This is a genomic window from Kribbella voronezhensis, assembly GCF_004365175.1.
Taxonomy (GTDB): domain Bacteria; phylum Actinomycetota; class Actinomycetes; order Propionibacteriales; family Kribbellaceae; genus Kribbella; species Kribbella voronezhensis.
In genome coordinates, this window is record NZ_SOCE01000001.1 from 5,013,413 (window position 1) to 5,128,755 (window position 115,343).

Annotated in this window: 95 protein-coding genes and 1 pseudogene (2 of these 96 running past the window's edge); 63 read left to right on the forward strand and 33 right to left on the reverse strand. The window is 68.6% G+C overall.

Features of this window, described 5'->3' with window-relative positions; translation table 11 throughout:
• The 3 genes in view from EV138_RS23470 to EV138_RS23480 are tightly spaced (at most 49 nt apart) and all read left to right on the forward strand, a layout consistent with a single transcriptional unit that may run on beyond the window.
• A protein-coding gene (locus tag EV138_RS23470; RefSeq protein WP_133980943.1) for a hypothetical protein crosses the window boundary here: on the forward strand, window positions 1-521 show its 3' portion. It extends 250 nt beyond the left edge of the window; the window shows 521 of its 771 coding nt (coding positions 251-771); the start codon falls outside the window, past its left edge; the stop codon is at window positions 519-521.
• Between the two features lie 49 nt (window positions 522-570).
• A complete protein-coding gene (locus tag EV138_RS23475) occupies window positions 571-1,509 on the forward strand; it encodes an ABC transporter ATP-binding protein (protein WP_133980944.1) in 939 nt (312 codons plus the stop codon).
• The gene (locus tag EV138_RS23480) at window positions 1,506-2,234 is read left to right on the forward strand and encodes an ABC transporter permease (protein WP_133980945.1); all 729 of its coding nucleotides are present in this window, start codon (window positions 1,506-1,508) and stop codon (window positions 2,232-2,234) included. The genes EV138_RS23475 and EV138_RS23480 overlap by 4 nt, the downstream gene beginning before the upstream one ends.
• A 478-nt stretch (window positions 2,235-2,712) precedes the next feature.
• Here EV138_RS23480 and EV138_RS23485 read toward each other — a convergent pair whose 3' ends face one another.
• The 4 genes from EV138_RS23485 to EV138_RS23500 all read right to left on the reverse strand — a co-directional run bounded on the left by EV138_RS23485 (window position 2,713) and on the right by EV138_RS23500 (window position 8,800).
• A complete protein-coding gene (locus EV138_RS23485) occupies window positions 2,713-5,427 on the reverse strand; it encodes a glucosidase family protein (protein WP_238158308.1) in 2,715 nt (904 codons plus the stop codon).
• Between the two features lie 37 nt (window positions 5,428-5,464).
• Entirely contained in the window at window positions 5,465-6,505 is a 1,041-nt protein-coding gene (locus EV138_RS23490; RefSeq protein WP_133980946.1) for a LacI family DNA-binding transcriptional regulator, read from the reverse strand.
• Between the two features lie 404 nt (window positions 6,506-6,909).
• Complete coding sequence (locus EV138_RS23495; protein WP_133980947.1) at window positions 6,910-7,701, reverse strand: LLM class flavin-dependent oxidoreductase; 792 nt, start codon at window positions 7,699-7,701, stop codon at window positions 6,910-6,912.
• Window positions 7,702-8,053: 352 nt separating this feature from the next.
• Window positions 8,054-8,800 (reverse strand): SDR family NAD(P)-dependent oxidoreductase, encoded by a 747-nt coding sequence (locus EV138_RS23500; RefSeq protein ID WP_238158309.1) that lies wholly within the window; start codon window positions 8,798-8,800, stop codon window positions 8,054-8,056.
• A gap of 189 nt (window positions 8,801-8,989) precedes the next feature.
• On the opposite strand from EV138_RS23500, the gene EV138_RS23505 reads away from it, so the two are divergent.
• The 4 genes from EV138_RS23505 to EV138_RS23520 are packed head-to-tail and all read left to right on the forward strand — an operon-like array spanning window position 8,990 to window position 12,154.
• Window positions 8,990-10,462, forward strand: coding sequence for an AlkA N-terminal domain-containing protein (locus tag EV138_RS23505; protein WP_369410813.1), 1,473 nt, complete (start codon window positions 8,990-8,992; stop codon window positions 10,460-10,462).
• Between the two features lies 1 nt (window position 10,463).
• Entirely contained in the window at window positions 10,464-11,018 is a 555-nt protein-coding gene (locus EV138_RS23510; protein WP_133980948.1) for a GNAT family N-acetyltransferase, read from the forward strand.
• Window positions 11,015-11,500 carry a methylated-DNA--[protein]-cysteine S-methyltransferase gene (locus EV138_RS23515; RefSeq protein ID WP_305000176.1) on the forward strand — a complete coding sequence of 162 codons (486 nt, stop codon included), beginning with the start codon at window positions 11,015-11,017 and terminating at the stop codon, window positions 11,498-11,500. The genes EV138_RS23510 and EV138_RS23515 overlap by 4 nt, the downstream gene beginning before the upstream one ends.
• A gap of 54 nt (window positions 11,501-11,554) precedes the next feature.
• Window positions 11,555-12,154, forward strand: coding sequence for a YdeI/OmpD-associated family protein (locus EV138_RS23520; RefSeq protein WP_133980950.1), 600 nt, complete (start codon window positions 11,555-11,557; stop codon window positions 12,152-12,154).
• Here EV138_RS23520 and EV138_RS23525 read toward each other — a convergent pair.
• Together EV138_RS23525 and EV138_RS23530 are read right to left on the reverse strand one after the other, a co-directional pair.
• Entirely contained in the window at window positions 12,151-13,365 is a 1,215-nt protein-coding gene (locus EV138_RS23525) for a cation:proton antiporter (RefSeq protein WP_133980951.1), read from the reverse strand. The genes EV138_RS23520 and EV138_RS23525 overlap by 4 nt on opposite strands.
• A gap of 243 nt (window positions 13,366-13,608) precedes the next feature.
• Window positions 13,609-14,094 (reverse strand): cation:proton antiporter regulatory subunit, encoded by a 486-nt coding sequence (locus EV138_RS23530; protein ID WP_133980952.1) that lies wholly within the window; start codon window positions 14,092-14,094, stop codon window positions 13,609-13,611.
• Between the two features lie 121 nt (window positions 14,095-14,215).
• On the opposite strand from EV138_RS23530, the gene EV138_RS23535 reads away from it, so the two are divergent.
• Together EV138_RS23535 and EV138_RS23540 are read left to right on the forward strand one after the other, a co-directional pair.
• On the forward strand, window positions 14,216-14,758 hold the full coding sequence (locus EV138_RS23535) for a PadR family transcriptional regulator (RefSeq protein WP_133980953.1): 543 nt from the start codon (window positions 14,216-14,218) through the stop codon (window positions 14,756-14,758).
• Window positions 14,755-16,767: an NADPH-dependent 2,4-dienoyl-CoA reductase gene (locus EV138_RS23540; protein ID WP_133980954.1), complete on the forward strand. Its 2,013-nt coding sequence runs from the start codon at window positions 14,755-14,757 to the stop codon at window positions 16,765-16,767. The genes EV138_RS23535 and EV138_RS23540 overlap by 4 nt, the downstream gene beginning before the upstream one ends.
• Before the next feature lie 43 nt (window positions 16,768-16,810).
• Here the strand turns inward: EV138_RS23540 and EV138_RS23545 are convergent, their stop codons facing one another.
• Window positions 16,811-17,383 carry an HhH-GPD-type base excision DNA repair protein gene (locus EV138_RS23545; protein ID WP_133980955.1) on the reverse strand — a complete coding sequence of 191 codons (573 nt, stop codon included), beginning with the start codon at window positions 17,381-17,383 and terminating at the stop codon, window positions 16,811-16,813.
• A gap of 233 nt (window positions 17,384-17,616) precedes the next feature.
• On the opposite strand from EV138_RS23545, the gene EV138_RS23550 reads away from it, so the two are divergent.
• Together EV138_RS23550 and EV138_RS23555 are read left to right on the forward strand one after the other, a co-directional pair.
• Window positions 17,617-18,207 carry a TIGR03086 family metal-binding protein gene (locus EV138_RS23550; protein WP_133980956.1) on the forward strand — a complete coding sequence of 197 codons (591 nt, stop codon included), beginning with the start codon at window positions 17,617-17,619 and terminating at the stop codon, window positions 18,205-18,207.
• A 209-nt stretch (window positions 18,208-18,416) separates the two neighbouring features.
• Entirely contained in the window at window positions 18,417-19,046 is a 630-nt protein-coding gene (locus EV138_RS23555) for an HD domain-containing protein (protein ID WP_202866801.1), read from the forward strand.
• On the opposite strand, the gene EV138_RS23560 is transcribed toward EV138_RS23555, so the two are convergent.
• A complete protein-coding gene (locus tag EV138_RS23560; protein ID WP_133980958.1) occupies window positions 19,047-20,297 on the reverse strand; it encodes an FAD-dependent monooxygenase in 1,251 nt (416 codons plus the stop codon).
• A 191-nt stretch (window positions 20,298-20,488) separates the two neighbouring features.
• On the opposite strand from EV138_RS23560, the gene EV138_RS38180 reads away from it, so the two are divergent.
• The 3 genes from EV138_RS38180 (at window position 20,489) to EV138_RS23575 (ending at window position 23,254) form a co-directional block, all read left to right on the forward strand.
• Window positions 20,489-21,613, forward strand: coding sequence for a TetR/AcrR family transcriptional regulator C-terminal domain-containing protein (locus EV138_RS38180; RefSeq protein ID WP_133980959.1), 1,125 nt, complete (start codon window positions 20,489-20,491; stop codon window positions 21,611-21,613).
• Window positions 21,614-21,688: 75 nt separating this feature from the next.
• Window positions 21,689-22,570 carry a hypothetical protein gene (locus EV138_RS23570; protein ID WP_133980960.1) on the forward strand — a complete coding sequence of 294 codons (882 nt, stop codon included), beginning with the start codon at window positions 21,689-21,691 and terminating at the stop codon, window positions 22,568-22,570.
• Between the two features lie 9 nt (window positions 22,571-22,579).
• Window positions 22,580-23,254 carry an SDR family NAD(P)-dependent oxidoreductase gene (locus tag EV138_RS23575; RefSeq protein WP_133980961.1) on the forward strand — a complete coding sequence of 225 codons (675 nt, stop codon included), beginning with the start codon at window positions 22,580-22,582 and terminating at the stop codon, window positions 23,252-23,254.
• Between the two features lies 1 nt (window position 23,255).
• On the opposite strand, the gene EV138_RS23580 is transcribed toward EV138_RS23575, so the two are convergent.
• A complete protein-coding gene (locus EV138_RS23580) occupies window positions 23,256-24,029 on the reverse strand; it encodes a TetR/AcrR family transcriptional regulator (RefSeq protein ID WP_202866802.1) in 774 nt (257 codons plus the stop codon).
• A gap of 128 nt (window positions 24,030-24,157) precedes the next feature.
• Here EV138_RS23580 and EV138_RS23585 point away from each other — a divergent pair, with 128 nt between their 5' ends.
• From EV138_RS23585 to EV138_RS23600, 4 genes are all read left to right on the forward strand, one after another.
• Window positions 24,158-25,090 (forward strand): ATP-binding cassette domain-containing protein, encoded by a 933-nt coding sequence (locus EV138_RS23585; protein WP_369410814.1) that lies wholly within the window; start codon window positions 24,158-24,160, stop codon window positions 25,088-25,090.
• Window positions 25,087-25,881, forward strand: a complete 795-nt coding sequence (locus tag EV138_RS23590; protein ID WP_133980964.1) for an ABC transporter permease — start codon at window positions 25,087-25,089, stop codon at window positions 25,879-25,881. The genes EV138_RS23585 and EV138_RS23590 overlap by 4 nt, the downstream gene beginning before the upstream one ends.
• Before the next feature lie 122 nt (window positions 25,882-26,003).
• A complete protein-coding gene (locus EV138_RS23595; protein ID WP_133980965.1) occupies window positions 26,004-26,294 on the forward strand; it encodes a hypothetical protein in 291 nt (96 codons plus the stop codon).
• Between the two features lie 120 nt (window positions 26,295-26,414).
• Window positions 26,415-27,956, forward strand: coding sequence for an LCP family protein (locus EV138_RS23600; protein ID WP_133980966.1), 1,542 nt, complete (start codon window positions 26,415-26,417; stop codon window positions 27,954-27,956).
• 290 nt (window positions 27,957-28,246) lie between these two features.
• Here EV138_RS23600 and EV138_RS23605 read toward each other — a convergent pair whose 3' ends face one another.
• Together EV138_RS23605 and EV138_RS23610 are read right to left on the reverse strand one after the other, a co-directional pair.
• On the reverse strand, window positions 28,247-29,164 hold the full coding sequence (locus tag EV138_RS23605; protein ID WP_133980967.1) for a PrsW family intramembrane metalloprotease: 918 nt from the start codon (window positions 29,162-29,164) through the stop codon (window positions 28,247-28,249).
• A 17-nt stretch (window positions 29,165-29,181) separates the two neighbouring features.
• Window positions 29,182-29,616 carry a hypothetical protein gene (locus EV138_RS23610; protein ID WP_166678661.1) on the reverse strand — a complete coding sequence of 145 codons (435 nt, stop codon included), beginning with the start codon at window positions 29,614-29,616 and terminating at the stop codon, window positions 29,182-29,184.
• A 288-nt stretch (window positions 29,617-29,904) separates the two neighbouring features.
• Here EV138_RS23610 and EV138_RS23615 point away from each other — a divergent pair, with 288 nt between their 5' ends.
• The 12 genes from EV138_RS23615 (at window position 29,905) to EV138_RS23670 (ending at window position 45,434) form a co-directional block, all read left to right on the forward strand.
• Window positions 29,905-30,570, forward strand: coding sequence for a response regulator (locus tag EV138_RS23615; RefSeq protein ID WP_133980968.1), 666 nt, complete (start codon window positions 29,905-29,907; stop codon window positions 30,568-30,570).
• Between the two features lie 8 nt (window positions 30,571-30,578).
• On the forward strand, window positions 30,579-31,940 hold the full coding sequence (locus EV138_RS23620) for a DUF7125 family protein (protein WP_202866803.1): 1,362 nt from the start codon (window positions 30,579-30,581) through the stop codon (window positions 31,938-31,940).
• Window positions 31,941-32,084: 144 nt separating this feature from the next.
• The gene (locus EV138_RS23625; protein ID WP_133980970.1) at window positions 32,085-33,491 is read left to right on the forward strand and encodes a helix-turn-helix transcriptional regulator; all 1,407 of its coding nucleotides are present in this window, start codon (window positions 32,085-32,087) and stop codon (window positions 33,489-33,491) included.
• Window positions 33,488-36,334, forward strand: coding sequence for an ATP-binding protein (locus tag EV138_RS23630; RefSeq protein WP_133980971.1), 2,847 nt, complete (start codon window positions 33,488-33,490; stop codon window positions 36,332-36,334). Before EV138_RS23625 ends, EV138_RS23630 begins: the two co-directional genes overlap by 4 nt.
• A gap of 124 nt (window positions 36,335-36,458) precedes the next feature.
• A complete protein-coding gene (locus EV138_RS23635) occupies window positions 36,459-36,944 on the forward strand; it encodes a YflT domain-containing protein (RefSeq protein ID WP_133980972.1) in 486 nt (161 codons plus the stop codon).
• Between the two features lie 136 nt (window positions 36,945-37,080).
• Window positions 37,081-38,976: a molecular chaperone DnaK gene (dnaK, locus tag EV138_RS23640; RefSeq protein ID WP_133980973.1), complete on the forward strand. Its 1,896-nt coding sequence runs from the start codon at window positions 37,081-37,083 to the stop codon at window positions 38,974-38,976.
• Window positions 38,977-38,981: 5 nt separating this feature from the next.
• Window positions 38,982-39,479, forward strand: coding sequence for a nucleotide exchange factor GrpE (locus EV138_RS23645; protein WP_133980974.1), 498 nt, complete (start codon window positions 38,982-38,984; stop codon window positions 39,477-39,479).
• Window positions 39,479-40,441 carry a DnaJ C-terminal domain-containing protein gene (locus EV138_RS23650; RefSeq protein WP_133980975.1) on the forward strand — a complete coding sequence of 321 codons (963 nt, stop codon included), beginning with the start codon at window positions 39,479-39,481 and terminating at the stop codon, window positions 40,439-40,441. The genes EV138_RS23645 and EV138_RS23650 overlap by 1 nt, the downstream gene beginning before the upstream one ends.
• Window positions 40,438-40,746, forward strand: coding sequence for a chaperone modulator CbpM (locus EV138_RS23655; protein ID WP_133980976.1), 309 nt, complete (start codon window positions 40,438-40,440; stop codon window positions 40,744-40,746). Before EV138_RS23650 ends, EV138_RS23655 begins: the two co-directional genes overlap by 4 nt.
• A complete protein-coding gene (gene clpB, locus EV138_RS23660) occupies window positions 40,737-43,364 on the forward strand; it encodes an ATP-dependent chaperone ClpB (RefSeq protein WP_133980977.1) in 2,628 nt (875 codons plus the stop codon). The genes EV138_RS23655 and clpB overlap by 10 nt, the downstream gene beginning before the upstream one ends.
• The gene (trxA, locus tag EV138_RS23665) at window positions 43,361-43,795 is read left to right on the forward strand and encodes a thioredoxin (protein ID WP_133980978.1); all 435 of its coding nucleotides are present in this window, start codon (window positions 43,361-43,363) and stop codon (window positions 43,793-43,795) included. The genes clpB and trxA overlap by 4 nt, the downstream gene beginning before the upstream one ends.
• Before the next feature lie 22 nt (window positions 43,796-43,817).
• Window positions 43,818-45,434, forward strand: a complete 1,617-nt coding sequence (locus EV138_RS23670) for an FAD-dependent oxidoreductase (protein WP_133980979.1) — start codon at window positions 43,818-43,820, stop codon at window positions 45,432-45,434.
• A gap of 61 nt (window positions 45,435-45,495) precedes the next feature.
• On the opposite strand, the gene EV138_RS23675 is transcribed toward EV138_RS23670, so the two are convergent.
• Window positions 45,496-46,503 (reverse strand): hypothetical protein, encoded by a 1,008-nt coding sequence (locus EV138_RS23675; protein ID WP_133980980.1) that lies wholly within the window; start codon window positions 46,501-46,503, stop codon window positions 45,496-45,498.
• Window positions 46,504-46,608: 105 nt separating this feature from the next.
• On the opposite strand from EV138_RS23675, the gene EV138_RS23680 reads away from it, so the two are divergent.
• The 5 genes from EV138_RS23680 to EV138_RS23700 all read left to right on the forward strand — a co-directional run bounded on the left by EV138_RS23680 (window position 46,609) and on the right by EV138_RS23700 (window position 50,855).
• The gene (locus tag EV138_RS23680) at window positions 46,609-47,142 is read left to right on the forward strand and encodes an Hsp20/alpha crystallin family protein (RefSeq protein ID WP_133980981.1); all 534 of its coding nucleotides are present in this window, start codon (window positions 46,609-46,611) and stop codon (window positions 47,140-47,142) included.
• Window positions 47,143-47,238: 96 nt separating this feature from the next.
• Entirely contained in the window at window positions 47,239-48,591 is a 1,353-nt protein-coding gene (locus EV138_RS23685; RefSeq protein WP_133980982.1) for a neutral zinc metallopeptidase, read from the forward strand.
• 175 nt (window positions 48,592-48,766) lie between these two features.
• The gene (locus EV138_RS23690; RefSeq protein WP_202866804.1) at window positions 48,767-49,018 is read left to right on the forward strand and encodes a UBP-type zinc finger domain-containing protein; all 252 of its coding nucleotides are present in this window, start codon (window positions 48,767-48,769) and stop codon (window positions 49,016-49,018) included.
• 54 nt (window positions 49,019-49,072) lie between these two features.
• Window positions 49,073-49,675 carry a manganese catalase family protein gene (locus EV138_RS23695; protein ID WP_133980984.1) on the forward strand — a complete coding sequence of 201 codons (603 nt, stop codon included), beginning with the start codon at window positions 49,073-49,075 and terminating at the stop codon, window positions 49,673-49,675.
• 157 nt (window positions 49,676-49,832) lie between these two features.
• Window positions 49,833-50,855: a helix-turn-helix transcriptional regulator gene (locus EV138_RS23700; protein WP_133980985.1), complete on the forward strand. Its 1,023-nt coding sequence runs from the start codon at window positions 49,833-49,835 to the stop codon at window positions 50,853-50,855.
• A 61-nt stretch (window positions 50,856-50,916) separates the two neighbouring features.
• Here EV138_RS23700 and EV138_RS23705 read toward each other — a convergent pair whose 3' ends face one another.
• The 4 genes from EV138_RS23705 to EV138_RS23720 form a co-directional block, all read right to left on the reverse strand.
• Window positions 50,917-51,492, reverse strand: a complete 576-nt coding sequence (locus EV138_RS23705; protein ID WP_133980986.1) for a type 1 glutamine amidotransferase domain-containing protein — start codon at window positions 51,490-51,492, stop codon at window positions 50,917-50,919.
• A gap of 1 nt (window position 51,493) precedes the next feature.
• Window positions 51,494-52,654: a glutathione-independent formaldehyde dehydrogenase gene (locus EV138_RS23710; RefSeq protein WP_133980987.1), complete on the reverse strand. Its 1,161-nt coding sequence runs from the start codon at window positions 52,652-52,654 to the stop codon at window positions 51,494-51,496.
• A 102-nt stretch (window positions 52,655-52,756) separates the two neighbouring features.
• Window positions 52,757-53,227, reverse strand: a complete 471-nt coding sequence (locus EV138_RS23715; protein WP_133980988.1) for an MSMEG_6728 family protein — start codon at window positions 53,225-53,227, stop codon at window positions 52,757-52,759.
• A gap of 26 nt (window positions 53,228-53,253) precedes the next feature.
• On the reverse strand, window positions 53,254-53,748 hold the full coding sequence (locus EV138_RS23720) for a pyridoxamine 5'-phosphate oxidase family protein (RefSeq protein ID WP_133980989.1): 495 nt from the start codon (window positions 53,746-53,748) through the stop codon (window positions 53,254-53,256).
• A 413-nt stretch (window positions 53,749-54,161) separates the two neighbouring features.
• Between EV138_RS23720 and EV138_RS23725 the strand changes: the two genes are divergently transcribed.
• The 5 genes from EV138_RS23725 to EV138_RS23745 all read left to right on the forward strand — a co-directional run bounded on the left by EV138_RS23725 (window position 54,162) and on the right by EV138_RS23745 (window position 58,084).
• Window positions 54,162-54,539 (forward strand): YciI family protein, encoded by a 378-nt coding sequence (locus EV138_RS23725; protein WP_133980990.1) that lies wholly within the window; start codon window positions 54,162-54,164, stop codon window positions 54,537-54,539.
• Between the two features lie 87 nt (window positions 54,540-54,626).
• Window positions 54,627-55,883 carry an RNA polymerase sigma factor gene (locus tag EV138_RS23730; protein WP_133980991.1) on the forward strand — a complete coding sequence of 419 codons (1,257 nt, stop codon included), beginning with the start codon at window positions 54,627-54,629 and terminating at the stop codon, window positions 55,881-55,883.
• 175 nt (window positions 55,884-56,058) lie between these two features.
• Entirely contained in the window at window positions 56,059-56,835 is a 777-nt protein-coding gene (locus EV138_RS23735; RefSeq protein ID WP_133980992.1) for an alpha/beta fold hydrolase, read from the forward strand.
• Window positions 56,832-57,641, forward strand: a complete 810-nt coding sequence (locus tag EV138_RS23740; RefSeq protein WP_133980993.1) for an alpha/beta fold hydrolase — start codon at window positions 56,832-56,834, stop codon at window positions 57,639-57,641. The genes EV138_RS23735 and EV138_RS23740 overlap by 4 nt, the downstream gene beginning before the upstream one ends.
• Window positions 57,638-58,084: a YdeI/OmpD-associated family protein gene (locus EV138_RS23745; RefSeq protein ID WP_133980994.1), complete on the forward strand. Its 447-nt coding sequence runs from the start codon at window positions 57,638-57,640 to the stop codon at window positions 58,082-58,084. The genes EV138_RS23740 and EV138_RS23745 overlap by 4 nt, the downstream gene beginning before the upstream one ends.
• Before the next feature lie 74 nt (window positions 58,085-58,158).
• Here the strand turns inward: EV138_RS23745 and EV138_RS23750 are convergent, their stop codons facing one another.
• A complete protein-coding gene (locus tag EV138_RS23750) occupies window positions 58,159-58,788 on the reverse strand; it encodes a superoxide dismutase (RefSeq protein ID WP_133980995.1) in 630 nt (209 codons plus the stop codon).
• 170 nt (window positions 58,789-58,958) lie between these two features.
• Entirely contained in the window at window positions 58,959-59,255 is a 297-nt protein-coding gene (locus tag EV138_RS37700; RefSeq protein WP_369410832.1) for a zinc-binding dehydrogenase, read from the reverse strand.
• A 282-nt stretch (window positions 59,256-59,537) separates the two neighbouring features.
• Here EV138_RS37700 and EV138_RS23760 point away from each other — a divergent pair, with 282 nt between their 5' ends.
• Window positions 59,538-59,894: a winged helix-turn-helix transcriptional regulator gene (locus tag EV138_RS23760; RefSeq protein WP_133980996.1), complete on the forward strand. Its 357-nt coding sequence runs from the start codon at window positions 59,538-59,540 to the stop codon at window positions 59,892-59,894.
• A gap of 117 nt (window positions 59,895-60,011) precedes the next feature.
• Complete coding sequence (locus EV138_RS23765; protein WP_238158445.1) at window positions 60,012-63,056, forward strand: glycine--tRNA ligase; 3,045 nt, start codon at window positions 60,012-60,014, stop codon at window positions 63,054-63,056.
• Here EV138_RS23765 and EV138_RS23770 read toward each other — a convergent pair.
• Complete coding sequence (locus EV138_RS23770; RefSeq protein WP_133980997.1) at window positions 63,040-64,041, reverse strand: GDSL-type esterase/lipase family protein; 1,002 nt, start codon at window positions 64,039-64,041, stop codon at window positions 63,040-63,042. The two genes, EV138_RS23765 and EV138_RS23770, sit on opposite strands and share 17 nt — an antisense overlap.
• A 45-nt stretch (window positions 64,042-64,086) precedes the next feature.
• Between EV138_RS23770 and EV138_RS23775 the strand changes: the two genes are divergently transcribed.
• The 3 genes from EV138_RS23775 (at window position 64,087) to EV138_RS23785 (ending at window position 66,751) form a co-directional block, all read left to right on the forward strand.
• Window positions 64,087-65,073 carry a threonine/serine dehydratase gene (locus EV138_RS23775; RefSeq protein ID WP_133980998.1) on the forward strand — a complete coding sequence of 329 codons (987 nt, stop codon included), beginning with the start codon at window positions 64,087-64,089 and terminating at the stop codon, window positions 65,071-65,073.
• A 17-nt stretch (window positions 65,074-65,090) separates the two neighbouring features.
• Entirely contained in the window at window positions 65,091-65,999 is a 909-nt protein-coding gene (locus tag EV138_RS23780) for a ribonuclease Z (RefSeq protein WP_202866807.1), read from the forward strand.
• A 380-nt stretch (window positions 66,000-66,379) separates the two neighbouring features.
• On the forward strand, window positions 66,380-66,751 hold the full coding sequence (locus EV138_RS23785; RefSeq protein WP_133981000.1) for a hypothetical protein: 372 nt from the start codon (window positions 66,380-66,382) through the stop codon (window positions 66,749-66,751).
• Here the strand turns inward: EV138_RS23785 and EV138_RS23790 are convergent, their stop codons facing one another.
• Window positions 66,752-67,906, reverse strand: a complete 1,155-nt coding sequence (locus tag EV138_RS23790) for an epoxide hydrolase family protein (protein WP_133981001.1) — start codon at window positions 67,904-67,906, stop codon at window positions 66,752-66,754.
• 148 nt (window positions 67,907-68,054) lie between these two features.
• On the opposite strand from EV138_RS23790, the pseudogene EV138_RS23795 reads away from it, so the two are divergent.
• Window positions 68,055-68,507, forward strand: a pseudogene (locus EV138_RS23795) (helix-turn-helix transcriptional regulator); the annotation flags it as partial.
• 58 nt (window positions 68,508-68,565) lie between these two features.
• A complete protein-coding gene (pdxR, locus tag EV138_RS23800) occupies window positions 68,566-69,978 on the forward strand; it encodes a MocR-like pyridoxine biosynthesis transcription factor PdxR (RefSeq protein WP_133981003.1) in 1,413 nt (470 codons plus the stop codon).
• 13 nt (window positions 69,979-69,991) lie between these two features.
• Here the strand turns inward: pdxR and EV138_RS23805 are convergent, their stop codons facing one another.
• Window positions 69,992-70,822: an oxidoreductase gene (locus tag EV138_RS23805; RefSeq protein WP_133981004.1), complete on the reverse strand. Its 831-nt coding sequence runs from the start codon at window positions 70,820-70,822 to the stop codon at window positions 69,992-69,994.
• A gap of 96 nt (window positions 70,823-70,918) precedes the next feature.
• Here EV138_RS23805 and EV138_RS23810 point away from each other — a divergent pair, with 96 nt between their 5' ends.
• On the forward strand, window positions 70,919-71,479 hold the full coding sequence (locus tag EV138_RS23810) for a TetR family transcriptional regulator (protein ID WP_133981005.1): 561 nt from the start codon (window positions 70,919-70,921) through the stop codon (window positions 71,477-71,479).
• Window positions 71,480-71,588: 109 nt separating this feature from the next.
• Window positions 71,589-73,163 (forward strand): trypsin-like peptidase domain-containing protein, encoded by a 1,575-nt coding sequence (locus EV138_RS23815; RefSeq protein WP_202866808.1) that lies wholly within the window; start codon window positions 71,589-71,591, stop codon window positions 73,161-73,163.
• A 130-nt stretch (window positions 73,164-73,293) separates the two neighbouring features.
• Here the strand turns inward: EV138_RS23815 and EV138_RS23820 are convergent, their stop codons facing one another.
• On the reverse strand, window positions 73,294-74,142 hold the full coding sequence (locus tag EV138_RS23820) for an NAD-dependent epimerase/dehydratase family protein (RefSeq protein WP_133981007.1): 849 nt from the start codon (window positions 74,140-74,142) through the stop codon (window positions 73,294-73,296).
• A 187-nt stretch (window positions 74,143-74,329) separates the two neighbouring features.
• Between EV138_RS23820 and EV138_RS23825 the strand changes: the two genes are divergently transcribed.
• The 7 genes from EV138_RS23825 to EV138_RS23855 all read left to right on the forward strand — a co-directional run bounded on the left by EV138_RS23825 (window position 74,330) and on the right by EV138_RS23855 (window position 84,606).
• Window positions 74,330-75,763, forward strand: coding sequence for an MFS transporter (locus EV138_RS23825; protein ID WP_238158311.1), 1,434 nt, complete (start codon window positions 74,330-74,332; stop codon window positions 75,761-75,763).
• Entirely contained in the window at window positions 75,760-76,293 is a 534-nt protein-coding gene (locus tag EV138_RS23830; protein WP_133981008.1) for a TetR/AcrR family transcriptional regulator, read from the forward strand. Before EV138_RS23825 ends, EV138_RS23830 begins: the two co-directional genes overlap by 4 nt.
• A gap of 187 nt (window positions 76,294-76,480) precedes the next feature.
• Window positions 76,481-80,104 carry a methionine synthase gene (gene metH / locus EV138_RS23835; protein ID WP_238158312.1) on the forward strand — a complete coding sequence of 1,208 codons (3,624 nt, stop codon included), beginning with the start codon at window positions 76,481-76,483 and terminating at the stop codon, window positions 80,102-80,104.
• Between the two features lie 43 nt (window positions 80,105-80,147).
• Window positions 80,148-80,624 carry a GNAT family N-acetyltransferase gene (locus EV138_RS23840; RefSeq protein ID WP_133981009.1) on the forward strand — a complete coding sequence of 159 codons (477 nt, stop codon included), beginning with the start codon at window positions 80,148-80,150 and terminating at the stop codon, window positions 80,622-80,624.
• Window positions 80,624-83,137, forward strand: coding sequence for an ATP-binding protein (locus tag EV138_RS23845; protein WP_133981010.1), 2,514 nt, complete (start codon window positions 80,624-80,626; stop codon window positions 83,135-83,137). Before EV138_RS23840 ends, EV138_RS23845 begins: the two co-directional genes overlap by 1 nt.
• Before the next feature lie 93 nt (window positions 83,138-83,230).
• Window positions 83,231-83,503, forward strand: a complete 273-nt coding sequence (locus EV138_RS23850) for a DUF4242 domain-containing protein (protein WP_112242548.1) — start codon at window positions 83,231-83,233, stop codon at window positions 83,501-83,503.
• A 251-nt stretch (window positions 83,504-83,754) separates the two neighbouring features.
• Window positions 83,755-84,606, forward strand: coding sequence for an HAD family acid phosphatase (locus EV138_RS23855; protein WP_133981011.1), 852 nt, complete (start codon window positions 83,755-83,757; stop codon window positions 84,604-84,606).
• A gap of 52 nt (window positions 84,607-84,658) precedes the next feature.
• Here EV138_RS23855 and EV138_RS23860 read toward each other — a convergent pair whose 3' ends face one another.
• A complete protein-coding gene (locus tag EV138_RS23860; protein WP_133981012.1) occupies window positions 84,659-85,321 on the reverse strand; it encodes a TetR/AcrR family transcriptional regulator in 663 nt (220 codons plus the stop codon).
• Window positions 85,322-85,419: 98 nt separating this feature from the next.
• Here EV138_RS23860 and EV138_RS23865 point away from each other — a divergent pair, with 98 nt between their 5' ends.
• On the forward strand, window positions 85,420-86,355 hold the full coding sequence (locus tag EV138_RS23865; RefSeq protein ID WP_133981013.1) for an SDR family oxidoreductase: 936 nt from the start codon (window positions 85,420-85,422) through the stop codon (window positions 86,353-86,355).
• Window positions 86,356-86,384: 29 nt separating this feature from the next.
• Window positions 86,385-87,152: a class I SAM-dependent methyltransferase gene (locus EV138_RS23870; RefSeq protein WP_133981014.1), complete on the forward strand. Its 768-nt coding sequence runs from the start codon at window positions 86,385-86,387 to the stop codon at window positions 87,150-87,152.
• On the opposite strand, the gene EV138_RS23875 is transcribed toward EV138_RS23870, so the two are convergent.
• Complete coding sequence (locus EV138_RS23875; RefSeq protein ID WP_133981015.1) at window positions 87,142-87,672, reverse strand: GNAT family N-acetyltransferase; 531 nt, start codon at window positions 87,670-87,672, stop codon at window positions 87,142-87,144. The two genes, EV138_RS23870 and EV138_RS23875, sit on opposite strands and share 11 nt — an antisense overlap.
• Window positions 87,673-87,757: 85 nt before the next feature.
• Between EV138_RS23875 and EV138_RS23880 the strand changes: the two genes are divergently transcribed.
• The gene (locus EV138_RS23880; protein ID WP_133981016.1) at window positions 87,758-88,108 is read left to right on the forward strand and encodes a YciI family protein; all 351 of its coding nucleotides are present in this window, start codon (window positions 87,758-87,760) and stop codon (window positions 88,106-88,108) included.
• Window positions 88,109-88,110: 2 nt separating this feature from the next.
• On the opposite strand, the gene EV138_RS23885 is transcribed toward EV138_RS23880, so the two are convergent.
• Window positions 88,111-90,435 carry a polysaccharide lyase 8 family protein gene (locus tag EV138_RS23885; RefSeq protein ID WP_238158313.1) on the reverse strand — a complete coding sequence of 775 codons (2,325 nt, stop codon included), beginning with the start codon at window positions 90,433-90,435 and terminating at the stop codon, window positions 88,111-88,113.
• Between the two features lie 117 nt (window positions 90,436-90,552).
• On the opposite strand from EV138_RS23885, the gene EV138_RS23890 reads away from it, so the two are divergent.
• On the forward strand, window positions 90,553-91,593 hold the full coding sequence (locus tag EV138_RS23890; RefSeq protein WP_133981018.1) for a GntR family transcriptional regulator: 1,041 nt from the start codon (window positions 90,553-90,555) through the stop codon (window positions 91,591-91,593).
• Here the strand turns inward: EV138_RS23890 and EV138_RS23895 are convergent.
• From EV138_RS23895 to EV138_RS23905, 3 genes are all read right to left on the reverse strand, one after another.
• Window positions 91,580-92,113 (reverse strand): dihydrofolate reductase family protein, encoded by a 534-nt coding sequence (locus tag EV138_RS23895; protein WP_133981019.1) that lies wholly within the window; start codon window positions 92,111-92,113, stop codon window positions 91,580-91,582. The two genes, EV138_RS23890 and EV138_RS23895, sit on opposite strands and share 14 nt — an antisense overlap.
• Before the next feature lie 108 nt (window positions 92,114-92,221).
• A complete protein-coding gene (locus tag EV138_RS23900; protein WP_133981020.1) occupies window positions 92,222-93,193 on the reverse strand; it encodes a hypothetical protein in 972 nt (323 codons plus the stop codon).
• Window positions 93,190-93,771, reverse strand: a complete 582-nt coding sequence (locus tag EV138_RS23905) for an RNA polymerase sigma factor (RefSeq protein WP_133981021.1) — start codon at window positions 93,769-93,771, stop codon at window positions 93,190-93,192. The genes EV138_RS23900 and EV138_RS23905 overlap by 4 nt, the downstream gene beginning before the upstream one ends.
• Before the next feature lie 198 nt (window positions 93,772-93,969).
• On the opposite strand from EV138_RS23905, the gene EV138_RS23910 reads away from it, so the two are divergent.
• Window positions 93,970-94,929 (forward strand): DUF3800 domain-containing protein, encoded by a 960-nt coding sequence (locus tag EV138_RS23910; protein ID WP_133981022.1) that lies wholly within the window; start codon window positions 93,970-93,972, stop codon window positions 94,927-94,929.
• A gap of 146 nt (window positions 94,930-95,075) precedes the next feature.
• Window positions 95,076-98,708, forward strand: a complete 3,633-nt coding sequence (locus EV138_RS23915; RefSeq protein WP_133981023.1) for a CARDB domain-containing protein — start codon at window positions 95,076-95,078, stop codon at window positions 98,706-98,708.
• A gap of 51 nt (window positions 98,709-98,759) precedes the next feature.
• On the opposite strand, the gene EV138_RS23920 is transcribed toward EV138_RS23915, so the two are convergent.
• Genes EV138_RS23920 through EV138_RS23930 form a run of 3 tightly spaced genes read right to left on the reverse strand, consistent with a single transcriptional unit; the run spans window position 98,760 to window position 112,188 of the window.
• Window positions 98,760-99,365 carry a DUF6875 domain-containing protein gene (locus tag EV138_RS23920; protein WP_133981024.1) on the reverse strand — a complete coding sequence of 202 codons (606 nt, stop codon included), beginning with the start codon at window positions 99,363-99,365 and terminating at the stop codon, window positions 98,760-98,762.
• A gap of 2 nt (window positions 99,366-99,367) precedes the next feature.
• Window positions 99,368-107,530, reverse strand: a complete 8,163-nt coding sequence (locus tag EV138_RS23925; protein ID WP_133981025.1) for a non-ribosomal peptide synthetase/MFS transporter — start codon at window positions 107,528-107,530, stop codon at window positions 99,368-99,370.
• Window positions 107,527-112,188: a non-ribosomal peptide synthetase gene (locus tag EV138_RS23930; RefSeq protein WP_133981026.1), complete on the reverse strand. Its 4,662-nt coding sequence runs from the start codon at window positions 112,186-112,188 to the stop codon at window positions 107,527-107,529. The genes EV138_RS23925 and EV138_RS23930 overlap by 4 nt, the downstream gene beginning before the upstream one ends.
• 251 nt (window positions 112,189-112,439) lie before the next feature.
• Between EV138_RS23930 and EV138_RS23935 the strand changes: the two genes are divergently transcribed.
• Complete coding sequence (locus tag EV138_RS23935; RefSeq protein WP_255513727.1) at window positions 112,440-113,018, forward strand: adenylate kinase; 579 nt, start codon at window positions 112,440-112,442, stop codon at window positions 113,016-113,018.
• A 74-nt stretch (window positions 113,019-113,092) separates the two neighbouring features.
• Here the strand turns inward: EV138_RS23935 and EV138_RS23940 are convergent, their stop codons facing one another.
• Window positions 113,093-113,383, reverse strand: coding sequence for a hypothetical protein (locus EV138_RS23940; RefSeq protein ID WP_133981027.1), 291 nt, complete (start codon window positions 113,381-113,383; stop codon window positions 113,093-113,095).
• A 98-nt stretch (window positions 113,384-113,481) separates the two neighbouring features.
• Window positions 113,482-115,343 carry the 3' portion of an ATP-binding protein gene (locus tag EV138_RS23945; protein WP_133981028.1) on the reverse strand. 853 nt of this gene lie beyond the right edge of the window, so the window shows 1,862 of its 2,715 coding nt (coding positions 854-2,715); its start codon lies off the right edge, out of view; its stop codon occupies window positions 113,482-113,484.

The window sequence follows — 115,343 nt, forward strand, 5'->3', positions numbered from 1 at the left end:
CGCTCACCCCAGCACTGTTCACGCTGATGATCGCGTACGGCGTGACCCGGCGGATGTTCGCCGTTGCCAGCAGCATCATGCTGGTCGGGGCTGCGACGGCGATCGCGCTGCTCTGGGTGGTGGTCTACCAGGTGGAACGCGTCATCTACGACTCGGCCGGACTGACCCAGACGCTCACGAATCAGCACCTGTTCACGAGCACGTCGCAGGTCGGCCTGATCTTCCTCGAGTTCTTCCTGCTGATCGTGTCGCACGAGGTCGCCGGCTGGGTGATCGGCATCGGCTTCTACCGGTTCGGTTTCTGGAAGGGGCTCGCGCTGCTGCCCCTGGGCCTGGTTCCGGCGGCCGCCGCCGAATTCCTCCTGGTCGCGCAATGGCTCGCCCAGGCACTGGAGAACACCGGCTACCACCGCCCCCCGCTGGCCGTCGCAGTACCGGGAGTGCTCGCTGTGAGCGCCCTCGGTCTGTACTACGGCTACCGCCTGCTCCGCCCGATGGGCCTCAAACCCGCCAAGGGCTGACCTCACCCGCTCAACCACCACGCCCTGCAGTCCCTAGGGAGGCTCCGCCATGCCCGAAAACCAACCTGCCAACTTGGTTGTCGTCGACAACCTGCGCAAGACCTACGGCGCGACCGTGGCCGTCGAGGACGTCTCACTGACCGTCCGGGCCGGCGAGATCTTCGGCATCCTCGGCCCGAACGGCGCAGGCAAGACGACCACGGTCGAGTCGATCGCCGGCCTCCGGACGCCGGACGCCGGCACGATTCGGGTGCTCGGACTGGATCCGCAGCGGCACCGCGGCGAGATCACCTCGCTGGTCGGCGTACAACTGCAGGCGAGTGAGCTGCCGGACCGGATCAAGGCAGGCGAGGCGCTCGAGCTGTACGCGTCCTTCTACCCGTCGCCGGCCGACCCGGCCGACTTGCTGGAGCGGCTCGGCCTGACCAAGGTCCGCAACACCGCGTTCGCGAAGCTGTCCGGTGGCCAGCAGCAACGGTTGTCGATCGCGCTCGCGCTGATCGGCAACCCCAAGATCGCGATCCTCGACGAGCTCACCACCGGCCTCGATCCGCAGGCCCGCCGGGACACCTGGGAGCTGGTCAAGCAGATCCGCGACGACGGCGTGACGATCATCCTGGTCACGCACTTCATGGCGGAGGCCGAATACCTCTGCGACCGCATCGCCATCATCGACGGCGGTCGCGTGGTCGCGCTGGACACACCGGCCGGCCTCGTCGCCGGTGCCCGGTCGGAGCAGCGGATCAGCTTCCGCGTCGCCGGCGTACTCGAGGACGACACGATCCTCAGCTCGCTGCCCGCGGTGCACGACGTCCGCCACGAAGGCGACCGGATCGTTGTCACCGGCAACGATGACCTGCTCGTGAGCGTCGTCACCGAACTGGCCGGCCGCGGCCTCGCTCCGGTCGACCTGCACACCGAGCAGGCCAGCTTGGACGATGTATTCCTCGCCCTGGCCGGGCGTGACTTCGAAGGAGCGGACCGATGAGCCAGACCCTGACCCTGACCCGGATCGAGAGCAAGCTGTTCGTCCGCGAGTGGGCCGGCCTCTTCTTCGTCTTCGTGCTGCCGGTCGGCCTGCTGACGATCTTCTCGTTGCTGGACACCGGTGGCGACAACTCCGACGGCGTACCGGCGAGTTTCCTGCCGACGATGGCGATCGGAATCGGAATCGGCATTCTCGGAATGGCAACCCTGCCGATGATCCTGGCCGGCTACCGGGAGAAGGGTGTACTGCGGCGGATGGCGACCACGCCGGTCCGGCCGGTCAAACTGCTGGTCGCCCAGCTTCTCCTGCACCTGGCGGCGGCCGTCGTGGTGATCACCCTCATCCTCGGACTCGGCCGGCTCGCCTTCGGGGCCGCGCTGCCCGCCTCGCCGCTCCCGTTCGCCGTTGCCGCGATCCTGTACTCCGTTGCCGAACTCTCCATCGGTCTGCTCATCGCCGGCCTCGTCTCGACCGCCAAGGGGGCCAGTGTCGTCGGCAACATCCTGTTCTTCCCGAGCATGTTCTTCGCGGGCGTCTGGACGCCGGGCGACCTGATGCCGCATGCCATCCGCTGGGTCCGCGACATCACTCCGATGGGAGCCGGCATGACGAGCATGCAGGACGCCTGGTCCGGCCACTGGCCAGGTCCCGCTCATCTGATCGCATTGGTTGCCGTGACCGCCGCCTGCATCACGCTGGCAGCCAAGTTCTTCCGCTGGGAATGACCTGTACTCCGCGCTGCCGCGGAAGGTTGCTCACGGTCACCCGCTGTCGGTGTCAGCGCGGGTTATGCACAGGGGGTGTGTATAAGTCGGGTGATTTCTGTGGACGGTCGGGCACGCGCTGTGGACGACACGCGCGGGGTCGCGAATTGCCGGAAAGTCTTGATCAGAAGGGCTTGTGCCGTTCCGATGCGAAAGGTAGAAATGTCGACACGCCGTTCTCTCGGGAGCGGCGGGTCGGACGGAAACCGAGGACCCTAGCGGTGGGGATCCCCACCGAGGTAGACCGGTGACGGGGTCTGCCGGACCCGACGGACCCGTTCGGGAAGCTGGAGACGTCACCTTCCTTCAGCTCTGTGTAAGGCCCCTCCGACTCATACTCGGAGGGGCCTTGCTTCTTCTCCGAGTCCTCCTCCGAGCGCACGGCCGAGCGGCCGGCGTCCAGGAAGTCCTGTCCGCCGGCCGCCCGTGCCCCCAGGGTTCAGCGCAGCGTGATCCGCACCGCGGAATGCGACCCGTGCGCCGCCACCTGCACCTCGGTACCACGTGTCGTCGTGACCAACTTGTACTGCGCGCTCCGGCCGTCCACCGAGACGGAGGCAAGCTTCGCCCCGGTCGGCAGAACGGCCCCGATCGTCACGGCGGCACGGAGGCCGTGGGTCGTCACCTCGGTAAGAATCGCCTTGTTTACAAGGCGCGAGCTGACATCGGCCGATCCACGTCCGAGCCGGATGTTGCTACCGGCCACCTTCTGCTGGCCCGCCGGAATCTGGGGCACGATCGACACCTTGCCGTGACCGAGATCGGGGTCGACGCCGAGTTGCTGGTGCACGACCGGCCAGAGGATGCCGTAGGTGCCCCACGCCTGCATGGTCATCGAACGATCCGTGAACGCGCGGTCGATGTTGGCCGGCGAGTCAGGCGACGGCGCGATCTCCGGCATCCCGCCCGGGGTCTCCCAGACCTGCGGATCGAGCTGGATCCGCGCGTTGCCGGTCGTGTACACCTGCTGCTGCTTCGGGCCGAGCCGACCGAAGTTGCCCTCGGCAACTGCCATGATCGAGGTGTTCAGCGAGAAGATGCTGCGCTCGCTCTTCACCGCGGAGACCACCTGGTCGCAGGACGGTCCGGGGTTGCCGGCCGGATCGGACGTCGGCCCGGTGCCGGTGTGGAACAGGCCGAATTCACCTGTGTAGCAAGGCTTCTCGCGCTGGTCGAGCGCGATCTTCGCATGCTCCGGCGACGCCAGTGGCGCGTTGCCGACCTCCGCCTCCATCGGTGTGACACCGGTCCAGTGCCGCTGGAAGATCGGGGTGTTGTCGTTCGCCGGGTTGGCCGGGTCGTCGATCGAGTCGGCGTACCCGAAGGCCTGCGCGACCCACCACTGACCCTCGAACCGCCGCTGGAGGTCGTCGGCCTTCGCCGTCGCCCACTGCTGGGTCGCCCGGTCGTGCTTGGAGCCGGCCAGGTCGGCGAGATCACGCAGTCCGCGAGCGAGGTACACCGTGCTGTCCAGCTTCTCCGAACCCATCCCGCTGCGTTCGACGTTCGCCAGGCCTTCCGGCCAGCCGTCGTGGTCGGCATCCAGTTCGCGGTACACGTACTTCAGGTTCCGCACGCTGAAGTCGTACATCGCGTCGCGGAACCGGTTGTCGCCGGTCCAGCGCCACAACAGCGCGACGATGCTGGGGAACTTCACGGTCTCGTCTGTGTTGCCCGCGCTCGTGTTGGAGCCGAAGTACACGTCGCCGGTCGGGGTGACCTCGTGCGCGACCTTGCCGCTGCGGTTGTTGAGGATGTCGCTGACGTCGCGCAGAGCGCGCAGGTGAGCCTTCACCGTGTCGAACTGTCCGGCCGCGACCGCGGCGTACGAGGTGTACTCGCCGTCCGTCGCGAAGAGCCAGGGGTAGTCCGGGAAGCCGGCGCCGAACCAGCGGGCGACATCGACCGTGCCGGACGGAGCAGGGTACGACTTGCCTTCGTTGACGTCGCGGATCTGCAGGTGGTGCGCCTCCTGCACCGAGTCGGCGAGGTTCTGCTTGCTCCACTCGACGCTTTGCTGCAGTAGCCGGTCACCAGGCAGGTCCACTGACGACATCGAGTCGATCCGGTTGCGGCTGGCAACCTTTGCCTTCAGCAACCGGCTGGGGTTGCTGATCGCCTTGCGGTACTCGTGTTGCGCGGCGCCCGGTCCGTCGTCCGAGCCGGCGACCGCGAACCAGATCGTCGTGGTCTTGCCGGGCTTGAGATCGAGGCTGTAGGTGAGCCGGCCGCCGGTGCCCTTGCCGAACGCGGTGTCGTCGCAGTGTTTGGGTGCGTCGCCGTCGGCCGGGCAGATCACGGCCGGGTCCTGCGGGCCGCGGTGGTTCGCGCCGAGTGCGTGGCTGGTCGGACGCAGGGACGATCCGACCAACGCGGTGTAGTTGTGCGCGGCGGCATTGGCGACGGGCGGTGTGCCCTGGTCGCGGAACCGCAGCGTGCCATCGGCGTACGAGCCGGTGTCGGGGAGGTTCGTCTGAGCCGCGTTCGGCGTGGTGCCTCCCCATGGGTAGGCCGGCATCAGCTCGGAGTGCGCGTCGACGTCGAGGGTCACCGTCTTCGCCTTGGTTGCTTTCAGCGTCAGTCCGACGACCGTGGCGCGGAGGCCGTCCGGGACGAAGTCGGTGCGCTGGACGGTGACGTTGCCGGGATAGTCGATCCGCTGGTAGCCGTGCCCGCTCGTGTACTTCGCGGCCGCGACGTCCTTGCCGAGCCAGTTGCCATCGAGGCCGAACCACAGTCCGTCGAGGAGTTTCAGCGGCGGCGTCCAGATCCCGCCCATCTCGCCGCGGGTGTGCCAGCCGGTCGCGGGATACAGGCCGGTCTCGTCGCCCATCGCATAGGCCCGGTCCCCGACAACCAACGACCGCCGATCCGCCAGCCGCCGAGTCTCCGACAACTCACTCGGGCCTTGTACTCCGGACGGTGACCCGGCTGCCGTAGTACGGGCGTTGCCCAGTACGCCGGCGGCCGGAGTACCAGGTGCGCCCGATGCCCGCGTGTTGGCGGCGGCGGGCGACCCCGTCGTACCGGCAGTGCCTGGTGGTCCGGCCGTAGCGGGGGAGGGGAGGGCGGCAGCGCCGAGGGCGAGCACTGTCGCGAGCAGGCCGGCTGGGCCGGCGATGGATTTGGTTCGTCCGACAGGGCGGGGCGTCATGACGGTTCCTCCTTCTCGCGGTGCGTCGTGCACCGCATCAGCCCGGGGCTGAGCTGCCCCTGATGACTAGTTCCGGTTGCAGCAGCCGCTCGGTCGACCTGGGCTGCTGGGTGGACTCGTCCGATACTGCGGAACTGCTGTGCTTGTCGGTGAGGATGGCGATCAGTTCGCCGGCGATCTGGTCCATCGGCTGGCGGATGCTGGTCAGGCCGGGCGACACCACGGACGCGAGCGGCGAATCGTCGAAGCCGGTGACGCCGACGTCGACTCCCGCGGTCAGCCCGCGGGCGCCGAGTTCGCGGAGGGCGCCGAGAGCGAGAATGTCGCTGATGGCAACGATCCCGTCGACGCCCTGACCCGAGTCGAGCAGTTCGGCGGTCGCCCGCGCGCCTTCCTCGATGGTGTCCTCGGTGCAGCGGACCGCGAGATTCTTGGTCGGCAGGTCGAGCTCCTCACAGGCTTTGCGCCAGCCGCTCAACCGGTCCTCGGCGAGACCCGACGTCTTCGGCCAGCTGAGGAAACCGATCCGCCGCCGACCGGTCTCGTGCAGATGCCGTACGGCGGTCGCGCAGCCGACGGCCCCGTCGACATCGACGAACGGACCCGGCTGCGTGGTCTCACCCCAGACCCGCCCGAACGACACGAACGGGATCTGCTGCTCCCGCAGCCAACCGTGCCGCGGATCATGCGTCTCGGTCTGCGAGAGCACGAAGCCGTCGACCAGCCGCCGCGCGTGCAGGTCTTCGTACACCGGCATACCTTTGAGGCCGACCGGGGCGGTGAAGAGCAGGATGTGCCGCGCGGTGGCTTCGGCCGCGCCGCACAGGGAGTGCAGGAACTGGTCCATCACCAGGTGCGCCTGACCGTGCGGCCAGCTCGGTACGCAGTACCCGATCAGTTCGACCGCGCTGGTGCGGAGACTGCGAGCGTTACGATTGGGCCGGTAGTTGAGCAGCTCGATCGACTTGGTGACCCGCTGAAGGGTGTCAGGCCGAAGCCGGTGCGGTGCGTTCAGGGCGTTCGACACGGTCTGAACCGAAACCTCCGCATGAGCGGCAACCTGCTTCAACGTAGCCACGACGACCCCTCCACTCCGGCGAGACGCCCTTTTGAACGTTAAAACTCCCCGGCAGTCTCACTCCCAACCCCCTTCCGTGTCAACGGCCCACCCCACGTCGACTCGGGCTGGGGTTCTTCCCCACGCAGTCTCCTACGTCGCCTGCTCCCGCCCACCCGTGGTCGCGGGCTCCTCGGTCGCCCGCTGGGCGAAGGCGGCCTGGTGGGGTGAGCTCGTGTCGGTCAGGTGTGCCGGGTGCTGGCGACTCTTGCAGAGAACTCTGGTTGGTTTCCCGCGCCCCCGTCCGTGGTCGCGGGCTCCTGCGTCACCCGCTGTGTGAGGGCGACCTGGTGGGGCCGGCTGGTGTCGATCAGGTGGGCCGCCTGGTTGGCGGGCTTGTGGCGGTCAGGTCGGGCGAGGTGTGCTTATGCGAGTTGTGGCGGACCGGCCCGGAGGATTTCGTGGGCGTCGGCGAGTGGGCCTGGTGGGATCCAGCGGCCCCACCAGGTGGCGCCGGCTTGGGCGAAAGCTGCTGGGTCGCCGCCGCTGACCTTCACGTCGAAGGTCGCGCTCGGAGCCTCGGCGAGGAGGGTGCGGACGTCGTCAGGGGTGACCTGCTGGGGAGAGTCGGTGCTGCCCTTGTACGCCGTACTGCCGTCCCAGCGCGCGATGCGGCGCCGTACCGACGGGATCAGCAAGTTGCCACCGACCCAGATCGGGATGCGCGGGCGTTGGATCGGTCGGGCCGTCAGTTGGGCGCCGTCGAGGGCGTAGTGCTTGCCGCTGAATGTCACCGGTTGGCCGGTCCACAGCGCGTCGATGATCTCGAGTGCTTCGTCCAGTTTCTCGGCGAGGATGCGCGGCTCGCCTTCGCCCTTCATGAACGGATCACCCGGATCGCCGATCCCGACACCGAGGACGAGTCGGCCGCCCGACAGGTGATCGAGCGCGACCGCCTCGGCGGCCAGTTGCCAAGGGCGACGACGCGGCACCGGCGTCACCGTCGTACCGAGTCTCACCGTCGACGTCGCGGTCGCCATCGCGGCCAGACAGATCCACGGATCGTATGTCGGCTGCGACGAATCCCCTTGGTAGACGAGGTAATCCTCCATAAACACCCCGTCCCACCCACAGTCCTCAGCCATCCGCGCCAACTCCGCCAGCCCGCGCGGATCCCGCCCCACCCCCACCGCCCCGAACGTCACCGAAAACCTCATCCCCCCAAACTAACCACCGCCACCGACACCCCCGTACTACGAGTCGTCGGCCGAGGCGGCGCCCACAGCACACCTTCCAGCGGACTGCCATGTACTACGAGTCGCCGGCTGAGGCAGCGCTCACAGCACACCTTCCAGCGGAACTGCCTGTACTGCGGGTCGCCGGCTGAGGCCGGCGCCCACCGCACAGGTTCCAGCGGGCGGCGTGCGCATCGACTGAGGTCGCGCGACGTAGGTGGACCGGGTGGTATGCGGCCGCCGGGCGATCCGGCGACCGTCGTACCGGGTGGATCGACGGGTGGCGAATCAGGTCGCATGGCCGTCGTCGTACGAGGGCGGCGGTGGGTTGGGGTCAGGCGGTGTGGCCGCCGTCGAGGGTCAGTTCGGTGCCGGTGAGGTAGGCGCCGGCGGGGCCGGCGAGGTAGGTGACCGCGGCGGCGATCTCTTCGGGGGTGCCGAAGCGGTCGAGGGCGAGGAAGGATCGCTGGGCTTCGGCGAAGGGACCGTCGGCGGGGTTCATCGAGGTGTCGATCGGGCCGGGCTGGATCACGGTCGAGGTGATGTTGCGGTGCCCGAGTTCGCGGGCGAGGCCTTTGCTCAGGCCGATCAGGGCCGACTTGCTCATCGCGTACAGCGTCATCCCGGGGCTGGTCACGCGAGCCGCCGCGCAACTGCCGATGTGGATCATCCGGCCGCCGTCCGACAGCACCGACGCGGCCGCCTGCGCCGCGACGTACGCCCCACGCACGTTGACCGCCAGCACTCGATCGACATCCTCGAGCGAGAGCTCGCTGATCATCCCGATCGCCCCGACGCCCGCATTGTTGACCAGGATGTCGAGCCCGCCGAGCACGTCGGCCGCCCGCGCGACCGCACCCTTGATCGCCTCGGCATCCGCGGCATCCGCCTCGATCGCGAACCCCCGCCGCCCGGCCGCCTCGATCCGCTTGACCACCTGGGCCGCATCGTCCGGCGAACTCCGGTAGGTGATCGCCACGTCCGCCCCACGCTCCGCCAGCGCAACCGCCGAAGCCGCACCGATCCCACGGCTTCCGCCCGTCACCAGAGCCAGCTTCCCGGTCAGTTCAGTCATCGTCATCACTACCACTTTCGTCTTGTACTACGGACTTTCCGCTCCTCCATTCCACGTCCCGGCCCCGGCAACCGCTGGCGGAAAAACGACCCCGGATCCTGACGTCGCTTTTCCGCCACCAGGCTCCAGACATCGCAGTACCAGGTCGATGGCGTAAAACCGCTAGAGACTGTCGGTGCCAGCAGGGATGCTGGGGTGGTGCACGAATGTCGCGAGCGGTGTGTGCGGGCCGTCCAGTCCAAGGACGCCCGCTTCGACGGCTGGTTCTTCACGGCGGTGCTGACGACGAAGATCTACTGCCGGCCGAGTTGCCCGGTGGTGCCGCCGAAGGTCGAGAACATGCAGTTCTATCCGAGCGCGGCGGCCGCACAGCAAGCTGGTTTCCGCGCTTGCAAGAGGTGCCGTCCGGATGCGAGTCCGGGGTCCCCGGAGTGGAACGATCGCGCCGACCTGGTCGCGCGGGCGATGCGATTGATCGGCGACGGTGTGGTCGACCGTGACGGCGTACCGGGTCTCGCCGCGCAACTCGGCTACAGCGTCCGCCAGGTGCAGCGACAGCTCCAGGCGGAGCTGGGCGCGGGCCCGCTGGCTCTGGCTCGCGCTCAGCGTGCGCAGACCGCGCGGCTGCTGATCGAGACCAGCCCGCTCCAGATGGCCGACGTTGCTTTCGCCGCGGGCTTCTCGAGCGTCCGGACCTTCAACGAAACCGTGCAAGAGGTGTTCGCTCTCGCACCGAGTGAGCTCCGCAGTCGCGCGAAGAAAGGCACGAGCCCGAGCGCACCGGGCACGATCTCGCTACGCCTGCCGTTCCGCGCGCCACTGACACCGGACAACCTCTTCGGTCACCTCGTCGCGACCGGCGTCCCCGGCGTGGAGGAGTGGCGCGACGGTGCTTACCGGCGCACGCTCCGCTTGCCGCACGGGCACGGCGTGGTCGCCCTGAAGCCGATGCCCGACCACATCGCCTGCCAGCTGTGGCTCACCGATCAACGCGATCTCGCGATCGCGATCAGCCGGTGCCGCCGGATGCTCGACCTGGACGCGGACCCGATCGCGGTCGACGAGCAACTCCGCACCGACCCGATGCTCGCACCCCTGATCGACAAGGCGCCCGGGCGACGGGTGCCGAGGACGGTGGACGGGCCCGAGTTCGCAGTACGGGCCGTGCTCGGGCAGCAGGTGTCGACAGCGGCTGCGCGAACTCACGCGAGCCGGTTGGTGCAGGCGTACGGCGATCCGATCGACGATCCGGCCGGCGGGTTGACCCACTTGTTCCCGCGGATGGAGGCGCTGGCCGGGCTCGATCCCGAGACACTGGCGTTCCCGAAGTCCCGGCGTACGACGCTGACGACCCTGATCGCCACGCTGGCCGCCGGCGAGATCGACCTCGGCGCCGGCAGCGACTGGGACAAGGCGCGCGAGCAGTTGGCGGCGCTACCCGGTATCGGCCCGTGGACCGTCGAGTCGATCGCGATGCGGGCGCTCGGCGACCCGGACGCCTTTGTGGCCAGCGATCTGGGTATCCGCTACGCCGCCCGTGACCTGGGGTTGCCGGAGGCACCGAAAGCATTGATCGAGCATGCGCGGGCCTGGCGGCCTTGGCGCGCGTACGCCGTGCAGTATCTGTGGGCGACCGGAGACCATGCCATCAACAAGATCCCGGAGTGACATGAGTGAGCTGACCACCGACCGTCTGTTGCTACGCCAGTGGAAGGACAGCGACTACGAACCGTTCGCGGCGCTGAACGCCGATCCCGCCGTGATGGAACACTTCCCGGCGCCGATGACGCGGGAGGCCAGCGATGGCTTCGTGGACCGGATCCGGGCGGATCTCGACCGGCGCGGGTTCGGGTTGTGGGCGCTGGAAGTGCGCGAGACCGGGGAGTTCATCGGCTTCACCGGACTGTCGGTGCCGAGCTTCGACGCGCACTTCACCCCGGCGGTCGAGATCGGCTGGCGGCTGGCTAAGGGGGCCTGGGGCAACGGGTATGCGACCGAGGCGGCCTTGGCCTCGCTGGCGTACGGGTTCGGGCCGGCCGGCCTGGACGAGATCGTGTCGTTCACGGCGACCACCAATCTGCCCTCGCAACGGGTGATGCAGCGGATCGGGATGACCCACGACGAAGCCGGCGACTTCGACCACCCTCGGCTCGAGCCCGGCCACCGGCTCGAGCGGCATGTCCTGTACCGGATCAGCCGGACGCAATGGGAGAGCCGGTCGTGACCTATGCGGTGATCGACAGTCCGGTCGGGCTGCTCACCCTGGTCTCGTCCGCGGACGGCGAACTGACCGGCCTCTACATGGAGCAGCATCGCCATCGGCCGGAGCTGGAAACGTTCGGTGCGCGCGACGACGCAGTACTGCCGGCTGTGGCTGAGCAGTTGCGCGAGTACTTCGAGGACGGGCGGACCACCTTCGACGTACCGCTCCGGATGCAGGGCACCCCTTTCCAGCAGCGGGTCTGGGCGGCGCTGCAAGAGATCCCGTACGGCGAGATCACGACGTACGGCGAACTGGCGGCGTCCCTCGGTTTCGTCCCGGGCGCCTCCCGCGCCGTCGGTCTCGCGAACGGGAAGAACCCGATCAGCATCATCGTCCCGTGCCACCGGGTGGTCGGCTCGAACGGCAGCCTGACCGGGTACGGCGGCGGCCTCGGTCGCAAGCAGCACCTGCTCGACCACGAGCGTGCCGACGTGCTGTTCTGAATTCCGGGATAAGTGCTCATTCGGTGAGCACTTATCCGGCGCATGCTCTTGGTTATGAGCACACAGACCGCGCAGGTAGTCACCGATGAATCAGCAACCGAGCTCGCGACCGTCGCCGAGTGGCGCGAGTGGTTGACCGCCAACGCGGACGCGGAGCGCTCGGTCTGGCTCGTCATCCACAACAAGACCAGCGGGCGGGCGAACTTCGAGATGCCCGAGCTGGTCGAGCAGGCGCTCTGCTTCGGGTGGATCGACGCGAAGGCGATCAGGCGGGACGGGGACAGCCGGTATCAGCAGTTCACTCGGCGCAACCCGCGCAGCACCTGGAGCCGGATCAACCGGGACCGGATCGAGAAGCTGACCGCCGCCGGACTGATGACGCCGGCCGGACAGGAACTGGTCGAACAGGCGAAGAAGAGCGGGGCCTGGGACTGCCTGGCGGAAGCGCAAGCCGGCATCATTCCCGCCGACCTCCAGACCGAACTCGACCGCAATCCCGTCGCCGCGAACCATTTCGCGGCCTTCCCGCCGTCGTCCCAGGTCCGCATCCTCAGCTGGATCGCCGGCGCCAAGCGTCCCGAAACCCGCCACTCCCGCATCACCGAAGCGGTCGCCCTCGCCACCATCAATTGCCGCGCCAACCACCCGAACTAAGTAGTGGTGCTTGCAGGGGATTCGAGGCGTTCTGCGGCCGGGGGATCGGCGGGCGGGGTGCGGAGGGACTTGAGTTTGCGGACGGCTGGTTCGGTGTAGCGGGCGGTGATCGGGCCGAGGATGACCAGGATCAGCACGTACGCCGTCGCGAGCGGGCCGAGTCGTGGTTCGACACCGACCGCGAGGCCGGCGATCACGATGGAGAACTCGCCGCGCGCCACCAATGTCCCACCCGCGCGCCAGCGACCCGCGGGTTTCACGCCCGCCTTGCGAGCGGCGTACCAACCGGTGGCGATCTTCGTCAAGGCCGTGAACACGGCGAGCGCCAACGCGATCCCGAGCACTGGTGGGATGTCAGCCGGATCCGTGCTCAGCCCGAAGAACACGAAGAACACCGCCGCGAAGAGATCCCGCAACGGGCTCAGCAGATTCCGGGCACCCTTCGCGACCTCGCCGGACAACGCGATGCCGACCAGGAACGCCCCGACCGCGGCCGACACCTGCAGCCGCGCGGCGATCCCCGCCACCAGCAGCGTCAGACCCAGTACGACGAGCAGCAGCATCTCGGGATTGTCCGAAGACACCGCGCGGCTGATCAGCCGCCCGTACCGGAGTGCCACGAACAACACGATGCTCACCGTGCCCAGCGAGATCAGCAGCGTGATGCTTCCACCGGCGAACCCGACACCGGCCAGCAATGCCGTGAGAATCGGCAGGTAGACCGCCATCGACAGATCTTCGAGGACGAGAATCCCCAGCACCACCGGTGTTTCCCGGTTGCCCAGCCGGCCGAGGTCGCCGACCACCTTCGCGATCACGCCCGACGACGAGATCCAGGTGACACCGGCGAGCGCGACGGCCGCAACCGGACCCATTCCGAGCAGCAAGGCGATCGCGGCTCCGGGCAGAGCGTTCAGCAGGAAGTCGACGATGCCGGATAGGTACTGCGTCTTGAGGGTGCCGACGAGATCGGCTGCGGTGTACTCGAGTCCGAGCAGCAACAGCAGCAGGATCACGCCGATCTCGGCGCCGGTGGCAACGAACTCCTCACTGGCATCCAACGGCAGCAAACCGCCGTGCCCGAAGGCGAGCCCGGCCAGCAGATAGAGCGGAATCGGCGAGAACCCGACCCGCCCGGCGATCCGCCCAAGAATGCCGAGGGCAAGCAGTACAGCACCGAGCTCGATCAACAACGAGGTCGTCTCGTGCATCAACTCACCACCCAAACCACGCACAGTCCAGCCGAAAGTGGCGCGAAGTGGTGTCGCAGCACCTCATCGCCTCGGGTGCGGTGCGGCGGGTGGTGGGGGGAGGGCGGCGGGGTGTGGCGTCGCATCAGCTCACCGCCCCGAGTGCGGTGCGGCGGGTGGTTGGGGAAGGGCGGGGTGTGGTGGCGCATCAGTTCAGCGTCTGGGGTGCGGTGGGGCGAGGGTGGGGAGTGGGGGCGCATCCGGTTAGCCGGCGGTGATGAGGTTGGAGACGGCGTCTACGCCTTCGCGGGTGCCGACGACTACCAGGGTGTCGCCGGTTGCGAAGCGGAAGTCCGGGGTCGGCGAAGGTGTCGCGCCAGTTCGCCGGAGTACTGCCACGATCGACGCTCCGGTCCGGCTGCGCGCCTGGGTGTCGCCGAGCGTGCGACCGGCGTACGGCGATCTGGCGGTGATCTGGATCTGCTCGGTGACCAGGTCGATCTCGATCGCGGTCGGCAGCGCATCTGTCGGGCTGGGTAGGAGCAACTGGCTGAGTGCGGCGGCTTCGCCGGGATGAAGCGGCACCGAGTCGCGGCAGTTGTCGTCGTCCTCCGGATCGTGGAAGCCGAGGAACCGCCGGCCGTCGGTGTGCACGACCACCGAGACGTGTTTGCCGCCTTCGGTGGTCAGGTCGTACCGGGTGCCGATCCCGGGCAACGTCGTCCTGGTCGGGTGGGCCTGCTGGTCCATACCGCTCCGATCCGCAATAGCTGGCGTCTGCAACCATTGTCCCAGGCGATTCCAACCCTTCACTGTGATTCACCTTGCAATCAGGTGCAGTGCAACGAGTTGCATAGCTAGATTGACCGGTATGGCGTTGGAGCACGCGATCCTGGTGTCGCTGACCGAGCGGGCCGGGTCGGGGTACGAGTTGGCGCACCGGTTCGACCGGTCGATCGGGTTCTTCTGGCCCGCCACCCACCAGCAGATCTACCGGGTGCTGCGCAGGATGGACGAGGCCGGCTGGGTCACCCACACCGAGGTCGCGCAGGAAGGCCGCCCGGACAAGAAGGTCTACCAGGTGTCCGCAACCGGCCGGGACGAACTGGCCCGCTGGCTGGCCGAGCCGGTCGACCCCGCCGTACTCCGTGACGGACTCGCGGTGAAGATCCGAGGCGCGTCGCTCGGCGACACAGCCGCCGTACTGCGGGAAGTCGTGCGCCACCGTGGTGAGCACGCCGCCCTGCTCGAGGTCTACCACGGCATCCGGCGTCGCGACTTCCCCAAGCCGGCCAAGCTCAGCGGCCGCGAACTCCATCAGTACCTGGTACTCCGCGGCGGCATCCGGGCCGAGGAATCCTTCCTGGCCTGGTGTGACGAGGTCATCGAGGCAATGCGATCGGAGCAGTCATGAGTGCGTACCCGAACCTGCTGGCGCCCCTGGACCTCGGTCACGTCACCCTCAAGAACCGGGTGATCATGGGCTCGATGCACACCGGGCTGGAGGATCGGGCCAAGGACCTGCCCAAGCTTGCCGCGTACTTCGCCGAGCGGGCGCGGGGCGGCGTCGCCCTGATGGTGACCGGTGGCTACGCGCCGAACCGGACCGGCTGGCTCACGCCGTTCGGGTCCAAGCTGACCAGTCGCCGGCAGGCCCGCAAGCACCGGATCGTCACCGATGCCGTGCATGCCGAAGGTGGGCTGATCGCGTTGCAGATCCTGCACGCCGGGCGGTACGCATACCACCCGTTCAGCGTGTCGGCCTCGGCGTTGAAGGCGCCGATCAACCCGTTCAAGCCGCGAGCGCTGTCGGATCGAGGAGTACGCCGCCAGATCGACGCGTACGTCGAGTGCGCGGCGCTGGCGCGCGAAGGCGGATACGACGGGGTCGAGGTGATGGGGTCCGAGGGGTACTTCATCAACCAGTTCCTGGCCGAACGGACCAACAAGCGCAAGGACCGCTGGGGCGGTAGCCCGCAGAACCGGCGCCGGCTGGCGGTCGAGATCGTCCGGCGGATCCGCGAGCGGGTCGGTCCGGACTTCCTGATCATCTACCGGCTGTCGATGGCCGACCTGGTCGAAGGCGGCCAGAGCTGGGAAGAAGTCGTTGCACTGGGCAAGGAGATTGAGGCGGCCGGTGCCTCGATCATCAACACCGGCATCGGCTGGCACGAAGCCCGGGTGCCGACGATCGTCACCTCCGTACCGCGGGCGGCGTTCACCTCGGTGACCGCCTCGTTCAGTCCGCACGTGAGCATCCCGGTGGTCACCTCCAACCGGATCAACCTGCCGCAGGTCGGCGAGGAGGTGCTGGCGCGCGGCGACGCCGACCTGATCAGCATGGCCAGGCCGTTCCTGGCCGACCCGGAATGGGTGCTCAAGGCAACCACTGACCGGGCCGACGAGATCAACGTGTGCATCGCCTGCAACCAGGCCTGCCTGGACCACGTGTTCGCGAAGAAGACCGCCAGTTGCATGGTGAACCCGCGCGCCGCGCACGAGACCGAACTGGTACTGCTGCCGACTCGGCGTACGAAGAAGATCGCTGTGGTGGGCGCGGGGCCTGCCGGGCTGGCCGCCGCGGTGACCGCGGCCGAGCGGGGGCATCAGGTCGAGTTGTTCGAGGCCGATGACGAGATCGGTGGGCAGTTCGGGATCGCGCAGAAGATCCCCGGCAAGGAGGAGTTCGCCGAGACGATCCGGTACTACCGGCGGCGGCTCGACCTGACCGGCGTGAAGCTTCACCTCGGTCATCGGGCGACTGCCGAAGATCTGAACGGGTTCGACGAGGTGGTGCTGGCAACCGGGGTCGTCCCGCGCGTGCCGGACATCCCGGGCATCGAGCACGAGAAGGTGCTCTCGTACGTCGACGTCGTACGGCATGGACGCCACGTCGGTACATCGGTCGCCGTGGTTGGCGCGGGCGGGATCGGCGTGGATGTGAGCGAGTTCTTGACGACGACCGAGTCGCCGACGCTGGACCTGGCGGCGTGGAAGGCCGAGTGGGGCGTCGCGGATCCGACGGTCGCGCCGGGCGCTCTCACCACGCCGCGACCTGAGGCGTCGCCGCGCAAGGTCTACCTGCTGCAGCGCAAGCCCGGAAAGATCGGCGCCGGCCTCGGCAAGACCACCGGCTGGGTGCACCGCGCAGCCCTGAAGAACAAGCAGGTCGAGCAACTCCGCGGCGTCAACTACGAACGCATCGACGACGAAGGCCTGCACATCACCTTCGGCCCCCACCACGAGAACCCACGCACCCTGGCGGTCGACACCATCGTCATCTGCGCCGGCCAGGAACCCGTCCGCGACCTCGCCGCCACCCTCACCACCCCCGTCCACCTCATCGGCGGCGCCGACGTAGCAACCGAACTAGACGCCAAACGAGCCATCAACCAAGCCACCCGCCTCGCCGCCACGCTGTAAGAACAAGAGAGTCGGTTGAGGTTCGAAGCGGGCGTAGGACGGGCTACTTGGTGGTGGCGGCTTTGGCGGCTGCCTTCTTTTGTTGTTTGTACTCGCGGACCTTTGACAGCGAGTCGGCATCTACTACGTCGGCGACTGAGCGGTGGCCGTCGAGGGCGTAGTCGCCGGCTGCTTCCTCCCAGCCGTCGGGGCGGATGCCGAGTTGCTTGGCGAGCAGGGCGACGAAGATCTGGGCTTTCTGCTTGCCGAAGCCGGGGAGTTCCTGGACCCGCTTGAAGAGTTCCTTGCCGGTGGTCGGCTCGGTCCACAGTCGCGTCACGTCGCCGTCGTACTTCGACTCGACCAGCGCGGCCAGTTCCTGCAGCCGGGCCGCCATCGACCCGGGGAAGCGGTGGATCGCCGGCGGCCGGCTGCACAGCTCCTTGAAAGCCTCCGGCTCAGCGGCGGCGATCGCGGCAGGATCCAGCGTGCCGAACCGGCTCAGCACCTTCCACCCACCCCGGAACGCGTGTTCCATCCCGTACTGCTGATCCAGCATCATGCCCATCAGGACGGCGAACGGGTACTCGTCGAGAACTTTGTCGGCTGCCGGTTCGTTGGCGATCTGAAAGCCCATAGCCGCATGGTCCCACGAGCCTGCGACCTGACGGTCAGGGCCACCGCGACAATTTCGCCTGACCAACCGAGCGCCGGCGACCCTCCGGCCGTACTGCGGTACGCGCGGCAACCTCGTCGTACGGGCGTGCGGGTTAACCCCTGTGCCTGAGGTGATCCACGCCGCAACGCGGGCGGGTGGCGGGTGTCGGGCCTATGCTCAGCGAGGGCGGGCGACGACGTGGAGGAGCGCGGATGGAGATCCGGGATCTGGATCGGCGGGCCGGCGCATTGCTGGGCGAAGTGGTCATGCAGGTGCGGCCGGAGCAACTCTGGTTCCCGACGCCGTGCCCGGACTGGACGGTTCGCGGGCTGCTGCGGCACATCGTCAGCGAGAACGAGGGCTTCGCCGCCGCTGCCACCGACGGGTCGGCACCCGTCCAGACCTGGACCGGCGGGCGGCTCGGCGACAACCCGGCCGGCGCGTACCGGCGGTCGAACGCGCGGGTCGCCGAGGCGTTCGCCGACGGGGGAGCGTTGGACCGGCCGATGGAGGTCCGCGAGTTCGGCACCTTCCCGCGCCGGGTGGCCCTGACGTTCCGGCAGCTCGACTGCGTGGTGCACGCGTGGGACCTGGCCCGGGCGATCGACATCCCGTACGACCCGCCCGCCGACATGGTCGAGATCGCGCTCACGCTGGCCCGCCGCATCCCCGACACCGACTCCACCCGCGGCCCCGGCGCCGCCTTCGAGCGCAGCGTCAAGGTCCCCGGCGACGCCTCGGACCTCGCCACCCTCCTCGCCCTCCTGGGCCGCAACCCCGACTGGATCTCCCCCCTCGACTGATCTCTGTACTACGAGGCGCCCACCACCCTGGTACTACGGCGCTCCCGCGCTCCCTGCTCCGGGCGCCGCCCCGCGCTCCCGTGCTCCGGGCGCCCCGCGGCACACGTCGTACTGCGATGGTGTCCGGATCTGTGGGGTTCGCGTCCGGTTCGGGCGGCCCGTGGGGGTCTCGCGTCGGTGAGGCTGGAACTCACCACCGAGGAGGACCTGTGAACCGCATCGCCGACATCGAGATCCCGGACAGCAAGCTCGCCACCGAGGCGACCGAACTGGTCCGTGATCTCACCGACGACCTGATCTACCACCACTCGCGCCGGGTGTTCCTGTTCGGCTCGTTGCAAGGCCGGGACCTGAAGTACGACCCCGAACTCCTGTACGTCGGCGCGATGTTCCACGACCTCGGCCTCACCAGCGCCTACCGCGATTCGATGCAGCGCTTCGAACTCGACGGCGCCGACGCGGCCGCCGCCTTCCTCCGCGACCGCGGCATCAACGAAGCGGACGCCGAGCTCGTCTGGACCGCCATCGCCCTGCACACGACGCCGGAGATCCCGCACCACCTGCGCCCCGAGGTCGCGCTCGTCACCGCCGGCGTCGAGGCCGACGTACTCGGCATCGCCCTCGACCGCATCCCCGCGGCAGCGCGTGCCGAGATCGTCGCCGCGCACCCGCGACCCGACTTCAAGAACCGCATCCTCGAAGCCTTCACCCGCGGCATCGAGCACCGCCCCGCGACCACCTTCGGCAACGTCAAGGCCGATGTCCTGGCCCGCTACGTCCCCGGCTTCCAGCCGATCAACTTCGTCGACACCATTCTCACTTCAGCCTGGCCGGAATAGTCACTCCGGCGTCGGCGTGACTGCGGCGATCCCGCCCGGAGCAGCGGCGCCCGACAGCGCGTCGTACGACGTCAGCGAGATCTCGTCCGGGCTGCCCGCGGCAGCCTTGGCGAGCAGCGGGCGGAACGGGCGGGACGTCATCAACCGGGTGGCGGCGTCGCGGAGCACGATGCCGGTGCGCGTCATCGGCATCGCCATCTTGATCCCACCCGGTGGCAGCTCCATCCGCTGGCCGACATACGGCTGCATCCGAGCCTGGTACGCCGGGTACGCGCGCAAGTGGTTGCCCTCGGCAATGGCCAGTTCGCTCGCCAGACAGTAGGCGCCCACGAGCGACAGCGCAGTACCGTGTCCGGCCAGTGGCGAACCGCAGTAGCCGGCGTCGCCGATCAGTACTACGCGACCGCGCGACCACTCCGGTACGACGACCTGGCTGGTCGTGTCGAAGTAGAAGTCGTCCGCGTCGGGCAGTTGCTCGAGGATCTTCGGCGTATGCCAGCCGAGCCCGGCAAACGTTTTCGCCAGTAGCGCCTTCTGCTCCTGCACGTCCCGCCGGTCGTAGCTGATCGTGGCGGACCGGAAGTTGAGCAGTGCCTTCGCCTGGCGTGGGTCGTGATCGGGTCGCAGCCCGACCCAGCGACCACCGGGCGCCGAGTAGATCTTCATCCACCCGTCCAGCGGCTCGGGGGTCTCGACGGTGAAGAAGGCGCCGTAGCCACCGAGATGACGGACGTACTCCGACTCCGGCCCGAACGCGGTCGACCGGACCTGCGAGTGCACCCCGTCGGCCCCGACGACCAGGTCGAACCGGCGCTCACCGCCTTCCCGGAACGTCACCACGACACCGCGGTCGTCCTCGCTCAGCGCGGTGACCGAGTCGCCGTACAGGTACTCGACGTCGCCCGCCGTCGCGTCGAGCAGGATCTCGGCGAGGTCGCCGCGAAGGATCTCGAGTTCGGCGACCGGGCCGGCGCCGTCGAGCAGTTCGACCGGCATCGCGGCGGACCGGCGTCCGGAGGCTCGCACGTACTCCATCCCGCGCTCGTGCATCAGCCGCGCCTCGATCGCCGGCATCAGCCCCATCCGGGTGACGACCTCGCGGGCGATGCCGCGGACGTCGACGGTCTGGCCGCCCGGGCGGGGCGTGGCGGCGACCTCGACCACGGTCGGGCGGAACCCGTACCGGTGCAGCCAGTAGGCGAGCGCTGGTCCGGCGATCCCGGCCCCGGAGATCAATACGTTCTTCGACATCTGCCGACTTCCTTCCACTGGGGTAGTGCACGTACGGTGTATACGAGGACGTTAACCAGCTCTGCCGCTCTACCCCGGGTGATTCCGCTGCTGCCCTAGTGCACCAATTTCTGGGGCGGTCTGGGTGGAGCGGGCGGGGCGCCGCAGACCGTGACCGGGTGCATCAGGTGCACTAGTGCGAGAGGAAGTCGATGAACGACGCGCCGTACCAGCGCATCGCCGCGGAGCTCCGGAGTCTGATCCGGACGGGCAAACTCAAACCGGGCGATCGGGTGCCGTCGACCCGCGCCTTGGTCCGCGACCACGGCGTCGCAATGGCCACGGCGACGAAGGTCCTCGCCCTGCTCCAGCAGGAACGCCTCATCCACCCTCGCCCAGGCATCGGCAACGTCGTCGGCCCACCCCCACGCCGCTCACCCGCCACCTCGAACCACCCCACCTCCACCCGTACGCCGCCCCACCGCCCACCCAGCAACACCAGCTCCCTCCGCACAACACCCCACCCCCCGCCCACCGCTGACGCCCCCGCCCGCCCCGCCACCCCCGGCCGCGCTGACACGCTTGGTCGCCCCACCGCCGCCGATCGTGGCTCCGCGCCTGGTTCTTCCCGAGACGACCGCCTTGGGGTGGCTGGGCGGGTTGAGGTCGGGGAGGAGTTGTTGAGTCGGGAGTTGGTGGTTCGGGTGGCGATCGGGATCGCTGATGCGGAGGGGATGCCTGCGTTGTCCATGCGGCGGATCGCGACCGAGTTGGGGGTCTCGACGATGGCGCTCTACCGGTACGTCGGCGGCAAGGACGCTCTCATCCTGCAGATGGTCGACACTGCGATCGGCGATTTCCCCTTCCCCACAAGGCGTCCCAGCAACTGGCGCGACGCCATCGAGCAAACCGCGCGGCTGCAGTGGGCGGCGTACCGGCAGCACCTCTGGTTGCCCAGTGCTCTCACAGTCGGCCGCCCCCAGGTGCTCCCGAAGCTACTGCCACACACCGACGCCGTACTGCGTGCCGTCGCCGGCTTCGGCCTGGACGCGAGCACCGCCATGTACGCCGCGATCACCGTCTTCGGCTACGTGCGCGGCGTCGCGCTCAACCTCGAACCCGAGGTGCAGGCGGAGCAGGACACCGGCCTGACCGCCGACGAGTGGGCCGCGCACCAGGCGAGCCTGCTCGGCGGCCTGGTGCAGACGGAGGATCTCCCGGGGTTCCGGGCGCTCGCGATCCCGGACGGTTTCGACTTCGACTTCGACCTTGACCAGCTCTTCGAGTTCGGTCTGGCGCTCGTCCTCGACGGCCTCGCGGTCAGGCTCGGCGTCTGACGATCGCGGGACACTTGTGCTGTGCGGTTCTGCGCAGCCGCACCGCTACGCTGAGTGTTCGACGGAGGAGGTGGCATGGCGCTGGAGCCGGTGTTCGCGCCCGACGTACCGCTGCAGGTGCGCCGGCTGTACGAGCGCAAGCCGGAGCTGTTCGTCCCGGCCGGGCAACCACGACCGAAGCGCGAGACCTCCTGGTCGACCGCGCCGGGAGCGACCTTCGGATCGCTGCTGGTCTGGCTCGCGATCTGTGTCGGCGGCTGGATCCTCGGGCTCATCGTCTTCGCCATCACCCTGCCGACCGCGGTCGCCGCGTGGTCCGCGCTCGCGCTCGCTGTCGTCGCCGTCGTACTGACGGGTGGGGTCGCCGTCAGCTCGGCCGTCGAGGACCGCGCTCACAAGGCGGTCCGGTTGCAGCACGGCAAGTACCTGTTGCCGGAGGACTTCGACGAAGAGGCCGGCCGGGTGCTCGGCCGCGCCCAGCGTGCGGTGAGAACGGTGCTCGGGGCAACGGTCACCCAGCGTGGCCTGCTCGACGAGATGCAGAACGACCTGGTCCTGCCCGAGCAGCTGTGGGACATCGGCCAGGTCCTGCACGAACAGTCCGTACTCCGCGCCCGCCAGCGCGACATCGCCCGCGGGATGGCGACCGCCGAACTCGAAGCCGTCCTCGGCCCGCAACGCCGTGCCCTCACCCGCTCGGCCGATGCGATCAAGCGCAAGGTCGAACTACTCGAGCGGTACGCCGACCGGGTCCGTTCCGCCGACGCCGCCCTTCGTGCTGAGGCGGCTTTGGAAGACGGCGATCGCTACATCGAACTCCTGGCCCGGACGGAGCCGGCCGGTGACACCAGCGTCGTCCAGGGCTTCGCCGACGAGGCCGCGGCCCTTCGCGACACCCTCTCCCGCAGCATCGAATCAGCCAGAGCCGCCGGGCGGACCCTGGCTCTCCCGGACTAGCCTTCGGCCATGAGCCGGACTGTGATCGTTGCGGGCGGGACTGGTGGACTCGGGTCCGCGGTGACCGCGGAATTTCTGACGGCCGGCTGGCGGGTCGTCGTACCGGGGCGCAGTGAGGCGACGCTCGCCTCGCTGGGGCAGCACGAGCGGCTGCAGACGCTCGTCGCGGACCTGTCTGATCCGGCGGGTGCCCAGCAGGTCGCCGAGCTCGCTGCCGCTGATCAGGACGCGCCGGTCAAGGCGCTGCTCAATCTCGTCGGCGGATTCGCTTCCGGCGCGAGAGTGCACGAGACGCCGATCGAAGACTTCGAGAACCAGCTTCGTCTGAACCTGCGCCCGATGTACCTGATCACGCAGGCCGCGCTCCCGCACCTGATCGCGGCCGGCGGCGGAGCGATCGTCTGTACGTCGAGCGGTTCTGCGCTGAAGCCCTTCTCCGGAGCAGCCGGCTACATCACCGCGAAGGCCGGCGTACTCGCCTTCGTGGATGCGCTCGCCGTGGAATACGCGAAGGACAACATCCGAGTCAACGCGATCATCCCCGGCACCATCGACACCCCCGCCAACCGCGAGGCCCGACCAACCGCCAACACCACCACCTGGACCCCACCCGCCCGCATCGCCACCGTTCTCCGCTTCCTGGCCGAGAACGACTCACTCACCGGCGCCCATCTCCCGGTCTGAACTAGCTGTTCCGTTCCTCGATCAGCAGGGCAACTCCGGCGAGGATGCGCTCGAGGCCGAACTTCAGCGCGTGTTCCGAGTTGATCGCCGCCTGGTGTTGCTCGCCGGTCGCGGAGCCGACCCGCCCGGCGACGGGGAAGCGGTCCGCCAGGGCGCCCATGTAGTGCGCGAGGGCCGGTCCCGTCGTGAGCCACCACTCCGCGTCGGTCATCCCTGACTCGCGTTGCGTGCGGAGGTGCTCGGCCGCGGTACGCGCCGTGCCCCGCACGTGCGTGAGGATCAGGTTGAGCGTCGAGTCCATCTCGACGTCGGTCAGCCCGAGTCCGTCCAGCGGCCGCAGTTCGGTCTCGTACTTGGCGATGATGTTCGGGCCGACGGTCGAGCGGACGGCCGGCACCTCATGGATCCACGGGTGCCGCATCAGCAGGTCCCAGTTGCGCTGGGCAACGAACTCGAGCGCACCACGCCAGCCGCCCGGTTGGCGCACCGGCTCGTCGGCATCGGCGTACAGGTCGCCGTAGACCGAGTCGTACATCAGCACGGTCAGCTCGCCCTTGCCCGGCACGTGCGTGTAGAGCGACATCGTCCCGGCCTTGAGCTGCTCGGCGACCAGGCGCATCGAGACCGCCTCCAGCCCGTTCGCGTCGGCCAGCTCGATGGCGGTGTCGATGATCGCCCGCAGCGTCAGCCCGGAGCGGCCGGGCTTGGTGTGGGTGCCCCAGAGCAGGGCCAGGCTGCGCGCCGGATCGGCCGCGGCGGTCTTTTTTCCAGGCACGGGAACAAACCTTAGCCGGTCGTCGTTGAGCTGATCGTTCATGAGTCGTACGATGTACGGTACACTCTACGGCTCAAGTGTCAGAGGGGATGGTCGTGCAAAGGGTTGAAGTGCCAGAACGCGTGATCGTGGCAAGCGAAGTGCGCAAGAACTACGCCGGCGGAAGCGAGGGAGCGGGCCTGAACGGGTTCGACCTGGAGGTCCAGGCCGGCACGGTGGTCGGCCTGCTCGGGCCGAACGGGGCCGGCAAGACCACCGCCGTACGAATCCTGTCGACGCTGCTCGCGCCGGATTCCGGCGAGGCAACGGTCGCTGGGTACGACATACGTCGCCAGGGCGGGGAAGTTCGCCGGCGGATCGGCCTGGTCGGGCAGTATGCGGCGGTCGACGAGATCCTCACCGGACGGCAGAACCTCGTGCTGTTCGGCCGGCTGAACCACTTGTCCCGGCCGACAGCGATGCGCCGGGCGGACGAGTTGCTCGAACGGTTCGCGCTGACCGCGGCGGCGGACCAGGCAGCCGCGAAGTACTCCGGTGGTATGCGGCGCCGCCTCGATCTGGCCGCCAGCCTGATCGTCGCGCCGCCGGTGTTGTTCGTCGACGAGCCGACGACCGGGCTGGATCCGGCCGCGCGGATCGAGGTCTGGTCGGCGGTCCGGGATCTGGTCGACGGCGGGACGACGGTGTTGCTGACCACGCAGTACCTGGAGGAGGCGGATCGTTTGGCGGACCGGATCTCGATGCTCAAGGCAGGCAAAGTCGTTGCCGAGGGCACACCGGACGAGTTGAAGGCGGCCTTGGGCGCCGACTGGCTCGACGTGGTGCTGCTCGATCCCGCTGATGTCCCACGAGTGCGGGCGTTGGTGGAACCGCTGGCCGCCGGGGAGCTCCGGGTCGACGACCTGCGGGTGAGCATCCCGGTGCGGGATCGCACCCGCGCGTTGGTGGACGTCGCGACGTCGTTGCGGGAGGCAATGATCGAACCGGAGGACATCACCTTGCGGCGGCCGACGCTCGACGAGGTCTTCCTGCACCTGACGGCTGAGGAGGTGGCGGCATGACGAACCGTTTCGGCTGGGCCCTGGCCGACGGCTGGACGATCGCGCGGCGAGACCTGACGCACTGGCGGATGCAGCCCGGTCCGGTGATCTTCAAGTGGTTCTTCCCGGTGCTGATGCTGCTGATGTTCGGCGCCCTGCTCGGCGGCGCGATGGAACGCCCCGAGGGCCAGTCGTACTACGAGTTGCTGGTGCCCGGGATCTTCGCGCTGGCCATGCTGTTCGGACTCGAGTCGACGATGCTGGCGATCACCGAGGATGCGGCGAAGGGCGTCACCGACCGGTTCCGTTCGCTACCGATCAGTTCGACCGCGGTGGTGCTCGGCCGGTGTATCGCGGACCTGCTCGACTCGATCGTGACGCTCACGGTGCTGGTGGTGACCGGGCTGGCGCTGGGCTGGCGCTGGCACGGCACGTTCGCGGCGGCGCTGGCCGCTTTCGGATTGTTGCTGTTGCTCCGGTTCGCCTTGCTGTGGGTCGGCATCTTCATCGGCCTGGTGGTGAAGAATGCACAGAGTGTCGCGATGGTCCAGGTGCTGGTGTGGCCGATCGGGTTCCTGTCCAGCGCCTTCGTGGCGACCTCGACGATGCCGTCGTGGCTGGGTGCGGTCGCGCAGTGGAACCCACTGTCGCTCACCGCGACCGCGGCCCGGTCCTTGTTCGAGAATCCGGAGACCGCGCCGGCCTCGTGGATCGGCGACCATGCCATCGCGGCGGCCGTCGCCGGGCCGTTGCTGCTGACCGCGGTGTTCTTGCCGCTCGCAGCGACCCGGTTCCGGAAGCTGTCGCGCTGACGGAGGGACGGGAGGCCGTGTTGAGGGGCGCGGCCTTCCGCCCGCAGTACGGGCTCGTGTGACCGTGGTGCCACGGTCAGCGAATTTGACCAACAATCGAACTCCTGTGCGATCCTTGCCTCATGGGGAGCAACAGGAGATATCCGCGGGAGCCGCCGCCGGACAGTCGGCGGCGGCACTGCTGGGTGCTTGCCACAGCGCACGAGCGGGGTCCGTGGCCCGGCCTGATCCTGGAGTGGCGGCGGACCAACTCCGACGACTGGATGGCCCGGGTGGTGTACGTGCCGAATCCGAAGGAGGCCAAGTCGGTCGAGGCGTGGTTCGCGGCCGGGCTGCTCCGCCCGCTGGAGCCGCCCGGGCTGTCGCCGCGGCAGCAGCCCCGGGTGCCGCCGGGCCAGGTCGACTTCCGGTGACCTGGGATCGGTGAAGACCCGCAGACGGTGAAGTAAACCGATCGCCGCTCGGCGGCGTCTGAAGAAGTGTGCGTCTTGGGTACTTGACGCACACTGGTATCGGGCGCTGACAGGGGAGCTATGGGGAGTCGATCACGCGCGACCCGGGCGAAAGGCCGCCCCGGGCGGCCCGGTCGCGCCCGCTCCCGGACAGTGTCCGGTTCGCTCGGACTGACTGTGCTCAGCGCGTTGCTGCCCGGTGTCGGCCTCATCATCGGCGGCCGGCGGCGGCTCGGCGCTTTCGTCCTCACGCTCAGCTTGGGACTGCTCGGTCTCGGCGTGTACGTCGGCCTGACGCGTCGCGACGAGGTGCTCGCGGCAGCCGTGGTGCCGAGCCGGCTGCTGATCACCAGCGTCGGTATCGGACTGCTCGCGCTGCTCTGGATCATCGTGATCGTCGGCTCGCACCGGTTGTTGCGTCCGGCAACAGGTGGCCCGGGTGGGCGTGCGCTCGGTGCGGTGCTGGTCGGCCTGCTCTGTTTTGCGATCGCGGCTCCGGCGGCGGTCGGCGTACAGAATGTCCTTGCTCAGCGGTCGCTGGTTCAGAACGTGTTCCAGTCCCAGGCGGACAGCAAGAGCGCGACGCGGCCGAGCACGGTCAACGTGAAGGACCCGTGGGAGGGCAAACCCCGGCTGAACCTGCTGCTGCTCGGCGGCGACGACGGCAAGGGCCGGGTCGGCGTACGGACCGACACCGTGATCGTGGCGAGCATCGACACCAAGACCGGTGACACCGCGCTGATCTCGATGCCGCGGCAGCTCACCTTCATGCCGTTCCCGGAAGACTCGCCGCTGCACAAGCTCTACCCGGACGGCTTCGGCAAGGAGGGGCTCAGCCTCGAAGGCCGACTGGAGTGGATGCTGACCGCGATGTACCAGAACATCCCCGACGCACACCCCGGCATCCTCGGCCCGTCCGACAACCAAGGTGCCGACGTCGTGAAGCAGTCCGTCGGCGAAGCGACCGGGCTGAAGATCGACTACTACCTGCAGGTGAACCTGCAAGGCTTCGACGAGATCGTCGACGCGCTCGGCGGCATCACCGTGAACGTCAACGAGCGCGTCGCGATGGGTGGCATCAGCAGCGCGCACATCCCACCCGGCCAGTGGATCGAACCCGGCCCGAAGCAGCACCTGGACGGATTCCACGCCCTCTGGTTCGCCCGCGGCCGCTACGGCGCCGACGACGACCAGCGCCAGATCCGCCAGCGCTGCGCAATCAAGGGCATCGTCGACGCAGCGGACCCGACGACTTTGGTCACGAAGTACCAGGCAATCGCCAAGGCCGGCAAGCATTTGCTTCGGACGGACATTCCCCAGGAGCTGCTGCCCGCGTTGGTGCAGCTGGCCCTGAAGGTCAAGTCGGCGACGGTCTCGAACGTCTACCTCGACGTGTCGAAGCTGAAACTCAAATACCTCCACCCCGACTACAAGGGCCTCCGCGAAACCGTCCAAAAGGCGTTGGAGTCCAAGCCCTCCGACACCCCGGCAAAGCCCACCACCTCCACGCCCCCCACCAAGCCCGGCAAGTCGGCCACCCCCGGCAAGACAGCAACGCCGCCGCCCCCCACCCAAAACCTCAACGACGCCTGCGCCTACCACCCCACCGGCGACGACAGCTGACCCCGCCGTACCCACGCCGCCGCCTACGGGCGCTCCTCCGTCGCGTCCTCCGGCGTCTGGCTCCCACCCGCCCCAGACGCGGGCTCCTTCGTCGCCCGCTGAAGCTGGGTGCCTGGCTCGGGTTGCCGGGTAGGTATCTGAGGACCGCCAGAGATCTGTCAGCCGTCACGCTTGCCGAGGCGCCGTGCCACATCATCTTTTCGACGTGGTGGTAGCCGGGGGGAGGCGCGGATGGATGGGCCAGCGTTCCAGTTCTGAAGCGGCACGGGCGTCGCGAGGCTTGCGGGTTGTCAGGGTAGGGCGGTTGTGGGTTCGTTCTCGGGTGGCGTTCTGCGCCAAGTGATTAGGAGGGCGGCGATGCCCAGCAGTGATACCAGGGCGAGGAGGCCGACAGACAACATCGTGAAGACGTGCACCTGCTTGGAGGTGGGTGTCGGTAGGTAGCCCATCGAGAGCAGCCGGTACTGCCACGGCGTACCGGTGAGCACGAAGGTCAGCGCGAGCGCGATGCTGTGGGTGGAGTCCCACAGTGCGTGCAACAGCGAGACTCCCACGTAGGTGAGGAGAACCGCTCGGTCGAGGCGGAATCGGCCCGAGCGCGCTTGCCGGAACAGCACCCCACCGAGGATCGCCGTCCAGAGCCCGTGTCCGAACGGTGCCAGCACGCTTCGCAGCAACTCGGTCTCGACGAGAGCGGTCAACGACAGCCCCTTGACGGTCAGCAGCGCGTTGAAGGCGTAGCCGGCCGACTCGAACGCCGCGAACCCGAAGCCGACCGCGGCACCGAGGACGAATCCGTCGCGGCCATGACGTCGCGCCAGGTGCCGGGTGACGAAGACCAGGGCGCCGAGCTTGGCGGCCTCCTCGATCAGGCCGACAGCGACGAACAACAACGGCGACGGTTCCAGCAGATAGGTCTCCAGCACGGCCGCGGCCAACACACCCAGCAGCCCGCCCACCACGAAGGCACGGATGATGAGTTCGGCGGTGATGTGCTCGTCCCGCCACCTTTCGAACGACCAGGCTACGAACGTCAGCGGAACGAGAAAACTGCCGAGCAGGATCAGGGTGGGGACCAGATTGGCGTTGGCGGTCAACAGTGTGACGACGAGGCTGGCGAGCCACAGCGCGAAGCCGATGCCGAAGATCTGGGCCCACTGACGGTGGCCGCGTCGATGGGTCGGTCTGCCGGTGCTGACGGACGTCATCGCAGGGACAGCCCGGTTCATGACTTCGCGCGCCACCGGTCGCGGACCTCGTCCGCGACGAACGCGAGCCCGATGGCAAGGAGCCAGACATCCTTGGCGATCGGGATGCCGCGCTCGGTCGGGCGGAGGCTGCGCTCCTGCCGCAGGCCCGGGGTCCGCAGGTACAGGCCGAGGAGGCCGCCGGAGAAGGCGATCAGACCCGCCCCCGCCAGAGCAGCCGGTACCACCGGTACCAGGAGAGCCGCGCCGAGTGCGATCTCTCCGGCCGACAGGGCTCCGACGAACAGCCGGGGATCGAGGCGGTCGAGGGCGGGATAGGCGCTCGTCGCGAATCCGTGGGTCTGCTTGGCCGCGTCGTCGTCCGCCCGCAGCTTGGTCAGGCCGGAATTGAGGATGAAGGCGCCCGCGCCGGCCCGCAGCGGCACCTCCCAGGCCTTCAGTCGCAGATTCACGGGTTCGTCTCCTGTCTCGCCGCTGCTGTCGCGGAAGGTCGGCGGCACGATTCCGAGTCTGATCGGAGGGCCCGGCGTAGTCATCCCGGAACCTTGTAGTCCAGCGACGCCAACCTGCGGGTGAGAAACCGATCGTCCTGCGGCCGGATGAGGTAATCTGCCGGTGTCGCACTAGAAATCCATGCTCTGACACCAGGTGCTCCAGGCGTGGATGCAGCCACGGAAGCCTCCCGGCGGCGGTCGCCGGTAGAACGCGTGCCGTACAGACCGGGGGGATGCGTTCGTCCTATGGCCGACCAGCCCGTCTACAGCATCGGGGCACTGGCGCGGATGCTCAGCATCCCGGCGGCGACGCTGCGGACGTGGGAGGAGCGGTACGGGGTCGTGATCCCCGAGCGCAGCCCGGGTGGCCATCGACTCTATTCGCGGCTGCAGGTGGAGCAGTTGCGGTTCGTCGGGGACCGATTGTCGGACGGAATGTCTGCCGGTGACGCCTACCGGCTCCTGCAGGGCCGGATGGCCGGTGGCATTTCGCTGGAGTCCGGACGAGTGCCGGGCGGCGACGGATTGCTCATCCTGGTGGCCGAGCAGGATCCGTTCGCCGCTGACTTCTCCGACTATTTCCTGCGGACCGAAGGGTACGCCGTCACGGTCACCTCCACCGCCGAGCAGGCCATGGCCGAGGCCATCCGCAAGACTCCGGATCTGATACTGATCGATCTGCTGATCTCGGGCGGGCAGGGACTGCGGCTGTGTGCACAGGTGCGACAGCTCTTCGACGTTCCGGTGCTGGCGATCTCCACGCTCGATCTCCGCGACGAGGCGTTGGAGGCCGGCGCGGCCGCATTCCTGGGCAAACCCCTCGAGCCGCTGCGACTCGTGTCGGTGGTCCGGGATCTCCTCGGCCAGAGCGCCTACCTGCGCTCGGGCTCCACCGCGGAGCCGAACCCGTGAACGACCGGATGACCTCTGGATCGGATCCGCTCGACGTCGTGCTCGGCGGCGGACTGCCGCGGCACGCGATCGTGCTGGTCACGGGCTCCCCAGGCGCCGGTAAGACGATCCTCGCGCAGCAATGGGTGTTCGCCAATGCGACCCCTCAACGGCCGGCCCTGTACCTGTCCACGGTCTCCGAGCCACTGGAGAAGCTTCTGCGGTACGGCCAGACACTGTCGTTCTTCGACCCGGCGGCGGTCGGGCACAGCGTGTGGTACGAGGACCTCGGGCTCGTCCTCCGCGACCAAGGTCTGCCGGGAGTTCTCGAGCGCGTGCGCGAACTCATCCGGATCAGGCAGCCCGCGATGATCGTGATCGACAGCTTCAAGGCGATGCATCCCTACGCCGGCCGCAGCGGTGCCTTCCGCCCGTTCCTGCACGATCTTGCCGGCATGCTGAGCGCCTACCCGGCGACCTCGCTCTGGCTGGGGGAGTACCAGGAGGACGAGATCCAGCGCTCTCCCGAGTTCGCCGTGGCCGACGCGATCATCGCCCTGAAGAGCGTTCACTCCGCCGAACGCACCTCCCGGGCTCTGCAGGTACACAAGCTGCGCGGCGGTGGGTTTCTGGCCGGAAGGCACTCCTACCGTCTGTCGGCAGAGGGCATCACCGTCTATCCCCGGCTCGCCGACGCCGCGGACTCCAGTGACTACGAGCTGCGCGGTGAACGTGTTCCGTCCGGTATCCAGGCGCTCGACGACATGCTCGAGGACGGCTACTGGTCCGGAGCGTCGACCCTGGTGGCGGGGCCGACCGGCATCGGGAAGACACTGATGGGACTGCACTTCGTCTTCCATGCCGTCAGCCAGGGCGAGCGCGCGATCATCGCGACGATGCAGGAGGACCCGTCGCAGCTGGACCGGACGGCGTCGCAGTTCGGCTGGTCCGTGAAGTCCAGCGAGCTGACGCTCATGTACCGCAGCCCCGTCGACCTCAACGTGGATCAGTGGGTGTACGAACTCCTGGACATGATCGAGACGACCGGTGCCAGCAGGGTTCTCCTCGACAGCCTCGCAGACCTGCAGGCCGCGGCAGCGGACGAGATGCGCTTCCGGGAGTACCTCTACTCGTTGCTCCACCGGTCGTCGCGCTGCGGTACGAGCCTGATGATGACGTACGAGCTGCCTGAGCTGTTCGGGGTGTCCAAGCTCTCGGACGTGGCGGCGTCGCACATGGCCGACAACGTCGTACTGCTGCAGTACAGAGGTCTCACCGAGGTGATGTCGCGCACGCTCACGGTACTGAAGACACGGGCCACCGACCATGAGGCCGGGGTCCGGGAGTTCCAGATCACCACCGACGGGATCATCCTCGTTCCGCGCGAGTGATGAGGGACTTTGGGGCTGGTCAGGGTACTAGGCAGAGGTAGTTGCCTTCGGCACTTCCTCAGCACCTCTGGCAGAACACCGGTCGCGCGAGGGAGTCTCGATACGTACCGCGACGCGCACGACGAGTGAGAAGGATGGCTCCCCATGTCCACGCAACGGCCGTCCGCTGATCGGCTTCGCGGTCGGGCCGGGGAGCTCAGGGCGGTCGCCGACCTGCTCGGCTCCGCGGCGACGGGGCACGGTGCGATCCTGCTGGTGGACGGTGCACCGGGCGTCGGGAAGACCTGCCTGCTCGCCGCGGCCGAGGAACGGGCAACGCGCCAGGGCTTCAACATCGCGCGGGGTCAGGTGGACGAGTTGCCGCGGCCGTTACCGCTGGCGCCGCTGTTCTCGGGACTGGACCTGGCGCCCCCTGCTGGTACTCAGGCCCGGGCGCCGGCCGATCTTGGCCAGCTGCTCGCATGCCTCGAGAAGCTGGCGGTACAGACGGGGATACTGGCCGCACGAGCCCCGGTCCTCATCACGCTGGACGACGTTCAGTGGGCCGACGCGGCGACCATTGCGGCGCTGCGAGCGTTACCGACCTGGCTGGCCGAGTGCCCGGTCGGATGGCTGCTGGTACGGCGGATGGGCGCACGGGATCCGCGGATCGAGTGGTTGTTCGGCGAGTGGGAGCGCTCGGGAGCGGTTCGGATCGCCCTCGGGCCCCTCGCGGACGACGCCGTCACCGACCTCATCGCCGACGTACTGAGAGCGCGACCGGACCCGGAGCTGCTGGCCATGGCCCACGGTGCGGCAGGGAATCCACTCCTGGTCAGGGCGCTGCTGGACGGACTGCGCGACGAGGGTGGGGTCGCCGTCGCCGGGACCCGGGCACGGTTGCTGTCCGGGCAGCCCCCGAGGCGGGTGCGGGAAGTGATCCACGACTGGGTCATGCGGCTCAGCCCTGCCGCGCGCCATCTCCTCGAGGTCGCCGCCTCCGTGGACGGGTCGTTCGCCGTGGACGATCTGGCCGGCCTGCTCGGGTGGCCGGCCGAGCAGGTGCTCCCGCCGCTGGACGAGATCGTTGCCGCCGACCTGTTGACCGTCGTGGAGAAGGACCTCCTGACCTTCCGTCACGACCTGGTCCGGCAGACGGTGGTCGACAGCGTTCCGCCGGCGGTGCGTCTCGCGCTGTGTGGTCAGGTCACCGGGACGCGCCGGCTCGCCACAGCGTTGGCAACGACCCCGATGACCGACCGGCCCGCAGACGGGGCAACCGTACGGGGCCGGGTGAAGATGCGCTATCCCCTGCGATGGGCGGGCGAATGTGCCGACCGGGCGCAGGGAGCCACCAGGGGCTGGGAGGGTTTGACCGGCGCCGAGCGAACGGTGGCCGAACTGGTCGCACAAGGGCTGACCAACCGTGAGGTCGCGACCCGCATCTTCCTCTCGCCGCACACAGTTTCCTTTCACCTGCGCAAGGTGTACCGCAAGCTCGGGATTCGCAGCCGGGTGGATCTGACGCGCGCGTTCGTCCAGCGCGAACAGGATCGGCGAACCTGTCGATGACCACCCCGCCGATGCGCCCACCTCATCAGGGTGGCGGGCTCCGGTCGGCTGCCCGCAGATCCTTGCACGGCCGGGAGGTCGAGGCCCGCCGGCTCAGCGAGTCCGTCATGGCGGTGGCGGCGGGCCAGGGGTGCGTGATCGTGATGGAAGGCAAGGGGGGCCTCGGTAAGAGCCGGCTGACGCGGGAGGCGGTGACCTGGGCCCGGCGGCTCGGGGTCGCGATCGCGCCTGCCGTCGCCGACGAGCTGCCGGGGGCGGCGCCCCTGGCACCCTTGCTGGCGGCACTGCGCGGTTGCGATCCACCCATCCTCGCGAACCCGGAGTTCGACCCGGTCCACGGGCGGGACTATGACGCCGCGTGGCTGATCGATCAGCTCGAGCAGGCGCTCAGGAAGGCGACCGTCCACCAGCCGCTGCTGATCACACTCGACGACATGCAGTGGGCGGACTCTCTCACAGTCGTCGCGGCCAGAGCCCTGACCGAACGCCTGGCAACCAGCCCGGTCATGTGGCTGCTGAGCAGGCGTCCATGGCCGTCCGGGCCGATGCTCGACACGTTGTTCTCCGACCTGGTCGCAGTCGGAGCGGTCCCGCTCCGGCTCGCGCCGCTGCCGTCGGAGGCTGTCGCCCGGTTCGCCGGTGAGCTGCTGGGGGCCGCACCGGACGGCGCCCTGCTGGGACTCCTGGACAAGTGCGCCGGCAACCCGTCCATCGTGGTGGATCTACTCACGACGCTCGCCGAACACGACGAGCTGATCATCGACGCGACGCACGCCCGGCTTCTGCCCGGCTCCCTGGACCAGCGGCTCCCCGACTGGCTTTCCCAGGTGACGCCGCTGACCCGGCAACTTCTGGACGTCGCGTCGATCTTCGGCCGCACCTTCGATGTGCCGTCCGTGGCGAAGGTCCTGCACCGCAAAGTCGCCGAGTTGCTGCCGCCCGTCCAGGAGGCGCTCGGGGCCGGCCTGCTGGTGGAGGAAGGCACCCAGTTGGGCTTCCAGCACGATCTGATCCGCGACGCGGTCTATCGAGGGCTCTCACTCGACGCGCGCAGGAGGCTGCACCGCGAGGCTGCTGACGCGTTGCTCGCCACCGGCGGATCGGTTCCCGACGCGGCCGCCCACGCGATCAGCGGTGCCGAGCCCGGAGACACCGACGCCGTCGCGCTGCTGATCCGTGCTTCCGACGAGATGGTGGCCGCTGCCCCTGGCACAGCGGGGGACCTGCGGCTGCGAGCCGTCGATCTGATGGCAGCCGCCGACTCCGGTCGGCCCTGGCGTGTCATGGAAGCGATCGGGCTGCTCTTCCTGGCCGGGCGCAGCGCCGAGGCTCAGACACTGTCCGAGGTCGCCTTGCAGGACGGCTTGCCGGCCGAGGTCGAGGCGAGGCTCCGGTTCCAACTGGCCGACTCGCTCGGAACCGCCGGCTACTCGGCCTCGGCGTTGCACCATGCCAGAACCGCCCTCGGCCTGGCGGATGTCGAAGGCTCGACGAGGGCACTGCTGTTCGCCGCGGAGTCGAACGCACATCTGCTGGCAGGCGATTCCAGCGCGGCGCTGCGGGCAGGCGAACAGGCGATGGCCACCGACATGACGCCGGATCGCGCCGGCCGGGCTCTGCTCACGATGGGGGTCGCCGAGCGGGTGCGCGGTCGCCTCAGGAGATCGCTGCAGCTGATCGACGAAGCCGCCGACCTGCTGGCCGCTGACGCGGCGGGCGCGCGACGCCTGGAGGCGCACTGGGCACGAGGACGCACGCTGATGGCACTCGATCGCTTCGACGAGGCGCAGGCCGCCTGGGATGCCGCCGATCGATGGGCTGGCGAACCCGGCACGGCTGCGACAGAGGTGTTCAGACGCACCTGCCACGCGCTGCTGCTGCTGCACCGAGGTGAGCTTGCGGATGCCGTTGCCGCGGGCAACGCAGGTCTGAGCCGGGCCGAGGAGCTGAAGTCGTGGATGTACGTGCCGGAATTGTGCGCGGTCCTGGCCGAGGCCAGCGCCTACCGGGGCGAGTTCGGAGTGGCCCGCCGCCGTTTGCGACACGGTGTCAGCAGGGTGAGCGAGCCGCGGAGCGTCGGTGCGCAGCGGCTGGCCTGGGCGACGGCAGTGGTCGATGAGGCAGCCGGTGAGGAGCCCGTGCGGGTGCTCGCCCACCTTGCCTCGCTCTATGAGCAACTGCCGGACCGGCTGGAAGCGCTCGCGTTCGATCCGATGGCTGGACCGTTCCTGGTGGGCCTGGCCAGACGAGCCGACGATGCCAGATATGCCGGTATCGCCGCTGAGGCGACGGATTCCCTCAGTCGCATCAACCAGGGCGTGATCTCCTTCGCCGCCGCGGGCCTGCAGGCAGGCGGTCTGCTCCACGGCGACGACGACCGGCTGGTTGCAGCCGCGCGCGCGTTCGAAGCGAGTCCCCGGCCGCTGGCCCGCGCCCGTGCCGGCGAGGATGCCGCCCGCGGCCTGCTTCAGCACGGTCGGCGCGCAGAGGCCGTTGAGCAGCTCCAGCTGGCCCTTGCCGACTACGATCGCGCCGGCGCCGTCGTACTCGGCCGGCGTGTCCGGGACCGGCTCGGCGACCTCGCCGGGTCGGGAGCGGATCGTTCGGCGGCCGGTCCGGCCGCCTTCGGCTGGGCCAGTATGACGACGGCCGAACTCCGGGTCGCGCGGCTGGTCGCGACCGGACTCACCAACCGCGCCATCGCCGACGAACTCGACCTGTCCCCGCACACGGTGGAGTCCCACCTGCGGCACACCTTTCGCAAACTCGATGTCCGGTCCCGGGTCGAACTGACCCGCGTCGTGCTGACCCGCGAGCCGACTCCCGGCGAGAACGATCGCTGATCGGCCCCCGGTCGGGCGATGACGTGCCGAGCCCCCGGCGCTGGGAAACCACCTGAACCAGGGATGCGTCCTTCGGCACGGCGGCGGAACTTGGTCCTGTCGACCCCTCTCGAAAGGGACTTCCATGACCACCCCCCAGGAGACACCCACCCTCATCCGCGGCGAGACCATCGCCTCGTTCGCCAGTTACGCCGAGGCCCAGCGCGCGGTGGACTACTTGTCGGACAACGGCTTTCCGGTGGAGAACATCACCATCGTCGGCTCGGACCTGAAGCAGGTCGAGCGAGTGATCGGCCGGCTGACCAAATGGAAGGCAGCCCTGGCCGGTGCCGGCTCCGGAGCCTGGATCGGCGCCCTGATCGGCCTGTTGCTGTCGTTGTTCGCCGACACCGGCACCGGTGTCGTGGCGATCCTGCTCTGGGGCGTGCTCTACGGAGCGATCTTCGGAGCCCTGTGGGGATTCATCGCGCATCTGTTCACCTTCGGTGAGCGCGACTTCTCCGCCGTCGGGCTGACCGTGGCGACACGGTTCGACCTGTACTGCGTGCACGAGCACGCGGCGCGGGCCGTCGAGATGCTGGCCCGGATGCCCGCCCGCGGCCGGCCCTGACCACCCGCATCGCCCCCGGCCCCCTGGAACCACCTGTTCCGGGGATGTGCGTCCTGGCGCGACCGGACCAGGCTCGTGGGTATCCGTGACAGCCGTAAGCAGGCCCCGAACAGCAGGATCCAACAGGAGGTAAACCATGGCCAAGGCCGTCGGCATCGACCTGGGCACGACCAACTCAGTGATCGCGGCGATCGAGGGTGGCCAACCAACGGTCGTCCCGAACGCCGAAGGAGCCAGGACCACCCCCTCTGTGGTGGCGTTCACAGACTCCGGTGAGCGGCTGGTCGGCCAGTTGGCCCGCCGGCAGTCCGTGCTCAACCCCAAGGGCACGATCACCTCGGCGAAACGGTTCATCGGCCGAAGGTTCGAGGAGGTCTCCTCGGAGCTTTCCGCCGTGTCCTACGACGTGGTCGCGGGGCCGGACGGGGCGGTCAGATTCAAGATCCGGGACAAGTTGCACGCGCCCGAGGAGATCTCCGCGCTGGTACTGCGCAAACTCGTCGAGGACGCCGGAAAGTTCCTCGGGGAGAAGGTCACCGAGGCCGTCATCACGGTGCCGGCGTACTTCAACGACGCACAACGCCAGGCCACCAAGGACGCGGGCCGCATCGCGGGCCTGGAGGTGCTGCGGATCATCAACGAGCCGACCGCGGCGGCACTGGCCTACGGGATGGACAAGCTGGAGAACGAGACGGTCCTGGTGTTCGACCTCGGCGGCGGGACCTTCGACGTCAGCGTGCTCACGGTCGGCGACGGAGTGGTCGAGGTCCGCGCCACAGCCGGTGACTCCCATCTGGGCGGCGACGACTTCGACCGCCGGATCGTCGACAAACTGGCCGACGACTTCCAGCGCGAGGTGGGGGTCGACCTACGGCAGGATCCGCAGGCGTTGCAGCGGCTCTTCGAGGCTGCCGAGAAGGCCAAGGTCGAACTCTCGTCGGTCACCCAGACGACGGTCAGTCTGCCGTTCATCACCGCGAACGCCCAAGGTCCGCAGCACCTGAACACCACGCTGATGCGCTCCACGTTCGAGCAGTTGACCGCCGACCTGATCGATCGCTGCCTCGGGCCGGTGGAGCAGGCGATGGCCGACGCCAAGATGACGGCCGGCGACATCGACGAGGTGATCCTGGTCGGCGGCTCGACCCGGATCCCGGCGGTGCAGGCCCTGGTTCGCCGGATGACCGGCGGCAAGGACCCGAACATGACGGTGAACCCGGACGAGGTGGTCGCGGTCGGTGCCGCCGTCCAGGCCGCGATCATCAAGGGAGAGGTCAAGGACGTCCTGCTGCTCGACGTGACCCCGCTGTCGCTGGGGCTGGAAACGATGGGTGGCGTGATGACGAAGGTGATCGAGCGCAACACCACCATCCCGGCTCGGCGTACCGAGGTCTTCAGTACCGCCGAGGACAACCAGACCGCCGTCGACGTGGTGGTCCTGCAGGGCGAGCGGGAACTGGCCGCGGACAACCGGGTGCTGGCCCGCTTCCGGCTGGAGAACATCCGTCCGGCGCCGCGCGGCGTACCGCAGATCGAGGTCACCTTCGACATCGACGCGAACGGCATCCTGCATGTGGCCGCCAAGGACAAGGACACCGGCGCCGAGCAGCAGGTCACCATCAGCGAGACCTCCAACCTGGACCAGTCCGAGGTCGAACGAATGGTCGCCGACGCCGAGGCACACCGCAGCGAGGACACCCGGATGCGGGAGCTGGTCGACGCACGCAACGCGCTGGACTCCGCCGCCTACCAGGTGGAGAAGTTGCTCGCCGACCGGGGCGACGCGGTGGCCGAGCACGACCGCGCCCGGGCCGAGATGCTGGTCGGCGACGCGCGCGAGGCGCTGCAGAGTCAGGACGCCGGGCTGGAGCGGCTACGTTCGCTCACCGGCGAGTTGCAGCAGGTCGCGCAGGCGCTGAGTACGAGCACGCCGCCCCAGGGCTCCGGCACACCGCCGCAGGGCTCCAGCGGCAGTTCGCCGGCAGATGGTGGCGATGACGACGTCATCGACGCCGAGTTCTCGACGAGCTGATTCCGATGGCCGAGCAGGAGACCGACACGACCGACACGGCGCCGCCGGTCGAAGAAGCTTTGGAACAAGCACGACAGAAGGCCGCCGAGCTTGAGGACAACTGGCGGCGTACGGCGGCCGAGCTGGACAACTTCCGCAAGCGGGTCGCGCGGGAATCCAGCCGGCAGCGGGACACCGAACGCGCGCTGGTCACCGCCGGCTGGTTGCCGGTGGTCGACAATCTGGAGCTTGCACTGGAACACGCCGACGGCGAGGACGGCGCGATCGTCGAAGGTGTCCGGGCCGTGCGCGACCAGGCCCTCGCGGTACTGGCCGGTCTGGGCTACCCACGGTTCGACGACGAGGGCAAGCCGTTCGACCCGGCGCTGCACGAGGCGGTCGGAACGACGCCGCGCCCGGAGGTGCCGCCCGGCACGATCGTGCACGTCGTCCGGCCCCGGTACGGCGACGGAGAGCGGGTGCTCCGCCCGGCTGCCGTGGTGGTCGCCGCGAAGGAGAGCTGATGCCTGCCAGGGATTTCTACGAGATCCTTGGGGTCTCCCGGACCGCGAGCGCCGACGAGATCCAGCGCGCCTACCGTCAGCTGGCCCGCCGGTACCATCCGGACGTCAACAAGGACCCGGACGCGGAGGAGCGGTTCAAGGAGGTCTCCGAGGCCTACGACGTCCTGTCCGATCCACAGCAGCGCAAGCGGTACGACGCGTTCGGCGAGGATTTCCGCCGGGTGCCGGCCGACGTCGACCCCGACACGTACAGCCGTTCCCGTGCCGGCGCCGGCCGGGCCGGCCGGACCGGCGGTGGCGGCCGTGCCCGGGAGGGCGGCTGGGAGACCGGAGCCGGGCAGTTCGATGCCGAGGGCATCGATCTGGACGACCTGCTGGGCGGAATGTTCGCAGGCCGGGGCCGGCGCGGGTGGGGCCGGATCCCGGGCTCGGACCAGGAAGTCGAGCTGGAGCTGACCGTGGAGGAGGCCTACCGGGGTACCAGCCGGAAGCTGACGGTGCGTGGTCCGACCGGGACGGACCGGACCATCGACGTCAAGATCCCGGCCGGTGTGGTGAACGGCCAGCGGATCCGCCTCGGCGGACAGGGCGGCCAGGGCACCGGTGGCGCGGCCGCCGGTGACCTGTACCTGCTGGTCCGGATCGCGGATCATCCTCGGTACCGGGTCTCGGGCCGTGATCTCGTCGTCGACCTTCCGCTCGCCGCCTGGGAGGGAGCGCTGGGGGCGTCGGTGCCGGTCGAGACGCCCGATGGTGAGGCGACGGTGAAGGTGCCGAAGGCCAGCTCGACCGGACGCAGGCTGCGCCTCAAGGGCCGCGGCCTGCCGAACCCCCGCGGGGCACCTGGCGACCTGTACGCCGAAGTCAGGCTGATGGTCCCCGAACGGCTCACCCGCGAGGAGAAGCGGCTGTTCGAGGAGTTGGCCGGTACGTCGAAGTTCGACCCGAGGAGACCGTCGTGAGCCATTCGTTGACCAGACCCACCCGGTTCGCGCTGGAGGACTTCGCGCGGCTGGCGGGCGCACATCCCGAACTGCTGAGACGGTTCGCCACTCTCGGACTGCTCGAGGTGACGACAGATCGCACCGGCGAGTTGTGGTTCAGCCCGTCCCAGTTGGGCCGGGTGGCCCGGATCCAGCGGTTGCGAGCCGGGTTCGCCCTGAACTATGCGGCGCTGGGGCTGGTGATGGATCTGCTGGACCGGATCGCCGTGCTGGAGGCGGAGCGCAGGCGCTTCGCCGGAAGAGGAGCCAGGACATGGATATGAACCGGCTGACGCAGAAGTCGCAGGAGGCTCTGCACGACGCTCAGACGAAGGCGCTGCGGTTCGGGCACAGTCAGATCGACGGCGAGCACCTGCTGCTGGCGCTGCTGGACCAGCCGGACGGCCTGGCCCCGAGGCTGCTGGCTCAGGCCGGCGCGGATCCGGACGGGCTGCGGGACAGGCTCGAACAGGAACTGTCCCGGCGTCCCAAGGTCAGCGGTCCGGGCGCGGAGCCCGGCCAGGTGCTGGTGACCCAGAGGTTGTCCCGGCTGCTCGACGCCGCCGACCGGGAGGCCAAGCGGCTCAAGGACGAGTACGTCTCGATCGAACACCTGGTGATCGCCTTGCTGGACGAGGGACGGCAGAGCACCTCCGGGCGGTTGCTCGCCGAGCAGGGGCTGACCCGCGACGGCTTCCTCTCGGCGCTGACCACCGTCCGGGGGAACCAGCGGGTCACCTCGGCGATGCCGGAAGCGTCGTACGAGGCGCTGGACAAGTACGGCCGCGATCTGGTCAAGGATGCCGCGGAGGGCCGGCTGGATCCGGTCATCGGCCGGGACAACGAGATCCGCCGAGTGGTGCAGATCCTGTCCCGCAAGACCAAGAACAACCCGGTGCTGATCGGAGACCCCGGCGTCGGCAAGACCGCGATCGTCGAGGGACTCGCGCAACGGATCGCCAACGGCGACGTCCCGGAAGGGCTGCGGAACCGGACGGTGTTCGCGCTGGACATGGCCTCGTTGGTTGCCGGGGCCAAGTACCGCGGTGAGTTCGAGGAACGGTTCAAGGCCGTGCTCAACGAGGTGAAGGCGGCCGAGGGCCGGGTCCTGTTGTTCGTCGACGAGCTGCACACGGTGGTCGGTGCGGGTGCGACCGAAGGGGCGATGGACGCCGGCAACATGCTGAAGCCGATGCTGGCCCGCGGTGAGCTGCACATGATCGGCGCCACCACGCTCGACGAGTACCGGATGCACGTCGAGAAGGACGCGGCGCTGGAACGCCGGTTCCAGCCGGTGGTCGTGGACGAGCCGACCGTCGAGGACGCGATCTCGATCCTGCGTGGACTGCGGGAGCGGCTGGAGGTCTTCCACGGCGTGAAGATCCAGGACGCGGCGATGGTCGCGGCCGTCGTGCTGAGCCACCGGTACATCTCCGACCGGTTCCTGCCCGACAAGGCGATCGACCTGGTGGACGAGGCCTGCGCGATGCTGCGGACCGAGATCGACTCGATGCCGGCCGAGTTGGACGAGCTGACCCGCCGGGTACGCCGGCTGGAGATCGAGGAGGCCGCGCTGGCCAAGGAGGAGGACGCCGCCAGCCGGCAGCGGCTGGACGAGCTGCGCAAGGAGCTGGCAGATCTCCGGTCCGAGGCGGACGCCATGCACGCGCAGTGGGACGCGGAACGGCAGGCGCTGCGCAAGGTGCAGACCCTGCGGCAGCAGATGGAACAGGTCCGGCAGGAGGCCGAGCAGGCCGAGCGCGACTACGACCTGAACCGCGCGGCCGAACTGCGGCACGGACGGCTGCCGGACCTCGAACGTCAGCTCGCGGCCGAGGAGGAACGACTGGCCACCAAGCAGCACGGCCATCGGCTGCTCCGCGAGGTCGTGACCGAGGAGGAGATCGCCTCGATCGTGTCGCGCTGGACCGGCATTCCGGTCAGCCGCTTGCAGGAGGGCGAACGCGAGAAGCTGCTGCGGCTGGACGAGGTACTGCACGAGCGGCTGGTCGGCCAGGACGAGGCCGTCCAGTTGGTGGCGGACGCGATCGTCCGGGCCCGCTCGGGCATCAAGGACCCGCGCCGGCCGATCGGCTCGTTCATCTTCCTGGGCCCGACCGGGGTGGGAAAGACCGAACTCGCCAAGACGCTCGCGGCGGCGCTGTTCGACACCGAGGAGAACATCGTCCGGATCGACATGAGTGAGTACCAGGAGCGGCACACGGTGAGCCGGCTGGTCGGAGCGCCACCCGGCTACGTCGGTTACGAGGAGGGCGGCCAGCTGACCGAGGCGGTTCGGCGCAAGCCGTACTCCGTGGTGCTTTTCGACGAGATCGAGAAGGCACACCCGGACGTCTTCAACACCTTGCTGCAGATCCTCGACGACGGCCGGCTGACCGACGCCCAGGGCCGGACGGTGGACCTGCGCAACACCGTGATCATCATGACGTCGAACATCGGCTCGGCGTACCTGCTGGACGGGGTGACCGCGGACGGGCAGGTGAAGGAGGACGCCCGGGATGCCGTGATGGACGAGCTGCGGCGGCAGTTCCGCCCTGAGTTCCTCAACCGGGTGGACGAGATCGTGTTGTTCAAGCCGCTCACGATGGCCGAGATCGAGCGCATCGTCGACCTGATGTTCGACGATCTGCGCACCCGGCTGGCGGATCGCCGGATGACGCTCGAGGTCGAGCCCGAGGCGGCCCGGCACATCGCCGCCCAGGGGTTCGACCCGGTGTACGGCGCCCGTCCGCTGCGGCGGTTCATCGCCCGCGAGGTGGAGACCCGGATCGGTCGCGCCCTGCTCGGCGGCGACATTCTGGACGGAGCGGTGATCCGGGTCACCGTCCACGACGGCGAGATCGCCGTCAGCCACGAGAACCCGGTGGAGGTGGCGGCATGAAGGTCACGACGTGTCCCCACTGCGGGCGCCGCAACCGGGTGCCTGCCGCGGCGGAAGGCATTCCCCGCTGCGGCAACTGCCACCGGCCGCTGCCTTGGATCGTCGATGCCGGCGACAACGACTTCGCCGAGGTCGTGGAGCAGGCCAGTCTGCCGGTCCTGGTCGATCTGTGGGCTCCCTGGTGCGGACCGTGCCGGATGGTCAGTCCGGTGCTCGAAAAGCTCGCCAGCGAGAAGGCCGGCCAGTTCAAGCTGGTCAAGGTCAACGCCGACGAGGCGCCGGGGCTGTCCCAGCGTTTCGACGTGCGATCCATTCCGACCCTGATGGTGCTGCGGCACGGACAGGTTGTCGCCACCCAGATCGGTGCCGCCCAGGCGCCGGTCCTGCGGCCCTGGCTGGAAGACGCACTGGCCAAGGAGCCGGCCCCGTGATCAACGAACCCCGGCAGTCCTGATGAAGGAAACGCCCGACCTGTACGGCGCCTATCCCCGGTTGGAGGAATACCAACTGGCCGAGCTCACACCGCTCGGCGAGCGCCGCACGACCAGTGCGGGCGACGTGCTGCAACCCGCGGGGGAGCCGTCGGACGAATTCATCGTCGTGCTCGACGGCACGGTCGCCGTGGTGCAGGACACGGCCGAGCAGGAACGTGTCGTGGCCGTCCACGGGCCGCACCGGTTCCTCGGCGAGATCGGCATGCTGACCGGGCAGCAGTTGTTCCTCAGCGCGGTGGCACAGGAGCCGGGCGAGGTGCTGGCGGTGCCGCTCGACCAGCTGAGGGACCTGGTACCGCGGGATCCCCGGCTGGCCGACCTGATCCTGCGGGCGTTCCTGATCCGCCGGTCGCTCCAGCTGACCCTCGGCGCGGGCTTCGCGATCGTCGGATCCCGGTTCTCGGCCGACACCCGCCGCCTGCGGGAGTTCGCGGCGCGCAACCGGCTGCCACATCACTGGATCGACCTGGAGAACGACGCGGAGGCCGAGCGCCTGCTGCGTGAACTCGGCCTCGGACGGGACGAAACGCCGGTGGTGATCTGGCGGGGTCAGGTACTGCGGAACCCGGACAACGAACAACTGGCCGCCGCGGTCGGACTGCGCCGGACGACGCCAGTGCGGTCGGCCTGCGACCTGATCGTCGTCGGCGCGGGGCCGGCCGGTCTCGCGGCCGCGGTGTACGGCGCGTCAGAAGGACTGGCGACCGTGGTCCTGGACTCCGTCGCCACCGGCGGCCAGGCGGGTACTTCGTCGAGGATCGAGAACTATCTGGGCTTCCCGGCGGGCATCAGTGGCGCGGAACTGGCCGACCTCGCCGAGATCCAGGCCAGGCGCTTCGGTGCCGAACTCACCGTGCCGGCCACCGCCGTGGCCCTCGAGGAGCGGGACGGGCACCACGTAGTACAGCTGGCGAACGAGGCACGCATCAGCAGCCGGGCGGTCCTGATCGCCTCCGGCGTTCGGTACCGAAAACTGGAGCTGCCCGGACTGGACGCCGTCACCTCGGCCAGCGTGTACTACGCGGCGACCGAGCTCGAGGCGAATCTGTGCCGGAACGACCCGGTGGTCGTTGTCGGGGGCGGCAACTCCGCCGGACAGGCCGCGGTGTTCCTCGCCCAGCACGCGGCCCAGGTGGTGCTCGTTGTCCGGAGCAACGAACTCGGGCAGGACATGTCCCGCTACCTGGCCGACCGGATCGAGCAGACCGACGGGATCGCCGTACTGGCGCACAGCGAACTGCGTGCGGCCCACGGCGACCGGGTGCTGGAAGAAGTCGTGGTGGAGGACTTGAAGACCGGGCAGCGCCACGTCGAAGCGGCCAATGCCCTGTTCGTCTTCATCGGCAGCCTCCCGCACGTGCGCTGGCTGGGCGACCAGATCGTGCTGGACGATCGAGGCTTCGTCCTCACCGGGAGCCAACTGCCGGGCAAGCGGCAGTTGCTCGAGACCAGCAGGACCGGAGTCTTCGCCGCGGGCGATGTCCGGAGCGGCTCGGTCCGGCGGGTCGCCGCCGCCGTCGGGGACGGTGCCCTCGCCGTACGCATGGTGCACGAGCATCTCGGCCACTCCCGGTGAGTCGTTGCTAGTAGCAACAGTAGGCCGCTGGCCTCGGCTCCGGCGGCGGGCGGCCGCCGCGTCAGGAGTCGGTGGATTGCCCGGCGTCGCGGGCGAGGCGGTCGCGGCGGTCCTGCTCGCGCTTGGAGTACGCGGCGGCGCGAATCGCCTCGTCCGACTCCAGGCCGGAGCCGAGGCCGCCGCCAGCAGTCGCGGCAGACGCGACGAACCAGGCCAGGACGAACAGGTCGCCGTGGCCCACCGGTGCGTTGACAGCGCCGGCCATCACGTCCGGGTCGACGACGAAGTAGGCCAGCGCGAGGTTCACGACGTACAGGCCGGCGTAACAGATCAGCACGCCGACCATCAGGGTCACCAAGGTCGAGGCGTTGTAGAGGCGCGACCTTTCCCGCGACCGCGGGGAGTCGTCGTCGGGGCGGTCCCACAGTTCTCCGTCGATCACCAGCCACCCGACGACGAGCGCGATCGAGCCGATCGTCGCGACGACCAGCCGCCACCACGACATCGAACTGGCCAGCGGCCAGACCGTGGAGTTGATCGTGGCCACGGCGCCGGTCGCCAGCGCCGCTACGAGCGCGGATTTCAGCCCGGGCACCAACAACCACGGCCGGTTGGCGAGCACCATGCCGGAGAGCAGGCGCCAGCGGCCGCGCCGGCGGGGAAGGGCTACCCGATGCTCGTTCTGCGTGGTCGACTCCGCCATGCCGCTGACCAGCGAGCGCACCGCGCTCCGGGCGCGGGAATGCATCCGGAGCCCACCCAGTGCGGGCAAGGACAGCACCGCGACCTGGCGTTCCGCATCGGTCTCGACCAGCAGGTGCCGGCCGTCGTGATCGTGGAGTGGAAGCTCTGTCAGACCGACCACGAGGTCCCAGCCCCGCCTGCGAGCGTGGTTCTGCAGCCGGCCCACCGCTACGCCGACGTCCTCGGAGCCGGTGGTGAACGGCTCACTCACCACGGTGATGTCCCACGCGCTGCGACCGTCGAGCGGACTCAGGTCGGTCAGTCGTCGTGCGATCACGGTCGGCGCGGCGGGATCAGCCACGAGTCCGACGCGAATTGACTCCATGGCCGTTCAGTACCCAGTCGTGCAATGACTACCCGATCAGGGGATGTCGGCTCCGGGAGCGGCTGCAAGGCTCGGAGTCCCAGCCCCTGACAGCAGGAGACAGCCATGCTGATGCGTTTCGACCCGTTCCGTGAGGTCGCGTTCCGTGAACTCGACCGGATGACCCAAGCGCTGTCGAACACCGGCGGCACCGGGATGCAGCAACGCACGATGCCGATCGACGCCTATCGGGACGGCGATCAGTTCGTCATCCACTTCGATCTGCCCGGCGTGGACCGGGACTCGATCGACATCACCGCAGAGAAGAACGTGCTGACCGTCCGGGCGGAACGCGACTGGCAGCCGTCGGAGGGCCGGGAGGTCGTGGTCGCCGAGCGTCCGCAGGGCACGTTCACCCGTCAGCTGTTCCTCGGCGAGAGCCTGGACCTCGATCGGATCGCCGCGAGGTACGACCGCGGTGTGCTGACCCTGGTGGTGCCGGTGGCCCAGCAGGCCAAGCCGCGCCGGGTCGAGATCACCGAAGGGTCGACGACTGATGGAACCACCGTCAGCGTGGACTCCGGTGCGAACGGCACGACGCCCGGCAGCGACAACGCCGGCACCCGCCAGGAACAGCAGCCGGTCGGCAACAGCGCATGAGCCGGACGCCGACCAGGAGCTCGGCAGCCTGAGTCCTGTCCGGCGGCGCGAGGACGGCCGCTGCCACGACGTCGATCGAACGAGAGGACGACACCAGTGAGTTCTCCGAGGGGCAGCAAGAGCGCGGCCGGTGCGGCAACCCTGGCACTGATGGCGGTGGTCGCGGTGGTGGCGCTCATGGTGGGTGCCGCCGTGGCGAATCGGAAGGCCGACCACGACGTACCGCAGGTCCAGCTCGGCCGAGGGCCTGCGCCGCTGGATCCGGCGGTGGCCGCGACGCAACGAAGCCTGGTGGACTTCTGGGCCGGCGAGTTCCCCGCTGTCTACGGCAAAGGGTTCGAGCAGTTGCGCGGCGGGTTCCAGCCGAAGTCGCCGCAGAGCCCGCCCTTCACCTGTGCGGGTAAACGCCAGACCTACGAGGACCTGAAGGGGAACGCCTTCTACTGCGGCGGCCCGGGCGACGACTACATCGCCTACGACAGCGCGCAGCTGTTCCCCCAGTTGAACAACGAGTTCGGCGGGATCGCTCCGGCCGTCGTACTGGCCCACGAGATGGGGCATGCGATCCAGCGACGGGCCGGGGTGGATGCCCCGTCGGTGGTGACGGAACTGCAGGCCGACTGCTTCTCCGGCTCCTGGCTCCGGTACACCGAGAAGACCGCCGACGACCCGGTCGGCCTGACCGACGGCGCACTCGACACCTCGATCAGCACGATCCTCGTACTCCGGGACCAGCCCGGCACCCCGGCCACGAATCCCCAGGCCCACGGGCTCGGCTTCGACCGCGTGAACGCTTTCCAGACCGGGTACGAAGGCGGAGCCCGCGGATGCGCCGCGTTCCCCGAGGGCCGTGCGGTGACGACCGAACTGCCGTTCCGCACGGTGGCCGAGGCGCGGACCGGCGGGAACCTGCCCTTCAGCGAGGCGATACGGGTACTGTCCGGATCCCTCGACGACTACTGGACCGCGGCCATGCCGCAGGTCGTTCCCGGCAAGAGTTTCAATCGGCCGGCGCGCAGGCAGGTCGATCGCCCGCCGGAGGCGAATTGTGTTGTCGAGATGGGCTCCGGCTACTGCTCCGACGGCAACGCGGTGGTCCTGGTGACACCCGAACTTCTGCAGGCGCACCAGCGGATCGGCGACCTGGCCACCGGTGCTGCGCTCAGCGAGGCCTGGGGACTCGCGGTGCAGTTCCAGGCCGGGTTGCCGTCTTCGGGGCGAGCGTCTGGTCTGCAGCGGGACTGCTTCACCGGTGCATGGCTCTCCGCCCTTGCCGGCGACGGGCTGGACGGGACTTCGCTGTCACCGGGCGACGTCGACGAGGTGCTGGCCACCATTGTCGCCGACAGCACGAGCCCGACCGGTTCGCGGCTCGACCGGGGTGGTGCGTTCGAGCGGACAGCGGCGATGCGTCGGGGGTTGTTCCAAGGGCTCGGCGCCTGCAGGTGAAACGCCCGCAACCACCTGTTCCGGGGATGCGCGCCGTCCGGCGGTGGACAAGATTTGGCAGCGCCCAACCCATTCGAAAGCAGCAAGACCCAAGATGCAGGAGGCCAAGCATGGCCAAGGCCGTTGGCATGAAACGGGATGTGCTCACGACGACCCGGGCCAGGTGACGAGCGCGATGGATCCCCACCTGTCCCTGGTCAGGCCGGTCCGGCCACGTACACCCGAAGGGTGCGAGGAGTGCCTCAAGCTGAACTCGCCCTGGGTACACCTGCGCCTGTGTCTGAGCTGCGGTCATGTCGGCTGCTGCGACTCGTCGCCGCTGAAACACGCCCGCGCCCACGCGGCGTACGACGGACACCCGATCGTGCAGTCCCTCGAACCGGGTGAGAACTGGCGCTGGTGCTACTTCGACGAGGCCTTCGTCTGACCGACCGCACGGCCGGCACCGAACGATCCACTCATCCCCGCTGAGGACGGACCCATGTTCAACCACCGTCAGGACCTTCAGTTCAAGTCGGTTCCCGAGCAGCCGGACGCCTGGTACGCGCGCCGTCTGGAGGACGTGCTCGGCGGCCAGTACGACGAGGTCGGCGTCGCCATGCACTACATGTTCCAGCCCTGGGACATGCATGTTCCCGGCAGATATCGCGACCTGGTCTTCGGCCTCGGCGCCGAACAGGTCGCCAACATCGAGATGCTGGCGACGATGATCGCCCAGTTGCTGGAGCACGCTCCGGCGACCGTCCTCGACGACGCCGTCCGGCTCGACCCGGCGGTCGCCGCGGTGATCGGCGGCACCGACCTGCAACAGGCCATCGCCGTCGGCGCCGCGGCCCAGGCCGCGGACAACCCCTGGCAAGTTGCCTCCGGCAACGTCAGCCGGAACCTCGCGGCCGACTTCCGGACCAATGCCGACGCCGAACACCACCGCTGGACGCAGCTGTCCGGCCTCTACCGGCTGACAGATGACGCCGACATCCGGTACCTGCTCTCCTGCCTGCTGGCACGAGCCGCGGTGGATCGGCGGCTGTGCCGATCCGCTGCCGCGGAGCTGGCCGAGGACGCGCCGCTGGCGGACGGCTGAAGGATCCGCGACCTGTCGTGCCAGACAGATATTCCGTACTTCGGTGGGTACAGACAGGCATTCCTCAGTCGGCGAAGAGCTCCGTCCGATCGGTGAACCTGTGATCCGCGCGGAGTGTCGACCGTCTCCTGATTCCGCGTGGCTGAAGGGAGTTTCCATGCGGGACCGTCCGCCCGTCGCCGAGATGACCGAGATTGCTGCCTCCACCGCTTCCTTGCCTGATCGGGCCAACGCGCTCCTGGACAGGCTCGACCGTTGGGTCCCGTTCGAAGCCGCGTGGCTGGCGCTGACCGATCCGTGGTCGAAGGTCTACGCACCGATCGGCACCTGCAGGCTGGATCGATCGGTGACGTCCTACCTGGACCGTCCGGCGGTGGCCCAGGAGATCGAACTGACCGGACTGAACCGGGACCGGCCGCCCGTCAGCGTGGCGGAGCTTCCGATCGCGGTCGACGAGTTGCCGACTTGGGCGGAGTGCCTCACCCCGGCAGGCTTCCGCGAAGGTCTGGGCGTCGCCCTCTTCGAACCGAATGGCGCGCACGTAGGATTCCTCGGCCTGCTGTACTCCAGCAAGGAGCCTCCGACACCTGCGATGCGTGATCGCCTCGGGCAGCTTTCTCCGCTCATCGCCCGGGCACTGTCCCCGATGCGTTCACTCCTTGCCAGCACGCGCCTCGTGGAAGGTGCCGTCGCGGGTGCCGTCATGCTCCGCGACGGCACCACCTGCCCGCTGCCGGGACTCGACGACCACACATTGCTCGACGCCGAGTCGCCGGTCGTGGACATCGCCCGGGGGACCCTCCTGGCGGGACAGGTCTACCGCTCGTTCCTGTGGCCGGTGGGAAACGACTCAGGAGCCGGCGACCACGTGCGGATGACCGTACTGGCGGCGACCGAGCTACCAGCTTTCGTCTTGGGCATAGTCCTGATGACGCCCGACTGCGGTGCCCGGGGCCTCACTCCACGAGAACTCCAGGTGCTGGGACTGCTGGTGGAGGGCTGCTCGAATCAGCAGATCTCCCGGAGGCTGGTCGTAGCCCCTCGTACCGTCGCCACGCACGTCGAGCACCTCTTGGGCAAGCTGCAGGCGCCGACGAGAACGCTCGCCGCCGTACGGGCGGAGCGGGAGGGCTGCTACGTCCCTCCCGCTCCCACCTGCCTGCCCGTCCGGCGGCATTGACCCGCACCGGTCGTCTAGCCAGCCGGACGGAACACGGCACGAACGCAACCGTCCTCCTTGTTCATGCCCGGCCACCGGCGCCCGCCGACTGCGGGGCCTTGGCGAATTCCTGCACGATGCGTTCGCAGAAGGCCGGCAGATCGTCGGGGGACCGGCTCGTGGTGATGTTGCCATCGGTGACGACCTGCTCGTCCACCACCTCCGCGCCGGCGTTGCGCAGATCGGTGCGGACGCTCGGCCACGAGGTCAACCGGCGGCCTCGCGCCACATCGGCCTCGACGAAGCTCCACGGACCGTGGCAGATGGAAGCGACCGGCTTCCCGGACTGGACGAAGTTCCGGACGAACTCCACCGCGGCGGGTTCCATCCGCAACTTGTCCGGGTTCACCGTCCCGCCCGGCAGGAGCAATGCCTCGTAGTCGTCGACCGCCACCGAGCCGACCAGTTGGTCGACCGCGAAGGTCCCGGCATCCTCCAGATCGTGGTTGCGCGCCTGGATCTCGCCGCCGGCGATGGAGACGACCTCGGTGACGGCGCCGGCGTCGTCCAGTGCCTGCCGCGGTTGCTCCAGCTCGACCCGCTCCACCCCGTCCGCCGCGAGAATGGCGATCCGGCGTCCTTTCAGCTCTCCAGCCATGTCAGGCACCTGCCCCCGCCATCGTGGGATGCAGCACGACCTTCGTCCAGCCGTCATCCCGCTTGTCGAAGTGTTCGTAGGCCTCTGGCGCCTGGTCCAGGGGCAGCTCGTGACTTACGATGAACGACGGCTCGGCCTTGCCCGCGGCGATCAGGTCGCGCAGTTGCCGGTTGTACTTCTTGACCGGTGCCTGGCCGCTGCCGATGTGCTGGCCCTTGAACCAGAACATGCCGTAGTCGAAGGCGAGTTTGCCCTGCTTGGCCAGCTCGTCGTTGGCACCAGGGTCCTGGGGCACGAAGACTCCGACGTTACCGATCTTCCCCGTGAAGCGCACCGAGGCGACCAGCCGGTTCATCGTCAGGTTCGGCTGCTCCTGGCCGTCGGGCTCGTGGGCCTGGTAGCCGACGCACTCGCAGCCGTTGTCCGCGCCCAGCCCCATCGTCTCGTCGAGCACGGCCTGTACGGGATCGACCTTCGAGTCGTCGATGGCGATCGCTCCGATCGACTCGGCCAGCCGCAGCCGGTCGGGGTGGCGGTCGACGACCATCACCTTGCTCGCGCCCCGGATGGTCGCCGAGAGGGCGGCCATCAGCCCGACCGGGCCGGCGCCGTAGATGACCGTCTGGTCGCCGGGCTGTACGCCGGCCAGCTCGGTGGCGTGATAGCCGGTCGGGAAGATGTCGGCGAGCATCACGTAGTCGGTCTGGCGCTCCTCGGCGTCCGCCCCGAGCCGCAGACAGTTGAAGTCACCCCAGGGCACCCGGAGAAGCTCGGCCTGCCCGCCGCCGTACGGGCCCATGTCGGCGAAGCCGTACGCCGCGCCGGCCAGGTTGGGCTCCGGCTGGGCGGTCAGGCAGTAATTGGTGAGCTGACGCTCACAGTTCTTGCAGTGTCCGCAAGAGATGTTGAACGGCAGGACGACCCAGTCGTCCACCCGGACCTTGTCGACCCCGTCGCCGACCTCGACCACCTGGCCGAGGTTCTCGTGCCCGAACCAGCGGCCGGGCTCGAAGTCCGTCCGGCCCTCGTACATGTGCAGGTCCGAGCCGCAGATGTTCGCCGACGTGACCCGCACCAAGACGTCGGTCGGACGCTCGATCCGTGCGTCCGACACCTCCTTGACCCTGACCTGACCGGGTCCCTCGTACACCACTGCCTTCATGCTGCCTCCTCGTCGCCGATGCGCCCTACGCCGTGAACTTCGGTTTCCATTACAGGCAGCGTGGTTCGAGGATTGGTATCGGCAGAAATGCCGACCCGGCGGTCAGCAGGTGGTCCGGCGGTCGGAAGCCGGCCAGATGTAGGGGAGGTCGGTGGGCTCGTTGAAGAGGTTGCCGTAGTAGGCCGGGTCCTTGCGGAGCAGGGCCGAGCGGTGGCTGCGGTGGAAGGCGTTGTCGCCTAGCCATGGGGGTAGGTCACCGGCTGCTGCCAGGGCTGTTTGGGGGCGGACGGTGGTGACGTCGCAGTGGTTGGCCAGGTCGGTTCGAAGGGTTGGTTCGCAGGTGTCGGGGTGGCCGGTGGTGGTCCAGGCCGAGCAGATTTCGAGGCCGTAGCGGACCAGGGCTTCCTCGTAGCCGGTCCACATCTTTACGGCTGGATGGTGGCGCCAGCCGTAGTTCGCGATGGTCAGGCCGCGGAGGATCTGGATTGTTTCCACTCGTTGTTTACCGAGGCGCTGGGGGTCGAGTACGCGCGCGGTTGCGGCGAAGTCGGGGTAGGGGAGGAAGGACTGCATGGGGTTTCTGTCCGCTGGGGGAGAGGTCAGAGTTCGACTGTTTCGTTGGTGGCGGGGAAATTGTCGGGGTTGCGGGTGATGGCTGCTCGGGCGGCGCCCAGGAGGCGGACTGCTTTGCTGCTTGGGCCTTCCCAGTACTCCGCACTGTCGGCGTGCACCTTGATGAGAACCAGTCCTTCGGTTTCCAGGCCGTCGGGGAACCAGGCTTTGAGGGGTGGGGACCACAGGTCTTCGGCTTTGGCTCGGTCGTGTACGAGTTCGGCGGTGCCTGAGATGGAGGTCCACTCGCTGCTTTTGTCGTTGGTGAAGCTGACGTTGATCTGCGGATCGATCACTATTTCCTGGGCTTTGGCGGAGTCGTCGTACGCGAAGAACCAGAGGTCTCCGTCGAATTCGGCTTCCTGGAGTGCCATCGGCCGGGCTACGTGCTTCCCGTCAGCGGTCATTGTCGTCAGCATGCAGATCTTGGCGCGCTTCACCAGTTGCGCGATGTGGCTGACCGGGGTGTCGGTTTCGGACATCTTGCGTGCTCCTCGCGACGATCGGGTCCCCGCCGTGGCCGGCGGACACCTCGCAGTACCCGGACGGCGGCCGGAGCATCACAAACTTATGCAAGGCGGGCGATGCTTGGCCTCATCAGAATGTTCGGGGCTGGCCACCATTCATGGGAGCTGCTGCGGCGCAGCGGACGCCGAGAGGTCCGCGTCGGCGAGATTCTCTGCGCATCAGATCGGGCGAGGACAACTCAGTCGGTCCTCGCCTCGTCCGACCGAAGCTGATTGGGCGGCATTCTGAGCCGGCGGCGCCACCTTCGCCCGTAGGCGGCGTCGTGGGGGAGATCGGCGGAGGAGCTGGTGGTCGGTGTGTCGATCTGGGGTTGACCCGTTCGACGTGAGAGTAAGTGGGCGACGACTTTCGATGAAGGAGTGCAGCGATGCGTTACATGATCATCAACAAGGCGGATGCGGACACCGAGGCTGGGCGGATGGTCAGCCAGGAGGTGGCTGAGGGGGTCGGCAAGGTGGTGGAGGACTTGTCGAAGGCCGGGGTGTTGTTGTTTGCCGAGGGGGTGCATCGGAGTTCGCTGGGGGCGCGGGTGAAGGTGGCCGGGGGTAAGCGGACGGTGACGGATGGGCCGTTCGCGGAGACCAAGGAACTGATCGGTGGCGTGATCGTCATCGATGTGCGGAACAAGGATGAGGCGATCGAGTGGGCTGCCCGGTTGGCCGCCGCGTTGGACGCCGAGGTGGAGGTCCGGCGCGTGGTCGAGGAGGCGGACTTCGGCCCGGACTCGGACCTCTTCCAGAAGTAGGAACTCCAAGAGCTCGGCAGGGAGAGGCAGCGACTCGGAGCGCCGGGTCGCTTGCCTTGACCCGGGGGGTGCTGTTCTATCGGTCGGGTGACGGTTACGGACACCCACGGGGCGATTGACGCGGTCTGGCGGATCGAGTCGGCGCGGATCATCGCCGGCGTCGCGCGGATCGTGCGGGATGTGGGGTTGGCCGAGGAGTTGGCGCAGGACGCGTTGGTGGCTGCGTTGGAGCAGTGGCCGGAGTCCGGCGTACCGAACAATCCCGGCGCCTGGCTGATGGCGATCGCCAAGCGGCGGGCGATCGACCTGATCCGGCGCAAGGAGACGTACCAGCGCAAGCTCGTCGAGATGGGGCATCAGCTCGAGATCGACGGGGAGAGCGTCGAGGACGACGTCGAGGCGATTCTCGAGGACACCATCGAGGACGATCTGCTCCGGCTGCTGTTCACCGCCTGCCACCCGGTGCTGACCACCGACGCCCGGGTCTCGCTGACGCTGCGGTTGCTCGGCGGGCTGAAGACCGACGAGATCGCGCGGGCGTTCCTGGCGCCCGAGTCGACGATCGCGCAGCGGATCGTGCGCGCGAAGCGCAACCTGGCCAAGGCGGAGGCACAGTTCGAGGTACCGACCGGTGATGAGCTGGTCAACCGGCTGTCGTCGGTGCTCGAGGTCATCTACCTGATCTACAACGAGGGGTACTCCGCGACCGCCGGTGACGACTGGATGCGCCCGACGCTCTGCAACGAGGCGATGCGGCTGGGCCGGTTGCTGGCCGAGCTGATGCCGAACGAATCCGAGGTGCACGGCCTGGTCGCGCTGATGGAACTGCAGGCGTCCCGGGCCAATGCCCGCGTCGGCCCGTCCGGCGAGCCGGTGCTGCTGCTCGACCAGGACCGCCGTCGTTGGGACCGCCTGCTGATCCGCCGCGGCCTGGAGAGCATCGATCGCGCCTGGTCGACCGAGGAACCACCTGGCCCGTACTTGCTGCAGGCTGCCATCGCCGCCTGCCATGCTCGCGCGGCCGAGGCCGAGGACACCGACTGGGCGCGCATCGCCGGCCTGTACGCCGTACTCGCCGAGGTCACCCCGTCGCCGGTGGTGGAGCTGAACCGGGCGGTGGCGATCTCGATGGCGTTCGGGCCCGAGCGCGGCCTCGTCGCCGTGGACGCGCTGCTCGACGAGCCGACGTTGAAGGACTATCACCTGCTGCCGAGTGTCCGGGGCGATCTGTTGTTCAAGCTCGGCCGGCTGGACGAGGCCCGGGCCGAGTTCGAGCGGGCGGCCGGGCTGACCCGCAACGAGCGGGAACGAGCCTTCCTCCTGAACCGAGCCGCGGCCTGCTGAACCGACCGCGGCCTGCTGAACCGAGCCGCAGCCTCGAAAACCCGGCCGCCCGGACCAGACTGATCACACGGCAGAAATTGCTTCGGCGGTTTTGTCGAAAGGCTGTCGGGGAGTTCGACGCAGTGATGAGGCCAGGTGAGCGGCACCGGGCTCGAGTGGTTCAGAGGAGCTCATGATGGAGAAGGTCATTTCTGCGGACGGCACCGCGATCGCCTACGACAAGCTGGGCGCGGGCCCGGCTGTCGTCCTGGTCTGCGGCGGATCCGTCGACCGGATGTCGAACGCCCCGCTCGCCTCGTTGCTGGCGGAGAAGTACACCGTCTACAACTACGACCGGCGCGGCCGGGGCGACAGCGGTGACGGCGAGGTCTACGAGATCGAGCGCGAGTTCGAGGACCTGGACGCGATCTTCGCGGTCGCGGGTGGCTCGGCCCACCTGTACGGAACCTCGTCCGGGGCCGCTCTCGCCGCATTGGCGACCGCCGCCGGCCGACCCGTGAACCGGCTGGCGCTGTGGGAGCCGCCGTACATCGTGGAAGGCACCCGCGAGCGGCCGCCGGCGAACACCGCCGACATCTACCGCGAGTTCGTGGCAGCGGGCCGGCGCGACAAGGCAGCGGAGTACTTCATGGCCGAGGTGGTCGGACTGCCGGCCGAGTTCGTCGCGATGGCGAAGGAGTCGCCATGGTGGCCGGCTCAGGAGGCCATCGCGCACACCCTCGCGTACGACGCGACGATCATGGGCGACTACTCCGTCCCGGTCGAGGCGCTCGCGGCTATCGCCGTACCGACCCAGGTGCTCACCGGCGGCGCCTCGGACGACTGGATGAAGGCAGGAAACGAGGTCGTGGTCCAGGCGCTCAGCGACGGCAGCCACCGGATCCTCCCTGGTCAACAGCACAACGTCGACGCCGGCGTCCTGGCGCCCGCTCTCAAGGAGTTCTTCGCATGACGAGCACGGTGACCTCCGCGGACGGCACGCCGATCGCGTACGACCGGATCGGCGAAGGACCCGCGGTGGTGCTCGTCGACGGCGCGTTGTGCAGCCGGGCGCAAGGGCCGATGCCCGATGTCGCGAAGGAGCTCGCGTCGCAGTACACGGTCTACACCTATGACCGTCGCGGGCGGGGCGACAGCGGTGATGCCGAGGTCTACGACGTCGAGCGGGAGGTCGAGGACCTGGCCGCGGTGATCGAGGCGGCCGGCGGTACGGCGTACGTCTACGGCTCCTCCTCTGGCGCGGCGCTCGCACTCCGGGCTGCTGCGCTGGGCCTGCCGATCAGCAAACTGGTCGCGTTCGAGGCGCCGTTCGTGGTCGACGACAGCCGTACGCGGGTACCGCGGACGTGGGCAGCCGACATGCGGGCACTGTCCGACGCGGGGCGTCCCGGCGACACGATCAAGTACTTCATGACCAAGGGCATCGGGCTGCCCGCGATCGTCGTCACGATGATGAAGCTGATGCCCACGTGGAAGAAGTTGAAGGCGGTCGCGCACACCTTGCCGTACGACGCGCAGGTCGTCGGCGAGAACGCGTTCGGTCAGCCGCTGGACGCTTCTCAATGGGCCGGAGTGGCGATGCCGGTCCTGGTCGTCGGCGGCGGGAAGAGCCCCGAGTGGATGCGTGCTGGGGTGAAGGCGACGGCAGACGCGGTACCAGGAGCGGCTCATCGGGAGGTTCCCGGGCAGACGCACATCATCAAGGCGACGGCGATCGCGCCGGTGCTACGCGAATTCTTCGGAGGAGGTGCGCGATGAGGTTCAGAACCGTGCTGGCCGGTACGACGAAGACCGGGATCGAGGTGCCGCCCGAGGTGATCGCGGCACTCGGGAGCGGCAAGAAGCCGGCCGTGAAGGTCACTGTCAACGGGTACAGCTACCGCAGTACGGTCGCGGTGATGGGCGGCAAGTTCATGATCGGGGTGAGCGCCGAGCGGCGCGCGGCGGCCGGGATCGAAGGCGGCGACGAGATCGACGTCGAGCTCGAGCTGGACACGGCGCCGCGGGAGGTCGCCGTACCGGCTGACTTCGCCAAGGCGCTGGATGGTGAACCGGCGGCGCGGAAGTTCTTCGACGGGTTGTCCTACAGCCAGCGGAGCTGGTTCGTGCTCGGGATCGAGGAGGCGAAGAAGCCGGAGACGCGGCAGAACCGGATCGTCAAAGCCGTCGAACGGCTGGCGAGCGGCCGGGGCCAGCGTTGATCAGCGGCGACCGCTTTGCGTCCGAAGAAACGGTGGGGTCACCAGTTCTCCGGACGCAAGAGGTCGTCAGGTGATCAGCCGACGGTGATGAGGCCGCCTGCGTTGCTGCGGGCGGCGTCGAAGCGCGCCTGCGCGTCCGCCCAGTTCACGACGTTCCACCAGGCCTTGACGTAGTCCGGCTTCACGTTCTTGTACTGCAGGTAGAAGGCGTGCTCCCACATGTCCAGCATCACGATCGGGATCTGCCCGGCGGGCAGGTTCCCCTGCTGGTCGTACAGCTGGTGGATTAGCAGCTGGCCCTGCAGCGCGTCCCAGCCCAGGATCGCCCAGCCGGAGCCCTGGATCGTGGTCGCCGCCGCGGTGAAGTGCGCCTGGAACGCGTCGAACGAGCCGAACGACTCGTCCAGCGCGGCCGCCAGCTCGCCGTCCGGCTTGTCGCCACCGTCCGGGGACAGGTTCTTCCAGAAGATCGAGTGGTTGACGTGGCCGCCCAGGTTGAAGGCGAGCGTCTTCTCCAGCCCGACGATCGAGCCGAAGTCGCCCCCTTCGCGAGCCGCCGCCAGCTTCTCGAGGGTGTCGTTGAGACCCTTCACGTAGGTCGCGTGGTGCTTCGAGTGGTGCAGCTCCATGATCTCGCCGGCGATGTGCGGCGCCAGCGCGCCGTAGTCGTAGCCGAGGTCGGGAAGCGTGTACGACGTGGTCAACTCTGCTCCTTCGTCAGGGCCCGTTGGGCCGATATCTGCCGGTGTCCTGGGTCAGCGACACCAGCTTGAAACTTCAACCACGGTTGAGGTCAAGTCGCCACGCGGCAAACAGCCCACGCGGGATGCCCTGACCAGTGCCCGGCGCCGCCTACTTCACACGGCGACTCCGGTCACCTCCCAGCTTCACATACTCCGAGGACGAGCTTCCCCTGGGTCCGACCCCCGGCCATCCGGCGCTGCGCCTCGGCGGCCTCGGTCAACGCAAAGACCTCTTCGACCTCGACGCGCACCTCGCCGGCCTCGACCAGGGCCGCGATTTCTCCGAGCGCATGCCCGTCCGGCTCCACCAGGAACGGCTCGGCTCGTACGCCGGCCTTCTCGGCCTCCGCGAGCAGCTCGGGAGAGGTCCCGGACGGTACTGCGACCAGCAGGCCGCCCGGTTTGAGCACCTTCAGCGACTGAGTCAGCGGATCGCGGCTGCCTCGGCGTGGCTCAGGTTCGCGGGCTTCCGCGCGAACTGCCTGGCGGGAGCGGTCACAAACTCGGCGTACGCGGAAGCCGCGCGCGGGAACCAGGGCATCCGTACACCTCGTCACCCACTGCCAACGTGTGGACGCCGAACCCGACCTCCTCGACCACCCCGGACACGTCCTTCGCAACGGGTTGGCTGGAAGCTATCTTCGGAGCCGTAGTTTCCCGCACGGACTGCTACTATCCATCGGGAAGTACTACCGCAGAGGAGCTCTTCGGTGACCGCCACCTGCTCGACCGGTGTCCACGACAAGCACGACGTGTACGCCGCGCAGTGCCCTTGTCGCGACGTCCTCCACCTGCTCGCCAACAAGTGGGCGGCCCTCGCGATCGGCGCCCTCGAAGACGGCCCGGTGCGCTTCGGCGAACTCCAGCGCCGTCTCCAGGGCATCAGCCCCAAGGTCCTCACCAGCACCCTCCGCCGCCTGGAGGACAGCGGCTTCCTGCACCGCGAGATCTACCCCGCGGTCCCCCTCCACGTCGAGTACTCCCTGACCGACCTCGGCCGCAGCGTCTCCACCCCGCTGGCCGCCCTCCGCACCTGGGTCGAGGACCACCTCCACGAAATCGCCTGACCGCTCAATCAATGCGGGCGCAAGCACCCTCCGCGGCCGAATAGACTGAGCGGTCTCGGAGAGTCGCCGAGGCCGCCGATCCCTGATCCCGAACCTGAGGTTGTTGTGGTGCTCACCATGCAGGACGCGCTGCTCGCGCTGACGAAGTACTGGACCGACCGGGGCTGCATGGTGGTGCAGCCGTTCAACACGGAGGTCGGCGCCGGCACGCTGAACCCGGCGACGATCCTGCGGGTGCTCGGTCCCGAGCCGTGGCGGGTCGCGTACGTCGAGCCGAGTGTGCGCCCCGACGACGCCCGGTACGGCGAGAACCCGAACCGGCTGCAGACGCACACCCAGTTCCAGGTGGTGCTCAAGCCGGACCCGGGCAACCCGCAGGAGCTGTTCCTGGCCAGCCTCGAGGTGCTCGGCATCGACATCGAGGCGCACGACATCCGCTTCGTCGAGGACAACTGGGCGAACCCGGCGACCGGTTCGTGGGGACTCGGCTGGGAGGTCTGGCTGGACGGCCTGGAGATCACCCAGTTCACCTACTTCCAGCAGGCCGGCGGGATGACGCTGGAGCCGGTGTCGGTGGAGATCACCTACGGCATCGAGCGGATCATGATGGCGCTGCAGGGCGTCTCGCACTTCAAGGACATCGCCTACGCGCCGGGCATCTCGTACGGCGAGGCGTTCGGCCAGGCGGAGTACGAGATGAGCCGCTACTACCTCGACGACGCCGATGTGGAAAGCCAGAAGCGCCTCTTCGAGGAGTATGCGAACGAGGCCCGCCGGATGCTCGACGCCCGCCTCCCGGTCCCGGCACACATTCTCGTACTGCGGTGCTCGCACACCTTCAACGTCCTGGACTCCCGCGGCGCGGTCAGTACTACGGAGCGCGCGAAGGCCTTCGGCCGGATGCGCGGCCTCGCCCGCGAAGTCGCCCAGCTGTGGGCGGAACGCCGGACCGAACTTGAGCACCCGCTCGGGATCGCCGAGTTGCCGGCCGCCGTACCGGTGCCGACCGAGTTCCCGGCGATGACCGGCACCCGGCAGTTGCTGTTCGAGATCGGCACCGAGGAGATGCCTCCGTCGGAGGTGACCAAGACGGCCGAGGCGGTCAAGGCGGCGCTGACCGAGAAGCTGGCCGCGACCCGGCTCGGTCATGGCGAGGTCACCACCTACGCCACCCCGCGCCGCGTGATCGCCTTCGTTGCCGCGGTCCAGGCCAGTGAGCCGGACGCCGAGCGGGTCAACCGCGGTCCGAAGAAGGCCGCGGCATTCGATGCCGAGGGCAACGTTACGAAGGCGGCCGCCGGCTTCGCCCGGGGCCAGGGCGTTGACGTCAGCGAGCTGCACGACCTGGAGGTCGACGGCGTCGAGTACGTCGCGGTGACCAAGCCCGACCCGGGACGCGGTGCCGCCGAAGTGCTCAGCGGCGTCCTGGCCGAGATCGTCAGCGGCCTGCGCTCCGACAAGAACATGCGCTGGAACGACGCGAAGTTGTCCTTCACCCGGCCGATCCGCTGGCTGGTGGCGGTGCTCGGTGACCAGGTCATCCCGGTCTCGGTGTCCACCCTGGCTGCCGGCCGGACCACCCGGGTGCTCCGGACCGCGGCCCAGCCGACGGTCGAGATCGCCGCCGCCGAGGGGTACCTCGACCTGCTCCGGATCCACGGTATCGAGGCCGACCCGGCCAAGCGGCGCGAGCGGATCATTGCCGACAGCAACCGGTTGGCCGCGACCGTCGGTGGCTCGGTCGACGTCGAGGCGGAGTCCGCGCTGATCGACCAGGTCGTCAACCTGGTCGAGGAGCCGACCGCGATCCTGGGCAACTTCTCACCCGACTACCTGGACCTGCCGGGCGAGATCCTCACCACGGTGATGCGCAAGCACCAGCGCTACCTGCCGGTGCGTGACGCGGACGGCAAGCTGCTGCCGCATTTCGTTGCCGTCGCCAACGGTTCGGTCGACGAGAAGACCGTCCAGGGCGGCAACGAAGGCGTACTGCGGGCCCGCTACGAGGACGCCGCGTTCTTCTGGCGCGCCGACTTGCAGTCCACGCCGGAGGCGATGAAGGAAGGCCTGGACAAGCTCGCGTTCGAGGAGCGGCTCGGCTCGATGGCGCAGCGGGCCGGCCGGATCGCGCGGATCGCCGAATCCCTGGGCCGCAGCGTCGGCCTCGAAGGCGAAGACCTGACGACGCTGCAGCGCGCGGCCGAGCTGGCCAAGTTCGACCTCGGCTCGCAGATGGTCGTCGAGCTGACCAGCCTGGCCGGCACGATGGCTCGCGAGTACGCGCGCCGGGCCGGTGAGACGGAGGCGGTCGCGCAAGCCCTGTTCGACATGGAATTGCCGCGCTCGGCCGGCGACCCGGTGCCATCGACGACGCCGGGTGCCCTGCTCGCGCTGGCGGATCGCTTCGACCTGCTCGCCGGGTTGTTCGCGATCGGTGCGAAGCCGACCGGTAGCTCGGACCCGTTCGCGTTGCGCCGGGCGGCCGCCGGGGTCGTCGCGATCCTGCGCGAGCACCCCGAGCTGCGTGCGATCACCCTGCCGGTCGGACTCGCCGCGGCCGCCGAGCAAATCGGTGCCCAAGGCATCGAAGTACCGGCCGAATCCCTTGCGGACGTGGCCGACTTCACCGTACGGCGGTATGAGCAGCAGGTGCTCGATCGTGGCGACGACCATCACCAGGTCGCCGCTGTGCTGCCGCTCGCCGAAGCGCCGGCGACGGCCGACGAGACGCTCGCCGAGCTCAAGCGGCAGGTGGCGTCACCGGGGTTCGCGCAGCTCGTCGCAGTACTGCAGCGGGTCCGGCGGATCGTCCCGGCCGAGACCAATGCGGTCTACGACTCCTCGAAGCTGACCGAACCGGCTGAGCTCGTGCTCCACGAGACGGTCCAGAAGGTCGGTACCGCGCCGGTCGCGCTGGGCGAGTTCGTGGCGGCGACCGAGGTCCTGGTCGAGCCGATCACCAACTTCTTCGAGGAGATCCTGGTGATGGCCGAGGACCGGGAGGTCCGGGCCGCCCGCCTCGGCCTGCTGGCCACCATCCGCGACCTGGCCGCCCCCGTCCTCGACTGGCAAGCCCTCGGCACCAGCCTCACCCAGGCAGACGTCAAGCCCGCCGAGGGTTCTCCAGCGACAGAGGCCGAGGGTTCTACAGAGGCAGAGTGAGGAGGGGAGCCAGGCGTTCGGCGATCAGGCGGTAGCCCTCGGGGCCGGGGTGGACGTCGTCGGCGTACAGGGCCTGTGCCTCTTCGGTGCTGAGGACGGTGCGTCCGTCGATCAGTTGGAGGTCCGGGTCCTGGCGGGTGCGGGCGCCGAGTTCGACGCAGGCGCGGATGTCGTCGAGGGTGAGGCCGAGGCCGTTCGGCTTGCCCTCCAGGTTCGGGGCGGGCAGTGGCGTGATCACCACGATCGGGGTGTGCGGGTGCCCCTCGCGCACGGTCGACAGGAACGCCTCGACCTGGCCCGGAAGCGTCCGCCCGCTGTAGGTTTCACCGCCGTAGATGTTGATGCCGAGGCACAACGAGATCAGCCGCGCCGGGGTGTCCCGGATGGTCCGCGCCGCGATCGGGTCGAGGTGGCACTCACCCGCGAAGCCGAGCATGACCAAGTCCCACTGGTGCTGGCGAGCGACCAACGCCGGCCAGGTCTCGGACGGCCCGTAGGCGCCTGTGCACTGGCTGATGGAACTCCCATAGGTGATCCAGCGCGGCCCGGCCGGCGGCTGCGGCACCGCGTCGCCGTCGAAAGCCACTTCCCGTACTGCGACCGCCCCCGCCTGTGGCAGCCAGATCTCCAACTCGACCGGTCCCGGCGGTAGCTCGACCCGGATCCGCTGCTCACCGGCCTGTACTTCGCACCGCTGGTGCAGCACTCCGCCGATGAGGAAGTCGACCGGTGCGACGATCGCGTCCAGACCCCCTGCGCCCCGGATCTCCAGGGTCACCGACGTCGCCGAGGTCTGCCAACGGGCGCGCACTCCGGCGGGAGTCGCGGCCCGGGCCCAGAGCCGGTGCCCCGGCCGCTCGGCATTGCCCGTCCAGTCGGTCAGCTCGAACGGCTGCTCGCGCGGATCGAGCCGCCAGAAGGTTGTCCAGCCGTCGGCGTCGACCTCACGAAACCGGTAGCCGGTCCACAGTGGCTCAGTTCCCATCCGCCGCCTCCGAAACAGATGCTGTTGATGGGACAAGCTATACCTATGACCGTGGACGAGCTCATCACGCCGGAGGCCGTGGCGGATCGATCGGAAGCCGTGGCACCGCGGCTGCGCGAGCATCTGCCGGTCACGCCGTTCGTCGGGTTCGGGGCGTTCAGCGAGGAACTCGGCGCCGAGGTCCTGGTCAAGTGCGAGCACCAGCAGCGGACCGGCTCCTTCAAGGCCCGCGGCGCGATGGCCAAGGTCCTGTCGCTCTCCGACGAGCAGCGCGAGGCCGGCGTGGTGACCGCCTCGACGGGCAATCACGGGCTCGGGGTGAGCAACGCGCTGGCGGCGCTCGGCGGCCGCGGCATCGTCTACGTCCCGGAGAACGCGTCCGCCAGCAAGGTCGCCGCGATCAAGCGGTTCGGGATCGAGGTTCGCAGCGTCGGCACCGACTCCGGCGCCAACGAGACGATGGCTCGCGCGGAGGCTCTGGACAAGGGGTGGACCTACATCTCGCCGTACAACGACCCGGACATCATCGCGGGGCAGGGGACGGCGGCGGTGGAGATGCTGGCGCAACTCGATGGCCGGCGGCTCGATGCCGTCTTCGTCGCGGTCGGCGGTGGCGGCCTGGTCAGCGGAGTCGCCGCGGTGCTCAAGCGGCATCGGCCGGACCTCAAGGTGTACGGCGCGTCGCCGGTCGGGGATGCCGCGATGGCTGCCTCGGTGCAGGCGGGCCGGATCGTCGAGGTGGACGGCAAGCCGACCCTTTCGGACGGTACCGCGGGCAGTGTCGAGCCCGGCAGCATCACGTTCGAGCTGTGCCGGTCCTTGGTGGACGAGTGGGTGCTCGTCGAAGAGGAGGAGATCAAGGACGCGCTGCGGATGGTGATCGACACCGAGCACCAGTTGATCGAAGGCTCGGCCGCCTTGGCGTTCGCGGCGGCGCGCGCACGGCGTACGGAAATCGAGGGGCAACGAGTGGCCGTGGTGTCCTGCGGCGGCAACATCTCGGCGAAAACCCTGGTGGCCGCGCTGAGCTGACGAAGTACTGTGTGGCCGTGCGCGAACTGGTTGTGCTGGGCACCGGCAGTCAGGTGCCGTCGCGAGAACGCAGCCAGAACGGCTACTTCCTGCGCTGGGATTCCGAGGGTTTTCTCTTTGATCCGGGCGAGGGGACACAACGGCAGATGCTGTACGCCGGTGTGCCGGCCGGCGCGATCACCCGGCTCTGCGTCACGCACTTCCACGGCGACCACTGCCTCGGCGTACCGGGCATCGTGCAGCGTCTGTCGCTCGACGGCGTGGAGCATCCGGTGCACGCGCACTATCCGGCTTCCGGCCAGGAGTACTTCACCAGACTCCGGTACGCCGCGTCGTTCTTCGAGCGGGCGGAACTGCGGGAGGAGCCGATCGACGAGGAAGGCCTGCTGTCGGTCGGCTCGTTCGGGCAGCTCTGGGTGCGGCGGCTGGAACACCCGATCGAGTCGTTCGGCTACCAGTTGGTCGAACCGGACGGGCGGCGGATGCTGCCGGACCAACTCGCTCGGTACGGAGTCGCAGGACCCGCGGTCGGACGGCTCCAGCGGGCGGGCTCGATCGAGGTCGACGGGCGCACGGTGACGGTGGAGCAGGTGAGCGAACCGCGCCCTGGGCAACGATTCGCCTTCGTGATGGACACCCGGTTGTGCGAGGGAGTCTTCCGCCTCGCCGATGGTGCCGACCTCCTCGTGATCGAGTCGACCTATCTGTCGTCCGAACGTGAGCTGGCCACCAGTTTCGGCCACCTCACCGCTCGCCAGGCGGCGCGAGTGGCGCAGGAGTGCGGGGTGCGCAAACTCGTCCTCACCCACTTCTCCCAGCGCTACACCGAACCAGAACGCTTCCACGAGGAAGCCGCCACCGAATTCACCGGCGAAATAGTCGTCGCCGCCGACCTCACCCGAGTCCCCTTCCCCTCCCGCCGCTGACACCACCCTCCCGCGCTCTGCTCCCGCGCTCTGCGCGCTCCCGCGCTCTGCGCGCTCTGCGCGCTCCCGCGCTCTGCGCGCTCCCGCGCTCTGCGCGCTCCCGCGCTCTGCGCGCTCCCGCGCTCTGCGCGCTCCCGCGCTCTGCGCGCTCTGCGCGCTCCCGCGCTCTGCGCGCTCCCGCGCTCTGCGCGCTCTGCGCGCTCCCGCGCTCTGCGCGCTCTGCGCGCTCCCGCGCTCTGCGCGCTCCCGCGCTCTCGCCGCGCTTCAGCGCTCTGCGCCCAGCGCTTTTCCTTCCGACTTCCCCCGCCGTAGGCGGGGGTTTTGCTGACCGGTCATACAACTGTGATCTCAGTGATGGAAAGTAGTCGTAGGATTTCCCTGTGTCACTGACGTTTCCGGCATCGTTTGCCGACGGCAATGAGTTTCCGGCCTCGCTGGACGAGTCGACCCGGGTCGCTCTCGAGGTGGCCGCGGTGCAGCACGCGTTCGAGGACGGGATGCTGACCGACGCCTGGCAACTGGCCTGGTCGATGGAGCCGCGGCTGGTCGAGACCGGCCGCTGGCAGGAGGTGCTGGTGACCCAGAAGGTCGCGCTGACGGCCGCGCTCCGGCTCGGCGACCGACTCCTGGAAGGGCAGGCCCGCCTCGCGCTCGGCCGGGCCTGCCTGGAGGTCGGCGACCACCGCCGCGCCGGCCACCACCTTGCCGAGGGCACGAGCATCCTGCGCACCCTCGGCGTCCCGCTCGACTGATCAGCGCAACGACCGGAAGAACTCCCGGATGTCCGCGGTCAGCAGTTCCGGCTCCTCCAGCGCGGCGAAGTGACCGCCCCGGTCGACGTCCGTCCAGCGAGTGATGGTGTTCTCCCGCTCGGCGTACCGGCGGATGCCGACGTCGTGGGCGAAGACGAGTACCCCGGTCGGCACGCCCGAGTTCTCCTTGGTGGCGCCCCACGGTTGCTGCTGCGCATACCCGACGTACGCCGCCGAGCCCGCCGTACCGGTCAGCCAGTAGATCATCACGTTCGTCAGCAGCCGGTCCCGGTCGATGATTGCGTCCGGCAACGTTGTCCGCGGATGCGTCCACTCGCGGAACTTGTCCATGATCCAGGCGAGTTGCCCGACCGGCGAGTCGACCAGTGCGTAGCCGAGTGTCTGCGGCCGGGTCGACTGGATCGCGATGTAGCCGAACTCCTCCCGCATGAACGCGTCGATCCGGGCCAGCCGGTCCTGCTCGAGGTCGGTCAGGGTCGCGCGCTCCTCGGCCGGCAGGTTCATCGGCGGCAGTCCAGGGCTGCCGTTCACGTGCACGCCGACGACCCGCTCGCGATCGGCTCTCCCGACCTCGGGTGAGACGGCAGCGCCGATGTCACCACCCTGTACGCCGTACCGCTGGTAACCGAGTCGATTCATCAGCTCAGCCCAGGTCCGGGCGACCCGGTTCGTCGACCAGCCGGACTCCTGTACCGGGCCGGAGAAGCCGAACCCGGGCAGTGACGGGATCACCAAGTGGAACGCGTCCGCCGCGTCGCCGCCGTACGCGACCGGATCGGTCAGCGGGCCGATCACGTCCAGGAATTCGGCGATGGATCCGGGCCAGCCGTGGGTGAGCAGCAGCGGCAGCGCGTCCGCCTCGGCCGACCGCACGTGCAGGAAGTGGATCTGCTGTCCGTCGATCACGGTCGTGTACTGCGGATAGTCGTTCAGTTGCTTCTCGATAGCGCGCCAGTCGTACTCGTCGCGCCAGTAGTCCACCAGGCCGCTCAACCAGGAAACCGGAACACCGGAGTCCCAGTCGTCACCGGGCAACGGAGCAGGCAGCCGCGTCTGCGTCAGCCGCCCCTTGAGGTCGTCCAGCGTGCTCTGCGGAATGTCGATGCTGAAGGGCTTGAGCTCGTTCGTCGTCATGTCATCGACTCTGTCACCCGGTTAGGACACCTTCTGTCCTAGCTTTCTGCGAGACTAGATTTCATGCTGGAGACTTCCGCAAGGCTGCTCAGACTCCTCTCCCTGCTGCAGTCCCCGCGGGACTGGAGCGGCGCCGACTTGGCCGGCGACCGCGACAGTCCGTACGACGGAGCCGCACCGCCTGGTGCACACCGGGCGACGTTGGTATCTCGTGGCCTGGGACGTGGAGCGGGAGGACTGGCGAACCTTCCGGCTGGACCGGATGGAACCGCGGATCCCCACCGGTCCACGGTTCCAGCCGCGCGAGGTCCCGGAAGTCGACCGGACCATGCGAGGCGTCGCCAATGGCGGGTATCGCTACCGAGCCCGATTCCTGCTGCAGGCTCCGGCCGAGCAGATCGCCGACCGGATCCCGAGCACAGTCGGCGTCGTCGAAATGGTCGATTCCTCCACCTGTGTCCTCTCGGCCGGCTCGAACTCCCTGGACGAACTCCTCCTGTACGTCGGCCTGCTGGGCGTCGACTTCGTGATCCAGTCGCCCCCCGAGCTGATCGCCCACGTCCAGACCCTCACCACCCGGCTCGCCCGAGCCATCCCCTAGCCGTAGGCGGTCCCGAAGTCTGCCCGACATCGCCGGTCCTTGGATAAGGTGCGGTTGCATGAGCCGGGTCAGGACCAATTTCGCCGCCGGTGAGCTGCTGGTCGAGCTGCGGCGGGACTCGTCGGTGCCGTTGCATCAGCAGCTGGAAGGCGGCATCCGGGACCGGATCCGGCAGGGGCTGCTCCGGGCGGACGCGGTGCTGCCCGCGACCCGCGCGCTCGCCGCCGATCTCGGGCTGTCGCGCGGTGTGGTGGTCGAGGCCTATCAGCAACTGGTCGCCGAGGGGTATCTGGTCAGCAAGACCGGTGGATACACCCAGGTGGCGCCGGGCGCTGCGAGGATCCAGACGCAGCCGACGATCGCCGTGGAAAGCGGCGGAGCACCCAGGATCGACTTCAAGTACAGCAAGCCGGACGTCTCGCAGTTCCCGCGCGCCGCGTGGTTGCGGTCGATGCGCAAGGTGCTCAACGAGACCCCGCACCGGAGACTGGCCTACCTGGACGGCCGCGGTACCGCTGAGCTGCGCGAGGCCTTGGCCGACTACCTGAACCGGGTCCGCGGTACGTCGGCACGTCCGGAGAACATGCTGATCTGCAATGGCTTCGCGCAAGGCTCGCGCCTGCTGCTGCAGGTCCTGGTGGCCGCCGGCTATCGACGGCTGGCGGTCGAGGACCCGTCCGACAACGAGTTGCGCGACGTTGCGACGCAGGCCGGCCTGGAGACGGTCGGCGTACCGGTGTCGGAGACCGGCCTCGACGTGGAAGCCCTTGAGCGGTCGGGTGCGGACGTCGTACTGGTGACAGCGGCCCACCAGTTCCCGACCGGGGCGGTGGCGTCGGCGCAGACGCGGGCGGCCTTGATCGCCTGGGCCACCAAGCACGACGCCTTGGTCATCGAGGACGACTACGACGCGGAGTACCGGTACGACCGGGAGCCGATCGGCGCGATGCAGGGCCTGGCGCCGGAGTCGATCGTCTATGCCGGTACGGCGAGCAAGACCCTCGCGCCCGGGCTTCGGCTCGGGTGGCTGATCCTGCCCGACCGCCTGGTCGAGCCGATGTCGGTGGCCAAGGTGGCCGACGATCGCGGCTCGCCGGTGTTCGACCAGTTGACCTTCGCCGACTTCGTCGCGCGGGGCGAGTTCGACCGGCACCTGCGCCGGATGCGGCCGCGGTACCGCCGGCTGCGGGACACGCTGGTCGGCCGGCTCGCCGAGCGGGTGCCCGATCTGGTGCCGATCGGTGTGTCCGCCGGGCTGCACGTGATGACCTGGCTGCCGCCCGACCTCACCGAAGCCGCTGTGGCGAAGGCGGCCTTGGAGCGCGGCCTCGGCGTCTACGGCCTGGCGCCGTACTGGATGGAGCAGGCCGGACCCGAAGGGCTGGTCTTCGGCTACGGCAGCCTGACCGAGGGGGAAGTTGTCGAGGGCATCGACCTGCTCGCCGACGCCATCGACTCGCTGCGGTCGTAGTTCGCGGACCTGCTCACTCGTAGTCGGTCGAGGTGGTCAGCTGCGCCCACTCGGCGGCTTCGGCGGCGCGGGATCGCGAAGCGCGGTCGGCATGCTCGAGCGCGTCCTTGCCCAGCAGTAGACGCAGGGGAGGATTGTCGAGCCCGACGATCTCGAGAACGGCCTGGGCCGCCTTGGCCGGATCGCCTGGCTGCTTGCCGTCCGCAGCGACCCGGTAGCGGTGCAGTTCGCCGACCGTGGAGTCGTAGTCCTCGCGGACTTCGGCGAGCGCCATGGACGAGCCACCCCAATCGGTGCGGAACGCTCCCGGCTCGATGATTGTCACTTTCACCCCGAACGGCCGGACCTCGTTCGCGAGCACCTCGGAGAAGCCCTCGACGGCGAACTTGGCGGTCTGGTAGGCGCCCATCCCCGGCGTCCCGCCGACGCGGCCGCCGATCGACGAGAACTGCAGGAAGTGTCCGCCGCGCTGAGTCCGGAAGACCGGCAGCGCCGCCTTGGTCACGTTCACGACGCCGAACAAATTGGTCTCCACCTGAGCCCGGAAGTCGGCCTCGTCGGTGTCTTCGATCGGCGCACTGTTCGCGTAGCCGGCGTTGTTGGCCACGACGTCGAGCCCGCCGAACTCGTCGAGTGCAGTCTGTACGGCGGCGCGCGCGGCCGCCGCGTCGGTGACGTCGAGTGCCACCGCGCGGATCGCGTCGCCGTACTTGTGGACCAGGTCGTCGAGCTGCTCGGGTTTGCGGGCGGTGGCGACCACCCGATCCCCGGCGGCCAGCACGGCCTGGGTGAGTTCGCGGCCGAGGCCGCGGGAGCTTCCGGTGACGAGCCAGGTCCTGGTCATGATCTCCTACCTATGTAACCGACTGGTTGGTTATCTCCAGGAAACACCCTGCACCGCCAGAAATCAACCGACTGGTTGGTTGGGTAGACTCGGGGTATGCAGCGCAATGCCGATCGGACCAGAAGCCGGATCCTCGAAGCCGCCACCGACGAGTTCGCCGCGCTCGGCATCGCCGGGGCCCGGGTGAACCGGATCGCCGAGGTCGCCGGGTGCAACAAGGCGATGCTGTACGCGTACTACGGCAACAAGGATCAGCTCTTCGACGCGGTCTTCACGGCGTACGTCGAGGCGTATCTGGACCAGGTCGGCTTCGACGCGGACGACCTGCCGGCGTACGCCGGGCGCGTGTTCGACTACTTCGAGGAGCACCCGCACCACCTGCGGCTGGCGGTCTGGTACCGGTTGGAGCGGCCGGAGAGCACGCGACTGGAAGCGGTAGTGGCGGTGAACGCGAGCCGGCTGGCCGAATTGGAGAAGGCTCGGCGGGCGGGGCGGGTCCGTTCGGACTTCAAGCCGGTGGAACTGCTGTCGCTGGTGCAGTCGATCGCCACCAGCTGGTCGTCGATGAATCCTGAATTCTCCGCCGCGGCGCCGGTTTCGCGCGTGCGCCGACGGCGTGCGGTGGTGGCGGCGGTGGCGAAGCTGCTCGATCGGTGAGAGCCGGGACACACCGGATTCTCAGCTGATTCCTCGGTTGGCCCGATGGAGTTCTCAGTTTGCCGAGGTCTACTCGGTTGCAGACGGGATGGGCTGAGGAGGCAACGGGATGAACGGCAACGAGGAACAGCAGCAACCGGCTGACGGGCAGCAGCCGCAGTACTACGGACCGCAGCACGGGCAGCCGCAGGACGGTCCGCAGCCGGGGCAGCCGCAGTACCGGAAGCCGCCGAGTGGGCCGCAGAACGGTCCGCAGTACGGGCAGCCGCAGTACGGGCAGCAGGGGTACTACGGGCCGCAGTACGGGCAGGCGCCGTTTGGGTACGGGCCGCAGGGGCCGGGGAATCCTCAGTATCAGCAGGGATACGGGCAGCCGTGGGGGTATCACCCGATGCCGCCGGCGCCCAAGCGGCGCAAGCGGTTGCCGGCGCTGATCGGGGTGCTCAGCCTCGCCACCGCGACCGTGATCGGATCGGTTGCCTGGGGCATCGATCAGCACACGGACGGCATCACCTCCAGTCTCTCCTCGTCGATGGATGCCTCCGCCGTGGCGGCGAAGGTGTCACCAGGGCTGGTAGATGTGAACACGGTGCTCGGGTACGAGGGTGCTCGCGCCGCCGGCACCGGGATCGTGCTGACGTCCGACGGGGAGATCCTCACCAATCACCACGTGATCGAGGGCGCCACCAAGATCACCGTGACCGATATCGGGAACGGCAAGACGTACGAGGCCGCCGTGGTCGGGTACGACGACGCACACGACATCGCCGTGCTCAAGCTGAAGGGCGCCTCCGGGCTCGAGGTCGCCAAGACCGGCGACTCGTCCAAGGTGGCGCTGGGTGATCAGGTGGTCGGGATCGGCAACGCGGGCGGAGTCGGCGGTACGCCGAGCTACGCGGCCGGCAAGGTCACCGGGCTGAACCAGGCGATCACCGCGACCGACGAGTCCGGCTCCGACCCGGAGAACCTGACCGGCCTGATCCAGACCGACGCGAACATCCAGGCCGGCGACTCGGGCGGTCCGCTGGCGAACTCCAAGGGCGAGGTGATCGGCGTCGACACCGCGGGCGGCAGTGGCAACGGCGGCAGCGGCGGCCCCGGCCAGACGGCGTACGGCGACGGCTCCGGTAACGGCAGTGGCTCAGGTGACGGTCCCGGGTTCGGCTCGGGCGGCTTCGGCAGCGGCGAGGGCAACGGCCAGGGCTTCGGGAACGAAGGCGACGGCCAGGGCTTCGGAAACGATGGCAACGGCCAGGGCTTCGGAAACGGGCAAGGGCAGGGCAGTGGGCAGGGCAACGGGCAGGGGCAGCAGACCACCACGCAGGGCTATGCGATCCCGATCAACCAGGCGCTCGACATCGCCGAGCAGATCGAGTCGGGCAAGAGTTCGGCGGACGTGCACATCGGCGACTCGGCGATGCTCGGCATCTCGGTGCTGGCGAACCAGGGTGTCTCCGGCGCGATCGTCAACGACGTGGTCGCCGACGGCGCCGCGGCCAAGGCGGGGCTGAACGCCGGCGACGTGATCACCTCCTTCGACGGCAAGACGGTCGATTCGCCCGACGCACTCTCCACGCTCCTCAACCCGCACCACGCGGGCGACAAGGTCCCCGTGACCTGGCAGGACCAGTCCGGCGAATCCCACACCGCCACCATCACCCTGATGCCCGGCCCGGTCCGCTGACCACCGAACCCGTTCCCACAACTTCAGAGCCCCGGTCCGGAGCGCACCCCCTCCGCGCGCGGACCGGCCGACCGGGCTCGATTGCTCCTACCCCCTCGGGAGCATCGAGCCCGGCCTTTGTCGGGTGGGGTCAGTTGCCGAAACCCGTTCGCCAGGACGGATAGCGCGGGGACCAGCCGAGGTCGTGGCGGGCGTAACGGTTGTCGGCGCCGCGGGCCCAGCTTTGACGGTCGGCCGGGTCGACCTCCGTCACCGGAGCACCGATCGACGCGGCGAAAGCGGGGACCCACTCCGTTGCGGCGGCCGGTTCGTCGTCGACGATGTTGACCGGACCGGTCGGCCAGTCGAGAGCTTGTACTGCGGCCGCCGCGGCGTCCTCGACGTGGAGGAAGCTGCTGATATCGCGGCTCGGCACCAGATCGCCGCTGCGTACCAGGTCGTCCATCAAGGCGCCCTTGGCATACCAGGTCCCGGGCCCGTAGAGCATGCCGTACCGCAGTACGACCCACTCCGGCAGTTCGGTCACGGCCGCCTCCAACTGCGCGACGCCGCGGACGCTCACCAGCCGCGAACCGGTCGAGTCGAGATCGAGCGGCGTCTCTTCATCAGCAGGCTTCTCGCCTGGCTCGTAAGCCCACGAGATGCTCTGCGCGATGATCCGGGTCGCACCGGCGGCGAGTGCGGCGTCGACCAGGTTCCTCGTACCGCGTCGGCGGATGTCGGCGTTGGCCTGCAGATCGCGGCGGCCGAGATCGGTCAACTGGTGCATCACCACCGACGGCCGGGCTTCGGTCATCGCCCGGGTCAGCGCCCCGGCGTCGTACACGTCCGCGACGACCGCCTCGGCACCCTGTCGCCGCAGCGCCTCGGCATCGTCCGGGCGCCGCGTCAATCCGATCACCTGATGTCCGCTCTCGACCAGCAATGGCACCAGGGGCCGCCCGATCGCTCCGGTCGCACCGGCCAGAAAGATTCGCATGGACCCACGCTAGGTCGGCTCCGGCCCGCTCAACTGGTCCATTTCGCGGCGAATCCGCCGGGCCAGTTCGTCCAGTCGGTGAGCCCGGCCCAGTGCGCGGTGAACGGGCGTTTACTCTAGACCGAGGTAAACGCCTGTTCACTCCGCCCCGCCCGTGGCGACGAGCTGTGTCTGTGAGGACTCGAAGGTGACTGTTCGGCCCGGTGTTCACCCCCGGATGGTGCTGGCGGCGCTGGCGTCGTGTGGCGTGCTGGTCTCGGTGATGCAGACGATCGTGGTGCCGCTGCTGCCCGAGTTGCCCGCCCTCACCCACAGTCAGCCGGCGGATGTGAGCTGGCTGGTCACCGTCACGCTGCTGACCGGTGCCGTCTTCACTCCGCTGCTCGGCCGCGCGGGCGACATGTACGGCAAGCGCCGGGTGCTGCTCGTCGCGCTCTCGTCGATGGTCGTCGGCTCACTGCTCTGCGCCATCAGTTCCCACCTGCCGGTGCTCATCGTCGGCCGTGCGTTCCAGGGCGCGGCCGTGGCCGTGGTGCCGCTCGGAATCAGCATCCTGCGCGACGAACTGCCGCCGGCCCGGGTGATCCCGTCCATCGCGATCATGAGTTCGACCCTCGGCGTCGGCGCCGCGTTCGGGATTCCCGCGGCGACGCTGGTGGTCGAGTACGCGAACTGGCACACGATGTTCTGGATCTGCCTGGGCCTCGGCCTGCTCGACATCGCCGTGGTGCTCCTCATCGTCCCCGAGTCCAAGCTGCGCACGAGCGGGCGTTTCGACGTACTGGGTGCGTTCGGGTTGAGCGCGTTCCTGGTCTGCCTCTTGCTCGCGGTGTCGAAAGGCAGTGCGTGGGGATGGGCGTCGGCGAAGTCGCTCGGCCTGTTCGCCGGCGCGGCCGTGATCGCGGTCTGCTGGGTCTGGTACGAGTTGCGCGTCGCGGCGCCCCTGGTCGATCTCAGGGTGTCGGCGCGGCCGGCCGTGCTCTTCACGAACCTTGCTGCCCTGTTGATCGGGTTCGCCTTCTACGCGAACTCGCTCTCCACCGCGCAACTCGTCCAGGAGCCGACCTGGACCGGGTACGGGCTGGGTGCGTCGATCGTGGTCAGCGGACTCTGCTTGCTGCCGGGCGGTGTCGCCATGGTGCTGCTGTCGCCCGTATCCGCGCGAATCTCGGCCGCCCGCGGTCCGCGCTTCACCCTGGCCGTCGCGGCCGCGCTGATGGCGGTCGGGTACGTCGTGCGGTTGTTCACCAGTGGCAACCTGGTCGCGATCGTGGCCGGAGCCACCGTCGTCTCGGCCGGTACCGCGGTGGCGTATTCGGCTCTTCCCGCCCTGATCATGCATGCTGTCCCGGTGACCGAGACGGCCGCCGCGAACGGCCTCAACACACTGATGCGCACGATCGGCCAGGCAGTCTGCAGCGCGGTCGTGGTGACAGTGCTGACCAGCATGGCCGCCACCAAGGCGGGCCACACCGCGCCGACGCTGCGCGCCTACCTGACCGTCTTCGTGATCGCCGGGCTGGCCGCGCTCGCCGCCGTTGGTCTCACGTTGCTGATCCCGGCCCGCCGTACTGCGGCCAGCCGCGGGCCGGCGTTGGTCGAGGCGGGCGGTTCGTCGTGATCGACGCCGGCCGGACGGCGATCCTCCGGGCGGCCCGCAAAGCCTTCGCCCTCCAGCCGTACGCCGCGGTCACCTTGCGCGGGATCGCTGCCGACGCAGGAGTCAGCGCGTCGCTGATCGTCAAGCACTTCGGCGGCAAGGAGTCGTTGTTCGACCGGGTCGCCGACTTCAGCGACGCGGCCGAATTGTTGCTCAAGGCCCCTGATTCTGAGCTCGGCCGGCACGCCGTCCTGACGCTGGTGGACTGGCGCCGGGAGAACGGCTCGGACCTGCTGCTCCGGGTCGTCTTCGCGATCGGCCCCGGCGACGAACGCAAGCTGCTGCGCGAGCGGTTCCACGACCAGGTCGTCGAAGCCTTCGCGGCCCGGCTCACCGGTGACGACCGCGCTCTGCGGGCCGAACTGATCGTCGCCCACCTTCTCGGTCTGGGCGCGGCCATGGCCGTCGACAAGACCGGGCCGACCGCCGGAGCCGCGTCCGGTCAGCTCGCGGACCTCTACGGGCCGGCGGTCCAGGCGCTCGTCCACTGATCAGGCCATCTCAGGAAAACGGGCAACGATCTCAGTACTCGGGCAGTGATTCGGCATCGCGGTGTCTCGATCAGTAAGATGACGATCCAGGTCGAGAGGCGCTGCAACGGTCCCGGAGGGGTCCGCCACGCTCGGCCCGGGAGACAGACTGGAAGGGCGCCTCCGGAGTCAATCTGGAGGTGGCGGAGTGAGTACGCCGGTAATCGGACGTCAGACCGAGCTGAGAGCACTGCTGGACCAACGGGTCGCAGTCCTCGACGGCGCCTGGGGCACCATGCTGCAGGGGGCGAAGCTGACCCCGGAGGACTACAAGGGCGACCGGTTCCTCGACCACAGCCATGACGTCACCGGTGACCCCGACCTGCTGAACCTGATGCGGCCGGACGTGATCCTGGACGTCCATCGGCAGTACCTGAACGCCGGCGCCGACATCACCACCACGAACACCTTCACCGCGACCAGCATCGGGCAGGCCGACTACGGCCTGCAGTCCCTGGTGCGCGAGATGAACATCGAAGGCGCCCGGCTTGCCCGGCAGGCCGCCGACGAGTTCGGCGGCCGGTTCGTGGCCGGCTCGATCGGCCCGCTGAACGTCACGTTGTCGCTGTCCCCGCGGGTCGAGGACCCGGCGTACCGGGCGGTGTCGTTCGAGCAGGTCCGCGACGCGTACGCCGAGCAGATCTCCGCGCTCGCCGAGGGCGGCGTCGATCTGCTGCTGGTGGAGACCATCTTCGACACGCTGAACGCGAAGGCCGCGATCGCCGCCGCCCGCGAGGTGGCGCCCGACCTGCCGCTGTGGATCTCGGTCACCATCGTCGACCTGTCCGGCCGGACCCTGTCCGGGCAGACCGTCGAGGCGTTCTGGAGTTCGATCGAGCACGCCAAGCCGCTGGTCGTCGGGGTGAACTGCTCGCTCGGCGCGGCCGAGATGCGTCCGCACGTCGCCGACCTGTCCCGGTTCGCCGACACCTACGTCGCCTCGCACCCGAACGCCGGCCTGCCGAACGCCTTCGGCGGGTACGACGAGACGCCGGAGCAGACCGCCGGCATGCTCAGCGAGTTCGCCGAGTCCGGGCTGGTCAACATCGTCGGCGGCTGCTGCGGTACGACGCCGGCCCACATCGCGCAGATCGCCAAGGCGGTCGAGGGCACCAAGCCGCGCGCCGTCGTCGAGCCCGACCACACCACAAGGTTCAGCGGGCTGGAGCCGTTCTCGATCGGCCCGGACATGGGCTTCGTGATGATCGGCGAGCGGACCAACGTGACCGGTTCGGCGAAGTTCCGCCGGCTGATCGAGTCCGGTAACCACCAGGCGGCGGTCGACGTCGCGCTGGAGCAGGTCCGCGGCGGCGCCAACCTGCTCGACGTCAACATGGACGCCGACCTGCTCGACAGCGTCGAGGCGATGACCACGTTCCTGAACCTGATCGCGACCGAGCCCGAGGTGGCCCGGCTCCCGATCATGATCGACAGCTCGCGCTGGAGCGTGCTCGAGGCCGGCCTGAAATGCGTGCAGGGCAAGGGCGTGGTCAACTCGATCAGCCTGAAGGAGGGCGAGGAGCAGTTCCTCGAGTACGCCCACCGGATCCGCGACTACGGCGCCGGCGTGGTGGTGATGGCCTTCGACGAGCAGGGCCAGGCAGACACCGTCGAGCGCAAGGTCGAGATCTGCGGTCGTGCGTACGACCTGCTCACCCAGCAGGTCGGCTTCCCGGCCGAGGACATCATCTTCGACCCGAACGTGCTCGCGGTCGCCACCGGCATGTCCGAGCACAACGGGTACGCGAAGGCGTTCATCGAGGCGCTGCCGCTGATCAAGGAGCGCTGTCCGGGCGTCCACCTCAGCGGTGGTATCTCCAACCTGTCCTTCTCGTTCCGCGGCAACGACATCGTCCGCGAGGCCATGCACTCGTCGTTCCTGTACCACGCCGGCAAGGTCGGCCTGGACATGGGAATCGTCAACGCCGGTCAGCTGGCCGTCTACCAGGACATCCCGGCCGACCTGCTGGAACTCGTCGAGGACGTGATCTTCGACCGCCGCGACGACGCCACCGACCGGCTGGTCAGCTTCGCCGAGAACGTCAAGGGCAAGGGCACCCAGCGTGAGGTCGACCTGTCCTGGCGCGAGGCGCCGGTCGAGGAGCGGCTGTCGCACGCACTCGTGCACGGCATCGTGGACTTCATCGAGGAGGACACCGAAGAGGCCCGGCTGACCCGGAAGCGGCCGCTCGAGGTGATCGAGGGTCCGTTGATGGACGGCATGAAGATCGTCGGCGACCTGTTCGGCGCCGGCAAGATGTTCCTGCCGCAGGTGGTCAAGAGCGCCCGGGTGATGAAGCGTTCGGTCGCCTACCTCGAGCCGTTCATGGAGGCCGAGAAGGAGCTGGCCCGGCAGGAGGGTCGCGCGGAAGCCGTGCGCGGCCAGGGCAAGGTCGTGCTCGCGACCGTCAAGGGCGATGTGCACGACATCGGCAAGAACATCGTCGGTGTGGTGCTCGGCTGCAACAACTACGAGGTCATCGACCTCGGCGTGATGGTGCCGGCGGCGAAGATCCTGGACACCGCCATCGCCGAGGGTGCGGACGTGGTCGGCCTGTCCGGGCTGATCACCCCGTCGCTGGACGAGATGGTCTCGGTGGCCGAGGAGATGCAGCGACGCGGGCTCAAACTGCCTTTGCTGGTTGGCGGCGCGACGACTTCGAAGCAGCACACTGCCGTCCGCATCGCACCGGCGTACGAGAACACGACCGTGCATGTGCTGGACGCCTCCCGCGTGGTCGGTGTGGTGTCCGACCTGCTGGATGACGACCGTGCCCAGGAGCTTGCCGTCAGCAACCGTGCTGTCCAGGAAACCCTTCGCGAGCAGCACGCGAACAAGCAGCGCAAGCCGATGCTCACCGTCGAGGAGGCGCGGGCGAACCGCGAGCAGGTCGAGCACGGCGAACTGCCGGTGCCGGCCTTCACCGGGCTCAGGGTGGTGGAGCCTGACCTGGAGACGCTGCGGGCGATGATCGACTGGCAGTTCCTCTTCCTGGCCTGGGAGTTGAAGGGCAAGTACCCGGCGATCCTGGACAACCCGGTCGCCAAAGAACTGTTCGACGACGCGAACACGATGCTCGACCAGATCGTCAAGGACGGATCGTTCACCGCGAAGGGCGCCTACGGCTTCTGGCCGGCGCACAGCGAGGGCGACGACATCATCCTCGACGGCCTGGAGATCTCGTTCCCGATGCTGCGGCAGCAGACGCAGAAGCCGGAGGGGCGCGACAACCGCTGTCTCGCCGACTACATCGCCCCGGCCGGTGACCACCTCGGTGGGTTCGGGGTGGCGATCCACGGTGCGGAGGAACTGGCCAAGAAGTACGAGCAGGCGGGTGACGACTACCGGGCGATCATGGTGAAGGCGCTGGCGGACCGGCTCGCCGAAGCGTTCGCCGAGTGGATCCACCTCGAGGCACGGAAGGCCTGGTTCGAGCCGGACGCGGAGCCGCTGCTGGAGGATCTGCACGCGGAACGGTTCCGTGGGATCCGGCCGGCGCTGGGCTACCCGGCCAGCCCCGACCACAGCGAGAAGAAGGAACTCTTCGACCTGCTCGAGGCGGACAAGCTCGGGCTCGGGCTGACCGAGTCGTTCGCGATGACCCCGGCTGCCGCCGTCAGCGGCCTGATCTTCGCCAGCCCGGCCGCCCGGTACTTCACCGTCGGCCGCCTCGGCAAGGACCAGATCGAGGACTACGCCAAGCGCCGCGGCATGCCGCTGGCCGAGATCGAACGCTGGCTCCGCCCGAACCTGGCCTACGACCCCGAGTAAAAGGCGGTGGGTGCCGGCCGGGCGCTGGACTTACAGTGACGGGATGAGCGTCACCCTTCGTCCCGCCGAAGCCGGCGATGTCGATGCCGTCGCCTCCATCTGGTACGCCGGATGGGGCGACGGCCATCTCGGCAACGTTCCCGACGAACTCGTCGCGGTCCGGACCGAGAAGTCCTTCTGGGACAGGGTTCCGGACCGGATCGCCGACACCACGGTCGCCGTCGCCGGCGGCGAGGTGGCCGGCTTCGTGATGGTGCTGGCCGATGAGGTCGAACAGGTGTATGTCTCCGGCAACCACCGTGGCTCCGGAGTCGCCGGCGCCCTGATCGCCGAAGCCGAACGCCAGGTCAAGGATGCCGGGTACGACGAAGCCTGGCTGGCCGTCGCCACCGGGAACGCCCGCGCTCGCCGCTTCTACGAGCGCAGCGGCTGGCACGACACCGGTGCCTTCGACTATCCGGCGAGCACCGAGACCGGCTCCATCCCGGTGCCCTGCCACCGGTACACGAAGAAGGTCTGATGTTCCTGGAGCGCGAGCCTTTGGTGGCGTCGCTACGGGAGATCCGGCCCGGGGCGATGGTCTTCGTCGCGGGCGAGGCAGGGATCGGCAAGACCTCACTGGTCCGGGAGTTCTGCGCGACGCTGCCCACCGGGACGGTCGTGCGCTACGGCTTCTGCGATGCTCTCGGGACGCCACGGGCGCTCGGACCGTTGCACGACATCGCTCGCGCGAGCCCGAAGCTGGCCGGGTTGCTGACGGACGGCGCTGACCGGCACACCATCTTCACTGCCTTCCTCGAGCTTCTCAGTGATCCGCAGACCGTAGTGGTGGTGGAAGACGCGCACTGGGCCGACGAAGCCACCCTCGATCTGCTGCTGTTCGTCGGCCGCCGGATCAGCGAGCTTCCCGCGCTGGTCGTCGTCACCTACCGCTCCGAGGAGGTAGGCCGGGATCACACACTCCGCCGCGTCCTCGGCGACCTGGCAACAGCACCATCCGTACGCCGGTTGCAGGTGCCCGCGTTGACCTCGGAAGCAGTCGCTGCGCTGGCAACGCCACTTGGTCGCGACGGTGACGAAGTCTTCGCGGTGACCGGAGGCAACCCGTTCTTCGTCACCGAGGTGCTCAGCGCGCCAGGCGACGATCTGCCCGCAACCGTGCGGGACGCAGTACTGGCTCGGGCCGCACGGTTGGGTCCGGCGGCTCGGGCGGTGCTCGACGTGGTGTCCCTGGTTCCTGATCGGGCCGAGGTCGCGCTGGTTGACGCGGTCGGGCTGGAGGAGTGCATCCAGGCTGGAATGCTTCTGCTGGAAGGGCGATCCGTGCGGTTCCGGCACGAACTGGCGCGGCGAGCGGTGGAGTCCGACGTACCGGCTGTTCGGGTGCCGGTGCTGCACGGGCAGATTCTCGACTACCTGGCCGAGGCCGACGAGATCGACCCGGCGCGGTTGTCGTACCACGCAGAGGTGGCCGGGGACCGTGCTGCTGTGCTGGAACACGCGCCGGTCGCCGCCCGACGAGCGGCCGAGCTCGGGGCGCATCGGCAGGCCGCGGCGCACTATGCCAGGGCAGTCCGGCACGCAGACAATGCCCAGATCGCTGTCCAGGCAGAGCTTTGGGAACGTCACGGCGAATCGGCCGATGACAGTGGCGATCTTGCCGAGGGCATCCGATCCTCGCAGCGGGCCACCGAACTATGGCAACAGGTGGGCGAGGTGGAGCGACAAGGCGCAACGATGGCGCGCTGCTCCCACATGCTCTGGAAGACCGGGAGGAACGCGGAAGCGCATGCGCTGGCAAGGCAAGCGGTCGCTCTCCTGGCGGACCGGCCGCCAAGTCCCGCTCTTGCTCAGGCTCAGGCCGCGATGGCCAGGTTGTTGATGCTCGGTCGCGACATGCGCGGCGCGATCGTGCTCGGCACGACCGCGGTCGAGTACGCGCGGCAGTTCGGCGATCTCCGCACGCTCGGCCGGGCTCTCAACTCGGTGGGAAGTGCGCACTGGCTGATGGATCCCGTCCGAGCGGTCGAGTTGCTGGAGGCGAGCCTCGCAACCGCCGGTGAAGTAGGAGACGATGCCGGCGCGGCGCAGGCGATGATGAATCTCGGCTCCGGCGCGGGCGAGATCCGGCGGTACGCGTTGGCCGATCGCTGGTTGGCCGAGGCGGCCTCGTGGTGTGCCGCGCGGGACCTGGACTCCTCGTTGAGCTACGCGCTGGCCTGGCAGTCCCGGTCCAGGTTCGAACAGGGGCAGTGGTCCGAGGCCACTGCTCTGGCCGGCCAGGTCGTCACGAAGTATCCGCAGCACGTTCCTTCGCAGATCGTGGTCAACACCGTGCTCGGGAGGCTCCGCGCCCGTCGTGGTGATCCAGATCCGGAGGGCCCGCTGTCGCGGGCTTGGGAGCTGGCCGTGCGGACAGGTGACTTGCAGCGTCTCTGGCCGGCCGCTGCCGCTCGTGCCGAACATGCTTGGCTACAAGGCCGGATCGACGCTGTGGAAGGCCTGGTGGCCGAGACCTACGAGCATTCGCTGGAGCTGGAGCACCCGTGGGCGGTCGGTGAGCTCGGCTCGTGGCTGCGCACAGCGGGCGTGACAGTCGAGCTGCCGGGGTATGTCGCCGAGCCGTACAAGACAGGGGACGGCTGGCGTGAGCTCGGCTGCACGTACGAAGCCGCGCTGGCATTGACGGAGAAGGCCGACCCCGAGCAGCAGATCGCGGGGCTTCAGGAGTTGCAGCAGTTGGGTGCGTGGCCTGCTGCCGAGCTGGTGGCTCGCCGGTTGCGACAGAGCGGCGTACAAGGGTTGCCGCGTCGGCCGCGGGGGAGCAGCCGGGAGAATCCTGCCAATCTCACCGCGCGAGAGACCGAGGTACTGGCCTTGCTGGCCGAGGACCTGACGAATGCGGAGATCGGTCAACGGCTGCACATCTCGCCGAAGACGGTCGATCATCACGTGTCGTCGATTCTCGGCAAACTCGGCGTGGCCACCCGGCAGGAGGCCGCCCGAAGATGGGGAGCCGACGGCCGAAGATAGGGAGCCGTTCCCCATGGTTGCGCGGCCGCGGTTCGGCAGAGTCGGGGACAGAAGGCGACGGACGCCTTCGCTCGATGAAAGGAACGACCCGCAATGACTCGCTATCTGGTCGAACGCAACTTCGCCGAGGGGCTGGAGATCCCGACCGACGACCGCGGCGCCAAGGCGTGCCTGAACGTCGTCGACGGCAACGCGCAGCACGGCGTCACCTGGGTGCACTCCTACGTCTCGCCGGACCACTCGACGACGTACTGCGTCTACGACGGCCCGAACCCGGAGGCGATCCGGCAGGCCGCCGAGACCAACGGTCTCCCGGTCACCAAGATCACCGAGGTCCGGGTCCTCGACCCGTACTTCTACCACTGATCGAACAGCCCGGCCGGGCGGCCGAGGGGGTTCTGCCCGGTCGGTGGTGACGAGGCGGGGGAATCCTCCGCTGTCGGCCCCATGCTCTGCTCTGTCGCCGCGAAGCGGCGATGACGCGATGAGGTGTGGTGTCAGCGCTGGGTGACCGGCTGCGGAGGATTCCCCCCGAGTTGGGACCGGCTTCATCAGGATCGCCCGGATGCGGGGTTAGTTTGCTTCTGCAAGCATCACCCGTCCTTGGAGAGGTCATCATGTTCAACCGTTCCTGGCGCCGGCCGTCGCGCCGGCTGCTGCTCACCGGTGTCGCCGCCGTTGCCGCTGCCTCCGTCGTCGGCGGCGTCGCGTACTCGGCCGGCGTCGCCGCCCAGCAGCCGGCGATCCAGACGTCCACGCCGCGGTCCGAGCACCAGATCACCAACATCGACGTACTGCGGCAGCAGATCCGCAACTACTACGGTGACCCGCTCGGCACCGGCACCTTCGCGGCGGACAGCAACTACGCCAAGGAAGCCACCTCGGTCGCGGCCGCGGGCAAGCGCTGGTTGTCGGCGCACCACCACACCCGGGCCACCAAGGCGATCCTGCTCGACGTCGACGACACCTCGCTGGCCACCTGGAACTACGAGATCGCCAGCAACTGGGCGTTCAACCCGGTCACCAACGGCACCTTCGTCACCGAGCAGCGGTTCCCGGCCGTGCCGGGCATGGTCGACCTGGTGAAGACGGCCGAGCGCGAGGGCTACGCGATCTTCTTCCTGACCGGGCGTGGCGCCGCCCAGGAGCAGGCGACGCTGGGCAACCTCACCGCGGACGGGATCGGCGTCGACGCCGGCTACCCGAAGCCGACCACCCTGCGCGACGGCGAGGACGGCCTGTTCACCAAGCCGGCGCTCGCCGACTACCCGGCGTACCTGAAGACGGCCTGCGCGAGCGACCCGAACGGCGCCTGCACGACGATCCACTACAAGTCGGCCACCCGCGCGCACATCGAGTCGCTCGGTTACGACATCGTCGCCAACTTCGGCGACCAGTACAGCGACCTCAAGGGCGGTTTCGCCGACCGCACCTTCAAGCTCCCGAACCCGAACTACTACCTGCCCTGATCGACCGCCGGTACGCCGGGAGCGCGACCTGCTCCCGGCGTACCGCGGTGGGTCAGCGCGGCAGCAGGCCGGTCAGCAGAGCGTTGAGACTCTGCGTCATGGCCGGTTCGAACTCGATCCGCAGCGCGGCCAGCGACGGGTCGGCCTCGAACGCGGCGAGGATCGCTGGACCCGCGCACGCGTGACTCCAGATCGCGCCGGCCAGCAATGCCGCAGTACTGATGAACTGTCCGGCACCCTCCACACCGAGCTCCGGCAGAACGCCGACGACCACCTCGATCATCCGCTGGTACTGCGCGACTGTGGCGCGCTTGAACGCCAAGGCCATCTCGGTCGAGATGTTGTGCTCCAGTACTGCGGCCTGCGAGCTGATCAAGTCGCAGAACACCGGCCGCGCCTCGAGAGTCCGTACGACGGCCGCCGTCACCTGATGCCCCCGGTCCACGGCCGGTGTCGCCGGATCCACTGTGCTCAGTGCGTCCGCGAGATCCTGCACCCACGCCTGGGTTTCGGTGTTCACCAGCTCGAGCAGGACGGCTTCGCGGGACTCGAAGTAGTTCAGCACGTTCGACTTCGCCAGTCCGACCCGGCGGCTCAGCTCGTTCAGGCTGAGCTGGGCGACCGGCATCTCGGTCAGCATCGCTTCGGCGGTGGCCAGGATCGTCCCTCGCCGTACCGCGCGCTGCTCCTCGCTCCGGGCCCGCTGAAACGTCATACCGCCATCTTACAGACCGATGGTCTCTTGCCATCAGACCAGCGGTCTGATAGTTTCAGCCATAACAGACCGGCAGTCTTTTACCCGAGGAGCAGCTCATGTACGTCGTCCCCGACCAGACCGGCAAGCTCGCCGTCGTCACCGGCGCGAACAGTGGCACCGGCAAGGAGACGGCCAAGCGTCTCGCCGCGGCCGGCGCCAGGGTGGTGCTGGCCGTCCGGACCGTCGCGAAGGGCGAGGCCGCTCGCGACGAGATCCTCGCCGCGCACCCGGACGCCGCTCTCGAAGTCCGCCGGATCGACCTCGCCGACCTCGCGTCGGTCGAGGAGTTCGCCGCCGGCCTGGTCGCGGACGGCACTCCGCTCGACCTGCTCGTCAACAACGCCGGCGTGATGACCCCGCCGAGCCGGATGACGACCAAGGACGGTTTCGAGCTGCAGTTCGGCAGCAACTTCCTCGGCCCGTTCGCGCTGACGTTGCGGCTGCTGCCGCTCCTGCTCGCCGCGCCGGCGCCCCGGGTGGCCACGATGAGCAGCGGCGCGGCGAACGTCGGCCGGATCCGGTTCGACGACCTGCAGTGGGAGCGCACCCGCTACCGGGCGATCGGCACCTACGCCCAGTCCAAGCTCGCAGACCTCATGTTCAGCCACCAGCTCGCGGCGATCGCGGCCGAGCGCGGCTGGAATCTGCTCAGCGTGGCCGCTCATCCCGGCTACACCCGCACCAACCTCCAGACAGCGGGTGCGAGCCTCGGCCGCGACAAGCTGCCCTGGTACCACTCGTTCCTCGAGCGCCACAACCCGCTCCCGTCGCAGGACGTCGAGGTCGGTGCCGAGCCGCTGCTGTTCGCCGCCACCAGCCCGGACATCCCAGCCGGTGCGTACTACGGACCGAACGGCCTCTTCGGCCTCGTCGGCCCGACGAAGAAGGTGAAGGCCCCGAGCCGCTCCCTCGATGTCCAGGCCAACGCGCGACTGTGGCTCGAAGCCGAACGCCTCACCGGCGTCAAGCTGCCGGCCTCGACGGCTGTCTAGCCGGAACGACCCGGCTCTATGCTGCCGGAGTGGACGTCTGGGCGAGCGGGGAGATCTACGAGTCGTACGTCGGGCGCTGGAGCCGTCAGGTGGCGAAGGAGTTCGTGAGCTGGCTGGATCAACCGGCAGGTTTGCGCTGGCTGGATGTCGGCTGCGGCACCGGAGCACTGACCAGCACCATCCTCAGTACTGCGAACCCGTCGGCCGTCGTCGGCGTGGATCTGTCGGCCGGCTTCATCGACTACGCCAGGCTGACGGTGCAGGACGAGCGAGCGACGTTCGAGGTCCGCGGTGCCGATGATCTGCCCGACGGGCCGTTCGACGTCGTCGTCGCGGGGATCATGCTCAACTTCGTGCCGGACCGGATCGGCGCGCTGCGCCGGATGCGCGAGATCGGCCGGACCGTGGGCACCTACCTGTGGGACTACGCGGACCGGATGGAGTTGATGAAGTACTTCTGGGATGCGGCGCTCGACCTGCGACCGCAGGACAGTGAGCACGACGAGGGTGCCCGCTTCCCGTTCTGCAATCGCGAGGGCCTGCAAGGGCTGTTCACCGAGGCCGGCTTCGCCGCGGTGGAGACGCGCGCCATCGTCGTACCGACTGTCTTCTCGTCGTTCGAGGAGTATTGGAAACCCTTCCTCGGCGGGCAGGGCGTCGCGCCGGCGTATCTGCTGTCGCTGGAGCAGGATGCGCAGGACGCGTTGCGAGACGAGGTGCAGCGACGGCTGCCTGTCGAAGAGGACGGCTCGATCCACCTGGTGGCCAGGGCCTGGGTCGCGCGCGCTACGAGCTGATCCAGTCGGAGCGGAGGAGGCCGAAGAACTGGTCGTCCGTCCATTCGCCTTTGAACCACGTGTTGGCGAGTCGCAGGCCTTCGTCGCGGAAGCCCACTCGCCTCAGCAGCGCGGCCGAGGCGACGTTGCGAGCGTCGCACTCGGCGGACACGCGATGCAGCTTCCGCTCGACGAAGAGGTGGTCGAGCAACCCGCGGACGGCTTCGGTGGCGTAACCGTGGCCCTGGTACCGCGGTGCAAGGGTGAAACCGAGGTCGGCCTGCATCAGGTTCTCGTGCAGGTTCAGCCCGATGTCGCCGATCAGCACGCCGTCGAGGTCGACCGCGTACTGGAACCAGCCGGGCACCAGCGGGTCCCCGGCAGCAAATCCCCGCACCGAGGCGGTCGCCTCCTCGATGCTGACCGGCGCCTCCCAGGACTGGTAGCGCGCGACCTCCGGCACCGACCGGTACGCCGCGAAAGCGGCCGCGTCGTCGGCGCGGAACCGTCGCACGGTCAGGCGTTCGGTGGACAGGAACATGCGGCCATCATGTCAAAGTCGCGCGGTCGGTTCCGTACTTCTTTCGAGGGGTCGCGACGGGCGGCCGAAGGTAAGGAGTGGGCCGGTGAAGTACCTGTTGATCCTGCAGGCCGATGTCGAAGTCCTGGACGAGTTGACCGAGGCGGATCGGGCGTCGGTCCGGACCGGACATGAGGAGTTCCGCCGCATCACCGAGGAGGCGGGCGAGCTGATCGGTCGCGAAGCGCTCGCCGATCCGTCCACCAGCACGGTCGTGTGCCGGGGCGGGATCCGCTCGGGTCCGTTCCAGGGCACGTCGATCGGCGGCTACTACCTCGTCGACGTCGAGTCGAAGGCCCGCGCGATCGAACTCGCGGACCTCCTCCCCGACACCAGGATCGACGGCCTGGCCGTCGAAGTCCGGCCGGTCATGTTGTCGGCCGGCGCCGATTACTGACCTCAGCGCCCGACCGTCAACCTCCTCGTCGCACCCGCTGCTCCGGCAACGTCCACGGTGACGTCGACGCCGAGCGGAGTACGCCGTACGGTGACGCCTTCGTCGGCACGGATAATCTTTGCTCCAGGCAACAAAAGGTGGAGCGTGATGACCGAGGCGCGCTGGGTCGGATCGGCGACGGCGAGATCGAGTTCGCGGCCACGTACGCGGCGGATCACCGAACAGGGTGAGTCCGCGGTCAGCTCGGCGACCCGGTCCGCCTTCCAGAAGTTGACCAACAGCAGGTCGCCGCTGAGGAGTGCCTGGACGTCGGCGGTGTTGCGCAGGATCAGCAGGCCGGAGGATTGGGACAACTGCTTGGTCCGGGCAACGGAAGCGCCCGGTGCGACCAGATAGGCGTAGGTCGCGGCGGTCGGGTCGATGCCGTGGTCGAGCCACATCGTCAGATAGCGACGGGTGATCGGGGTGGTCGGGCCGCCGGTGTTGATGTCCCGCCACGAACCCGTCCGTGTTTCACGCCGCAGTTGCAGGGTGGGGCTGCCGTTGAGGAAGACGTATCCGGCGACGCCGTCCAGATGCGCCCAGCGAGCGGCGACGGCGGCCGAGTCGCCAAGTGCGGGAACTTGCGGCATCCCGTTCACTGTCAGGGGGTTCGTGCCGGTGCTGTGTAAGTTGCGATTCTCCACGACCGTCTCCACGGCGTACCCGCTGCTGCCGCTGATCCCGGCGCCGAGCGCCACGACGTACTCGTCCAGGCAGAACCATGACTTGCGGGCCCGCATCGGCGAGACCGGGCCTTGGAGGTCCTGACCGACAGCGGCGTAGCCGTCGAGGGTGGCGCCGCCCACCCAGGTGGTTGTGGGCCTGGCTGCGCCCCATTCGCCGCCGGCTTTCGGTGCCAGCGGCAACTTGTCGACCGTGGTGCCGGGGAGGCGGTAGCGATCCACGGTCGGCCAGAACGCGTCGGCGTACTGGCCGTTGTCCTTGTCGTAGAGGTAGGTCATTCCGGAACCGCTGTGGAAGCCCTGGTCGTTCTCGCCGTTGCCGCATTCGTAGTACGCGATCCGTTGGCTGGCTATCGAGATCGAGTACGCCCAGCCGGACCGGCGGTGGACCGAGCGGTCCATGCTGGCGAACAGCGTGTGGCCGTTGCGCTCGGGCGCCGGGGTCACGCCCTGCAGGCTCTTGATCAGGGCGACTCGAGGGATCGTTGCCCCCGACAACACGTTGCCGAAGGTGTCGCGCTGCACCCAGCCGGCGACCGCCGACCGCCATTGCGCCGCAAGCGTCGGGTCGACGCCTTTGGCCAGCCGGAGAATGGCCTCCATCGCGGTGTAGCCGTCGTCGTGGTCGGAGGCGTTGTACCGGGAGACCGCCCGGCCGCGGACGAAGTCCATCATCCGCGCGTCGTGGACGACCGGCAGGTACGCCTTCGCGACCGAGTCGAACAGGATCTGCCGCTTCGGGTCGGTGACGGCCCACGGCGAATTCGCCAGCAGGGCAAGGAGTTTCCCGATTCCGCTGAGGAGCACGTGCCCGTAGGTGCCGGTGTAGGCGACCCAGGTGTGCTGCACGAACGAACCGTCGCGGTAGAAGCCGTCGCCGCTCGTGACGTACTGCCAGGTGTCGCTGAGACCGTCCCGGGCGTGGGTGAGTTTCGCCTCGTCCTCGGTGACCAGGGATCGCACGATGATCGCCTGGCAGAGGTCGACCCGGTTCGCGCCGGTGGAGACGATCGGGCCGCGCTCGGGCGGGAACATCTTGTCCGGATCGGGGACGAAGTGGTCGATGGCGGCGCAGTACCGCTCGCGGGTCGCGGCCGGCAGTTCGTCGTACAGCAGGACCATGATGTTCGCGAGCGGGCGGGTCGCGCCGATCTCCCACGACCACCAGTTGCCGAATTCGACGGTGCTCGGGTTGTAGATCAACTGGTTCATCGTCTCCAGCGCCGCCTGTACGTCGGCCAGCAGCGCGGGGTCGGCGTGGTACTGCGAACCAGGGGTGGACCAGGCGGTCGCCCATTGCTCGAGCCGGACGTAGGTGTTCGGGATCGATGGATCGGCCGTCAGCGGCTGGTCGGTGAAGACGAGTTTCCTGGTCGCGGTGCGATCGAGCTTCGCCAATGATGCCTTCACCGCGGTGTCCAGGCGGCCCAGCGCGGCGGCGTAGTCCGGGTCGGCCGGGTCGATGGCCGCGCTACCAGTGAGGTCGGCCGCCCACTTGGCGCGCAAGGCGGCGAAGTCGGCAGGTGCCGCGGTGGCCGGCAGTTCGAGGGTGAGGGCAGCGGCGGCGGCCGTGGTACCGGCCAGGAAGGTGCGACGTTTCACGGGGGCTCCTCGGGGCGGATCGCGGAGGACTTTCGGATGAGTCTGTGCGAAGTCATTCCTTGGGTCAACAGATTGATACGAATGAATTTCCGGCCCATGGCCCAGTAGAGTCGGCGCGTGAGCGCATCCGAGGTACCCGCGGCCGAGGCTGTCCGCGGGCAGAAGGCGCGGCATCTGGCCGGTGAGTTGCGGCGCGGGATCGCCGAGTTGCGGTGGCCCGGCGGCAAGCTGCCGACCGAGCAGCAGTTGGCCCGCGAACAGGGCGTCAGCCTGAACACGGTCCGGCGGGCGGTCGATCTGCTCGTCCAGGACGGCCTCGTCTATCGCCGGCAGGGCTCGGGGATGTACATCGCGAGCAGCGACACCGGACCTCTGGTCGGCGTGGCCGTGCCGTCGATGACGTACTACTTCCCGCGCATCATCGTCGGCATCGAGCGCGAACTCGCCCGGCACGGCGCGCAGATGCTGCTGCGGTCGACCGAATGGGACTCCGTCGAGGAGCGGCAGGCTGTCGACGGGCTGGTGAGTGCGGGCGCGGCCGGGCTCATCCTGGCGGCCGATGGACCGAGCATGGCCGGCCTGGAAGACCTCGACGTACCGGTGGTGCTAGTCGAGCGGGGGCTGGAGGATCCCACCACGCTGCACGAGTTCGTCGGCTCGAACCATGCCGCCGGGGCCCGCGCCGCGGTGCAGCACCTACGGAGCCTCGGGCATACCCGGATCGGTTATCTCGAGCGGGTCAGCCCTCATACGGCTCCGCAGGTCCGCGCGGGACTCGGCGACATCCCGGTGCTGGTGGAGTCGCGCGAGCGGTGGACGACTGCCGATGCCGAGCGCTTCCTCGCCGAACTCCTGCGGAAGAAGGCCACCGCGGTCATCTGTTTCGCCGACCGCGAGGCCACCCTGCTGCTCAACGCGGCCCTCGCGAACGGCATCTCGGTCCCCGGCGAACTCTCGGTGATCAGCTACGACGACGAGGTCGCGGATCTGTCCGACGTCCCGCTCACCGCCGTCTCGCCGGCCAAGTTCGACGTCGGCCGGCTCGCGGTGGAGACGCTGCGGGCCCGCCTCGCCGACCCGGCGTCCCCGCGCCGCCAGATCTCGTTGATCCCCGACCTCGTCGTCCGGGACTCCACCGGGCCGGTCAGCCGACCCTGAACCAGAGGTTGGTTCCCGACTCGGTCCCGGTTTGGCTGAGGCGCTCGAGCTTGATGGTGCCTAGCTGGGGGTAGAAGGGGACGCCGTCGCCGAGGAGCAGCGGGACGATGCAGACGAAGATCTCGTCGAGCTCACCGGCTTCCAGACACTGCCGGCCCATGCTGGCGCCGAGAACGTTCACGTACTTGTCGCCGGCGGCCTCCTTCGCCTGATGGAGCGCGCTCGCGAAGTCGTCGACGAAGGTGATGTCCGGGAGGTTCTGGTCGGGCAGCCGGTGCGTGACGACGTACTGCGGTCCTTCCCAGCCGCCGCCGAATGCCTTGCCCTCGCCTTCGTCGCCCTTGTGCGGGTCGTCGCCGTCGAACGTCCGCCGCCCCACCAGCAGCGACCCGATCCGCGGGATCAGCTCGCTGACCTGAGGATTCGGCCCCAGGTACGGCGTGAGCCACGACATGTCACCGCCCGGTCCGGCCATGAAACCGTCCAGGGAGATGCTGGCCGCGTAGAGCACCTTCGCCATGATGATCGACCTCCTGTCTGCGAGTTTGTCTCAGCTGAACCATTGAGACGAGCGAGACCGGAGAAACTCATCGCCGGCGACAGCTTCGCCGGCGACGAGTTCAGGAGCTCACTTCCAGTCGAACAGCTGCTCGCAGGTCGCCGGCGTCGGATGCTTGACGGAGTTGACGACCAGGACCTCGGTACGGGCCGGGTTGCTGTAGCACTTCTCCACCCGCGGGCCGTTCTTCGCCGAGTCGTAGACCAGCTTGCCGGCACCGTCGTAGCCACGGATCGTCCAGCCCGGCATCACGCCGATCAGGTGGTTGTCCTGCCTGGTCGGTTTGGCGCCGTTGGTGGGGAGCGGGAAGCTGTCCTGCTCCATCGGCGCGAACCAGAAGCCGTCCTTCAGGACCGCCTCGACCGGGGCGTCGCCGTGGTGCTGAACGGTCACCCGGGCGACCGACGGGATGTACATCCCGGTGCCCTCACCGCGTCCGTCGACGGGGGCGAACAGGTAGGGAACGTCCTTACCCGCCGGTGAAATGTTCGGGCCGAAGGCGCTGTCGCCCGCGATGCTGCCGTCGCCGGAGCGGCTGCAGATCCAGTAGTCCATCCCCTTCCGGGCGACCAACCAACTCTTGGTCAGTCCCGGCCGCGCGGTCTCGACGTACTCGAACGCGTGGATCACCTCGAAGCTCGCGAACGAACGCTGAGCGCCCTTGGTGAACTCGATGCACTGATTCCGGAACGCGGCCGTCTCGGCGGCACCGAGCTGCCGGATCTCGGCCGGTATCGGTCTGGCCAGTGGCGGCGCATTGGTTGCCTTGGCATCCTTCGGAGTGTTGCCGGAAGCAACCTTGGTGCCGCCGGCAGCCGGCGCAGTACCGGCCGGTGCTGTTTTGTCGCCCTTCAGAGCCGGTACTCCGAACGCGAGGCCGGCGATGACTGCGACAGTTGCCGCGGCTGCGAGCAGTGGTACGGCGGTGCGTCGGCGCGGTGCGCCGAATTCGTGGTCGACGATCGCGACCAGTTCGTCGCGCTGCCGGTCACGGACCGGGCGCGGAAGCTCGTGGTCCGGGGGAGTGGTCAGGTTGCTCATGGTTGTGTCTCCACGGAAGTCTTCGAAGGATCGTTGATACCCAGCTCGCGCAGGTGTTTTCGGGCCCGGGAGAGCCGGGACTTCACCGTGCCCAGGGGAATGTCGAGCGCGACGGCCGCCGCCTGCTGGTCGAGTCCCGACCAGACGCACAGCTCGACGATCTCGCGCTCCTGCCGGGGCAGGCGTTTCATCGCCGCGCGGGCCTGTTCGAGCTGGTGGTCGGTGTCCAGCCGGCCGATCACCTCGTCGGCGTGATCCCGCTGATGATCGGCCAGCAGGTGCGCTGCCGCGAGCGCCCGGCGGTAGCGGAGCTTGGCCCGCCACTCGTTGCGGACGGTGTAGTCGGCCGCCCGCAGCAGCCAGGGCAGGGCCGAATCCCGGTCGAGGACGACGTCGGCCCGCCGCCGCCAGGCGTGCAGGAACACCGCGGAGGTCAGATCCTCCGCATCGCTCCACGACGCGGTCCGCCGGTAGAGAAAGTTGTAGACCGCGCGAGCATGCCGGTCGTACAGCTGCCCGAAGGCCTCCGAGTCCCCGCCGGAAGCCCGGTCCCACAGCACCCGGTCGGTCGCCGTCATGATCACCCCATCGTGCCTGCCCTGAAGACCAATCACGTCCCCTTTCCTCCGTCACGGCTGTCTGCCCCTGCGCGCTGACTCATGCCCCTTCTGTGTCGCGGGCCGCCCAAAGGTTCCCGATCGAAGTGGAGTGCTGACCGGAAATGGGTGGCGGGCACGGGGGACGGGTCGGAATGATGGTGGCAGGAGCAGATGCCTATGCGAGCTGTCGAGATCGCCTGCGACGAGTCGGGGTTCTCCGGAACCAATCTTCTCGATCCGCGGACGCCGGTGATCACGCACGCCGCGGTCGATCTCCCGGCGGCGGAAGCTGCCGAGGTGCTCGGGCGCGTCCGGGCGAACTCGCGGCACCTGCAGTCGGAGTACAAGTCGACCCAGCTGCTGCGGCAGCGCTCGGCGGTCGAGTGTCTGCTGGAGTCACTCGCAGGGGCAGCTTCGGTCCAGCTGATCGACAAGCGATTCTTCGTGGTCTACCGGATGGTCGACTTCCTGCTCGGCGAGCCGACCTATGCGGCCGGGACGAGTCTCGCGCCCGGCCTTCGCGAGGCTGCCGCGGAGTTGCATCGCGAAGCGCCCACGATCTTCGGTTCGGCCAACTGGTACGCCGTACTGACGAGCTTCGTCGTGATGATGCGGACCAAGCGGCACCGGGTGGTGAATCGGCCGGCGGTGGACAACTTCTTCGATGCCCTTGGACGCCTTGACGGCGACCTGGAGTTGGTCGGGCGTCTTCGGGGGAGTCGGGGGCGGGTGCGGGGCGTCCTCACGACTCTGCTCGACGACCGGTCCAGCGTTCCGCCGCCGCTCGAGCCGTTGCTGATCGGGCTGGTCGAGACCACCTTGCACTGGAGCCGGGGTGAGCGCGCGGTCGACATCGTCCACGACGAGCAGAGCGCGCTGACTCCGCACCGCGTCGACAGCATCCGAGCACTTCTGAGCGGATCCTTGGGCAGCTTTCGGCAGGTCGATTCCCGCGAACATCCGCGGGTCCAGGTCGCGGATCTGCTCGCCGGAGTGGCTCGTCATCTGGCCACCGAGGAACTGCACGGCTGTGCCGATGCCGGGCTGACGGCGCTGCTCCAGCCGTATGTCCTCCGGTCGTCGCTCTGGGCCGACGAGGCCTCCGGCCGTCGGCTCGCGCTGCCCGCCGAAGTGTGACGAGGTGTTGACGAACCGAGGACGGCCCTGCAACCTTTGACTACCGTCCCGCAAGAAGTTGGCAAATCAACGCAATTTTGCATAACACCTCTTGTGAGTTCGGCGCAGTCCCTCCCGCCCCCGCCCGAACGACGGAGGACCAGTCCATGCGACCCAAGCAGCCTGCGTGGCGGCTGATGATCGGCTTGCTCTCGGCGGTGCTCCTCACCGCCGGTCTCCTGCCGAGACCCGCCTCAGCAGCAACGACAGCTTTCACCGCAACCCTCACCAAGACTCTCTCCGCAGCCAGTTCGCTCGGTGAGTACCCGGCGAACAACGCCGGCGACGGCAACCAGAACTCGTACTGGGAGAGCAACAACAACGCGTTCCCGCAATGGCTCCAGGCCGACCTCGGCGCCACGGTCAGCGTCAACCAGGCGGTCCTGAAACTCCCTGCGAGCTGGGGCGCACGCACCCAGACCCTCGCAGTACAAGGAAGTACGAACGGGTCGACCTTCAGCACGATTGTCGTCAGCGCGGGCTACAACTTCGCGCCGGCCAGCAACAACACGGTCACCATCACCTTCCCGGCGACGTCCGCTCGCTACGTACGGCTGAGCATCACCGCGAACACCGGCTGGCCCGCCGGTCAGCTCTCCGAGTTCGAGCTCTACGGCCCGGACACCGGCGGCGACACCCAGGCGCCGACCGCACCCGGCAACCTCGCGCTGAGCGAACCGAGTTCCGGCCAGATCCGGCTCAACTGGTCCTCCTCGACCGACAACGTCGGCGTCACCGGCTACACCGTCTACCGCAACAACGCGGCCGTCACCACCGTGGCCGCCAGCGTGCTCACGTTCACCGAGGCGCAACCGGCCTCAGCGACAGTCGAGTACTACGTCCGCGCCCGTGATGCCGCCGGCAACGAGTCCGGCAACAGCAACCACGTGCGTCGCTCCGGCCAGTCCGGTGGCGCGAATCTCGCCGCAGGCAAGCCGATCGAGGCATCCTCGTCGGTGTTCACCTTCGTTGCCGCGAATGCCAACGACAACAACATCGGCACCTATTGGGAGTCGAACGGCTACCCCGCCACGCTGACCGTGAAGCTCGGCTCGAACGCCGACCTCGACTCGATCGTGGTGAAGCTCAACCCCGACCAGGCCTGGGGCGCCCGCACGCAGAGCATCCAGGTGCTCGGCCGCGAGCAGTCCGCGACCGCGTTCACCTCGATCTCGGCCCGGACCGACTACCAGTTCAACCCCGCGACGAATCAGAACTCGATCACGATCCCGGTCACCGGCCGCGCTGCCGACGTCCGGCTGCAGATCTTCAGCAACACGGGTGCACCGGGCGGCCAGGTCGCCGACCTCCAGGTCATCGGTACGCCGGCCCCGAACCCCGACCTGGTGGTCACCTCGGCCACCTGGACCCCCGCATCACCGAACGAGACCAGCCCAATCACCTTGTCGGCGACCGTCCAGAACGTGGGCTCGGCAGCGGCCGGGGCGACCAGCGTCAACTTCCTCCTCGGCGGCACGGTCGTCGGAACCGCTTCGGTGGCAGCGCTGACCGCGGGTGCTTCGGCAACGGTCACGGCCAACGCCGGCACCAAGGCCGAGGGCAGTTACACGGTCGCTGCAGTGGTCGACCCGACCAACACGATCGTCGAGCAGAACGACACCAACAACACGTTCCAGGCACCCACGCAACTGGTGATTGCGCAGGCACCCGGACCGGACCTGCAGGTTCTCGGCATCACTTCCAACCCACCCAACCCGGCAGTCGGCGCCCAGGTCTCCTTCACCGTCTCGGTGAACAACCGCGGTACCGCCGCAACGGGAGCGACCAGCGTCACCCGGCTGACGGTCGGTGGCACGACCCTCAACACCAACACCGCTTCCATCGCAGCCGGTACGACGGTCAACGTGGCCGTCAGCGGTACCTGGACGGCCACCAACGGCGGAGCCACCCTGACGGCCACGGCGGACGCGACCAATGTCGTTGCCGAGACCAACGAAACCAACAACGCGTTCTCGCGGGCCATCGTGGTGGGCCGCGGCGCGGCGGTTCCCTATACGTCGTACGAGGCGGAGGCGGCCAACTACACCGGCACTCTGCTGACCACCGACGCGCTCCGGACCTTCGGGCACACGAACTTCGCCACGGAGTCGTCCGGCCGCCAGTCGGTCCGGCTGAACTCCACCGGCCAGTACGTCGAGTTCACCTCCACCAACCAGACGAACTCGATCGTGGTCCGCAACTCGATCCCGGACTCCGCCGACGGCCAGGGCATCAACGCGACCATCAGTCTCTACGTCAACGGCACCTTCGCGCAGAAGCTGAACCTGTCGTCGCACAACAGCTGGCTGTACGGCAACAGCGACGGACCCGAGTCGCTGACGAACACCCCTGGTGGCGACGCGCGACGGCTCTTCGACGAGTCCCACGCGCTGCTCAGCAGTTCCTACCCGCCGGGGACCAAGTTCAAGTTGCAGCGCGACTCGGGAGACACCGCGTCGTTCTACATCATCGACCTGGTCGACCTGGAGCAGGTCGCACCGGCACTGAGCCAACCGGCGGGCTGCACGAGCATCACGCAGTACGGCGCTGTGCCGAACGACGGGATCGACGACGCGGACGCCATCCAGCGGGCGGTCACCGACGACCAGAACGGCGTGATCAGCTGTGTCTGGATCCCGCCGGGTCAATGGCGGCAGGAGAAGAAGATCCTCACCGACGACCCGCTGAACCGGGGTCAGTTCAACCAGGTGGGTATCAGCAACGCCACGATCCGCGGCGCGGGCATGTGGTACTCGCAGCTCTACTCCACCATCGAGCCGCAGAACGCGGGCGGGATCAATCACCCGCACGAGGGCAACTTCGGCTTCGACATCGACAAGTTCGTGCAGATCTCGGACCTCGCGATCTTCGGGTCCGGCCGGATCCGGGGTGGCGACGGCAACGCCGAAGGGGGCGTCGGCCTGAACGGGCGCTTCGGTACCGGGACGAAGATCACCAATGTCTGGATCGAGCACGCCAACGTCGCCGTCTGGGTCGGTCGGGACTACGACAACATCCCCGAGTTGTGGGGTCCGGCCGACGGGCTGGAGTTCAGCGGGATGCGGATCCGGGACACCTATGCCGACGGCATCAACTTCTCCAACGGCACCAGGAATTCCAAGGTCTTCAACTCCTCCTTCCGGACGACGGGCGACGACTCGCTGGCCGTCTGGGCGAACAAGTACGTCAAGGACCAGTCGGTCGACATCGGCCACGACAACTCGTTCACCAACAACACCGTCCAGTTGCCGTGGCGCGCCAATGGCATCGCGATCTACGGCGGCTACGGCAACAAGATCGAGAACAACCTGGTCTACGACACGATGAACTATCCGGGCATCATGCTCGCGACCGACCACGATCCGCTGCCGTTCTCCGGGACGACGCTGATCTCCAACAACGGCCTCTACCGCACCGGTGGCGCGTTCTGGAACGAGGACCAGGAGTTCGGGGCGATCACGCTGTTCCCGTCGAATCTGCCGATCCCCGGCGTCACCATCCGCGACACAGACATCTACGACTCGACGTACGACGGGATCCAGTTCAAGACCGGCGGTGGTGAGATGCCGAACGTGGCGATCACCAACGTGAGGATCGACAAGTCCAACAACGGCTCCGGCATCCTCGCGATGGGCGGCGCCCGCGGCAACGCGGTACTGAGCAATGTGACGGTGACGAACTCCAGAGACGGAGACATCGTCAAGGAGCCCGGCTCCAGCTTCACCTTCAGCGGCCAGTAGCAGCCGGCGAGCCCTCGCAACCTTGTCCCGAGGTTGCGAGGGCTCACCGCGTCACGAAGTACCGAAGATCCGTTCGTACTGCGTGACGAAGGCCGGCTCGTCGATCAGGAACGGCAGGTCACTGCGGACCATGTGCCGGATCGCGAGCAATGCGACTGGGGCGTGCAACGGGCGAAAGTCCGGGTTCCACAAACCGCCTGCTTCAGGGGGCAACTGGTGGAACTGGCCGAGCATCAACCCGTCGGCGACGAAGTACGGCTTGAGCCGCAGTTGTACTCCGTCGATCACCTCGCCCACGGCGTCGTCGTCGAGATCGGGGAAGGCGATCAGGACCGTCTTGAACTGTGCGCCGGCGCCCTCGGTCGGTTCGAGGGTGCCGAACCAGTCCTTGTAACGCAGGACCATCTCGGCGACCTGGTCCGGATCAGGCGTGCCCGGATGCACGGCGACGCGGAACAGGTCCTTGCGCAACGAGGCGGAGACGAACGGGCAGACAGGACCGTTGCGGCCGAGATCCTCGTGCGGGTTGGTCAGATAGCCGCTGGCCCACTGCAGGATGGTCTCGACGGTTTCGCGTTCCGGGCTGTGCTCGGCGGGGAGATCGCTGCCGGAGTACAGATGCAGCCCCAACGAGTCAACGCCGGCGTAGGTCAACATGGTCAGTCCTCCACTGCATCGGGTAGCTGTTGTTCGACCTTGCGAAGTGAGCGGGACGCGAGGCCGACAAGCGACCACGCGACAAGCAGTACGCCAGTGGCCGCGACCACCACGGCCATGCCGCGGCCGGTGCCGGTGCCGAAGACCGGCCCGAGGACCCGGGCGAGTACGCCGCCCCCGCGCATCGGCGGCTCGAAAACCTTGTCCACCAAGGGCCCGGCGGCCAGGTAGCCGAGCGGCATGACGACCCGGGCCAGCATCAGGATCGTCGCCAGCACCCGGCCGAGCAGTTCGTGCGGCACCTTCACCTGGACCAGAGCCAGCCAGTGCGCGTTGATCAGGGCAGCGCAGAACCCGACGCCGAACATGCCGGCGATGGGGAAGAAGGCGGAAGGATGCAGGCCGATCACCACGGAGCTCAGCCCGATCAGGCCGACGCCGGCGATCATTCCGGTGACTCGTTGTGAGGTGCCGCCCCAGATCGCCATCAGGACGCCGCCGAGCAGGAGCCCGGCGCCTTGGGCCGCCAGCACCAGCCCGAGCGTCGCCGTACTGCCGAAGGCGAGAACCATCGGGGTGGTGACGACGACCACAACGCCGCCGAGTCCGTTCGCGACCGCGAAGAAGGCCGCCACGGCGAGCAGGCCGCGGCGTTCGTCGAGGTAGCGCCAGCCGCCGGCGATCTCGGCCAGCCATGGCTCGTCGCGGACGTGGAAGCCGAGGTCCGGCACCTTCACCACGGCCAGGGTCGCCAATGCCACAACCGAGGTCGCGAGGTCGATCCAGAGCACTCCGCTGAGGCTGAGGGCCAAGAGCAGAACGCCGCCGAGCAACTGCGAGAAGAGGAGCGCGGCTGCGGTTCCCAGCCCTACCAAGCCGTTCGCCTGTCCCAGATAGCGTTTGGGGACCAACTGGGCGACTGCGGCGAGATAAGCAGGTTGTCGGAAGGACGAGGTCACCGCGACCACTGTCACGAAGACGTACAGATGCCACAGGGCCAGGGAATCGACTGCCAGCAAGACGATCAGCATCGCTGCGGCCGCCACGGCCGTCAGATCGCAGCCCATCATCACGCGACGACGGTTCCACCGGTCGGCGACGGCGCCGGCCAATGGAGCGGTGAGGATCACCGGCACGATCGCGAAGGCGGCGATGGTGGCGAGTGCGGTGGCGCGGCCGGTCTGCTGGTAGGCCCAGACGCCGAGCGCGAAGGTCGACAGCCCGGCACCGATGAGCGAGACGAATTGTCCCGCGGTGACGGTCAGGAAGCCGGGCAGGTTCGCTTGCTGGGTGCGCTGCGAGACAGTGCCTGAGGGTGGCCTGGTGAGCAGTTCGGCGACTCGGGGATCGCGGTGGAAGAAGTGACCGGCGCCGGGAAGTCCGACCAGCTCCACCACCTCGCCGAACCGGTCCCAGTCGTGTACCCGTTCCGAGGAGAACCGCGTCGCCTCGTCGAGGTCGCCGACCACCACCCGCAACGGACTTCTCAGCTTGGGCACGTCGTCGGTGAAGGAGTTCGTGAAGTAGAGCTCACCTTGATCGGCTTGATGCCGGATCGCCTTGGCCACAAAGGCGCGCTCATCCGGCGGTGGCTCTTCGCCAAGGCCGCCGAGAACTCGGAGAGTGTCCGTGAGCATCCGGTCGGACTGGCGTCGTCCCGGTGCGAGCCGGGCGATCGATCCCAGCACGCCGGGCAGCCGCGTGTTGGGGAACGATGCGCCGAGGACAACGGACTCCGGGATCTTGCCCGCCCGCTCGAGTCGCTGCGCGATGGCGACGGCCAGCGCGCTGCCGACGCAGTGACCGTAGAGCATCACCTTGCCTGGGACCTCGGCGAGAATCCGTTCCGCACAGCGATCGGCCAACTCCGGCAGGGGAATCAGTGCCTCGTCGGGACGCGAGTAGTCGGTGCCTGGCGGCTGGACTGCGTAAAGGGCCCAGTTGTCCGGCATGCGTTGCGCCAGGTCGGCGTACACGATGGCGCCGCCGCCTCCGAAGGGTGCTCCGACCACGGTGAGCTCTGCTTCGGCGGCACCGAGTTTCGTCATCTGCTGCAGGACTTCCGCCGCAGCCCGAGTCCTCGTCTGCAGGTAGTCGGCCAGCGATCGCGCACTGGGACAGCGGAACAGGTCGAGGACCGACAGCTCTGGATCGATCGCCCGCACAGCCCGTACTGCGCGGAGCGAGTCACCGCCGACGTCGAAGAATCCGTCGTCGACGCCGACCTCGCAGCCGAGCACCTCGCCGAAGACCTTCAGAATCGCCGCTTGCTCCGGGGTCGCGTCCTGGTGTGCTCTGGTGGACGGTGTTGCCGGAGCGGGCAGCGAGAGCCGGTCGATCTTGCCGTTCGGCGTGGTCGGCAGCCCGGGCAGCCGGACGAACGTTGCCGGCAGCATGTAATCGGGCAGCGTGCCGCGCAGGAACTCGCGCAGCTCCGCATCGGTGGTTCCGTCGGCGAGTCCGACGACGTACGCGACCAGGCGGTCCTGCCGGACCGTGACGGCCGCCGAGACGATCTCGGGATGACCGGTCAGAACGGTCTCGATCTCGCCGACCTCGATCCGGTAGCCGCGGAGCTTGACCTGACCGTCCGCCCGGCCGCGGACCTCGAGCCGGCCGTCGGAGCGCCACCGGGCCAGATCGCCGGTGCGATAGATCCGGCCGTCGCCGAAGGGGTTCGGCACGAAGCGCTCGGCAGTCAGTTCCGGCTTGCCGTGGTAGCCGAGGGCGACTCCGGCGCCTCCGATGCACAGCTCGCCGACCGCGCCGAGGGGGACTGGTCGCAACCGGTCGTCCAGCACGTAGACGCAGGTGTTGGAGATCGGCCGGCCGACGGTGACCTCGGCCGAGGTGATGTGCTCGCGCGTCGACCACACTGTGGTTTCCGTCGGTCCGTAGAGGTTCCAGAGTTCGCCGACCACGCCCTGGAGCCGGACGGCCAGGTCGGGCGGCAGCGCCTCTCCGCCACAGACGGCCGTCAGATGAGGATCGCCGGTCCAGCCGGTTTCGAGCAGGAGTTGCCAGCTCAGCGGAGTCGCCTGCAGGTACGTCGTACCGGTGTCGCGGATCCGCTGGGCCAGCGCCTCGCCGTCGGCTGCGAGTTTCGGACCGCCGATGACGAGGGTTGCGCCGACGGTCAACGGCAGCAGGAGTTCCTTCACGGACATGTCGAACGACATGCTGGCCACCGAGAGCACGGTGTCCTCAGCCGTCAGGCCAGGCTCTCCCGCGAACGACGACAGGAGGTTGGCCAGCGCACTGTGCGGGACGACCACACCCTTGGGACGACCGGTCGAGCCGGACGTGTAGATGATGTACGCCGGGTCGCTGCCGGCCACCGCTTTGTTGGGAGCCGTGGCGGGTGGTAGCGGTTCCCGCAGGTCGACCGAGGGCAGGACCGAGGGCAGGCCGAAGGTCTGGGCGAACCCGTCCGTGATCAGCACCGCAGCACCTGAGTCCTCGACCATGAAGGACAGCCGGTCGGCCGGATACTCGGGGTCGAGGGGGAGGTAGGTAGCGCCCAGCCGGAGTACGGCGAGAATCGCTACGGGCATCCGGATGGATCGCTCCAGCGCGAGCCCGACGACCGTTCCCTTGCCGGCCCCGAGGTCCGCGAGCCGCTGCGCCAGGGCAGCCGATCGACTGTCCAGCTCGGCGTAGGTGAGCGACTCGCGATCGTCTCGTACGGCGATGCTCTGCGGGCGCTGGGCAGCTTGCCGGACTACCCAGTCGGGGGTGAGGCCGCTTGGCAATGGGCGAGTTGTCGCGTTCCACTCGTTGAGGAGCTGTTCGCGTTCGGCTGTGTCGCTGAGCGGCAGGTCGCCCAGCTTTGATTCCGGCGAGGCCGCGACCGTGATCAGCAGGGTCCGTAGATAGCCCGTCAGACGTTCGGCGGTGGATCGATCGAGGATGTCGCTGTTGTATTCCAGTGCTCCGCGGAGCCCGCCGTTGTCCTCGGTGAGATACAGCGACAGGTCGGTCCGGGCGACACCGGTGGCCGCGTCGATCGGTTCTACTGTGAGGCCGGGCAGCTCAAGGGCAGCCGGGGGTGTGTTCTGCAGGACGAACATGGTGGTGAAGACCGGCGTACGGCTCGGATCGCGTGGTACGTCGAGCGTCGTGAGCAACCGGTCGAACGGCATCGCGGAGTGCTCGAAGCCATCCAGCACGGTACGGCGTACATGCTGCAGGTAGGTCAGGAACGAGAGGTTGCGCTCGGGCTTCGCCCGCAGCGGCAGGCTGTTCACGAACATGCCGACGACGCGGTTGAGGTCCGGGTGGTCGCGACCGGCGACCGCCGTACCGACCACGACGTCCTCGACTCCGGCGTACCGGGCAAGTACGACCTGGTAGGCGGCGAGCAGGGTCATGAACAGGGTCACGTCGTTGGAGCGGCTCAGCTCGGAGAGCTTCGCGGTCAGGTCCGCGTCGAGATCCAGCCAGATCGCGCCGCCGCGATGCGTGGGCAGCGCCGGCCTCGGGTGATCCAGTGGCAGGTCGAGAGAGCTCGGGGCATCCTCCAGTTCGGATCGCCAGAACTCCTGCGTGGCGTGATAGGTCTTCTCCGTCTCCCACTGGGTGTAGTCGGAGTACGTCACCGGCAGTGGGTCGAACGACTCACCCCGGTACGCCGCCGAGAGGTCTTCGAGCAGGACCGCGTTCGACCAGCCGTCGCTGGCGATGTGGTGAACGGTCAGCAGCAGAAGGTGTTCGGCTTCCCCAGTTCGCAACAGGGCAGCACGCAACGGCGGACCGGCCGCGAGATCGAAGCCGTGCCGGAACTCGTCGTCGATCCGCTGCCGGATCGCAGCTGCGGTCCGACCTCGCAGATCACTGACAGGCAAGGGGATGTCGAGCTCGTCCCGTACGACGGCCCGCGGCTCGCCGCCGACACTCGGGTACGCCGTCCGCAGGATCTCGTGACGCTCGACGACCGCGGCGAGGGCGGCGCGCAGGGCGTCGTGGTCCAGGTCGCCGGTGAGGCGGAACGCGCTCGGCAGGTTGTTGACCGGGTTGCCTGGGTCGACCTGGTCCAGGAACCAGTATCGCTGCTGGCCGTGCGACAACTCGGTCGACCGTCGCTTCCGATGGACCAGCTCGGGGCCGTCGCTGCGGCGCAGTCCGTCGATGTGATTGGCCAGGGCAACGATCGTGCGATGCTCGAAGAGGTCGCGGACGACGATCGCGACACCGCAATCACGCCGAAGCCTCGCAGCGGCCCGGATCGCCAGCAGGGAGTGGCCGCCCAGGTCGAAGAAGTCGGCGTCCGGTGCCGGAGTCGGAATGTCGAGCAGGTCGGCGAAGACGGCAGCGATGCGCTGCTGGGTCCGGCCGGTCAACGGTCGATCGGCCGGCTCGGCATTCTTGTCGGGCACCGTCAGTGCTGCGAGGTCGACCTTTCCGTTGGGGTTCAGCGGCAGTTCGGGCAGCACGGTGATGGTCGTGGGCACGAGATGGTCCGGCAACCGCTCCGCCAGCCACTTACGGAGGTCGCCGGGTTCGCGGGTGCTACCGACGTACCCGTGGAGACTGCCCTCGGCGACCAGAACCGCGGCCGCATCGACCGCCGGATGAGTGGCGAGCACAGCCTCGATCTCGCCGGGCTCGACCCGATGCCCGCGGATCTTGGTCTGGCGATCGAGCCGTCCGCCGAACTCAACGGTCCCGTCCGGCAGCCACCTCGCGCGATCGCCGGTCGCGTACCGCCCGCCGAATCCGGAGGCCTCGCCGAGATATCCCCGCGCCACCGCCGGTCCGCGAACGCAGAGTTCTCCCCAGACACCGACCGGCTGCGGCTCACCCTGCCGATCCAGAATGTGCACGGCTGCATGGCTCAACGGCGTGCCCAGCGGAACACTGGTCGGCCTGCTGCCTTCGGTGGGGATCTCGTAGGCCAGTACTCCGACGGTCGTCTCGGTCGGGCCGTAGTGATTGAGGATCCTCAGCTCTGGCGCCTGGCGACGGATGGAGTCGATCAGTGACCACGGCGAGGCCGCGCCACCGAGAACCAAGCCCTTCCGTGGCAGGCAGTTGCCGGAGCCGATCAGTGCGGCCAGATGTGACGGGACGATCTTGAGGTAGTCCACCGGGTGTTGCGCCAATTGCTTGCTCAGAGCAACCGAGTCGACCGCGAGCTCTGCGTCGACCAGCTGAAGGGTCCCACCGCGGGACAAGGCGGTGAAGACCATCGAGTGTCCAAGGTCGGCCGCCAGTGTCGACACCACCGCATAGGTGGCACCGTCCTCCGGGTGGAGTCTTTCGGTGAAGGCGTCCACGTATGCCGCGAGACCACCGTGCTCGACCGCTATACCTTTGGGCCGACCCGTCGATCCGGAGGTGAAGATCACATACGCCAGATCTCCCGCTGCTACTTCTGGAAGCGGTCCGGGGCTGACATCGTTGCTTAGGGCATCCAGCGGAGTGATGCCTGGTAGACCGCCGAGATTGACGGCGAGGCGGGCGCCGGCGGAGGACAGGAGGGCAGTCTGCCGCGACGGCGGATGAGTCGGCTCGATCGGGACGTAAGCGGCGCCGGCCTTGAGGATGCCGAGCAGCCCGACGGCGTACCGGGTGTGTCGTGCGGCGGAGAGGCCGACCACGCTCTCTCGCCCTGCTCCTTCGGCAAGGAGGCGCAGGGCGAGAGAGCTGCTGAGGGCGTCCAACTCGGCGTACGTGAGTTCGCCGTCGGCGGCCGTCACGGCAACCCGGTCCGGCGCTCGCCGTACGGTGTCGGCGAAGCCGGTGAGGATCAGCGGTGCTGGGCTGGTTGCCGCTGGAGGTGCGAGGAGTCTGGACCGCTCAGCGGGGGTCAGCAGCGGCAGGGTGGCGACCGGGGCATCGATGTCGGCGGTGAGGCCTTGGAGCAGCAGGAGATATTGGTGAGCGAACCGCTCGATCGTCGCCGGCTGGAAGAGTTCGGTGCTGTAGGTGATCGACGCGGACATCGTGGGACCACCGAGGTCGGCGACCTCCAGCGTGAGGTCGACCTTCGTGGCCGGCGCATCGATGGGGACCGGCTCGACCTGGAGACCTGGCAGGTCCAGGTCCACCCGCGGCACGTGTGTGGCGCTGAACAGCACGGAGTACGGCGGTCTGCCCTCGGCCGGATACGGCAGCAGCGCGGCGACCTCCTCGAACGGAGCCGCGGCATGTTCGGTTGCCTCCAGCACCATGTTTCGTACCTGCTGAAGGAGTTCCCGGCCGGTCTGGCTGTCCTCGATCCTTGCCCTGAGCAGCACTGTCTCGATCAGGCAGCCGATGACCGTCCGGAGCTCCGGTACGGCGTCCCGTCCGCCGACCGGCGTCGCCACGGTGATGTCGTCGACACCGGCCTGCCGTCCGCACAGCAGCTGGAACGCTCCGACCAGACACATGAACGTGCTGACCTGCTGGTTCGCGGCCAGTGCTCGAAGGGCGGATGTCGCCGCTTCGTCGAGTTGGAACGAGTACTCGCCGCCCGCGTCGCTCGGATGCGCGGGTCGCGGACGATCACCGGGCAGCTGAACCGGTCGAGGCGAATCGGCCAGCTGCTCACGCCAGTACGCCAGGTCGCAATCGGTCGAGCGCTGCTGCTGCCAGTGCGCGACATCGGCGTACTGAGTGCCCACAGCCAAGCCGCCACCGCCGTACGCCGTACTGAGTCGGTCGGCTATCAGCCCCACCGACCAGCCGTCCGCCGCGATGTGGTGAACGCAGAGGAGCAGCACGTGCTCGTCCGGCCCGACCCTGAACAGCGAAGCGCGGAAAGGCGGAGCGACTCCGAGATCGAACGGTCGACGTACTTCGTCTCCGAAACCTTGCGTTCCTTCGAACTCGCGCCAGTCGAGCGCGGCAGCCTCAGCCAGCACTGCGGTCGGCGTGCCGTCGTTCGCCGGATAGAAGGTGCGGAGGGCGTCCGCCGACTCGACGACCGCGACCAACGCCTTCCGTAACCGCTCGCTGTCTACCGGTCCGCGGAGACGCCAGGCGACCGGCAAGGTGTAGGCGGCGCTGTCGGGTGCGAGCTGGTGGAGGAACCACAGCCTGCGCTGGGCCGACGACAGGACAACGTCTGCACCCGCAGGCCGACCCGGAATCGCCGCCCGCTTCGGCGCCTTCGTTCTCGCCTTGGCCAGTCGCGCCGCGAGCGCCTCCGCGATCGCGGCGGTACTCAGGTCGGTGCTCACGAAGATGCTCCCAGCAACTGGTCGAGGATCGACTGCTCCACCGCGGCGGCCAGTCTCGCCACGGTCGGCGCATCGAAGAGAGCCCGGACGCCGAGCTCGATCTCGAACCGGTCCCGGACGTCGGCCATCACCTGGGCGGCGAGCAAGGACTGCCCACCGGCCGCGAAGAAGTCGTCCTCCACGCCGAGCTCCGGTACTCCGAGCGCTTCCTGCCAGAGAGCGAGCAGCAGCTCCTCGGTCACCGACTCGGGCGGTCGTGACGGGGATCCAGACCCGGCCGGTACCGGCAAGGCACGTCTGTCGAGCTTGCCGCTCGCCGATCGGGGCAGAACGGGGAGCTCGCCGATCGTGGCGGGGACGAGGTGGGCCGGGACCCGGGTGGCCAGCCAGTCCCGCAAGCCCACCGCCGCGCCGACGACGTACGCGTTCAAGGTCGGCCCCGCTGTGGCGTCCTCGTGGACGAAGGCGACCGCCTCGTGGACGTCCGGATGCGCGGTGAGGGCTGCTTCGACCTCGCCGAGTTCGATCCGGATCCCGCGGAGTTGGACCTGGTCGTCGATCCGGCCGAGCAGCATGATCGTGCCGTCTTCGCGCCAGTACGCGAGATCGCCTGTGTGGTAGCGGTTGCCGGGGCCGTAGGGATCCGGCGTGAATCGTTCGGCGGTCAACTCCGGCCGATCGAGATAGCCCCTCGTCACACCGACGCCGGCGATCAACAGTTCACCCGGTACGCCGATCGGCACCAGCCGGCCGCGCGGGTCGACGATGGTGATCCGCAAGCCAGGAATCGGCCGGCCGATCGCGGGCCGGCTGCCGTCGGCGACACAGTGGTTCATCACGGCGGCGATGGTGGCCTCGGTCGGTCCGTAGGAGTTCACGAAGTGCCGACCCGGCGCCCACCGGCGTACCAGGTCAGCCGGACAGGCCTCGCCTCCGACCGCGATGGCCCGGACTGTCGGCAGTGTGACTTCGTCGGGCAGAGCGGCGAGAACCGAGGCAGGCAACACGAGATCGGTGATCCGCTCGCGGTCGATCAGGTCGGCCAGGTCGGTGCCCGCGACCTCGTCGCGTCGTACCACGAGCGTCGCTCCGGCGACCAAGGTCATGTAGACGTCCGAGACGGACACTTCGAAGCCGAAGGGGACGAACTGCAGTACGCGACTGTCCTCCGCGACGGCGAAGTTGCGGATCTTCGCCAGGACCAGGTTGGTCAGACCGCCGTGCTCGGCGAGGACGCCCTTCGGCCTGCCGGTCGAGCCGGACGTGGAGAAGATGTGGACGAGATCGGCCGCGCCGACCACGTCGGCCAGCGGCTCACCGGACTGCTGACCAGCCTTGGCCAGAAAGTCCTCGTCGAGGATGACGGCGGCCTGGACATCCGCCAGCATTTCCTCGACCCGTGGCGCTGGAAGCTCTGGATCGACCGGTACGTAGCAGCCGCCCGAGGCGGCTACGCCGAGCATCGCCACGACGGCAGCGACCGATCTCGGCAGCCTTACGGCGACTGGCGTGCCGACCTCGACGCCATGGGTTCGCAGCAGCCTGGCGAGTTGGTTGACCCGGTGCTGCAGTTCGGCGTACGTGAGGACCTCTTGGCCGCAGACCACCGCGGTCTTGTCGGGCCTGGTCCCGGCCGTCTCGGCAACGAGCTGATAGGCCGGTCGTCGTTCTGTGAAGGCATCGCCTCCATTGCCTAGAGCAATCAGTTGCTGGGTCTCCTCCTCGCTGCACAAGGGCAGGTCGGCGACCGTCGTACCGGGGTCGGCGAGGGCAGCGGTCAGGAGGCCGAGTAGTTGCCGGTTGATCCGCTCAGCAGTCGACCGGTTGAAGAGTTCGTCCCGGTACTGAACGGTCAGCGTCATCCGGCCGTCCACCGGCTCGACCAGCACCGTCAGATCGAATCGGGCGTTGTCGCCGTGCCACTCGCCGAGCGACCTCATCGTGGCGTTGCCCAGGCCGACCGGCCCGTCGTCGGGTTGTCCGACGACGAGCAGTACGTCGAAAGGCGCCTCGCCGGTGGCGCGGTCCGCCACGATCCGTTCGAGTGGAACGCCCTGGTGTGCATGCGTTTCCAGCACCGTACTGCGAGCCTGCCGGAGCAGGTCGCGGAAGGACGCCTGGTCGTCGACCAGCACGCGCAGCGGGACCGTGTTGACGAAGCAGCCCACCACCTGGTCGAACTCCGAAACCGTCCGGTTGGCCATCGGCGCACCGATGACGATGTCGCCCTGCCTGGTCAGCCGCTGCAGCAGCGCGGCAAGGGCCGCGTACACGATCGTGAAGCGACTGGCTCGCTCGTCGGCGGCCAACCGATCGATTGCGGTCAGAACGTCCGCAGGTAAGGGGATCCGGATCGAACCGCCGTGGTACGTCGTCACCAGCGGCCGCTGGTGGTCCGTGATCAGGTCGAGGTGGGCAGGAGCGCCGGCCAGCTTCTCCTGCCAGTACGCGAGTCCTTCCGCCTGTGGTTGCTGGGCCTCCCACGCTGCGACCTCACGCGGGCCGAGCTGAGGCTGGGGGAGTTCGCGTCCGGAGTACAGGATCGGTAGGTCCGCCAACAGGATCTCGAGGGAGCGGGCGTCGACCGCGCTGTGGTGGATGGTGAGGAGGAGGCGCCAGCTGTCGGGACCGGTGGAGGCGAGGACGGCGCGAATGAGGCGGCCGACGGCCAGATCACTGCCAGGCTGCGGATGTGCGGCGAGTTGCTCGTCAATGTCCTTGCCCTGGGCATTCAGTACGTCGAAGGGCACGCGATAGGCGGGCACGACGCGCTGGTACTGGCCGTCCGGGCGGGTCTCGATCGCAGTACGCAAAGCTTCATGGCGCTCGACCAGCTTGTCTAGCGCAGTCGCAAGGCGATCGGGGTCGAGTGGACCGTCGATCGTGTAGCGCATGCGGACGTCGTAGATCGACGGATCGGCGAGGTATTGGTCGAGGAACCAGTAGCTGCGCTGTGCTGCGGTGAGTGGCGCTGCTTCCGCTGCTCGCTGCAGGTCTGCCGTCGCCTTGGGTGCGGGAAGCGGGGGCAGGATGGCGGCGAGGTCGGCGATCGTGACCGAGCCGAACATGAGCTCGAGCGGCAACTCGCGACCCCATCGTTCCGACAACCTGGTCAGGACCCGGGTGGCGGCGAGCGAATGTCCGCCGACTGTGTCGAACTGTTGGTCCGCGCCGAGATCCTTGCGGCCGAGTACTTGCTCCCAGATCGCGGCAATCTCTTGCTCGGTCTCGGTGTTCGGCGCCCGTCCGGTGGGCGTCTCGGGCCGGTGAGCACGGAGGGCGCCGCGGTCGACCTTGCCGTTCTCCGTCCGTGGCAGCTCGGTCAGCGCAGTAAGGGTCGCCGGGATCATGTGGGCCGGAAGGTAGCGGGCAAGGTGCTCGCGCGGATCCACGCCGGCCTTGGCGGGCACGTAGAACCCGGCGAGCCTGACCTCGCCGTCGTCCTGCGGTACTACGGCTGCCGCAACGATGTCGGGATGCTCACCGAGCACGACCTCGACCTCACCCGGCTCCACTCGCTGGCCCCGGATCTGCACTTGGTCGTCGACGCGCCCGAGGAAGTCGAGCTCGCCGTCGGCGCGCAACGCAACGAGGTCGCCGGTCCGGTAGAGACGGCCGTGCTCGGGGTCGGCGACAAATCGGTCGGCGGTGAGGTCAGGCCGGCCGAGGTACCCACGGGCGAGGCCTGCTCCGCCGATGAAGAGTTCACCGGTCTGTGCCACCGCGCCTTCTGGGTCGCGGATCTGCAGTACGGCGCCGTCGACAGGTCGGCCGATCGTCGGTACGTCGTCGCCCGGTGCGACTTCCGCCCAGGTGGCGACGACCGCTGTTTCGGTCGGGCCGTAGAGGTTGTAGACCTTGAAGGGCAGGGCGGCGGGCGGGCGTGCCGTGAGTCGGTCGCCGCCGGTGAGCAGGGCTCTCAGGTCCGGATTCTCGGGCCATTCGAGAGTCATCAGCTCAATGGCGAGGACTGTGGGAGCGAAGGCGACCGTGATTTCCTGCTCGACGAGGAAGTCGCGGAGGGCGGTCGGTCTGAGCCGCTGTTCTTCGGTCGGGATGACGAGGGTTCCGCCCGAGACCAGCGTGGGCCAGAGCTCCACCATCGCGGCATCGAAGCCGAGTCCGGCCACGAACGAGACCCGGTCGGCCGCGGTCATGGCCAGTACCCGTCGCTGCCAGTCGACGAGGTTCGACAGTGCGGACTGGGGGACCTGCACGCCCTTGGGCCGTCCGGTCGAGCCTGACGTGTAGATGACGTAGGCGAGATCCTGGGGGTTCGGCTCCGAAGGAGTCCGGTTGCCGGTGTCGGCGCGGGGGAGGCCTGGCCGGAGTACGGCTGCGGGGTTGGCAGAGGTGAGGAGGAACTCGCGGCGGGCGGCGGGAAGTGCTGGATCGATCGGGAGATAGGCGGCACCTGCTCGCAGTACGGCGAGTGCGGCTACGACGAACTCGATGCCGCGCGGCAATTCCAGTGCCACTACGTCGTCGCGGCCGACCTCGATGGCGGCGGCTACGGCGTCTGCCTGCTGGACGAGTTCGCTGTAAGTGATGGCGGTGCCGGCTTGGACGACAGCCGTACCGGCGGGCTGCGCGTCGGCGACGGCCGCGATTCCGGCAGCGATGGAAGCAGTTTCCGGACAGGCGTCAACAGACCTCAAAGTCCCCCCTCGGACCCCGTTCGGTGAACCCGAACCCCGGGCACGAGACTAAGCACACGGACGGTGATCGTGGCGGGGAAAACCAGAAATATCCTTTGAAATCAAGGGTTTCTCTGCAAATGGGCAGCCGGTGGTGGTGACTCACTCGTTTGAATCAGAGTCGCCCGGCGAGACAGGCAACAGCGGCCCGGCATGGGCAACAGCGTCACGCAGGGTTAGCCTGGTTGTTTCCGACCCCGCTGGAGGACCTCGTGACGATCCTCGTACTGATGGGGCCGCCCGGTGCCGGTAAGGGGACCCAGGCCGAGGTGCTGGCCGATCGGCTGGGAGTTCCGGCGATCTCGACCGGCGACATCTTCCGGACCCAGGTCGCCGACGGGACGGCGCTCGGGCAACAGGCCAAGGGCTATCTGGACGCGGGGGAGTACGTGCCCGATTCGGTCACCAACGCGATGATCCGCGAGCGGCTGTGCGCCGACGACACCAGAGCGGGCTTCCTGCTCGACGGCTATCCACGCACGCTGGAGCAGGTCGCTGTACTGGACGACCTCTTGGCGGGACAGCGGCGCTTCGTCGACGGCGTCGTAGTACTGGAGGTGCAGGCTGATGAGCTGGTGGCTCGGCTGCTCCACCGAGCGGCGGAGGCGAACCGGTCCGACGACAACGAGCCGGTCATCCGCCACCGGCTGAAGGTGTACGCCGAGCAGACCCAGCCGCTGATCGACGTGTACGCCGCCCGCGGCCTCGTCACCACCATCGACGGCACCGGCGACACCGCCCAGGTCTCCCAACGAGTCCTCGCCGCCGCCAACACCCTCCAAGCCGGCTGACTGCCCTCGCCGCTGAGCTGAGCAGATCGGTGGTGGCTCGGGCGGCTCCCCCCGCTGTCCGAGCCACCGGGGGCTCAGCCGACCGGCTGGCGGGTGTAGGCGCGGGCGACCTCGAGACCGAGGACCTCCGGTTTGCCGGCCGGGTCGGGGCCGAGCACCTTGGCGAGCACCGGGCCGAGCCGCTCGGCGAAGAACCGGTCGGCGTGCTCGCGCGATTCCCACAACGTGACGACCCGGATCCCGTCGCCCGCGGACCCGACGTACCGAGCCTCCAGCCCTTCCGGCTCCTGGCCCAGCGTGCTCATCACCTGGTCGAACTGCTCGATCGAACTGAACGGCGGGGTGGCGACTGCGATCCACTGCATGATGCTCTCCTCTGGCTGCTGGGTGGCCGCTCGGCCACACCAACGACGTTAGGAGCGAACGGTCCGCGCCGAATCCGCCGAATCACTCATCGCCCTACTCATTCCAGCCGACGGGTGGTCCAGCTCGCGATCTGGCTGCGATTGGCGAAGCCGAGCTTGGTCAGGATGTGCTGCACGTGGTTCTGCGCGGTCCGTTCGGAGATCACCAGCCGCTCGGCGATCTGCCGATTGGTCATCCCCTCGGCGACGAGACCGGCGACCTCGGCCTCGCGCGGACTCAACCCGGAGCCGGCCACATCGCCGAGCCTGCCGAGCAGCTCGGCCAACGGATCGGCGTACGGGCTCATGCCCAGCGACCTGATCAACCTCCCGGCCTCCTCAGCGGCATCCTTCGCCCGCTCGCGGTCGCCGGGCTCGTCGCGATCGGCCAGGGCACGCGCGAGGTGGTACTGCGCCTCGGCGACGAAACCGGGTGCCCCGGCCGCTTCAGCCCGGCGTACGGCGAGGGCGAGGTCCTCGATGGCCGCGTCCAGCCGTCCGAGCGCGAGTTCGGCCCGGCCGATCGCCAGCTCGGCCGGGCCCATCGAGGCGACTCCGTTGCCCACGGCATGCTCTCCCCGGTACTCCTGGAGCCGGTCGACCAGCTCGGCGAGGTCGTCACGGCGTCCGATTCCCGCGCACGCCAGCGCGGCGTACACGTACCCGGGCAGGACGAAGAACGCCGGCAACGACCAGCTTTCGATCGGCCCGGCCTGCCGGTACGCCGCGTCCGCCTGGTCGGGCAGCTCTAGGCACATCAGCAGGTAGGCCCGCGACAGCAGGGCCATCGTCGCGAAGCGTGGTGGCGGATCGAAGCTCTGCAAGGCGAATTCGGCCGCCTCGGTGGAGACTCCGACGTGTCCGGCAAGAGCGATCTGCAAGGCGAAGTACGCACCGGTCGCGGGTGCTTGCTCGACCAGCCGCATCCGGTCGAATCCACGCCGGGCGATTGCTGCGGCTTCGGCGTACTGGCCGCGAGCCTGAGCGACGCAAGCGGCGACGCGGTCGTGGTGCCACGCACTCACCGGACCGCCGACCCGATCGACCGCGACCTTGAGAGCCGGCAACTCCGCAGCGGCAGCGACCAATCGGCCGCTCTCGATCAACGCGTCGAGCCGCCAGAGCTCGCCCCACATCGCGGCGCGCGCGTTGCCGGTACGCCGCGAGAGGTCGAGCATCTCGGTTGCCAGCAGCAACCGCTCTGCCCGGCCGGCCGGCCCCGGACACGCCTCCTGCCTTGCCCGCAGGGCCGCCGTCAACGCGAGATCGTCCTGCGAGGCGCGGGCCAGCGTGAGAGCCTCCCTGCTCAGCGCGTCGAGCCGCTCTTGTTCACCGTCGTAGAAGGCCAGCTGACTGCGCTGCGCGGTCAGTCTCGCCTTCAAGGCTTTGTCATCGGTGACAGCGAGGGCCTCTTCGCACAGGCGTTTGGCGCAGGCGTTGATGCCAGGATCCGGCACCGCCTCGAGGATGAGTGCCGCTTCCGCCTTCAACTCCGGTGTTCGTGCGGCGGCTGCGGCGGCCATCGCCGCTTTGACGCACTCCTGCAGATCGCCGGCCAGGTAGGCCGCCTTGCCAAGCGCGATCTGCGTCCGGGAATCCCTCTGTGGGTTGACTTTCAGGGCCGCCTTGTAGAGCCGCACGCCTTCTTCGTACGCCAACCGGTGTACGGCGTCGTCGGCCGCGCGGATCATCCACTGCGCCGCGGCCTCGGGATCGCCGTACTGGGCGCGGTGGCGGGCGATGTCGGCGAGGTGCTCGGAGAGGTCGTCGGCGTACCGATCCTCCAAGGCCTCTGCCGCCCCGCGATGCCAGCGGGATCGGTCGACCGCCGGGCAGGAGGCCTCGACGGCGTCGCGAGTCAGGGCGTGAACGAACCGGTACTCGACCCCGTCGCCGACGCGGTCCACGAAGCCGAAGGCGA

Excerpts from the sequence above, each read along its gene's own strand:
- EV138_RS23560 (WP_133980958.1), bottom strand. The coding sequence starts at position 20,297 with ATGTCGAAGAACGTATTGATCTCCGGGGCCGGGATCGCCGGACCAGCG.
- EV138_RS23725 (WP_133980990.1), top strand. The coding sequence starts at position 54,162 with ATGCGTTACATGATCATCAACAAGGCGGATGCGGACACCGAGGCTGGG.
- EV138_RS23590 (WP_133980964.1), top strand. The coding sequence starts at position 25,087 with ATGACGAACCGTTTCGGCTGGGCCCTGGCCGACGGCTGGACGATCGCG.
- clpB (WP_133980977.1), top strand. The coding sequence starts at position 40,737 with ATGGATATGAACCGGCTGACGCAGAAGTCGCAGGAGGCTCTGCACGAC.
- EV138_RS23530 (WP_133980952.1), bottom strand. The coding sequence starts at position 14,094 with ATGGACCAGCAGGCCCACCCGACCAGGACGACGTTGCCCGGGATCGGC.
- EV138_RS23855 (WP_133981011.1), top strand. The coding sequence starts at position 83,755 with ATGTTCAACCGTTCCTGGCGCCGGCCGTCGCGCCGGCTGCTGCTCACC.
- EV138_RS23775 (WP_133980998.1), top strand. The coding sequence starts at position 64,087 with ATGACCGTGGACGAGCTCATCACGCCGGAGGCCGTGGCGGATCGATCG.
- EV138_RS23575 (WP_133980961.1), top strand. The coding sequence starts at position 22,580 with ATGAGCCGGACTGTGATCGTTGCGGGCGGGACTGGTGGACTCGGGTCC.
- EV138_RS23700 (WP_133980985.1), top strand. The coding sequence starts at position 49,833 with ATGCGGGACCGTCCGCCCGTCGCCGAGATGACCGAGATTGCTGCCTCC.
- EV138_RS23600 (WP_133980966.1), top strand. The coding sequence starts at position 26,415 with ATGGGGAGTCGATCACGCGCGACCCGGGCGAAAGGCCGCCCCGGGCGG.
- EV138_RS23790 (WP_133981001.1), bottom strand. The coding sequence starts at position 67,906 with ATGACGACGAACGAGCTCAAGCCCTTCAGCATCGACATTCCGCAGAGC.
- EV138_RS23595 (WP_133980965.1), top strand. The coding sequence starts at position 26,004 with ATGGGGAGCAACAGGAGATATCCGCGGGAGCCGCCGCCGGACAGTCGG.
- EV138_RS23740 (WP_133980993.1), top strand. The coding sequence starts at position 56,832 with ATGACGAGCACGGTGACCTCCGCGGACGGCACGCCGATCGCGTACGAC.
- EV138_RS23650 (WP_133980975.1), top strand. The coding sequence starts at position 39,479 with ATGCCTGCCAGGGATTTCTACGAGATCCTTGGGGTCTCCCGGACCGCG.
- EV138_RS23920 (WP_133981024.1), bottom strand. The coding sequence starts at position 99,365 with ATGTTGACCTACGCCGGCGTTGACTCGTTGGGGCTGCATCTGTACTCC.
- EV138_RS23670 (WP_133980979.1), top strand. The coding sequence starts at position 43,818 with ATGAAGGAAACGCCCGACCTGTACGGCGCCTATCCCCGGTTGGAGGAA.
- EV138_RS23860 (WP_133981012.1), bottom strand. The coding sequence starts at position 85,321 with ATGACGTTTCAGCGGGCCCGGAGCGAGGAGCAGCGCGCGGTACGGCGA.
- EV138_RS23745 (WP_133980994.1), top strand. The coding sequence starts at position 57,638 with ATGAGGTTCAGAACCGTGCTGGCCGGTACGACGAAGACCGGGATCGAG.
- EV138_RS23630 (WP_133980971.1), top strand. The coding sequence starts at position 33,488 with ATGACCACCCCGCCGATGCGCCCACCTCATCAGGGTGGCGGGCTCCGG.
- EV138_RS23815 (WP_202866808.1), top strand. The coding sequence starts at position 71,589 with ATGAACGGCAACGAGGAACAGCAGCAACCGGCTGACGGGCAGCAGCCG.
- pdxR (WP_133981003.1), top strand. The coding sequence starts at position 68,566 with ATGAGCCGGGTCAGGACCAATTTCGCCGCCGGTGAGCTGCTGGTCGAG.
- EV138_RS23865 (WP_133981013.1), top strand. The coding sequence starts at position 85,420 with ATGTACGTCGTCCCCGACCAGACCGGCAAGCTCGCCGTCGTCACCGGC.
- EV138_RS23690 (WP_202866804.1), top strand. The coding sequence starts at position 48,767 with ATGGATCCCCACCTGTCCCTGGTCAGGCCGGTCCGGCCACGTACACCC.
- EV138_RS23805 (WP_133981004.1), bottom strand. The coding sequence starts at position 70,822 with ATGACCAGGACCTGGCTCGTCACCGGAAGCTCCCGCGGCCTCGGCCGC.
- EV138_RS23570 (WP_133980960.1), top strand. The coding sequence starts at position 21,689 with ATGGCGCTGGAGCCGGTGTTCGCGCCCGACGTACCGCTGCAGGTGCGC.
- EV138_RS23705 (WP_133980986.1), bottom strand. The coding sequence starts at position 51,492 with ATGGCTGGAGAGCTGAAAGGACGCCGGATCGCCATTCTCGCGGCGGAC.
- EV138_RS23680 (WP_133980981.1), top strand. The coding sequence starts at position 46,609 with ATGCTGATGCGTTTCGACCCGTTCCGTGAGGTCGCGTTCCGTGAACTC.
- EV138_RS23620 (WP_202866803.1), top strand. The coding sequence starts at position 30,579 with ATGACCTCTGGATCGGATCCGCTCGACGTCGTGCTCGGCGGCGGACTG.
- EV138_RS23840 (WP_133981009.1), top strand. The coding sequence starts at position 80,148 with ATGAGCGTCACCCTTCGTCCCGCCGAAGCCGGCGATGTCGATGCCGTC.
- EV138_RS23500 (WP_238158309.1), bottom strand. The coding sequence starts at position 8,800 with ATGACGATGACTGAACTGACCGGGAAGCTGGCTCTGGTGACGGGCGGA.
- EV138_RS23770 (WP_133980997.1), bottom strand. The coding sequence starts at position 64,041 with ATGGGAACTGAGCCACTGTGGACCGGCTACCGGTTTCGTGAGGTCGAC.
- EV138_RS23480 (WP_133980945.1), top strand. The coding sequence starts at position 1,506 with ATGAGCCAGACCCTGACCCTGACCCGGATCGAGAGCAAGCTGTTCGTC.
- dnaK (WP_133980973.1), top strand. The coding sequence starts at position 37,081 with ATGGCCAAGGCCGTCGGCATCGACCTGGGCACGACCAACTCAGTGATC.
- EV138_RS23895 (WP_133981019.1), bottom strand. The coding sequence starts at position 92,113 with ATGGCGAAGGTGCTCTACGCGGCCAGCATCTCCCTGGACGGTTTCATG.
- EV138_RS23905 (WP_133981021.1), bottom strand. The coding sequence starts at position 93,771 with ATGACGGCGACCGACCGGGTGCTGTGGGACCGGGCTTCCGGCGGGGAC.
- EV138_RS23645 (WP_133980974.1), top strand. The coding sequence starts at position 38,982 with ATGGCCGAGCAGGAGACCGACACGACCGACACGGCGCCGCCGGTCGAA.
- EV138_RS23850 (WP_112242548.1), top strand. The coding sequence starts at position 83,231 with ATGACTCGCTATCTGGTCGAACGCAACTTCGCCGAGGGGCTGGAGATC.
- EV138_RS23915 (WP_133981023.1), top strand. The coding sequence starts at position 95,076 with ATGCGACCCAAGCAGCCTGCGTGGCGGCTGATGATCGGCTTGCTCTCG.
- EV138_RS23810 (WP_133981005.1), top strand. The coding sequence starts at position 70,919 with ATGCAGCGCAATGCCGATCGGACCAGAAGCCGGATCCTCGAAGCCGCC.
- EV138_RS23545 (WP_133980955.1), bottom strand. The coding sequence starts at position 17,383 with ATGGGCTTTCAGATCGCCAACGAACCGGCAGCCGACAAAGTTCTCGAC.
- EV138_RS23625 (WP_133980970.1), top strand. The coding sequence starts at position 32,085 with ATGTCCACGCAACGGCCGTCCGCTGATCGGCTTCGCGGTCGGGCCGGG.
- EV138_RS23710 (WP_133980987.1), bottom strand. The coding sequence starts at position 52,654 with ATGAAGGCAGTGGTGTACGAGGGACCCGGTCAGGTCAGGGTCAAGGAG.
- EV138_RS23875 (WP_133981015.1), bottom strand. The coding sequence starts at position 87,672 with ATGTTCCTGTCCACCGAACGCCTGACCGTGCGACGGTTCCGCGCCGAC.
- EV138_RS23735 (WP_133980992.1), top strand. The coding sequence starts at position 56,059 with ATGGAGAAGGTCATTTCTGCGGACGGCACCGCGATCGCCTACGACAAG.
- EV138_RS23475 (WP_133980944.1), top strand. The coding sequence starts at position 571 with ATGCCCGAAAACCAACCTGCCAACTTGGTTGTCGTCGACAACCTGCGC.
- EV138_RS23525 (WP_133980951.1), bottom strand. The coding sequence starts at position 13,365 with ATGCACGAGACGACCTCGTTGTTGATCGAGCTCGGTGCTGTACTGCTT.
- EV138_RS23675 (WP_133980980.1), bottom strand. The coding sequence starts at position 46,503 with ATGGAGTCAATTCGCGTCGGACTCGTGGCTGATCCCGCCGCGCCGACC.
- EV138_RS23510 (WP_133980948.1), top strand. The coding sequence starts at position 10,464 with ATGAGTGAGCTGACCACCGACCGTCTGTTGCTACGCCAGTGGAAGGAC.
- EV138_RS23845 (WP_133981010.1), top strand. The coding sequence starts at position 80,624 with ATGTTCCTGGAGCGCGAGCCTTTGGTGGCGTCGCTACGGGAGATCCGG.
- EV138_RS23495 (WP_133980947.1), bottom strand. The coding sequence starts at position 7,701 with ATGAGGTTTTCGGTGACGTTCGGGGCGGTGGGGGTGGGGCGGGATCCG.
- EV138_RS23485 (WP_238158308.1), bottom strand. The coding sequence starts at position 5,427 with ATGACGCCCCGCCCTGTCGGACGAACCAAATCCATCGCCGGCCCAGCC.
- trxA (WP_133980978.1), top strand. The coding sequence starts at position 43,361 with ATGAAGGTCACGACGTGTCCCCACTGCGGGCGCCGCAACCGGGTGCCT.
- EV138_RS23540 (WP_133980954.1), top strand. The coding sequence starts at position 14,755 with ATGAGTGCGTACCCGAACCTGCTGGCGCCCCTGGACCTCGGTCACGTC.
- EV138_RS23900 (WP_133981020.1), bottom strand. The coding sequence starts at position 93,193 with ATGAGCAACCTGACCACTCCCCCGGACCACGAGCTTCCGCGCCCGGTC.
- EV138_RS23605 (WP_133980967.1), bottom strand. The coding sequence starts at position 29,164 with ATGACGTCCGTCAGCACCGGCAGACCGACCCATCGACGCGGCCACCGT.
- EV138_RS23910 (WP_133981022.1), top strand. The coding sequence starts at position 93,970 with ATGCGAGCTGTCGAGATCGCCTGCGACGAGTCGGGGTTCTCCGGAACC.
- EV138_RS23615 (WP_133980968.1), top strand. The coding sequence starts at position 29,905 with ATGGCCGACCAGCCCGTCTACAGCATCGGGGCACTGGCGCGGATGCTC.
- EV138_RS23535 (WP_133980953.1), top strand. The coding sequence starts at position 14,216 with ATGGCGTTGGAGCACGCGATCCTGGTGTCGCTGACCGAGCGGGCCGGG.
- EV138_RS23720 (WP_133980989.1), bottom strand. The coding sequence starts at position 53,748 with ATGTCCGAAACCGACACCCCGGTCAGCCACATCGCGCAACTGGTGAAG.
- EV138_RS23715 (WP_133980988.1), bottom strand. The coding sequence starts at position 53,227 with ATGCAGTCCTTCCTCCCCTACCCCGACTTCGCCGCAACCGCGCGCGTA.
- EV138_RS23635 (WP_133980972.1), top strand. The coding sequence starts at position 36,459 with ATGACCACCCCCCAGGAGACACCCACCCTCATCCGCGGCGAGACCATC.
- EV138_RS38180 (WP_133980959.1), top strand. The coding sequence starts at position 20,489 with ATGAACGACGCGCCGTACCAGCGCATCGCCGCGGAGCTCCGGAGTCTG.
- EV138_RS23695 (WP_133980984.1), top strand. The coding sequence starts at position 49,073 with ATGTTCAACCACCGTCAGGACCTTCAGTTCAAGTCGGTTCCCGAGCAG.
- EV138_RS23940 (WP_133981027.1), bottom strand. The coding sequence starts at position 113,383 with ATGCAGTGGATCGCAGTCGCCACCCCGCCGTTCAGTTCGATCGAGCAG.
- EV138_RS23765 (WP_238158445.1), top strand. The coding sequence starts at position 60,012 with ATGCAGGACGCGCTGCTCGCGCTGACGAAGTACTGGACCGACCGGGGC.
- EV138_RS23520 (WP_133980950.1), top strand. The coding sequence starts at position 11,555 with ATGAGCACACAGACCGCGCAGGTAGTCACCGATGAATCAGCAACCGAG.
- EV138_RS23550 (WP_133980956.1), top strand. The coding sequence starts at position 17,617 with ATGGAGATCCGGGATCTGGATCGGCGGGCCGGCGCATTGCTGGGCGAA.
- EV138_RS23820 (WP_133981007.1), bottom strand. The coding sequence starts at position 74,142 with ATGCGAATCTTTCTGGCCGGTGCGACCGGAGCGATCGGGCGGCCCCTG.